The organism is Shinella sp. GW821-FHT10F02 (genome assembly GCF_058809275.1).
This window is the reverse complement of the sequence record NZ_JBXASL010000001.1, coordinates 1-111812: the sequence shown is the minus strand read 5'-3', so window position 1 is coordinate 111812 and position 111812 is coordinate 1. Positions and strand designations below refer to the sequence as shown.

At 64.0% G+C, this 111812-nt stretch carries 109 protein-coding genes and 3 pseudogenes; 73 read left to right on the top strand and 39 right to left on the bottom strand.

The genetic code is table 11. The annotated features are described in order from the left end of the window. Window positions 1-100: 100 nt before the first annotated feature. The 3 genes from AC1RWL_RS00560 to AC1RWL_RS00550 are packed head-to-tail and all read left to right on the top strand — an operon-like array spanning window position 101 to window position 3884. Window positions 101-1162, top strand: coding sequence for a substrate-binding domain-containing protein (locus AC1RWL_RS00560; RefSeq protein ID WP_493093726.1), 1062 nt, complete (start codon window positions 101-103; stop codon window positions 1160-1162). Continuing rightward, window positions 1153-2724, top strand: a complete 1572-nt coding sequence (locus AC1RWL_RS00555) for a sugar ABC transporter ATP-binding protein (RefSeq protein ID WP_493093727.1) — start codon at window positions 1153-1155, stop codon at window positions 2722-2724. The genes AC1RWL_RS00560 and AC1RWL_RS00555 overlap by 10 nt, the downstream gene beginning before the upstream one ends. After that, on the top strand, window positions 2724-3884 hold the full coding sequence (locus AC1RWL_RS00550) for a sugar ABC transporter permease (protein WP_493093728.1): 1161 nt from the start codon (window positions 2724-2726) through the stop codon (window positions 3882-3884). The genes AC1RWL_RS00555 and AC1RWL_RS00550 overlap by 1 nt, the downstream gene beginning before the upstream one ends. A 71-nt stretch (window positions 3885-3955) precedes the next feature. Here AC1RWL_RS00550 and AC1RWL_RS00545 read toward each other — a convergent pair whose 3' ends face one another. Beyond that, window positions 3956-4156, bottom strand: coding sequence for a hypothetical protein (locus AC1RWL_RS00545; protein ID WP_493158267.1), 201 nt, complete (start codon window positions 4154-4156; stop codon window positions 3956-3958). Between AC1RWL_RS00545 and AC1RWL_RS00540 the strand changes: the two genes are divergently transcribed. Continuing rightward, window positions 4070-5014, top strand: a complete 945-nt coding sequence (locus AC1RWL_RS00540) for a zinc-binding dehydrogenase (RefSeq protein ID WP_493158258.1) — start codon at window positions 4070-4072, stop codon at window positions 5012-5014. The genes AC1RWL_RS00545 and AC1RWL_RS00540 overlap by 87 nt on opposite strands. Before the next feature lie 51 nt (window positions 5015-5065). Here the strand turns inward: AC1RWL_RS00540 and AC1RWL_RS00535 are convergent, their stop codons facing one another. Continuing rightward, on the bottom strand, window positions 5066-6775 hold the full coding sequence (locus tag AC1RWL_RS00535; protein WP_493093730.1) for an extracellular solute-binding protein: 1710 nt from the start codon (window positions 6773-6775) through the stop codon (window positions 5066-5068). Between the two features lie 194 nt (window positions 6776-6969). Between AC1RWL_RS00535 and AC1RWL_RS00530 the strand changes: the two genes are divergently transcribed. From AC1RWL_RS00530 to AC1RWL_RS00505, 6 genes are all read left to right on the top strand, one after another. Beyond that, the gene (locus AC1RWL_RS00530; RefSeq protein ID WP_493093731.1) at window positions 6970-7884 is read left to right on the top strand and encodes a LysR family transcriptional regulator; all 915 of its coding nucleotides are present in this window, start codon (window positions 6970-6972) and stop codon (window positions 7882-7884) included. A 124-nt stretch (window positions 7885-8008) separates the two neighbouring features. Next, window positions 8009-8332, top strand: coding sequence for a Dabb family protein (locus tag AC1RWL_RS00525; RefSeq protein ID WP_493093732.1), 324 nt, complete (start codon window positions 8009-8011; stop codon window positions 8330-8332). Window positions 8333-8386: 54 nt separating this feature from the next. Beyond that, window positions 8387-8674 carry a YciI family protein gene (locus AC1RWL_RS00520; protein WP_493093733.1) on the top strand — a complete coding sequence of 96 codons (288 nt, stop codon included), beginning with the start codon at window positions 8387-8389 and terminating at the stop codon, window positions 8672-8674. A gap of 10 nt (window positions 8675-8684) precedes the next feature. Continuing rightward, on the top strand, window positions 8685-9749 hold the full coding sequence (locus tag AC1RWL_RS00515) for a maleylacetate reductase (RefSeq protein WP_493093870.1): 1065 nt from the start codon (window positions 8685-8687) through the stop codon (window positions 9747-9749). Window positions 9750-9777: 28 nt separating this feature from the next. Further along, window positions 9778-10683, top strand: coding sequence for an intradiol ring-cleavage dioxygenase (locus tag AC1RWL_RS00510; protein WP_493093734.1), 906 nt, complete (start codon window positions 9778-9780; stop codon window positions 10681-10683). 90 nt (window positions 10684-10773) lie between these two features. Continuing rightward, a complete protein-coding gene (locus AC1RWL_RS00505; protein ID WP_493093735.1) occupies window positions 10774-12474 on the top strand; it encodes an extracellular solute-binding protein in 1701 nt (566 codons plus the stop codon). Between the two features lie 3 nt (window positions 12475-12477). Here AC1RWL_RS00505 and AC1RWL_RS00500 read toward each other — a convergent pair whose 3' ends face one another. From AC1RWL_RS00500 to AC1RWL_RS00465, 8 genes are all read right to left on the bottom strand, one after another. Beyond that, complete coding sequence (locus tag AC1RWL_RS00500) at window positions 12478-13284, bottom strand: SDR family NAD(P)-dependent oxidoreductase (protein WP_493093736.1); 807 nt, start codon at window positions 13282-13284, stop codon at window positions 12478-12480. A gap of 10 nt (window positions 13285-13294) precedes the next feature. After that, window positions 13295-14152 carry a sugar phosphate isomerase/epimerase family protein gene (locus AC1RWL_RS00495; protein ID WP_493093737.1) on the bottom strand — a complete coding sequence of 286 codons (858 nt, stop codon included), beginning with the start codon at window positions 14150-14152 and terminating at the stop codon, window positions 13295-13297. 10 nt (window positions 14153-14162) lie between these two features. Continuing rightward, window positions 14163-14960 (bottom strand): SDR family NAD(P)-dependent oxidoreductase, encoded by a 798-nt coding sequence (locus AC1RWL_RS00490; RefSeq protein ID WP_493093738.1) that lies wholly within the window; start codon window positions 14958-14960, stop codon window positions 14163-14165. A gap of 69 nt (window positions 14961-15029) precedes the next feature. Continuing rightward, complete coding sequence (locus AC1RWL_RS00485; protein ID WP_493093739.1) at window positions 15030-16007, bottom strand: sugar ABC transporter substrate-binding protein; 978 nt, start codon at window positions 16005-16007, stop codon at window positions 15030-15032. A 91-nt stretch (window positions 16008-16098) separates the two neighbouring features. Then, window positions 16099-17082 carry an ABC transporter permease gene (locus AC1RWL_RS00480; RefSeq protein WP_493093740.1) on the bottom strand — a complete coding sequence of 328 codons (984 nt, stop codon included), beginning with the start codon at window positions 17080-17082 and terminating at the stop codon, window positions 16099-16101. A gap of 4 nt (window positions 17083-17086) precedes the next feature. After that, window positions 17087-18091: an ABC transporter permease gene (locus AC1RWL_RS00475; RefSeq protein ID WP_493093741.1), complete on the bottom strand. Its 1005-nt coding sequence runs from the start codon at window positions 18089-18091 to the stop codon at window positions 17087-17089. Then, a complete protein-coding gene (locus AC1RWL_RS00470) occupies window positions 18088-19599 on the bottom strand; it encodes a sugar ABC transporter ATP-binding protein (RefSeq protein ID WP_493093742.1) in 1512 nt (503 codons plus the stop codon). The genes AC1RWL_RS00475 and AC1RWL_RS00470 overlap by 4 nt, the downstream gene beginning before the upstream one ends. Window positions 19600-19759: 160 nt before the next feature. Next, window positions 19760-19972: a hypothetical protein gene (locus AC1RWL_RS00465; protein ID WP_493093743.1), complete on the bottom strand. Its 213-nt coding sequence runs from the start codon at window positions 19970-19972 to the stop codon at window positions 19760-19762. A 351-nt stretch (window positions 19973-20323) separates the two neighbouring features. On the opposite strand from AC1RWL_RS00465, the gene AC1RWL_RS00460 reads away from it, so the two are divergent. The 14 genes from AC1RWL_RS00460 (at window position 20324) to AC1RWL_RS00395 (ending at window position 31715) form a co-directional block, all read left to right on the top strand. Beyond that, window positions 20324-21259: a helix-turn-helix domain-containing protein gene (locus AC1RWL_RS00460; RefSeq protein WP_493158173.1), complete on the top strand. Its 936-nt coding sequence runs from the start codon at window positions 20324-20326 to the stop codon at window positions 21257-21259. 118 nt (window positions 21260-21377) lie between these two features. Next, window positions 21378-22808: an adenylate/guanylate cyclase domain-containing protein gene (locus AC1RWL_RS00455; protein WP_493093745.1), complete on the top strand. Its 1431-nt coding sequence runs from the start codon at window positions 21378-21380 to the stop codon at window positions 22806-22808. A gap of 19 nt (window positions 22809-22827) precedes the next feature. Next, window positions 22828-23808, top strand: coding sequence for an HlyD family secretion protein (locus tag AC1RWL_RS00450; RefSeq protein WP_493093746.1), 981 nt, complete (start codon window positions 22828-22830; stop codon window positions 23806-23808). 1 nt (window position 23809) lies between these two features. Beyond that, window positions 23810-25015, top strand: coding sequence for an ABC transporter permease (locus AC1RWL_RS00445; RefSeq protein ID WP_493093747.1), 1206 nt, complete (start codon window positions 23810-23812; stop codon window positions 25013-25015). Continuing rightward, window positions 25012-26151, top strand: coding sequence for an ABC transporter permease (locus AC1RWL_RS00440; protein ID WP_493093748.1), 1140 nt, complete (start codon window positions 25012-25014; stop codon window positions 26149-26151). The genes AC1RWL_RS00445 and AC1RWL_RS00440 overlap by 4 nt, the downstream gene beginning before the upstream one ends. Before the next feature lie 170 nt (window positions 26152-26321). After that, window positions 26322-26642 (top strand): putative quinol monooxygenase, encoded by a 321-nt coding sequence (locus AC1RWL_RS00435; protein ID WP_493093749.1) that lies wholly within the window; start codon window positions 26322-26324, stop codon window positions 26640-26642. A gap of 104 nt (window positions 26643-26746) precedes the next feature. Then, the gene (locus tag AC1RWL_RS00430; RefSeq protein WP_493093750.1) at window positions 26747-27079 is read left to right on the top strand and encodes a BufA1 family periplasmic bufferin-type metallophore; all 333 of its coding nucleotides are present in this window, start codon (window positions 26747-26749) and stop codon (window positions 27077-27079) included. Window positions 27080-27139: 60 nt separating this feature from the next. Further along, entirely contained in the window at window positions 27140-28006 is an 867-nt protein-coding gene (bufB, locus tag AC1RWL_RS00425; RefSeq protein WP_493093751.1) for an MNIO family bufferin maturase, read from the top strand. 24 nt (window positions 28007-28030) lie between these two features. Beyond that, a complete protein-coding gene (locus AC1RWL_RS00420; RefSeq protein WP_493093752.1) occupies window positions 28031-29008 on the top strand; it encodes a hypothetical protein in 978 nt (325 codons plus the stop codon). Continuing rightward, window positions 29008-29808: an HvfC/BufC N-terminal domain-containing protein gene (locus tag AC1RWL_RS00415; RefSeq protein WP_493093753.1), complete on the top strand. Its 801-nt coding sequence runs from the start codon at window positions 29008-29010 to the stop codon at window positions 29806-29808. Before AC1RWL_RS00420 ends, AC1RWL_RS00415 begins: the two co-directional genes overlap by 1 nt. Beyond that, window positions 29798-30286 carry a DoxX family protein gene (locus tag AC1RWL_RS00410; RefSeq protein ID WP_493093754.1) on the top strand — a complete coding sequence of 163 codons (489 nt, stop codon included), beginning with the start codon at window positions 29798-29800 and terminating at the stop codon, window positions 30284-30286. Before AC1RWL_RS00415 ends, AC1RWL_RS00410 begins: the two co-directional genes overlap by 11 nt. Continuing rightward, complete coding sequence (locus AC1RWL_RS00405; RefSeq protein ID WP_493093755.1) at window positions 30283-30903, top strand: RNA polymerase sigma factor; 621 nt, start codon at window positions 30283-30285, stop codon at window positions 30901-30903. Before AC1RWL_RS00410 ends, AC1RWL_RS00405 begins: the two co-directional genes overlap by 4 nt. Further along, window positions 30903-31553: an NrsF family protein gene (locus AC1RWL_RS00400; RefSeq protein ID WP_493093756.1), complete on the top strand. Its 651-nt coding sequence runs from the start codon at window positions 30903-30905 to the stop codon at window positions 31551-31553. The genes AC1RWL_RS00405 and AC1RWL_RS00400 overlap by 1 nt, the downstream gene beginning before the upstream one ends. Window positions 31554-31556: 3 nt before the next feature. Next, window positions 31557-31715, top strand: coding sequence for a hypothetical protein (locus AC1RWL_RS00395; RefSeq protein WP_493093757.1), 159 nt, complete (start codon window positions 31557-31559; stop codon window positions 31713-31715). Window positions 31716-31718: 3 nt separating this feature from the next. Here AC1RWL_RS00395 and AC1RWL_RS00390 read toward each other — a convergent pair whose 3' ends face one another. Next, the gene (locus AC1RWL_RS00390) at window positions 31719-32348 is read right to left on the bottom strand and encodes a TetR/AcrR family transcriptional regulator (RefSeq protein ID WP_493093758.1); all 630 of its coding nucleotides are present in this window, start codon (window positions 32346-32348) and stop codon (window positions 31719-31721) included. An 84-nt stretch (window positions 32349-32432) separates the two neighbouring features. Here AC1RWL_RS00390 and AC1RWL_RS00385 point away from each other — a divergent pair, with 84 nt between their 5' ends. From AC1RWL_RS00385 to AC1RWL_RS00270, 24 genes are all read left to right on the top strand, one after another. After that, a complete protein-coding gene (locus tag AC1RWL_RS00385) occupies window positions 32433-33089 on the top strand; it encodes an O-methyltransferase (RefSeq protein ID WP_493093759.1) in 657 nt (218 codons plus the stop codon). A 30-nt stretch (window positions 33090-33119) separates the two neighbouring features. Then, the gene (locus AC1RWL_RS00380) at window positions 33120-33986 is read left to right on the top strand and encodes an SDR family oxidoreductase (protein WP_493093760.1); all 867 of its coding nucleotides are present in this window, start codon (window positions 33120-33122) and stop codon (window positions 33984-33986) included. 68 nt (window positions 33987-34054) lie between these two features. Further along, complete coding sequence (locus AC1RWL_RS00375) at window positions 34055-35263, top strand: arabinose transporter (protein WP_493093761.1); 1209 nt, start codon at window positions 34055-34057, stop codon at window positions 35261-35263. Window positions 35264-35328: 65 nt separating this feature from the next. Further along, window positions 35329-36084, top strand: a complete 756-nt coding sequence (locus AC1RWL_RS00370; protein ID WP_493093762.1) for an SDR family oxidoreductase — start codon at window positions 35329-35331, stop codon at window positions 36082-36084. A 378-nt stretch (window positions 36085-36462) separates the two neighbouring features. Continuing rightward, window positions 36463-37569, top strand: coding sequence for an ABC transporter substrate-binding protein (locus AC1RWL_RS00365; protein WP_493093763.1), 1107 nt, complete (start codon window positions 36463-36465; stop codon window positions 37567-37569). 39 nt (window positions 37570-37608) lie between these two features. Then, on the top strand, window positions 37609-38715 hold the full coding sequence (locus tag AC1RWL_RS00360; RefSeq protein ID WP_493093764.1) for a FecCD family ABC transporter permease: 1107 nt from the start codon (window positions 37609-37611) through the stop codon (window positions 38713-38715). After that, a complete protein-coding gene (locus AC1RWL_RS00355; RefSeq protein ID WP_493093765.1) occupies window positions 38712-39563 on the top strand; it encodes an ABC transporter ATP-binding protein in 852 nt (283 codons plus the stop codon). The genes AC1RWL_RS00360 and AC1RWL_RS00355 overlap by 4 nt, the downstream gene beginning before the upstream one ends. Before the next feature lie 30 nt (window positions 39564-39593). Beyond that, complete coding sequence (locus tag AC1RWL_RS00350; RefSeq protein ID WP_493093766.1) at window positions 39594-40913, top strand: NtaA/DmoA family FMN-dependent monooxygenase; 1320 nt, start codon at window positions 39594-39596, stop codon at window positions 40911-40913. Window positions 40914-40941: 28 nt separating this feature from the next. Continuing rightward, the gene (locus AC1RWL_RS00345; protein WP_493093767.1) at window positions 40942-41970 is read left to right on the top strand and encodes a ketopantoate reductase family protein; all 1029 of its coding nucleotides are present in this window, start codon (window positions 40942-40944) and stop codon (window positions 41968-41970) included. 39 nt (window positions 41971-42009) lie between these two features. Further along, window positions 42010-42594: a TetR/AcrR family transcriptional regulator gene (locus tag AC1RWL_RS00340; protein WP_493093768.1), complete on the top strand. Its 585-nt coding sequence runs from the start codon at window positions 42010-42012 to the stop codon at window positions 42592-42594. Beyond that, complete coding sequence (locus tag AC1RWL_RS00335) at window positions 42591-43193, top strand: 2-hydroxychromene-2-carboxylate isomerase (protein ID WP_493093769.1); 603 nt, start codon at window positions 42591-42593, stop codon at window positions 43191-43193. Before AC1RWL_RS00340 ends, AC1RWL_RS00335 begins: the two co-directional genes overlap by 4 nt. A 21-nt stretch (window positions 43194-43214) precedes the next feature. Next, entirely contained in the window at window positions 43215-44093 is an 879-nt protein-coding gene (sseA, locus tag AC1RWL_RS00330; protein WP_493093770.1) for a 3-mercaptopyruvate sulfurtransferase, read from the top strand. Continuing rightward, window positions 44090-45472, top strand: a complete 1383-nt coding sequence (locus AC1RWL_RS00325) for an FAD-binding oxidoreductase (protein WP_493093771.1) — start codon at window positions 44090-44092, stop codon at window positions 45470-45472. Before sseA ends, AC1RWL_RS00325 begins: the two co-directional genes overlap by 4 nt. Window positions 45473-45634: 162 nt before the next feature. After that, entirely contained in the window at window positions 45635-46207 is a 573-nt protein-coding gene (locus tag AC1RWL_RS00320) for a TetR/AcrR family transcriptional regulator (RefSeq protein WP_493093772.1), read from the top strand. Between the two features lie 111 nt (window positions 46208-46318). Then, complete coding sequence (locus tag AC1RWL_RS00315) at window positions 46319-48655, top strand: molybdopterin guanine dinucleotide-containing S/N-oxide reductase (RefSeq protein WP_493093773.1); 2337 nt, start codon at window positions 46319-46321, stop codon at window positions 48653-48655. A gap of 134 nt (window positions 48656-48789) precedes the next feature. Further along, on the top strand, window positions 48790-50442 hold the full coding sequence (locus AC1RWL_RS00310) for an ABC transporter substrate-binding protein (RefSeq protein ID WP_493093774.1): 1653 nt from the start codon (window positions 48790-48792) through the stop codon (window positions 50440-50442). Window positions 50443-50477: 35 nt separating this feature from the next. Continuing rightward, window positions 50478-51488, top strand: coding sequence for an ABC transporter permease (locus AC1RWL_RS00305; protein ID WP_493093775.1), 1011 nt, complete (start codon window positions 50478-50480; stop codon window positions 51486-51488). Further along, entirely contained in the window at window positions 51485-52327 is an 843-nt protein-coding gene (locus tag AC1RWL_RS00300) for an ABC transporter permease (RefSeq protein ID WP_493093776.1), read from the top strand. Before AC1RWL_RS00305 ends, AC1RWL_RS00300 begins: the two co-directional genes overlap by 4 nt. After that, the gene (locus AC1RWL_RS00295; protein WP_493093777.1) at window positions 52306-54036 is read left to right on the top strand and encodes a dipeptide ABC transporter ATP-binding protein; all 1731 of its coding nucleotides are present in this window, start codon (window positions 52306-52308) and stop codon (window positions 54034-54036) included. Before AC1RWL_RS00300 ends, AC1RWL_RS00295 begins: the two co-directional genes overlap by 22 nt. Then, window positions 54033-55121 (top strand): LLM class flavin-dependent oxidoreductase, encoded by a 1089-nt coding sequence (locus AC1RWL_RS00290; RefSeq protein ID WP_493093778.1) that lies wholly within the window; start codon window positions 54033-54035, stop codon window positions 55119-55121. Before AC1RWL_RS00295 ends, AC1RWL_RS00290 begins: the two co-directional genes overlap by 4 nt. 141 nt (window positions 55122-55262) lie before the next feature. Then, complete coding sequence (locus tag AC1RWL_RS00285; protein WP_493093779.1) at window positions 55263-56366, top strand: LLM class flavin-dependent oxidoreductase; 1104 nt, start codon at window positions 55263-55265, stop codon at window positions 56364-56366. Then, window positions 56366-57589, top strand: a complete 1224-nt coding sequence (locus AC1RWL_RS00280; RefSeq protein WP_493093780.1) for an acyl-CoA dehydrogenase family protein — start codon at window positions 56366-56368, stop codon at window positions 57587-57589. Before AC1RWL_RS00285 ends, AC1RWL_RS00280 begins: the two co-directional genes overlap by 1 nt. Window positions 57590-57643: 54 nt before the next feature. Next, window positions 57644-58204, top strand: coding sequence for an FMN reductase (msuE, locus tag AC1RWL_RS00275; RefSeq protein ID WP_493093781.1), 561 nt, complete (start codon window positions 57644-57646; stop codon window positions 58202-58204). 107 nt (window positions 58205-58311) lie between these two features. Then, a complete protein-coding gene (locus tag AC1RWL_RS00270) occupies window positions 58312-59280 on the top strand; it encodes a C-terminal binding protein (RefSeq protein WP_493158171.1) in 969 nt (322 codons plus the stop codon). 168 nt (window positions 59281-59448) lie between these two features. Here the strand turns inward: AC1RWL_RS00270 and kduD are convergent, their stop codons facing one another. Both kduD and kduI read right to left on the bottom strand, forming a co-directional pair. Further along, window positions 59449-60204: a 2-dehydro-3-deoxy-D-gluconate 5-dehydrogenase KduD gene (gene kduD, locus AC1RWL_RS00265; protein WP_493093783.1), complete on the bottom strand. Its 756-nt coding sequence runs from the start codon at window positions 60202-60204 to the stop codon at window positions 59449-59451. A gap of 3 nt (window positions 60205-60207) precedes the next feature. Beyond that, window positions 60208-61044, bottom strand: coding sequence for a 5-dehydro-4-deoxy-D-glucuronate isomerase (kduI, locus tag AC1RWL_RS00260; RefSeq protein WP_493093784.1), 837 nt, complete (start codon window positions 61042-61044; stop codon window positions 60208-60210). Between the two features lie 150 nt (window positions 61045-61194). Here kduI and AC1RWL_RS00255 point away from each other — a divergent pair, with 150 nt between their 5' ends. Next, window positions 61195-62226, top strand: coding sequence for an aldo/keto reductase (locus AC1RWL_RS00255; protein WP_493093785.1), 1032 nt, complete (start codon window positions 61195-61197; stop codon window positions 62224-62226). A 49-nt stretch (window positions 62227-62275) separates the two neighbouring features. On the opposite strand, the gene AC1RWL_RS00250 is transcribed toward AC1RWL_RS00255, so the two are convergent. The 3 genes from AC1RWL_RS00250 to AC1RWL_RS00240 form a co-directional block, all read right to left on the bottom strand. After that, entirely contained in the window at window positions 62276-63244 is a 969-nt protein-coding gene (locus AC1RWL_RS00250; RefSeq protein ID WP_493093786.1) for an aldo/keto reductase, read from the bottom strand. 1 nt (window position 63245) lies between these two features. Continuing rightward, the gene (locus AC1RWL_RS00245; protein WP_493093787.1) at window positions 63246-64124 is read right to left on the bottom strand and encodes an amidohydrolase family protein; all 879 of its coding nucleotides are present in this window, start codon (window positions 64122-64124) and stop codon (window positions 63246-63248) included. 78 nt (window positions 64125-64202) lie between these two features. Next, entirely contained in the window at window positions 64203-65189 is a 987-nt protein-coding gene (locus AC1RWL_RS00240; protein WP_493093788.1) for an aldo/keto reductase, read from the bottom strand. A gap of 160 nt (window positions 65190-65349) precedes the next feature. Between AC1RWL_RS00240 and AC1RWL_RS00235 the strand changes: the two genes are divergently transcribed. The 6 genes from AC1RWL_RS00235 (at window position 65350) to AC1RWL_RS00210 (ending at window position 71303) form a co-directional block, all read left to right on the top strand. Next, entirely contained in the window at window positions 65350-66570 is a 1221-nt protein-coding gene (locus AC1RWL_RS00235; protein WP_439626884.1) for an ABC transporter substrate-binding protein, read from the top strand. 106 nt (window positions 66571-66676) lie between these two features. Beyond that, complete coding sequence (locus AC1RWL_RS00230) at window positions 66677-67546, top strand: branched-chain amino acid ABC transporter permease (RefSeq protein ID WP_493093789.1); 870 nt, start codon at window positions 66677-66679, stop codon at window positions 67544-67546. Between the two features lie 19 nt (window positions 67547-67565). Beyond that, on the top strand, window positions 67566-68567 hold the full coding sequence (locus AC1RWL_RS00225) for a branched-chain amino acid ABC transporter permease (protein WP_493093790.1): 1002 nt from the start codon (window positions 67566-67568) through the stop codon (window positions 68565-68567). Then, window positions 68564-69289, top strand: coding sequence for an ABC transporter ATP-binding protein (locus AC1RWL_RS00220; RefSeq protein ID WP_435268848.1), 726 nt, complete (start codon window positions 68564-68566; stop codon window positions 69287-69289). The genes AC1RWL_RS00225 and AC1RWL_RS00220 overlap by 4 nt, the downstream gene beginning before the upstream one ends. Continuing rightward, the gene (locus AC1RWL_RS00215; RefSeq protein WP_435268849.1) at window positions 69286-70014 is read left to right on the top strand and encodes an ABC transporter ATP-binding protein; all 729 of its coding nucleotides are present in this window, start codon (window positions 69286-69288) and stop codon (window positions 70012-70014) included. The genes AC1RWL_RS00220 and AC1RWL_RS00215 overlap by 4 nt, the downstream gene beginning before the upstream one ends. Continuing rightward, a complete protein-coding gene (locus tag AC1RWL_RS00210; protein ID WP_493093791.1) occupies window positions 70014-71303 on the top strand; it encodes a nickel-dependent lactate racemase family protein in 1290 nt (429 codons plus the stop codon). The genes AC1RWL_RS00215 and AC1RWL_RS00210 overlap by 1 nt, the downstream gene beginning before the upstream one ends. On the opposite strand, the gene AC1RWL_RS00205 is transcribed toward AC1RWL_RS00210, so the two are convergent. Beyond that, window positions 71284-72060 (bottom strand): FadR/GntR family transcriptional regulator, encoded by a 777-nt coding sequence (locus AC1RWL_RS00205; protein WP_493093792.1) that lies wholly within the window; start codon window positions 72058-72060, stop codon window positions 71284-71286. The genes AC1RWL_RS00210 and AC1RWL_RS00205 overlap by 20 nt on opposite strands. Here AC1RWL_RS00205 and AC1RWL_RS00200 point away from each other — a divergent pair. From AC1RWL_RS00200 to larB, 4 genes are read left to right on the top strand one after another with little or no spacing between them, the layout of a single operon-like run. Beyond that, the gene (locus tag AC1RWL_RS00200; protein WP_493093793.1) at window positions 72026-73081 is read left to right on the top strand and encodes an NAD(P)-dependent oxidoreductase; all 1056 of its coding nucleotides are present in this window, start codon (window positions 72026-72028) and stop codon (window positions 73079-73081) included. The genes AC1RWL_RS00205 and AC1RWL_RS00200 overlap by 35 nt on opposite strands. Then, entirely contained in the window at window positions 73078-74322 is a 1245-nt protein-coding gene (larC, locus tag AC1RWL_RS00195; protein ID WP_493093794.1) for a nickel pincer cofactor biosynthesis protein LarC, read from the top strand. The genes AC1RWL_RS00200 and larC overlap by 4 nt, the downstream gene beginning before the upstream one ends. Further along, entirely contained in the window at window positions 74319-75116 is a 798-nt protein-coding gene (larE, locus tag AC1RWL_RS00190; protein ID WP_493093795.1) for an ATP-dependent sacrificial sulfur transferase LarE, read from the top strand. The genes larC and larE overlap by 4 nt, the downstream gene beginning before the upstream one ends. After that, on the top strand, window positions 75113-75781 hold the full coding sequence (larB, locus tag AC1RWL_RS00185; RefSeq protein WP_493093796.1) for a nickel pincer cofactor biosynthesis protein LarB: 669 nt from the start codon (window positions 75113-75115) through the stop codon (window positions 75779-75781). Before larE ends, larB begins: the two co-directional genes overlap by 4 nt. 4 nt (window positions 75782-75785) lie before the next feature. Here the strand turns inward: larB and AC1RWL_RS00180 are convergent, their stop codons facing one another. From AC1RWL_RS00180 to AC1RWL_RS00165, 4 genes are read right to left on the bottom strand one after another with little or no spacing between them, the layout of a single operon-like run. Further along, window positions 75786-76634 carry a fumarylacetoacetate hydrolase family protein gene (locus AC1RWL_RS00180; protein WP_493093797.1) on the bottom strand — a complete coding sequence of 283 codons (849 nt, stop codon included), beginning with the start codon at window positions 76632-76634 and terminating at the stop codon, window positions 75786-75788. 28 nt (window positions 76635-76662) lie between these two features. Continuing rightward, window positions 76663-77406, bottom strand: coding sequence for an SDR family oxidoreductase (locus tag AC1RWL_RS00175; RefSeq protein WP_493093798.1), 744 nt, complete (start codon window positions 77404-77406; stop codon window positions 76663-76665). A 2-nt stretch (window positions 77407-77408) separates the two neighbouring features. Further along, on the bottom strand, window positions 77409-78164 hold the full coding sequence (locus AC1RWL_RS00170; RefSeq protein ID WP_493093799.1) for a FadR/GntR family transcriptional regulator: 756 nt from the start codon (window positions 78162-78164) through the stop codon (window positions 77409-77411). Further along, the gene (locus AC1RWL_RS00165) at window positions 78161-79615 is read right to left on the bottom strand and encodes an FAD-binding oxidoreductase (protein ID WP_493093800.1); all 1455 of its coding nucleotides are present in this window, start codon (window positions 79613-79615) and stop codon (window positions 78161-78163) included. Before AC1RWL_RS00165 ends, AC1RWL_RS00170 begins: the two co-directional genes overlap by 4 nt. A gap of 161 nt (window positions 79616-79776) precedes the next feature. Here AC1RWL_RS00165 and gloA point away from each other — a divergent pair, with 161 nt between their 5' ends. Further along, window positions 79777-80193, top strand: coding sequence for a lactoylglutathione lyase (gene gloA / locus AC1RWL_RS00160; RefSeq protein ID WP_493093801.1), 417 nt, complete (start codon window positions 79777-79779; stop codon window positions 80191-80193). A gap of 100 nt (window positions 80194-80293) precedes the next feature. On the opposite strand, the gene AC1RWL_RS00155 is transcribed toward gloA, so the two are convergent. The 5 genes from AC1RWL_RS00155 to AC1RWL_RS00135 all read right to left on the bottom strand — a co-directional run bounded on the left by AC1RWL_RS00155 (window position 80294) and on the right by AC1RWL_RS00135 (window position 86381). Then, window positions 80294-81253 carry an ABC transporter permease gene (locus AC1RWL_RS00155; protein ID WP_493093802.1) on the bottom strand — a complete coding sequence of 320 codons (960 nt, stop codon included), beginning with the start codon at window positions 81251-81253 and terminating at the stop codon, window positions 80294-80296. Window positions 81254-81263: 10 nt separating this feature from the next. Next, window positions 81264-82766, bottom strand: coding sequence for a sugar ABC transporter ATP-binding protein (locus AC1RWL_RS00150; protein ID WP_439618204.1), 1503 nt, complete (start codon window positions 82764-82766; stop codon window positions 81264-81266). 5 nt (window positions 82767-82771) lie between these two features. Then, window positions 82772-83755, bottom strand: coding sequence for an ABC transporter permease (locus AC1RWL_RS00145; protein WP_439618203.1), 984 nt, complete (start codon window positions 83753-83755; stop codon window positions 82772-82774). 160 nt (window positions 83756-83915) lie between these two features. Then, window positions 83916-84998, bottom strand: coding sequence for a sugar ABC transporter substrate-binding protein (locus tag AC1RWL_RS00140; RefSeq protein ID WP_435268864.1), 1083 nt, complete (start codon window positions 84996-84998; stop codon window positions 83916-83918). Window positions 84999-85376: 378 nt separating this feature from the next. Further along, window positions 85377-86381 carry an oxidoreductase gene (locus AC1RWL_RS00135; RefSeq protein ID WP_493093803.1) on the bottom strand — a complete coding sequence of 335 codons (1005 nt, stop codon included), beginning with the start codon at window positions 86379-86381 and terminating at the stop codon, window positions 85377-85379. Between the two features lie 102 nt (window positions 86382-86483). On the opposite strand from AC1RWL_RS00135, the gene AC1RWL_RS00130 reads away from it, so the two are divergent. Next, complete coding sequence (locus AC1RWL_RS00130; protein ID WP_493093804.1) at window positions 86484-87416, top strand: AraC family transcriptional regulator; 933 nt, start codon at window positions 86484-86486, stop codon at window positions 87414-87416. Between the two features lie 30 nt (window positions 87417-87446). On the opposite strand, the gene AC1RWL_RS00125 is transcribed toward AC1RWL_RS00130, so the two are convergent. Beyond that, a complete protein-coding gene (locus AC1RWL_RS00125; RefSeq protein ID WP_493093805.1) occupies window positions 87447-87764 on the bottom strand; it encodes an ArsR/SmtB family transcription factor in 318 nt (105 codons plus the stop codon). A 79-nt stretch (window positions 87765-87843) separates the two neighbouring features. Between AC1RWL_RS00125 and AC1RWL_RS00120 the strand changes: the two genes are divergently transcribed. Continuing rightward, window positions 87844-88194 (top strand): putative quinol monooxygenase, encoded by a 351-nt coding sequence (locus AC1RWL_RS00120; protein WP_493093806.1) that lies wholly within the window; start codon window positions 87844-87846, stop codon window positions 88192-88194. 105 nt (window positions 88195-88299) lie between these two features. Beyond that, window positions 88300-89508 (top strand): MFS transporter, encoded by a 1209-nt coding sequence (locus tag AC1RWL_RS00115; protein WP_493093807.1) that lies wholly within the window; start codon window positions 88300-88302, stop codon window positions 89506-89508. Window positions 89509-89534: 26 nt separating this feature from the next. Here AC1RWL_RS00115 and AC1RWL_RS00110 read toward each other — a convergent pair whose 3' ends face one another. Beyond that, window positions 89535-90545 carry a fatty acid desaturase gene (locus AC1RWL_RS00110; protein ID WP_493093808.1) on the bottom strand — a complete coding sequence of 337 codons (1011 nt, stop codon included), beginning with the start codon at window positions 90543-90545 and terminating at the stop codon, window positions 89535-89537. Window positions 90546-90786: 241 nt separating this feature from the next. Here AC1RWL_RS00110 and AC1RWL_RS00105 point away from each other — a divergent pair, with 241 nt between their 5' ends. Genes AC1RWL_RS00105 through AC1RWL_RS00085 form a run of 5 tightly spaced genes read left to right on the top strand, consistent with a single transcriptional unit; the run spans window position 90787 to window position 96132 of the window. Next, on the top strand, window positions 90787-92352 hold the full coding sequence (locus tag AC1RWL_RS00105) for an ABC transporter substrate-binding protein (RefSeq protein WP_493093809.1): 1566 nt from the start codon (window positions 90787-90789) through the stop codon (window positions 92350-92352). 42 nt (window positions 92353-92394) lie between these two features. After that, window positions 92395-93372 carry an ABC transporter permease gene (locus tag AC1RWL_RS00100; protein ID WP_493093810.1) on the top strand — a complete coding sequence of 326 codons (978 nt, stop codon included), beginning with the start codon at window positions 92395-92397 and terminating at the stop codon, window positions 93370-93372. Between the two features lie 2 nt (window positions 93373-93374). Continuing rightward, window positions 93375-94208, top strand: coding sequence for an ABC transporter permease (locus tag AC1RWL_RS00095; protein ID WP_493093811.1), 834 nt, complete (start codon window positions 93375-93377; stop codon window positions 94206-94208). Continuing rightward, entirely contained in the window at window positions 94205-95179 is a 975-nt protein-coding gene (locus AC1RWL_RS00090) for an ABC transporter ATP-binding protein (protein WP_493093812.1), read from the top strand. Before AC1RWL_RS00095 ends, AC1RWL_RS00090 begins: the two co-directional genes overlap by 4 nt. Continuing rightward, window positions 95179-96132 carry an oligopeptide/dipeptide ABC transporter ATP-binding protein gene (locus AC1RWL_RS00085; RefSeq protein WP_493093813.1) on the top strand — a complete coding sequence of 318 codons (954 nt, stop codon included), beginning with the start codon at window positions 95179-95181 and terminating at the stop codon, window positions 96130-96132. The genes AC1RWL_RS00090 and AC1RWL_RS00085 overlap by 1 nt, the downstream gene beginning before the upstream one ends. On the opposite strand, the gene AC1RWL_RS00080 is transcribed toward AC1RWL_RS00085, so the two are convergent. Further along, a complete protein-coding gene (locus AC1RWL_RS00080; RefSeq protein WP_493093814.1) occupies window positions 96114-96920 on the bottom strand; it encodes a phosphate/phosphite/phosphonate ABC transporter substrate-binding protein in 807 nt (268 codons plus the stop codon). The genes AC1RWL_RS00085 and AC1RWL_RS00080 overlap by 19 nt on opposite strands. A gap of 86 nt (window positions 96921-97006) precedes the next feature. Between AC1RWL_RS00080 and AC1RWL_RS00075 the strand changes: the two genes are divergently transcribed. Next, window positions 97007-98617, top strand: a complete 1611-nt coding sequence (locus AC1RWL_RS00075) for an FAD-dependent oxidoreductase (protein ID WP_493093815.1) — start codon at window positions 97007-97009, stop codon at window positions 98615-98617. Next, window positions 98617-98937, top strand: a complete 321-nt coding sequence (locus tag AC1RWL_RS00070; protein WP_493093816.1) for a 4Fe-4S binding protein — start codon at window positions 98617-98619, stop codon at window positions 98935-98937. Before AC1RWL_RS00075 ends, AC1RWL_RS00070 begins: the two co-directional genes overlap by 1 nt. Before the next feature lie 120 nt (window positions 98938-99057). Here AC1RWL_RS00070 and AC1RWL_RS00065 read toward each other — a convergent pair whose 3' ends face one another. Beyond that, complete coding sequence (locus AC1RWL_RS00065; RefSeq protein WP_493093817.1) at window positions 99058-99663, bottom strand: nucleoside deaminase; 606 nt, start codon at window positions 99661-99663, stop codon at window positions 99058-99060. Window positions 99664-99742: 79 nt separating this feature from the next. Further along, window positions 99743-101230, bottom strand: a complete 1488-nt coding sequence (locus tag AC1RWL_RS00060) for a nucleobase:cation symporter-2 family protein (RefSeq protein ID WP_493093818.1) — start codon at window positions 101228-101230, stop codon at window positions 99743-99745. Window positions 101231-101944: 714 nt separating this feature from the next. On the opposite strand from AC1RWL_RS00060, the gene AC1RWL_RS00055 reads away from it, so the two are divergent. Further along, window positions 101945-102643, top strand: coding sequence for a class I SAM-dependent methyltransferase (locus AC1RWL_RS00055; RefSeq protein ID WP_493093819.1), 699 nt, complete (start codon window positions 101945-101947; stop codon window positions 102641-102643). Here the strand turns inward: AC1RWL_RS00055 and AC1RWL_RS00050 are convergent. The 4 genes from AC1RWL_RS00050 to AC1RWL_RS00035 are packed head-to-tail and all read right to left on the bottom strand — an operon-like array spanning window position 102615 to window position 106456. Beyond that, the gene (locus tag AC1RWL_RS00050; protein ID WP_493093820.1) at window positions 102615-103412 is read right to left on the bottom strand and encodes an ABC transporter ATP-binding protein; all 798 of its coding nucleotides are present in this window, start codon (window positions 103410-103412) and stop codon (window positions 102615-102617) included. The two genes, AC1RWL_RS00055 and AC1RWL_RS00050, sit on opposite strands and share 29 nt — an antisense overlap. An 8-nt stretch (window positions 103413-103420) precedes the next feature. Continuing rightward, entirely contained in the window at window positions 103421-104458 is a 1038-nt protein-coding gene (locus AC1RWL_RS00045; protein WP_493093821.1) for a FecCD family ABC transporter permease, read from the bottom strand. Beyond that, the gene (locus AC1RWL_RS00040; protein ID WP_493093871.1) at window positions 104455-105459 is read right to left on the bottom strand and encodes a FecCD family ABC transporter permease; all 1005 of its coding nucleotides are present in this window, start codon (window positions 105457-105459) and stop codon (window positions 104455-104457) included. Before AC1RWL_RS00040 ends, AC1RWL_RS00045 begins: the two co-directional genes overlap by 4 nt. A gap of 19 nt (window positions 105460-105478) precedes the next feature. After that, window positions 105479-106456 (bottom strand): ABC transporter substrate-binding protein, encoded by a 978-nt coding sequence (locus tag AC1RWL_RS00035; protein ID WP_493093822.1) that lies wholly within the window; start codon window positions 106454-106456, stop codon window positions 105479-105481. A gap of 222 nt (window positions 106457-106678) precedes the next feature. Here AC1RWL_RS00035 and AC1RWL_RS00030 point away from each other — a divergent pair, with 222 nt between their 5' ends. Then, window positions 106679-107560, top strand: coding sequence for a LysR family transcriptional regulator (locus AC1RWL_RS00030; protein ID WP_493093823.1), 882 nt, complete (start codon window positions 106679-106681; stop codon window positions 107558-107560). 69 nt (window positions 107561-107629) lie between these two features. Here AC1RWL_RS00030 and AC1RWL_RS00025 read toward each other — a convergent pair whose 3' ends face one another. After that, the gene (locus AC1RWL_RS00025; RefSeq protein ID WP_493093824.1) at window positions 107630-107980 is read right to left on the bottom strand and encodes a hypothetical protein; all 351 of its coding nucleotides are present in this window, start codon (window positions 107978-107980) and stop codon (window positions 107630-107632) included. A 121-nt stretch (window positions 107981-108101) separates the two neighbouring features. On the opposite strand from AC1RWL_RS00025, the gene AC1RWL_RS00020 reads away from it, so the two are divergent. Beyond that, window positions 108102-108814 (top strand): IS5 family transposase gene (locus tag AC1RWL_RS00020; protein WP_493158169.1). Its coding sequence is split into 2 segments (ribosomal slippage): window positions 108102-108393 and window positions 108393-108814, totalling 714 coding nucleotides; the frame shifts between segments, so codons are not numbered across the junction. 401 nt (window positions 108815-109215) lie between these two features. On the opposite strand, the pseudogene AC1RWL_RS00015 reads toward AC1RWL_RS00020, so the two are convergent. The 3 pseudogenes from AC1RWL_RS00015 to AC1RWL_RS00005 form a co-directional block, all read right to left on the bottom strand. Further along, a pseudogene (locus AC1RWL_RS00015) lies at window positions 109216-109597 on the bottom strand (transposase). Between the two features lie 1064 nt (window positions 109598-110661). Then, window positions 110662-111008, bottom strand: a pseudogene (locus tag AC1RWL_RS00010) (integrase core domain-containing protein). A 299-nt stretch (window positions 111009-111307) separates the two neighbouring features. After that, window positions 111308-111520 (bottom strand): annotated as a pseudogene (locus tag AC1RWL_RS00005) (transposase); the annotation flags it as partial. Window positions 111521-111812 lie beyond the last annotated feature (292 nt).

Here is a 111812-nt window from a genome sequence, read left to right as displayed (position 1 = left end):
TTCAATACCTGGCGCGGCTGCGGGGAGATGCAGGCGCGGAGGATACCGCCATGGCAGGACGAATGCCTGCTGAACCCGTGCAAAGGAGGAGTGCACTATCATGACCCAGAAAAAGACCCGCAAAATACGCGCTGTCACAGGCTTTCGGCTTGCGATTTCCACGCTCATCGCCGGCACCGTGCTGACGGCCGCTCCCGGCATGGCCGCTGCAGAACCCGTCCGCATCGGCCTCGCTCTCTATACGCAATTGCAGCAGCGCTGGCTGTTCGACGCTGCGGCCTTCCAGAAGGCGGCCGAGGCGAACGGCGATGAAGTCATCGTCCAATATGCCGACGGCGACCCCGGCAAGCAGACCCAGCAGGTCCAGAACATGCTGTCGCGCGGCATCGACGTGCTGGTCATCGCGCCTGCTGACATCGCGGTCGGCGCTTCGCTGATCGACGAGGCACGGCGCGAAGGCGTCAAGACGATCGCCTATGATATCGGCGTCAAGGACACCAATCCCGACTGGATGATCACCCGCAACCAGGAAATGGTCGGGACGCTCCAGGTGGAGGCCGCGAAGAAGTTCGCTCCGGCGGGCAATTACGCGGTCCTGAAGGGCGACCCGGCAAACGATCTCGCCCAGGCGTCCGACCGCTCCTATGCGGCGGGCCTGAACGGTGCCGAAGGCATCAAGATCGTCTACAACGACTTCATTGCAAACTACGATCCGGCGACCGCCCAGAGCGAGGCCGAGGCGATCCTGACACGCAACAAGGACGACGTCGCCGCCTTCGTCGTCAACAATGACGGCATGGCCGGCGGCGTGGTGCAGGCGCTGCGCGGCGCCAAGCTCAACGGTAAGGTCTTCGTCTCGGGTCTCGACGCCGACCAGGCCAACCTCAAACTCATCGCGCTCGGCGACCAGACCATGACGGTGTTCACGCCGATCGACGTGATGGCCGGTCGCGCGGCAGAGGCCGCCCATCTTCTCGGCACCGGCGGCACGCCCGAATCCAACGCCGTCGCCCAGACGGCGAAGGGGGACGTTCCGCTCTGGCAGCTCGATCTCGTCGCCGTCACCAAGGACAACCTGTGTGATTTCGTCCACAAGATTGCGCCGCAGGGCTGGGCCGATGCCGACGCGGTCTTTGCCGGAAGCGACGTCAAATGCCAGTAAGCGAGGCCGTTCAGGCCGGCTCCGTGTTCCCCGTCAGTGGCGGGGAACTTGTCCGCGCCGTCGCCATCGGAAAATCGTGGGGCGGAACGCGCGCGCTAGACGGCGTCGACATCGAGATCCGGTCGGGCGAAATCCTCGCACTCGTCGGCGAGAACGGCGCCGGCAAGTCCACCTTGATGAACGTTCTGTCCGGCATCATCCCGCACGGCACCTACGAGGGGGAACTGACGGTCAACGGGACCGCCTGCCGCTTCGCAAGTCCGCATGAGAGCGAACAGGCCGGCATCGTCCTCGTGCCGCAGGAACTGCGCATCGCGCCCGCTCTCTCGGTCGGCGAGAACATGTTCATGGGGCACCTGCCGCGCAATCGCCTGGGCTTCGTTGATTTCCGCCAGGTCGCGCGCGATGCGCGCACATGGCTCGACCTGTTCGACATGCCCTGTCGGCCCGAAGATCCGGCCGGCGTGTTTTCGACCGCGGAACAACGCATGCTGATGATTGCGGGCGCCTTGTCCAAGCATGCCCGGGTCCTCCTTCTCGACGAACCGACCGCCGCACTGACGGCCGCCGAGACCGATAAACTGTTCGGTCACGTGCGGCGGCTGAAGGACCGCGGGCTTGGAATCGTGTTCATCACCCATCGGCTGGACGAGGTCGAGGAAATCGCCGACCGCGTCGTCGTCATGCGCAACGGGCGCGTGGTGGAGCGCATGGACAGCCCGAAGGGCCGGCGGGCGGAGATCGTTCGCAACATGATCGGGCGAGAGCTTTCGGCGGTGCCGCGCCGCTCGCCGGAAACGACGAAGCCTCCCGGCGAAGTGGTCCTGAAAATCAACGGCTTGCGGCTGGAGGATCCCGACGTCCCCGGCAAGATGGTGGTGGACGGATTGGACCTCGACCTGCGCGCCGGCGAGATCCATGGGCTTTACGGCTTGGTGGGCGCCGGCCGGACGGAGACTGCGCGCGCGATCTTCGGCGACTGGCGGGGCCGCGTGGCGGGTGAAGTCGCGATCCTCGGCAAGGATTCCCGGCCGCAAAACCCACGTCAAGCGATCCGCATGGGCGTTACGCTCCTGACGGAAGACCGGAAAGCGACCGGCATTTTGCCCGGCCACAGCCTGAGCACGAACCTCAGCGCCGCCGATATCGGGGCCGTTTCCCGGCTTGGGCTGATCTCGGCAGGGCGGGAGGAGGCGCGCAACCGGGAGATGATGCGCCGTCTGGATGTGCGGCCCCTCGATACCGGCTACCGTATCGAAAACCTGAGCGGCGGTAACCAGCAGAAGGTGCTGTTCGGTCGCTGGCTGAATGCCGGACCGCGGATCATCCTGCTCGACGAGCCGACGCTCGGCGTCGATGTCGGCGCGCGCCACCATATTTACGAAACGATCGGCCGGATGGCCGAGGAAGGGCTAGCCGTCCTGCTGATCTCCAGCGACGTGGACGAAGTGGCTCTCGAATGCGACCGGATTTCGGTCATGTACAAAGGCAGGATCACCCGCGAATTCGGCGCCCAGCGCAGCCGGGCGGAGTTGATCGCTGCCGCCACGGGAGGAAACTGATGGCAACGACAACGACATCCGGCAGCGCAAAGGACACGGTGCTTGGCCGCATCAACTGGCAACTGGTTATTGTGCCGGTCCTCGTGATCGTCATGGCATTCATCTTCAACGCCCAGTCCGAAGGCGCCTTCCTGTCGCCGCGCAATCTCTCGATCCTGCTGCGCCACACCGCCCTCCTGGCGATCATGGCATCGGGCGTGGCGCTGCTGATGATCATGTCGGAAATTGACCTGGCGATCGGATCGGCAGTCTATCTGGTGGGCGTCACCATCGCCACGGTGCAGACGACATGGGGCATGGGCCTCGAATTGGGGATACTGGCGGGCCTTGCGATGGGCCTCGTCCTCGGCGTCTGGCAAGGCCTATGGGTTGCCTATGTGCGTGTGCCCTCGTTCATCGTCACGCTTGCCGGCCTTCTGGCATTTCGCGGCGTCGGCCTCTACTGGACCAATGCGCGGACGATCTCGCCGATGAGCGAAAGCCATGTCGCGCTCAGCGAGGCCTTTCTCTCGCCCGCGCTGACGATTGGACTTGGGATCGTGGTCTTTACGGTCATAGCCACGCTGATCCTTGTGTCCGCCTTCCGGAATCGGCGCGACGAAAAGCCGCGCGCGATAAAGCGCGGTATCCTGCAGGCGGCGCTGTTCGGTTTTCTCACCCTCGCCTTCGTCTGGGTAACGACAAGCTATCGCGGGGCGCCGACCGCCTTCCTCTGGACGCTCGGCACCATCGCGCTGATGTGGGTTCTGCTGGAGAAATCGGTCTTCGGACGAAACGCCTATATGATCGGCGCCAACCGCGCGGCGGCCCGCCTCTCCGGCATCAACGTTCCCGCCAATATCTTCGCCGGCTTCATCCTGATGGGGTTCCTCTACGGCATAGGCGGCCTGCTCTACACCGCCCGCCTGAACGCCTCCACCGCGAACGATGCGATGTTCCTCGAACTGGACGCGATCGCGGCCTGCGTGATCGGGGGCGTGGCGCTCAGCGGCGGCAAGGGGCGCATCCTCGCCGTTCTCGGCGGCGCGCTGCTGCTGAAGACCATCGACAACGGCATGAGCGTCATGGGTGTCTCCTCCTTCGTTCAGCAGATCGTCAAGGGGCTGATCCTGCTCGTCGCCGTCGCCGTCGACATCCGGCTGCGCCGCAAGTCCGTGTGACCAATCCGGCGGCCCCGATGCCGCCGGCTCCATTCCAGAAATAGCGAGAAGATGATCCGACAATGAAAGCCCTACGTTTCCATGCCGCCCGGGATCTGCGCCTTGACGACATTGCGGCCCCGCCGCCGCCCGGCCCGGGCCAGTTGCTCGTCAAGGTTTTGCAATGCGGCATCTGCGGCTCCGATCTGCATGAATATACCGATGGCCCGCAATTGATCCCCCTCGATGCCCATCCCTTCACAGGCGCAAAGGCGCCGCAGATCCTCGGCCATGAATTTTCTGCTAGGGTGGAGGCAATCGGAGAGGGCGTTCGCAGCCTGCGGGTCGGCGACCGCATTTCCGCCGTGCCGCATCTCAATGTGCCCGGCGAATACTTCTCCCGGCGCAATCTCGGCCACGTGTCTTCCGAGACTGCGCTGGTCGGCTTCAGCTGGGCCTGGGGCGGCATGGGCGAATATGCCCTCCTCCCGCAGGAAAACTGCGTACGGCTTCCCGACAATGTCGACGACGCGCAGGGCGCGCTGGTGGAGCCGGCATCGGTCGCGCTGAACGCGGTCGATCTGGGCAATCTCGAAGCCGGAAGCACCGTGCTGGTGACCGGAGCCGGGCCTATCGGTGCTCTGGTCGCGCTCTGCGCCCTCGCCAGCGGGGCAACGGCGGTGGTCGTGGCCGAACCCAACGCCTTCCGCCGCGAGCGACTGGCCGACATGCCCGGAATTCACCCGTGCGATGGAAGCCCGGCAGCATTGGAGGCGATGGTCGCCCGCCTCACCGATGACGGACGCGGCTTCGATGCGGCCTTCGAGTGCGCAGGGCGCGAGAAAGCCCTAGACAGCTGCATCGAAGCAGTCAAACCGACCGGCACGGTGGTCCAGCTCGGCCTCTTCGTCTCTCCGCCCCGGGTCAATGCCTTCCGGATATCGGAAAAGGCCGTGCGCTATCAGGGCAGCTGGGGCTTCCCGATCACCATCGGCCCACGCGTGGTGGCCCTGATCGAGGCAGGCGGCCTGCCTCTGGAGCGTATCGTCACGCGCTCGATCCCGCTCGACCGCGCCGTGGCCGACGGATTTGACGAATTGATCCGTCCCGGAAATGAAAACCTGAAGATCCTTCTCGAAGTCGGCAGCTAGGGGCAGGACCGGCTGCATCATCTCCCAAGGCCAGGCGGGGCGCTTTCAGGATCAGTAGCGCCCCGCCGCGCGCATGACGGCATCGACCCGGTTCTGTGCCTCTATCAAGGCCTGCTCGTCGCTCATGTCGCCGCGCATCGCGGCGTGGATGACATTGCCGAGAATGGCTTCGATATCGGTGTATTCCGGTATGGGCGGACGCTGGGAGGTACAGGCCAGGCCCTTTTTTGCAAGCGAGTCGGCAAAACTGAACACCTGCACGCTTTGCGAGACTTCGGGATCGGCGGCGGTGCTGAACCGCGGGGCGACCGGGTATCCGCTTGAGCCGCGGCTACCCGGTTGTGCCAGCCAGGCGATCGCCTCGAATGCCAGCTTTGCCTTGGCGGCCGGAATGTTACTCGGAATGACGAGATGAAAGCCTCCGACCGGATTGGCGCTGACGCCGCCCGGGCCTTTCGGCTGCGCCAGGTAGGACACCTTCCTCTTTACGTGGGAAGAGATGTCGTATTCGAAGCGCGCGGCGCGCATCGACCAGCAATAGGTCATGGCAAGCTGGCCTGCGAGAAACGCTTCAAGGCGGCCGTGCCAGTCGAGCTCCAGGATATTGGGCGGCGAATAGGGCATGAGCCGGTGCATGTAATCCAGCACGACCCGCCCTTCCCTGGAAAGGATGTTAGGGCGCAGCTGTTCGCCGCTAAGCTGGCTCCAGTCGTAATTTCTCCGCCCGATCGGATAGTTGAGCAGTGGCACGCCGCAGCAGCCCAGCAGGATCATGAAGGTCGATGCGATTGGAAGGCCGGGGGCACAATTCCAGCCGATGCCGTAGATGCCGCGCGATGGCCGATGCAACCGCGCCGCCGCCTCGACAGTCTTGTCGAAGGTCCTGGGATAGGCGAGCCCGATCTCGGCAAAGAGGTCACTGCGGGCCGCCAGAACCTCCATCGTCGTGTAGATGGGAATGCCATATTGCACGCCATTCCAGTTTCCGGTCGCCCAGACGGCCGGATTGAAGTTGCCGGGATCGATCGAACCACCGGCAATCAAGTCGTCGAGCGGCTGGAGGAGCCCTTCGCTCACCAGTTCGCCGAGCCAGGGATTGTCGATCGCGACGACCTCGAAGCGGCCGCGGGACTGCTTCAGTTCCGCCCGGACGCGGCTGTGGAGATCATAGAGGGAGACCACGCTGAAATCGCTGATGGAGCCAAGCCGGGCACGATAATCCGACCAGAGATTTCGCATGGAAACGAAAAAATTGTCATCGTTCACCATGAACCGAAGGCGGGAATGCGATTCCGAAAGCCTGTTGCCGAGATCTCCGGGCGCTACGATTTCGCGTCCTGCGCCAACGCCGCCGCCGCCGAGATAGAATTCTGCCGCATCGCGCTCATGCCGCTGGCCGATCGTCCGCGCGAACAGGGTTTTGACACGAAAGCAATAGGACAGAAAATCCGCAATCAGGTTCGCGGAAGGGCGCAGGTGATAGGTCTTCATCCCGGCACCCTTTGGAATGCGGACGATCAGCCCCTCCTTGACCATCCGCCCGATGCGCCGCATGGCGGTTCCATGCGGCAGACCGGACGCCGCGGCGAGGTTTCCGATCGTGACGGGCACGCCTCTCAGGTGCGTTTCCATCAGAAACAGCACGATGTTCCAGACGGGATCGGGTTCGCCGAAGATGGTCTGCGTGTCGAATGGCTCGCGAAGCCCTTTGAGGAACGCGATGATTCTGAGGACCTCGCTCGGGGTGATGTTCGTTATCACACGGCCTCTCCCTGGAATGAACTGCCCCTGTTCCGCTCCGTCGGCGACGGACATCGAATATGCATGGCAGCCTCGTTTCGGGAAAGATGACGGGGCGGGATAGTCTTTTCTGAAAAACGCAAATATATCGAGAAAGCTCGACTGTTTATGATAAAATTCGGGACAGTGGATAGAGCACAGAGCGGTGATTTCTGATGGACCGATGGGTTGAGACGGAAGTTCTCGTGCAGATCGCCGAGCATGGCAGCGTGACGAAAGCCGCCAAGGCGCTCGGCCAGTCCATCTCGGCAATCAGCCGCCATCTCGCCGCCCTTGAAGAACGGCTTGGCGTGAGGCTCGTTCACCGCACCACCCGAAGCCTGGCAATGACCGAGGAAGGCGAGACCTTCTACCAGCAGGCCAAGGTCATCATGGCTGAAATGCGGGAGGTCGAAGCGCTGGTCAGCAAAGGTGCCAGCGATCCGGTTGGTGCCTTGCGCATCACCGCCTCGACATCGTTCTGCCTGCTGCACCTCATGCCGCTGCTTCCTGAATTTTCGAGGCTTTATCCCAGGATATCGATCGAGGTGGTCGCGCATAATAGATACCAGGACATCATCGAGAACGGCGTCGATCTGGCGATCCGCACGCGGCGGGTGGAATCCGACAGTTCGATTACGATCCGGCGACTTGCCGAAACACGCCGACGCCTCGTCGCCTCCCCGCAATACCTCGCCAAGCGCGGTGTGCCGGCCAAACCGGAGGATCTTAACGACCACGACCTCCTGCTTTATCTGCTCGCCGACGACCCTTTCCGCTTCACCTTTCGCAAGGGGGATTCCGTGCGTACCGTGCAGATCCGGCCCCTGATGACATCGAACGAAGGCCAGTTGCTGTTGCGCGCCGCACTGGACGGCATGGGCATCGTCGCCCAGCCATCCTACATCGTGCAGGATGCGCTGGATGCCGGGCATCTCGTGAAGGTTCTCGACGATTGGGACCTGCCGCGCCTCACCATCAATCTCGCATTTCCGACACGCCGGCACATGCCGGCCAAGACCCGTCTTTTCATCGAGTTCCTCTTGCGCCGCTTTCGCGATCACAGCCACGAAGCCCGCTGGACCTCCTGAAGAAGGCACGCAATCGGTTTTGCGAAATCCGCAACAGTATTTTGCAAGATTGCCGATTTATTGCGTCTGGCGAATGGATAATATGCTTCCGAGATGGACCGGCGCAGGCGGATCGGAAGACCCTATGATCAAGCATATCGTCATGTGGAACGTGAGGGGAGAATCTGCGGCGGAGAAAGCCGAGACGGCCCAGCGCGTGAAGCGAAACTTCGAGGGGCTCCGCGGCAAGGTGCCGGGCTTGGTGGAGCTCGAAGTCGGTATCGATGAAAGCCGGATCGACTATGCCTGCGACGTCGTCCTCTATTCCGTGTTCCGATCACGCGAAGCCTTGGAAGCCTATGCGACGCATCCCTCCCATCTGCAGGTTCGCAACGACCTGGAAGGATTGAGGATCACGCGCCACCAGGTGGACTATACCTTTGATGAAACGGCATCGGCGTCCGCATAGCCGACAGGGATGATCGGGATGGCCGCAGGTCGTTCCGAATGAAGGAGATAGCGCATGAAATTCGCCGTCCATTGCCTCGATCACGCGGGCAAAATCGCAGATCGCCTGACTCACTACGACGCGCACAAATCCTATCTCGGCCAGGGGACGGTGAAGACCGTCATCTCGGGGCCGCTTCTGGCCGACGACAACGAAACGATGATCGGCTCGCTGTTCGTCTTCGAGGCCGACGACATCGAAACCGTGCGCGCCTTCAATGCAAACGATCCGTTCATGAAAGCGGGCATCTGGAAGTCGGTGAACATCCATCCCTTCCTGATGCGCGTCGACAACCGCGAATGACGAGAAAAGCCTGATGGAAAGCTTCGTCTACAATGGACAGCCGGCGCGCGTGGTCTTCGGATCGGGCACGATCGCCCGCCTGCCGGAGGAAATCGACCGGCTTGGGCTGAAGCGCGTGCTGGTGCTCGCAACGCCGCCGCAGGAGGCCGATGCCCGGCGCCTGGCCGGTTCATTGGGCGAGCGGGCAGCCGGCATCTATGCGAAGGCGACGATGCATACGCCGGTCTCGGTCACCGAGGATGCCATGCGCGTCGTCGCGGACGTCAAGGCGGACGGGCTCGTCGCGGTCGGCGGCGGCTCCACGACGGGGCTTGCAAAGGCGATCGCGCTGCGCACCGACCTTCCGCAGATCGTGGCGCCGACGACCTATGCCGGCTCGGAGATGACCCCCATCCTCGGCGAGACGAAGGACGGTGTGAAAGTCACCCAGTCGAGCCCGAAGATCCTGCCGGAAGTGGTCATCTACGATGTCGACCTGACGATGACGCTGCCGGCCGCCATGTCCGGGACGAGCGGCATGAATGCTATCGCCCATGCGGTCGAGGCGCTTTACGCACGGGAAAACAACCCCGTGATCAGCCTCATGGCAGGAGAAGCCATAGGTGCGCTTGCCAGCGCCCTGCCGATCATCGCGGAGAGACCGCTGGACCGCGAGGCGCGCGCGAAAGCGCTCTACGGCGCTTGGCTTTGCGGCATCTGCCTCGGCTCGGTAGGCATGGCGCTGCATCACAAGCTCTGCCACACGCTCGGCGGCAGCTTCGACCTGCCGCATGCCGAAACGCACACGATCGTGCTGCCGCACGCGCTTGCCTACAATGCTCCCGCCATTCCCGGTGTGATGGCGACGCTGCGGACCGTTCTGAAGACGGACGACCCGGCGGCGGCGCTTTACGATCTGGCGGGCCGCATCGGTGCGAGACGCGCCCTGTCCGAAATCGGCATGCCGGCGGAAGGGATCGAACTTGCGGTGGACCGTGCGTTGGCCAACCCTTACTGGAACCCACGGGCGCTGGAGCGCGAACCGATCCGCGCCCTGATCGCCCGCGCCTATGCCGGCGACCCGCCACGGGCCTAGAACAGACGATCGCAGGAGGAGCCTTCCCATGACCGACGCCGCAAATACGGCCCGCCCGAAATATCCCTATTTCGAGGAAGAGACCTCGGTGCACGTCGTCAATGCCCGCATGGGGCCGGACGTCGATCCGCGCCTGCGCGAGGTCATGACGGTGCTCGTCAAGCATTTGCACGCCGCCATCAAGGAGATCGAGCCGACGCATGAGGAATGGCTCGCGGGCATCAAGTTCCTGACCGAAGTCGGGCAGATGTGCTCTGAGTGGCGGCAGGAGTTCATCCTTCTCTCCGATACGCTCGGCGTTTCGATGCTGGTCGATTCCATCAATCACCGCCGGCCGAACGGCGCCACGGAGAACACCATTCTCGGCCCGTTCTACGTGCCGGAAGCACCGCGCTACGACCATGGCACTAACATATGCCTCGACGGCAAGGGCGAGCCCATGGTGGTGCGCGGTCGCGTGCTCGACACGGGCGGAAACCCTATCGCGGGTGCATTGATCGACGTCTGGCAGACCAATGACGACGGCTTCTACGACGTGCAGCAGAAGGACGTGCAGCCGGACTGGAACCTGCGCGGCGTCTTCACGACCGACGAAAAGGGGGAATACTGGTATCGCTCGGTGAAGCCGCGTTATTACCCCATCCCGGACGACGGCCCGGTCGGCAAGATGCTCGCCGCCCTCGGACGGCATCCCAACCGCGCGGCCCATGTGCACTATATCGTCAGCGCACCGGGATACGATCCCGTCATCACGCATATCTTCACGCCGGACTGCCCATACCTTGCCGAGGACGCCGTTTTCGGCGTGAAGGATTCGCTGATCGCCGATTTCGAACATGTCAGCGACCCGCAAAGGGCGCGCGACTTGGGTGTCGAGGCACCCTACTGGTCCGTGACGTGGGATTTCGTTCTCGCCCCAAAGGCCGACCGCTGAGGTCTTTGCGGAAAGTGTCCAGAATGGACAAAGGCTGGCGCTGATCCGTTCGATTGGCGTATCCTTCTCGAACCGGGAGGAGACGGCTCGATGAACGATCACGAGTTCCTGCGCGTCTATGATTTCGTGGACCGCCTGCGCAAACCCTTTCTCGACGTGGCGGATGTCGAGGACGAGGCGGCCTGGCGCATCGTGCACTATCTCATGCGCTCAGAACTCGAGGGCTATCCGGTCTCGATCAGCAAGCTCGCCCTTGTCTCGAACCTGCCGCACGGCACCGCGATCCGCCGCATCCAGAGCATGATCGACGACGGGCTGATCGAACGGCGCCAGGCTTCCGATACAGCCAAGCGCTTCACGCTGCACCCAAGCGCGCGTCTTTCGAACCTCGCGATCAACTACGCCGCCGAGACGAAGGCGCTGATTGCGGAAATCGTCGGCGGGCGCAACAACGAGGAGCATGAGGCCGACTACTATTTCGGCGCGCCGCGCCGCGGCGATCCGATCATCCCGCCGATCAATCTTTTGACAAACCGCGCCACGAAGGGTGTCGAGCTCCAGTTCCTGCTGAACGACGACAACTATTTCGCGGCCATGCGCAACATGTGGTCGGACTTCCGCAACAATCTGGCAAGCGCAAAGAGCTTCAAGCTCGTGCACCAGAACGACCTCTATCGCGAGGGGCTGGCGAATGGTTCGCGCGCCGTTTCTGCCTATGACATCATCGCGATCGACATGCCGTGGCTTGGCGAATTCGCCGGCAAGGGCCGCATCCTGCCCATCGGGGAGATGATTCGGGAATCCGGCATCAACGCGATGGATTTCCATCCTTCGATCTGGTCCACCACGACATGGCAGCGCGTGGAATATGGCGTGCCGATCTACTGCACGATCGAGGTGCTGGCCTACCGGTCCGATTTTTTCGAGGAGGAGGGGCTCGCGCCGCCGCGCACCTTCGACGACGTGATCAATGCCGGCCGCGCCTTCCACAATCCGGCGGCAGAGCGTTACGGCATCGCCTGGAACGGCGCGCACCGGCCGCTTGCCTCCAGCTTTATGTTCTTTCTCGGCTGTTGCGGGCAGACGGTGCTATCGATCCGCAGGACGCCGACGGGCTATTCCACGGAAAATCTCGACGCGCAGCACATGCGCCCGCAGATCAACAGCGATGCGAGCCTAATCGTGCTCGACTATATGCACCGCCTGCTGGAGATCGCCCAGCCGGGTGCGCTCGATGCCCATTGGGACGATTCCTGTGCCGTTTTCCTGCGCGGGCAGAGCGCCATGGGCTATGTCTGGACCATGCGCGCCGCGCAGTTCGAGGCGGAGGTGCGCTCCGCGGTCAAGCGCCGCGTCGCCTATGTTCCGCAGCCGTCCGGCCCCGGCGGCAAGAACACTTCGCCGATCGGCGGCTTCCTGCTCTGCATTCCCGCCAATATCGACCCGAAGCGTCTTCCGCTCGCGACGGAGGCGCTTGCCTGGATGGCGTCGCGCGAAGCAATGAAGGAACATGTGAAGAATGGTTTTCCCGTGGCCCCGCGCTTCTCGGTCAGCGCGGATCCAGAGGCTATCGGCAGCTCGCAGCTCGTGCGCTTTGTCGGCAGCCTCGGCAACCGCAATCTGCTGCGCAACTGGCAGCGCCCGCCGGTGCCGTTCTATACCAGCATGGAGCGCATCATCGGCGAGGAGATCCACGATGCGCTGGCGGGGCGCAAGTCCGATCGGGCGGCCCTGAAAGATGCTCAGGACCGCCTCGACCGGATCATCGATCGCAAGAGCCTCAACGGCTGAGGATCAGGCGATCGCCCGGATAGACCCGCCATCGACGCCCCAGACCGAGGACGTGACGAAGGAGGCAAGATCCGAGGCGAGGAAGACGATGACATTCGCCACTTCCTCGGGCTTGCCGAGGCGACCGAGCGGCAGCTGCCGCAGTGTAAGCTCGTGTTCCACGGCCTTCTGCGGCTCCATGTTGTGGAACTTGCCGAAGGTCTCGGCAAAGCCGCCCGGCTGGGTCCAGAACGGCGTCCAGACCGGGCCGGGCGCCACGGCATTGACGCGGATATTGTTGACGCCTTCCGTCCGCGCAAGGCCCTTTGAGAGCGCCAGAACCGCCGCCTTCGACGCGGAATAGTCGATCGGCACGCCTTCTGGCTGGCGGGCGAGATCCGATCCATTGTTGACGATCGAACCATGGCCCTGCTTGCGCATGACCGGCAGCACGACGCGCGTGGTGCGGACATAGCTCATGAAGTTGAGCGAGAAGGTCTTGTCCCAGTCGGCATCGCTCAACTGGTCGAAAGTCCGCACCGCGCCGGAACCGACATTGTTCACCAGCACATCGACGACACCGCCGAAATGGGCGATCGCCGCCGTCACCTTCTCCTCGATATCGCTTGCCGACGACAGGTCCGCCTTGAAGACCGCCGCCGTACCGCCTGCCGCTTCCACGGCCGATGCCGCTTCGGCAAGTGCTGCCTCGTCGATGTCGAAGAGGGCGACGCGGCTGCCCTCGCGGCCGAACGCCACCGCCGTCTCGCGGCCGATGCCCTTCGCCGCGCCGGTGATCAGCACCACCTTGCCCTTGAGATTGGTTTCCATTTGATCCTCCCTATTTTCCGGCGAATTGCGCCATTGTGGTTTCGAACGAGCGCCGTGCCGCCTCTTCCAGCGGCAGGACACGATGTTTCCTGGAGATCACCTCGACCGAATAGAAGCTGTCGAAGCCGGTCTTGCGGACCGCGTTGATGAAGGCCGGCGGATCGAGCACACCTTCGCCGCAAAGACGGCGCTCGTAGATCGTGTCTTCCCAGAGCGTTCCGACGACCGCTTCGTCCGCATCGTCGAGTTCGACCGAGACGACATATTGCTTGGGCACGGCCGCGACCGCGTCGTAGGGAATGCCGCCGCGCCCGATATGCCAGATGTCGAGCAGCAAGCCGCCGTTCGGCTGCGTGGCTCCCTCGACGATAGCGCGCGCCGTCTCCAGCGTGCGCACATTGGAAAACGGCATGACCTCGATCGCGATCTTCGTCCCGTAGCGCGCCGCGTCCTCGCAGATCGCGGCAAAGCTGTCGGTCACCTGCGGCAGGTCGATGCCGTCGGCGTCGAATTCAGGCGCGATCTTGACGTCACGCGCGCCAAGCGCCTCCGCCGCCTCGAAGAGTTCGCCGCGCACCTTGTCCGATGCGGCGCGCAATTCGCCGGAGGCGAACCAGTGCGTGATGAATTCGAGCTCAACATGGGGCATGCCGTTGGCATCAAGGATGCGGCGCATCTCCTTGAGGCCGATCTTCTCGCGCGTTGCTTGGAGATCGGCATGGATGAGGCCGACGCCCTTGTAGCCGGCCTTTGCCGCCGCCTCGACGCGCGCGGCGAAGGGAAACGGGCTGATCTCGTTTTCGGCGAAGGGATAGACGTCGCCGGAAATGGTCCAGTAGGCCGCGACCAGTTCGATGGGTTTGCTCATGACCGTCTCCTCACACCGATGCGCCTTCCGAACCCGTGCGGAAGTCGAAGCTGGTGGTCAGGCCGCCATCGGCGACGATTTCCGCGCCGTTGAGCGCCGTCGATCCTTCCGACAGCAGGAAGAGGCCGGCGCGAGCAACTTCGCCCGGATCGAGGATGCGGCCGGACGGCTGGCGGTTCGCGCGCGTGGCGAGGAAGCGGTCCGGATCGCTGGCGGATTTCATGTGGCGCTCGAAGAGGCCGGCAAGCATGGGTCCGGGGCTCAGCACATTGGCGCGGATGCCCTGGCGCGCATGGTCCATGGCGACGGTCCGGGTAAGCTGGCGCACGGCCCCCTTGGAGGCCGCGTAGACGGCAAGCTGCTGCTCGGCGAAGGTCGCATCGATGCTGGCGACCGCGACGATCGGGCCGCCGCCGCGCGCGATCATCAGCGGCAGCATGGCGCGGAAGGCAAGCGCTGTGCCGATGAAGTTGACCGACATGGTCTTTTCCATCGCCGCCTTGTCGAAATCGAGGATGGTGCCGACATTCAGCATGGCCGCCGAGGTCACGAGGCCCAGCGTGCCGGGATTTTCCTTGCCAATCAAGTCGGCGATGCCGGCCCAGGTCGCCTCTTCGGTCACATCCCCCTCGACATGCGTATAGAGGCGGCCTTCAAGGACGTCCGGCGCCGCGGCGAGATCGACGCCGATCGTGCGCACGCCGCTTTCGGCAAGCAGCCGGGCGATATTGGTGCCGAGACCGGAAGCCGTTCCCGAAACCACGACGAGTTCCGGTAGGGCATTGCTAAAGACTGGCTCCGTGGCCATGGGATGTTCCTCTTGTAATGTCATGAATGAACGAGGCACGGCGATTGCCGCCGTGCCTCCATGCGAAGTTCAGCGGCCAAGTGCCGCGTCGCAATCCGAGATGTTGGCCTTGGTGATGATCTCGTGCGGCAGGAAGATTTCCTTCTCGACCTTCTTGCCGTCGAGCAGATCGACGACAGCCTGCGCGGCATATTTGCCGTCATCGATCGGCGACTGAAGGACGGTGGCGTATTGCGTGCCCTCGTTGATCTGGTTGACGCCCTCGATCGAGCAATTGGAGCCGACCAGCACGAGGCTCGCCGGATCGATACCCGCACGCTTGGCCGCGACGATCACGCCGGACATCATGTTGTCTGCCTGTGCATAGACACCCTTCACGTCCGAACCGATCTGGGTGAACAGTGCGGCCGCCGCATCCGTTGCCTTCGTCTGGTCCCAGTTACCGTTCTGCTTGCCGGCAACCACGATGCCGCTCGCCTTCTCGCCGAGCGCGCCTTCGAAGCCCTGCGAGCGCATGATCTGCGGCGGGGTGCCCGGAACGCCTTCGACGATGAAGATCTTGCCTTCCGTGCCGACGTTCTTCTCCGCGAAACCCTTGATCATCGCCTCGCCCGCCGACTGGCCGTTGCCGATGTCGGAGGGGCCGGTGAAAACATCCCAGAACTCGGCATATTTGTCGTCCGGCTTGGAGTTGGTGATGACGAGCGGGATGCCCGCCTGCTTGATCTTGCGCAGCGACGGCACGATGGCGCTCGAATCCGCCGGCCAGAGCACGATTGCCGCCGGGTTCTGGGCAATCGCCTGGTCGACCTGCGAGGCCTGCTCGGCAGCGTCGTAGTTGGTGATCTTCACGTCGAGATCGACACCGGCGGCGGCGGCGACCTCCTTGAAGGCTCGCTGGTGCAGCGCGCAATATTCGCACTCTTCCGTCACCGTCAGCAGGATCACCTTCGATCCCTTGGCCTCGGCAAAGGCCGTTCCCGGCGCCATCAAGCCGCCGAGCACCGTCGTCGCCATCACCAGTTTCGTGAGATTTGCAAAGCTCATTTGGTTGTTCCTCCCGTTTCAAGGTTGCACGTCTCCCTGCCCCGCCGATCAGGTCGGCGGAGGTTGCAGGAAGGTCGTACGGTTGGTTCCGCTAGGCGGAATGCCGGGCTCGCGACATCGCGAGCCGTTCGCTCATCCATGCGCCCAACTGTCCGTCGAGCAGCACGATTCCCATCAGCACGAGACCATTGGCGAAGAGGATCCCCGTCGCGCCCATGCCGATCAAACTCAGTCCATTGTTCATCACCGTCAGGATCAGCGATCCGAGCAGGACATGCGCCGGTGCTCCCGATCCGCCGGACAGCGCCACGCCGCCGACGATCGCCGCCGAAACGGCCTGCAGCATGAGGTTTCCGCCGGTCGTCGCGGCAGCACTCGCAAGGCTCATCGACAGCAGGCTTCCGGCAAGCGCCGCGGCGACGGCGGAAAGCACGAAGACCACGAAAAGCGACCGCCCGACCTTCGCGCCGCTCGCCGCTGCGACATGGCGCTTGCTGCCGACAACGCGGATATCCCGTCCCGTCAGCGTGTAGTGCATCAACAGCCCGACGACGAGGAAGGCAGCGAGCGTCACGAGGCTGCGCCATGAAAGGATGGCAAGGATTGGATCGTCCAGCGCAAAGCCGAGATCGAAATTGTCGGTGCTGATCACCTTGCCGCCCGCAAGCCAGAAGGCGAAGCCGGAGAGCGCCATCATCGAGCCGACCGTCACGACGAGCGAGGACACGTTGAAGCGGCTGATGACGACCGCATTGACCACGCCGACGAGCACGGCAAAGGCAAGTGCCGCGACGAGGCCGTAGACAAGGCTGTCGCCGCCGACCACGAGCGTGATCAGGCCGCCGACGGCAACCATCGAGCCGACGCTCAGGTCGAATTCGCCGGCGATCATCGTCAGGGACAGGCCGAGCGCGACGAGGCCGAGCAGTGCGAAGGACTGCATCAGCGCATAGACGTTGCGGCCGCTGATGAAGGCGGGGTTCCACGTCGCGAAGATTGCGATAAGGGCAGCGAGAAGCAAAAGGCGGAGCAGCGTGGCGTTGGAAACCGCCCTGGATTTGTGGATCGCAGCCATGGACCTACCTCCTGAAACCGAGCGCCAAAGCGCCGAGAACGACGGAACCGATCACCACCAGCCCCTTGACGATGAGCTGGATTTCCAGCGACAGGCCCTTGAGCAGCAGGATGTTGGAGATCATTGCGAGAAACACCGCGCCGATCGCGGCATCGAGCACACGCCCCTGCCCGCCCTTGATCGCCACCCCGCCGACAAGCACGGCGGCGATCGCGTCGAAATCGAGCCCGGCCCCGAGCTTCAGGTTGCCCTGCGCTGCCTGCGAGCCATAGAGGGCACCGGCAAAGGCTGCCGCCATGGCGGCAAACACATAGGCCAGCACCAGCGTGCGCCCGACGCGCAGGCCCGTGAACGCAGCCGCCTTCGGGTTGAGCCCGATCAGGCGCAGTTCCCGGCCGAAGCGCGTTCGTTCCACGAGGAAGCCGAAGACCAGAGTGGCGATCAGAAAGAGCAGGATCTGGTTGGGCACGCCGAACATACGGCCGATGCCGAGCCAGCTTGCATCGCCCTGGCCGACCACCGTGAGCCCGCCCGAAAAGAACGACCCCGCACCCGTGATGATCGACGCCATCGCAATGGTGGTGATGATCGGATTGGTCCGGAAAATCCCGACGGCGATGCCCTGGGCCAGTCCGAACAGACCACCGATCATCACCACCACGGCCAGGCTTGGGAGCAGGCCGAAATGGAGGGTGGAGGCGAAGACGATGGTGGAGACCGCGGCGGTCGCGCCCATCGACAGCATGAAGAGATTGCCGGCAAGCGTGATCAACGCCATGCCGACCGCGGCGATGCCCACTGCCGACGTGGAATACATGATCGCCGAGACGTTCGCGCCGGAGGAAAAGCCTGGAATGGCGAGCGTCGCCCAGCAGGCGAGCAGCACCGTTGCCGCCCAGACCGCGGTGGACTGGATACGCTCCGGCCGGACCAGGCCGGCGCCCAGCGCCCTCATGTCGAATTCGGCCAAAACTCTCTCCCCGCTCGTTGTATTGCTCTTGCCGGTCATGCCGCCCTCCCCATGGCCGGGCCGCGCACGACATCGCCGAGGATCGAATCCATCGTGGTTTCCTCCACCGGCAGGTCATTGACGATCCCGCCCCGGAAGACGGTGATCACGCGTTGCGAGAGTTCCCGGATTTCCTCGAGATCCGTCGAGAAGAAGAGGACGACCAGTCCCTGGCGGGCGAGCGCCTGGATTTCACGATAGATTTCGGTGCGCGCGCCGACATCGACGCCGCGCGTCGGTTCGTTGAGCACGAGCACCTTCGGTTCGAGCGCAACAGACTTGGCGATCGCCACCTTCTGCTGGTTGCCGCCCGACAGCGTGGAAGCGGCAAGCGGCAACCTTCGGCCGTCGATCTGGAAGCGCCGCGCAAGATCGGCCGCGCGCTTTCGTGCGTCGGAGAGCGTCAGGACGCCGAAACGATTGAGCCGGTCGAGGATCGCAGCCGTGAGGTTCACCTCGATCGGTGCGCCCAGGAACAGGCTCTTGCCGCCCCGGTCCTCCGAGACGTAGGCGATGCCGGCGCGCGTCGCGGCGGCGATTGACGTGATCTCCACCGGCTTGCCGGCGATGTGGATCGAGCCGGCATAGCGGCGGTCGAGACCGGCCAGCGTCTCGATCAGGGCATTGGCGCCCGACCCGAGCTGGCCGATGACACCGACGATTTCGCCGGCGCGAAAGGAAAGATCGACGGGCCGATATTTTCCGGCAACGCCGAGGCCCGCAACCTCCACCACCGTCTGCGCGGCAGCAAGTTCGGCGCGGTCGCGGGTGCTGTGGGCGGAGGTGACCTCCCGGCCGATCATCTCGGCGACAAGTTCGTCATTCGTCCATTCCACCGTCGGCTTGGTCAGGATGCGCTGACCATTGCGGAACACCGTCACACGGTCGGTCAGCGCAAAGATCTCCGGCAGGCGGTGGCTGATATAGATCACCGCCGTGCCCTGGCCGCGCAGCCAGCGCACCGTTTCAAAGACGCGCTGAATCTCCGCGTCGGAAAGGCTCGCGGTCGGCTCGTCAAGGATCAGCACGCGCGCACCCCGCATGACGGCGCGACAGATTTCGAGGAGCTGCTGCTCCGCAATCGCCAACCGGCCGGCTTCGAGATCCAGCGGTACATTCGCGAGCCCCAGCTGGTCGAGCGTTTCGCGGGCGCGGGCCTTGTAGCGCCCACGAAGGTAGAGTTGCGCAATGTCGGGATCGCCGAGCAGCACGTTGTCCAGCACGGAGAGATGCGGGATGATCGACAGTTCCTGATAGACGACGGAGACCAGCTTGGGGCTCGTCAGCTCGCCCGGCTTCAGGAGATTGCCGTCGATGCGGATCTCCCCTTCGTCCTGCGGCATCAGCCCGGCGATCATGCGCACAAGAGTGCTCTTACCCGCACCGTTCTCGCCGCACAGCGCGTGAATCTCCCCTGCCCGCAGATCGAAATCGACGCTTTTCAGCGCCTGTATTCCACCAAACGACTTGCGCAGGTTCCTGACCGCCAAGATGACGTGTTCGCCCATGTTCTCCTCCCCTCACCGCGCCTCCACCCGAGGTAAGGAAAAGCTAAAGAACAATTTGAGTTGGCGTTGTTCTAAATCGTCCAATATGGACTGTTATCCCACCGCGCAGCCGCAGCATTTCTTGATGCCGTGACAAGCGGCGGCTGATCGAAGAGACACGTCATTTGTACCCGTAAGAGGCCGCATTGAGAACCGACACGTCGAGGTGCAGCCCTTCGAGGTCGGGATTGCGCACGTCCGCGCCGCGGGAAGGCCGCTGCAAGGCGCCGGTTTCGAAGCGATAGTTTAGCCAAGCGGAGGTCATACGCTCCGGGGCATAGGCGACACGATTTCCCTCGTTGCCGTCGTTGTCCCGCTTGATCTTCGAGTTCAATTAGGAATAGGAACGGATGCGGTCGATCGCATCGAACGCAAACTTCGCCTCCAGCTCAAGCCCGCGCACGCGGGTTTCTCCAAGCTGCATCTTTAACCCATATTTACATATGATACTCACGCTGATCAACATTGATGCCGCTCTTTCACAGCAGGCGGTTTCCTCCTCTATCTGGTCTTGAACAGATCGGAGAAAGAGCGGAGGATGGAGTCGGGAGAATGGGTGATGGCAAGCTTCCAGTTCGCCGTTCTCCTTGCGGATCGCTTTCCTACCGCAAGGGCGTAACACGAATGTTGAACTGCACGCCCCTACACGAAGCTCCAGACGTTCCCGATTGCGATTGGGGCCATGATGACTGATCTGTCGATCCCGCCGCAGAAACTGGTTACCATCGAGGAGATCATCGATATCAAGTCGCGGCGCCCGGTCGCGACGACGCGGGAACGCGGATGGGGCGGGGTGACGGTGGATCTGTATCGCCCGCGCCCGGATTGCGCGCAGACGTATCCCGCCCTCGACCATCACCTGATCTGCTATTGCCCCTCCGGACGGGCGCGGCTGATTCAGCGGCGCGACGGCGTCGTGCACGAGAGCGTCATGTCGGCGGGCCTGTCGCTGCTCATGCCGGCCGGATGCGGCTCGACATGGGAAGGCCGCACGGCGACCTCGGCCCGATTGCGCGTGCCGACAGGGCTCGTCACCGCCGCGGGCGAACAGCTCGCGCGCCGCGCCTTCTCGCAGATCGAGATCCGCAACGTCTTCGAGACGCGGGACGCCACCATCGAGCATCTGGCCCTGATCCTTCTTATGGAACTCGACCGCAGGCCGCACCCGGCGCAGGTCCTGATTGCCGACCAAGTCTCCAGCGCCCTCGCCGCCCATCTCCTGCGGGCGTATAATGTGTTCGACCCGCCGCCGCAGCACGACCTGCCACGCCTTGGAACCCGCGAGATCGGCCGGATAACGGACTATATCGAAGACAATATCGACCGGATGATCGGCCTTGCCGAACTGGCCGGGCTCGTTCATGTCAGCCGGTTCCACTTCGCTCGGCTTTTCAAGCAGAGCACCGGTATGACGGCGATAGGTTTCGTCGAAAAATGCCGCATCCGCAGGGCGCAAGCCTTGATCCTGGAAAGCGAGATGTCGCTCGCCGAGATCGCGCTGGCGACCGGCTATGCCGACCAGAGCCATTTCACACGGCGCTTTCGCAGCCTGACCGGCAGCACGCCGGCCGTCTTTGCCCGCGAGCACGGCACGCGGTTGAACCGGCGCCGGCCCCACTAGATCGGATTCTGTTCGCCCGAAGACCGCGAAAGGTTACGTCGAAAAAATAAAAAAAAGCGCTCGTTTGCAGGTCGCGGGAGACTTATGCTTTCGCAACTTCCTCCTTGCGGGATGACTGATGCTGGATATTGCCGAACGCATTGGGGTGATGCGCCAGACCGTGGGCGACGGCGTTGCCGCCGCCATGGAGCGCCTTATCCTGGTGGCGCCGGATGCGCGGCTGAACCGGATCAATCCGCTGGCCTTTGCGCAGGAGCACGGCCTCGACGAGCAGGAGAGCGTCGCGGCATTCCTTCACGCCACGCAGCTCGGGCTTTTCGAACTGTCGTGGAACGTGGTCTGCACCGGCTGCGGCGGGGTCCTGCATTCGGCAGGCTCGCTGCGGACGATCGACCAGCAGCATTATCGCTGTGCGCTCTGCGCGCTCGATTGCGAACCCAATCTCGACGAGATCGTCGAAGTCACCTTCACCGTCGATCCGCGCGTTCGCCGGATTGCCGCACACGACCCGGAAAGCCTGCCGCTCTGGGACTATGCCCGGCAGGTCTTCTGGAGTTCCGGCAGCGACCTGCCCGACGACATCGCCGGGATCGCAGGGCCTGCGACGCTCGACGCGGTGACGCTTGCCGCGGGAGAGCGCACCGTGCGCCCGGTCCAGCTGGTCGAGGGACTGGCAATCCTTTTCGACCCCGCAACGCATAATGCGCTGTTCCTGGAAGTAGCCGGCCCACCGACTGACAGCCCGCAGGACCTGACCGTCAACATCGACGGCCTGTCCGTCCGCCGCCCGACGCTTCGCCTGGCGCCCGGCCCCCTGAACCTGACGCTGGAGAACAGGACGGAGCGGCGGGCCATGCCGATCCTCTGGATCGCGGGAGAGGCACTGAAGGATATCGTCGCCCGGCGCCTTCCCGTTTTGACGGCGAAACGACTCCTGACCCACCAGACCTTTCGCGATATCCACCGAAGCGGCGTCCTCGACGTCCATCAACGGTTCAAGATCACCAACCTCACCTTCCTGTTCAGCGACCTCAAGGGATCGACCGAACTCTATGACCGGATCGGCGACCTCGCCGCCTTCGACCTGATCCGCTCCCATTTCCACATCGCCCAGGAGATCATCGCCCGGGAGGGCGGCGCCGTGGTGAAGACCATGGGCGACGCGATCATGGCGACCTTCCCGAAGCCCGCCCAGAGCATCGCCGCCGCCTTCGCCATCCGCGAGGCGATCGGCGTGCTGAACGGGCAGGAGAACAGGGAAGACCTGCACCTGAAGATCGGGGTTCACAACGGCCCCTGCCTTGCCGTGCTGATGAACGAACGGCAGGATTATTTCGGCCAGACGGTCAACATCGCCTCGCGGCTTCAGGCGATTGCGTCCGTGGAGGCGATCTCCGCGACCTCGGCGGTGGCGGAGGACGCCGAAGCGCGCGACCTGATCGGCCGGCACGGCGCCGCCGTGAGCAGCGCCAAGGCCAGCCTGCGCGGCATCGACCAGGAAGTTCTTGTTTACGGCATACCCTACCGGGATACTCCGGCAGCGGAATAGAAGAGGGCGTTGGACGGCAATGATACGAACGGTCCGTGCGATAGTCGGGTTGGGAGCCCTCGTGGCCCTGGCGGTGCTGCTGTGGTTTGCGACGCGGCCGCCGCCGCTGGTCGTGCAGGGCGAGGTTTCGACGAACCGTGTCGATATCAGCCCGCGCGTCGGCGGGCGGGTCGCCACGCTGAAGGTCGATGTCGGCGACATCGTCAAGCAGGGCGACGTGATCGCCGAACTGGAAAGTCCGCAACTGAGCGCCGCCTTGCAGATCGCCGAAGCGGCGCTGGCCGTTTCCGAGGCCGACCTTGCCCGCATCAATAGCACGAGGCCCGAGACGATCGACGCCGCGAAGGCGGAACTGGCGGCGGCGGAGGCCGATATCGTGCTCTACCAGGCCGAAGCGCAGCGCCAGACCAAGCTGGTCTCGACCGGCGCCTCCGCGCAGGCGGCGGCCGACCAGTCCTCGCGCAACCTCGAAGCGGCCATCCGCAAGAAGGAAGCGGCCGGCGCCAACCTGCGCCTCGCCGTCGCCGGTGCGAGCAAGGAGGAGAAGGCGCTGGCGGCGACCCGGGTCGAGCAGGCGCGCACGTCCCTGAAGCAGCAGCAGGTCGACGTCTCGGAACTGACGATCCACGCGCCGATCTCCGGCCAGGTGACGACCCGCATCGCCGAACTCGGTGAGAATTTTTCAGCCGGCGCGCCGCTGTTCTCGATCATCGACATCGAGCATCCCTGGTTCACCTTCAACCTGCGCGAGGACCTCTTGCAGGGGCTGAAGATCGGCGATGTCTTCGACGTCACCGTGCCAGCCCTCGGCGCGGGAAAAATCGCGGTGCGCGTCACCGTCATCAATGCCCAGGGCCAGTTCGCCACCTGGCGCGCCACCCGGGCCACCGGCGATTTCGACCTGCGCACCTTCGAGGTCCGCGCCGAGCCGGAAGTCCTGCCGGAGGGCCTGCGTCCCGGCATGAGCGCCATTGCCGCCTGGCCCGCCGGAGCGCGCTGAGATGGCGGTCCGTCCGCGACCTGGCTTCGTCCTGGTGTTCCGGCGGGAATTCGACCGGTTTTCGAGGCGGCCCTTCCTGCTCTTCCTGACGACCGCCCTGCCGCTGCTGATGATGGCGCTGCTGGCGGTGGTCTTCAGCGCCGGGCTGGCGACGCGCCTGCCGATCGCCGTGCTCGATCTCGACGGCAGCGATCTTTCGCGCACGATCATCCGCACCGTCGACGCGACGCCCGATACCGCCGTCGCCATCCGCGTCTCCGACCTTGCCGAAGGCCGCACGCTCATCCTCGCCGGCAAGGTGCATGGCCTGCTGCTGCTGCCTCTCAACCTCGAACGGGACGTCTTTGCCGGCCGGCGGCCGGAGGTTGTCTTCTTCTACAACACCCAGACGCTTACGACCGGCAACCTGACGCTGCGCGGCGTCAGCACCGCGGTGCCCGCCGTCGAGGCCGGCATCCGCCTTTCGCTGCGCACCGCCGAAGGCCGGCCGCTCGATATCGCCAAGGCCGACCTCGCGCCGATCCCCGTGCAGGTGAACCCGCTGTTCAATCCGACACTAAACTATGCGCATTTCCTGCTCGCCTCGCTGCTGCCGAGCCTCCTGCAGGTGGTGATCGTTACGGCCATGGCCTATACGGTGGGCATGGATGTGGAGACCCGGCAGCGCCTGGGCGTCCTGCGGCGGCTTGGCGGCGGCCTGTGGCCGGCGATCGCCGGCAAGGTCCTGCCATATACGCTGCTGTTCCTCGCCGTGCTGGGCCTTGCCGACGCCGTGCTCTTCGGCGTGCTCGGCATGCCGCTGCGCGGAGAGGGCTGGATGCTGCTGCTGGCCGGCCTGCTCTTTATCCTCGCCAACCAGTTCGTGGGCGTGCTGCTGGCGCTGACGCTGCGGCCGATGGCGAGCGCCATCAGCATCGGCACGCTGATCTTCGCCCCCTCCTTCGGCTACATGGGCATCGGCTTCCCGCGATCCGGCATGAATGCCTTCGCCTACTATTGGGGCGAACTGATCCCCGGCACCTGGTATCTGACGGCCCGCATCGACCAGACGATTCGCGGCACGCCCGTCGACCTCTCCTGGCGGCCGGTCCTGATTCTCGCGATCTTCGTGCTCGTGCTGGCAAGCCTGACCGCGCTGCGCCTGGAGTTTTTGCGCGCACGGCGGCTGAAGGCGCGGCAGGCTACCTTGGTCGGGGCGACGCCATGACGGGCCTCTTTTCGGTCATGCGCAGCGAACTCCTGCGCATCTTCAGCCTGCGGCCGGTCTTCGCCGTGCTCGTCATCGGGCCGTTGATCTACGCGCTCTACTATCCGCAACCCTACCGCAACGAGGCGCTGCGCGACGTGCCGGTCGCGCTGGTCGATCTCGACGGCACCGACAGCAGCCGGCAGTTCGCCCGCCGCCTCGACGCCTCCAGCGACCTTGCCATCGCCGCCGTGCTGCCGGACCAGATGAGCGCCCAGCGCGAGGTTCAGGCCCGAAACCTCTCCGGCATTCTCGTCATCCCCCAGCATTTCGAGCGCGACCTGCTGCATGGACGCCAGGCGCCGGTCGCACTTTATGCCGATGCCAGCTATTTCCTGATCTACCAGCGTATTGCCGGGGCGGTGGCGGCGGTCGCCAAAACCTTCGGCGCGGAAATCGAGACGGCGCGGCTGATCGCCATGCGGGTCGATCCGGCGCGCGCCTTCGCCGCCGCGAGCCCGATGCCGCTGACGGCGGTCGCGCTGTTCAACCCGCAGGGCGGCTATGCCACCTATATTCTGCCGGCCGCCTTCGTGCTGATCCTGCAACAAACCCTGCTGATCGCCGTCGGCCTGCTCGGCACGATGCGCGGGAGCGAAGACCCCGCCGCGGCCGGCCCCGTCGCGCAGGTCCTCGGGCGCATGCTCGCCTATCTCGTGGTCGAAACCGTGATCCTGCCCTTCTACCTCGTCGTCCTGCCCTATCTCTACGGCGTTCCGCGGCTCGGGTCCGTGTGGGAGATCGCGGTGTTCTCGCTGCCCTTCATCCTGGCCGTCGCCGGCCTCGGCATGGCGACCGCCCGTCTGCTGCGCAATCCGCTCGCGGTGCAGCTGGCGCTGGCGGCTGCCGGCCTGCCCTTCCTCTTCCTCGCCGGCTTCTCCTGGCCGAGCGAGGCGATCCCGGAACTCTTGCGTACGGTCTCCCTCCTCCTGCCGAGTTCCACCGCCATCAACGGCGTCGTCGACATCGCGCAGCTCGGGGCGTCCCTGTCGATCAAGCGCGAGGCCTTCGCGAGCCTGTGGGTGCTTGCCGGCATCTACGGGGCCATCGCGATCCTGCTGGAATGGCGCAGGCTCCGCGCCGCACAATCCTCGTAAGAGACCGGCCCGGAGCAAGACAAGACCAAGCCGCGCAACGCCGTTCAATACCGACCCCCCAATTTCGTCCTTAATGCCCTTGGCTCCGGGCCTTGCCCGCGAACCGGCGAAACCCGGTCTCCACCGGTCGCTTCGTCTTCACCGCATCGGCGGCGAAAGAGGGGTCCACGATGACGAAACTGGCTGCAATCGTTCCGTTCAAGGCAAAGACGGGACGAGGTGAGGACGTCGCACGCCTCATCTCCAACGCGCTTCCCCATGTCGAACGCGAGGCGGGCACCACGACCTGGCTCGTGCTGCGCTCCGAGGCCGATCCGGACCTCGTCTTCCTCGTCGACCTCTTCGCCGACGGCGAGAGCCGGGAAGCCCATATGAACGGCGAGGCAGCCCGCCTGATCTTCGCCACCGTCCCCGACCTTCTCGCCGAATCCCCCGTCATCCATCCGGCAACGGTCAGCGCCGAGAAGCAGCCTCCGGTGGCGGGACAATGAACGCACTTGGGACCGTAACCTTTTTCGTCCCGGGGCGAACTTCAAGATAGGCGGCGCACGCCGCCCCAGGCGACTGCCTGGCCATCCAAAAACGGGAGAATCGAATGTCGAACCGCATGCTGTCCACGCTTGTCGTCAGCGCCTTTGCCAGCGCTATCGGCGCCCTTTCCGCCGCCCCGGCAAGTGCCCAGGAATTCACCGAGGCACAGAAGAAGATCCAGGCGGAGCACACCGAACTCGTCAAGGCCGGCAAGGTGGAGCCCTGCTTCGGCACCGCGCTGAAGGGCCAGAACGATTGCTACGCCGGCGCCGGCACGACATGCGCGGGAACGAGCACGGCCGACTATCAGGGCAATGCCTTCAAGCTCGTTCCGACAGGCACCTGCACGACGATCACGACGCCGAACGGCGCGGGTAGCCTCACCCCCAAGGCCTGACCCGAAGACCGGCCGCGTCCCGGCGCGGCCGGTTCCATAGGATTGAGAACAGGCGGGCTCATGCAAGCAGATCCACACGACATGCCGGCCCGCGCCGGCGTCGGCCTCAAGGCCGAGCATTATCGCCACATCATCGAGACCCGGCCGGATATCGGCTTCTTCGAGGTCCATGCGGAAAACTACATGGGAGACGGCGGGCCGCCGCACCGCTATCTCGGCGCGATCCGTCAGCTTTATCCCCTCTCGCTGCACGGCGTCGGCCTTTCCATCGGCGCCGCCCGGCCGCTCGACCGAGACCACCTCAAGCGCCTGAAAGCCCTGATCGACCGCTACGCGCCCGCGCTGTTTTCCGAACATCTCGCCTGGTCGTCCCATGACGCAGGCTTCTTCAACGATCTCCTGCCAGTGCCCTATACCACCGAGACGCTCGGGCGCGTCGTCGCGCATATCGACGAGGTGCAGGACACGCTCGGCCGGCAAATGCTGCTGGAGAACCCGTCGACCTATCTCGCCTTCGCCGAAAGCACGTTTCCCGAGGTCGATTTCATCGCCGAGGTGATCCGGCGCACCGGATGCGGCCTGCTGCTCGACGTCAACAATGTCTACGTCTCCTCCACCAACCAGCTTTGGGACCCGGTCGCCTATATCGATGCCTATCCGCTCGCCCATGTGCGGGAAATCCACCTGGCCGGCCATGCGCGCGAGGCGGACGAGGACGACCGGCCCCTTCTGATCGACACGCATGACCGGCCGGTCGATGCGCTCGTCTGGGATCTCTACGCCCATGCCATCGAACGCATCGGCCCGGTTGCCACGCTGATCGAATGGGATGCGGACGTGCCGGCATGGCCGGTGCTGGCCGCCGAGGCCGCGCGTGCGGAAAGGCTGATGGGCGAAAGCGGACGCCGGCAGGCGGCGGCCGAATAGGCAGCGCGACATGAGGATACACGAATGACCGGCCACAGAGTTGCCGTCTATTATGCCTGGGACAGGGCGGGCGAAACCGGCGCGCCGCTGGGCATTATCGAAAACCGCTTTCCGGCGCTCTTCGAAAGCCGCCGGATGCTCTATCCGCACAACCGGGATCTCTCGGACCCCGAACGGTTCGACCAAGGCATCGCCGGCTTCCTCGATGAGATCCTCAAGAAGAATTTCACCGCCTTCATCACTGAAGCCGGCGCGCTGACCGGACAGGCCGTTGCGCAGACGGAACGCGGAAGCGACGACGGCCGCCTCGTCCCGCTCACCGGCGACCTCTTGGCGGGGATCGACACCCTCGTCGTCATCAGCTTCGATTCCCTGCGCACCCATCAACAGGCGGGCGCCGGGGAAGTGGAGGCGGTCCGCTCCTTCCTTGCGACGCCCGGCAACCTGCTTTTCGTCTGTCCGCACCATGATATCGGCGAGGCCGAGGGCCTTTCGCAGGAGGCGCTGGCGGAGGTGCAGACGGCGCATTTCCTGCACCACGGCGACCGGACCATCCCGCCGCAGCAGCGTTTCGGCGGCTTTGCCCGCTCGCTCCTCGCCGGCCTCGGCCTTCCGGTCGAAAACCGCTTCGGGCTGCACCCGGCCGCCGAGCCGGACGGATCGCCGAGCCCGATCGAGGTGGTGCAGGACCTCGACCGGCTCGGCCTGCTTTCCGGCGTGACGACGTTCAACCTCCACCCCCATCTGCCGCATTTCGAGCGGCTCGGAGCGGCGATCGACAAACTGGACGTGCTCGCCCGCCAGCCCATCGACCCGGCCGCACCGCCCCATCCCTTCACGCGGGAGGGCCGCACCACCTTCGATGCGCTGCTGCAATCGCGGCCCGGCGTCTTTGCCGGCGATCTCCTCGTCGGCGACGCCACGCTGTGGAGTTCCACGGCGGGCGGCCTCGAAAGCCTCAAGCGCTTCTGGGCCAATGTCGTTTCGCGGGGAGATGGCTGATGCCCGCGCTCGATGAACGGCAAGGCGCCTTCGCCGCCGCCCTGCTCGACCCGGAGCGTCCCGTGCCGGACGGCCTCGTCGGCCCGGACGGCCGCCCGAGCCGGCGGCGCTTTAACGTCTACCGCAACAATGTCGTCGCTGGCCTCACCGCGACGCTGAAGGATGCCTTTCCCGCCGTGACAAGGATCGTCGGCGCCGAATTCTTCCGGGCCATGGGCCGGATCTATGTCGCCGCAGAGCCGCCCGCCTCGCCCGTCATGCTGGATTACGGCAGGAGTTTTCCCGGCTTCATCGACCGCTTCCCGCCCACCGCGGGCCTTCCCTATCTCGGCGACGTGGCGCGCATCGAGCGGGCCTGGGTCGAGGCCTACCACACGGCAGACGTAGCGCCGCTGGAGGCCAGCGTCTTCAGCCGGATCACCGCAGCGGACCTGCCGGACATCCGCGTCACGCTCCACCCGTCCTTGCGCCTCGTGCGCTCGGCGTTTCCCGCGCTGACGATCTGGCAGATGAATATCGGCGATGCCGTGGCGCGGGAAATCGACCTTGCGGCCGGCGGCGAGGATGCCCTGATCCTGCGCGCGGGCACGGATGTCGAGATCCGCGTGTTGCCCCAAGGCGCCGCCGATTTCATCGAGGCGCTCGCCGAAGGACACCCGATGATCGAGGCGCTGAAGCAGGCCATCACCGCCGATCCCCGCTTCGACCTTTCCGGCTGCCTTGCCGGATTGCTGGCGGCGGGCGCCTTCGCTGCCGTAAAACCCTCCCCCTCCGATCGAGGCACATCCCATGACCGCTGACCAACATTCGACAAGCCGCCTTGTGCGCCTGATAGAGGCCGTCGTGGCGGGGATCGGCGTCGTCGGGATCGTGGCCGCGCCGCCGGTGCTGCGGATCGCGCTCGCCCTTCCCTTCCTGCGCTCCGGCCTCACCCGCTGGGATGGTTTTCTGACGCTGTCGATCGGCACGCAATACCTGTTCGAGGAACAGTTCAAGCTGAACATCTTCGGCAATCTCTACGGTTTTCCCGCGCCCGATACCGTTGCCTACCTGGTGGCGCTCGCCGAGATCATCCTGCCGGTCCTGCTCCTCGCCGGCTTCGCCACGCGCCTTGCCGCCCTTGCGCTGCTCGTCATGACCGGCGTCATCCAGCTGGTGTTTCCCGACGGCTGGTCGAATTTCCATCTCTACTGGGCCGCCATCGCGCTTGCCATCATGGCGCTCGGCCCCGGCCCCCTGTCGCTCGATCGCCTGCTGCGAAAGGGCAAGGCCGCATGAGCAAGGAGACCAGCGATCGGCTGAAACTGGTCTCGTCTCGCCCCCCGGACGACAGCGTCGAACGCGCATCCACCTACGAACTGGACTGGTCGATCCTGATGGCGCGCGCCCAGGCGGGCGATGCCGCCGCCTACCTGCGCCTGCTGCAGGACATCACGCCCTATCTGCGCTCGCTTGCCGCGCGGTATCACCGCGACCCGCGCGATATCGAGGACACCGTGCAGGACATCCTTTTGACCGTGCACGCCATTCGCGCGACCTACGACCCCACCCGCCCCTTCGGGCCGTGGCTCGTCGGCATCGCCTACCGGCGCGCCATCGACCGCCTGCGCCGCCAGGGGCGGCAGCGCGCGCACGAGTTTCCGCTGTCTCGCGCCCATGACGCCGTTGCCACGGCCGACAATATCGAGGAAGTTGCCAACCGGATCCATCTCGAAGGCGCGATCAGCGACCTCCCGCCGGCACAACAGCAAGCCATCCACATGCTCAAGCTGAAGGAGATGTCGCTCAAGGAGGCTGCAAGGGAAAGCGGAAGGCCGATCAGCGCGCTGAAGGTCGCCACCCACCGGGCGCTAAAAAGCCTGCGCAGGATGCTCCTCGACCACGGTGACCCGTGATGGAGACCGCCGACCTCATCCGCTCGCTCGCCGACAATGTCACACCGGTCCGGCGGCTGCAGCCACCTTTGCTGCGGGCGGCTATGTGGCTCGCCGTCGCCGCCCTGCTGCTGGCGGTGCTGACAGGAATCCATGGCCCGCGACCGCAATTTGCCGAGCGGATGCGCGATGCGGTCTTCCTCACGGGCATGCTGGCCTCGCTTGCCACCGGCATCCTCGCCGCCGTCGCCGCCTTCCTCGTCAGCCTTCCCGACACGTCCCGCCTCTGGCTGCTGCTGCCCGTGCCGCCGCTGGTGCTGTGGATGGCCAATATCGGCTACCAGTGCCTTGCCGGATGGGTCGCGTTGCCGCCCGGCGCCGTCACCGTGGAGGCTGCGTCGAGCTGCCTGCTGACGCTCATCGTCACCAGCGCGCCGCTTTCGCTGCTGCTGCTGGTCATGCTGCGCTATGCGGTGCTCATCCGGCCCGTCAGCGTGGCGCTGGCGGGGAGCCTCGCGGTCTCCGGCATCACCGCCGCGGCGCTATCCATGTTCCATCCGCTCGATGCGACGATCATGGTGCTCGGCTGGAACCTCGGCACCGCCGTGCTCTTCGTCGGGCTTGCCACGCTTGCCGGCCGCCGCGCCTCCCGCCGCACCCTGTCGAGGTGAACCATGGACGCCTTCGCGATCAGCCTGCTTCTGATGACCTGCGTCGTGGCGAGCAGCATTTTGGCGCGCATGTTGCCGGTCGCCCTGCCGCTACCCTTCGTGCAGATCGCCCTCGGCGCGCTGATCGCCGCGGCGCTGGGCTTCCTAAGTCCGCCCAAATAGGCGTCAAACCTTCGCCAGTCTTTCTACGTAGGCGCAGAGCATGTCCGCCATCGCGCTCGCATAAGCATCAACTTCTTCGTCCGTCCGCGGCGTCTCGGAAAACTCCTTGCCCACGGCGGTCAGTGTCGTGACGATCAGGTCGCCGGCGATATCCCTCGGGCCATCGGGCACGCCGGGAAGCAGATCCAGGATGAAGCTGTCGAAAATCCGGTCGCCCTCCGCGCGCAGCTCGCGTGCCTCCGGGGCGTTGCGGTAAAGCGGTGCGGCGTCGGCGAGCGCCTGGCGGACGGGTGCCTCGTCGCATTCGGAGCGGACGAAGGCATGTACCAGCCGTCGCAACCGGTCCTTCGGTGGTGCGATGGCGGTGAGGATCTCACGCAGCATTTCGGTCGAACCGCGCCATTCGTCGCTCTGCAACCGGAAGAGGATGGAGGCCTTGTTCGGGAAATACTGATAAAGCGAACCGATGCTGACCCCAGCCTTTTCCGCCACCCGCGCGGTGGTGAAACGCTGCGCGCCCTCCTCCACCAAAACCTGAACAGCCGCCGTCAGAATTGCCGAAACCAGCTCGTTCGAGCGGCTCTGTTTGGGCTCTTTTCGCGTGGAAATTCGGGGCTTTACGCGTTCCGCCATCGCGTTCTCCAGCAATGCGATTAGAAAATGCGATTAATTAATCGTATTTCTATGGCCAACGCAATGCCATGTTCCGGAGACACAATGTCCACCCTGACAACATCCCCTCTCGGGCCGCTGCTTGACCGGCTGTTTGCCGAAGCCAATGCGGCCACGAGCCCGGCGATCAAATCGTTCACGCCCGAAGAGCGCATCGCCCTCACCGCCAGCAAGACCGACTACCTCGACCTCTACGGCCGGCTGAAAGACCTTTGGCTGCCTGTCTCTCGCGAGACGGGCAAGCTCCTCTATATGCTGGTCCGCGCTACCAGTGCTCGCACGGTTGTCGAGTTCGGCACTTCGTTTGGAATATCGAGCCTCTATATCGCTGCGGCACTGCGCGACAATGGCGGCGGGCGGCTGGTCTCCAGTGAGTTCGAGCCCGGCAAGATTGCTCGGGCACAGCAAAACCTTGAAGACGGCGGCCTCGCCGATCTGGTCGAGATCCGCGCCGGCGATGCGATGGAAACACTGGCAGGCGATCTGCCCGAGACGATCGACCTGCTTCTGCTTGACGGTGCAAAAGCGCTTTACGCCGATATCCTCGACCTCGTCGAACCCAGGCTGCGGATCGGAGGGCTGATCGTCGCCGACGATGCGGAAATGTCTCCCGAATATCTGGAGCGCATCCGGGCGGCGAAAGACCGATACCTCTCCATTCCGTTTGCCGAGGGCATCGAACTTTCGATGAAGCTCGGCTGACACGCACATATCGAATTCAAGGAGACAGACATGCATGTATTTGTGACAGGCGCCACCGGCTGGATCGGTTCCGCCGTGGTCGACGAACTGCTGATGGCAGGCCACAGGGTAACGGGCTTCGTCCGGACCCGCGACAAGGCGGCAGTACTCGCGCAGAAGGGCGCCGATGTGGTGATCGGCACGCTCGACGACCACGACGCCCTGCAATCCGCCGCCAGAGCGGCCGAGGCGGTGATTCACACCGCCTTCCACCACGATTTCTCACGCTTTCAAGAAAGTGCCGCCCAGGACCAGCGTGCTATCGAAGCTATGGGTGCAGCCCTAGAGGACACCGGCAAGCCGATTCTCGTCACGACCGGCCTTTCCGGCCTGCCGCGCGGCGCAAGCGAAGACGACAGACCGAACCCCGCGGCACCGCGGCGCTCGGAGGCGGCGGCACGCACGCTGATCGAGCGCAGCGTGCGTGCAGGGATCGTGCGGCTTGCGCCCTCGGTCCACGGCATCGGCGATTACGGCTTCGTTCCCAGGGTCGCGGGCTTTGCGCGCCGCACCGGCGTGTCGGCGTGGATCGGCGACGGTCGGAACTGCTGGTCCGGTGTGCATCGTCTCGATGCGGCGCGGCTCTACAGGCTGGCGCTGGAAAAGGGTCTGCCGGAGACGGTCTATCATGCGGTCGCCGACGAACCGGTGCCCTTCCGTGAGATCGCCGAAGTCATCGCAGGGCAACTCGGCCTGCCCGCCGCATCGCGCGCCGCCGAACATTTCGGCGGTTTCGCCAACATGGTCGGCGGCGATATGGCAGCGTCGTCCGCAAAGACGCGTGCCATTCTGGGCTGGACGCCGACGGGTCCCGGCCTTCTCCAGGATATCGACCAGCCCGGCTATTATCCGGGCTGACCCTGCCAAGCGTTTTCAACGTAAGCGTTCACGTCAGGCAACGCATTTCAGATGCCTGGAGTATTCCAATGTCTTCCTCATCCGACCATGTTTCGGGCGACCCGGCACAGGCGCGCCTCCTGTTGCTGGCGGCGGTCCTGTTCGTCTCCTATCTCTGTGTCGCGATCCCCTTGCCCGTCATCCCGGTTTACGTGACCGGGCATCTGGGTCTTTCAAACGGCTGGGCCGGCCTTGCGGTGGGCATCGCCTTTCTCTCGACCATCCTCACCCGCGGCCATGCAGGCGCCCTGTCGGACCGGCACGGTGCCAAGGTCGCCACGACCCGGGGCCTCGTCTTCTACGCGGTGGGGGCGCTGTTTTCGCTCTTTGCCGGGCTTTCCGTCCTGCCGCCCGGCCTTGCCTTAACCGTTCTCATGATCGGGCGACTGCTGGTCGGCTACGGGGAAAGCCTTGTCGGCGTCGGCGTCATCGCCTGGGGCATCGGCATCGTCGGGCCTGATCGATCCGGCCGTGTCATCGCCCTGATCGGTGCGGCAATCTATGGTGCCCTTGCCGTCGGCGGTCCGCTCGGGCTGCTCATGCTCGACCATATCGGTTTTGCCGGCGCCATGGCGGCAAGCCTGGTTCTGCCCTGCCTTGGCCTTTTCGCCATCGGCTCGATGGAGGGTGTCGCTCCTCATCCCGAAAGGAGCCGCAGTTCGTTCCTAAGCGTCATGAGCCGCATCTGGATGCATGGCATGATTGTCTTCCTGCAGGGCATCGGCTTTGCCGGCATCGGCGCGTTCTTTGCGCTCTATTTTCTCGATCGGGGCTGGGCTTATGCCGGGCTCGGGCTGAGCGCTTTCGGTGCGGGCTTCGTCCTTGTGCGGCTGTGCGCCGGCCACTTTCCTGACCGGGTGGGAGGATTCAGGGTGGCGATGACCTCGCTTGCCATCGAGGCTGTGGGGCAGTTCGTCATCTGGAGCGCGCCGAGCCCGACGGTCGCCCTGGTCGGAGCCTTTCTGACCGGTCTCGGCTGCTCCCTGATTTACCCTGCCATGGGGCGAGAGGTCGTCAAACTGGTCGACCCTCACCTGCGCGGCACGGCTGTCGGTGGCTTCGGCGCATTCCAGGACCTCGCCTATGGACTGACAGGACCGGTCGCAGGCCTGCTCGCCGACCGGGCTGGATACGGCAGTGTCTTCCTGATCGGCGGTACCGCGGCAGGCGTGGGTTTCCTGATCACGCTCGGCCTGCAAAGGCAAAGGTCGCCCGGCGGCCGAAGAAACCAGCAGTAGTCCGGCACCGCGCCAGAGCGCGGCCACTCTCTTGCAATGAACAATCACAACAAAGGGCAATAGCCATGAAAATCACGGGCAACACTGTTCTCATCGTTGGCGGAACCAGCGGCATCGGCAAGGAACTTGCCAAGTCCCTCCACGCTCTCGGCAATCGCGTGATTGTCGCCGGCCGCAGGCGGGAGCTCCTCGACCAGATGACCGCCGATCATCCCGGCATGTCGAGCATTCCGGTCGACATCAACGACCCGATATCGCTGGCAAACTTCGCCTTCGAGGCGCGCACACAATTCCCGGAGGTGAACGTTTTGTTCGCCAATGCGGGCATCTCCCGATCCGAGGACATGACGTCAAAAGACTGGAACACCGCTGATGCCGAGCAGATCATCGAGACCAACATCCTCGGCGTCCTGCGGGTGATCGGCGCGATCCTGCCGATGCTGAAGGGCAAGGAGAACGCCGCGATCGTGACGACCAGCTCGAATCTCGCCTTCATGCCACGGGCCGATTTTCCGACCTATTGCGCAAGCAAGGCTTTCCTGCACTCATGGCTGCAATCCCTGCGTCATCAGCTCCGCCATCACGGGATCGAGGTGCTGGAACTCGCACCACCCTACGTTCGCACCGAACTCACGGGAGCCGCCCAGGCAATCGATCCGCGTGCCATCGCCGTTGACGACTATGTCGCGCAGGTTCTTGACCTGCTCGACAAGCAGGACCACCCCCGCGGCGAAATCCTGCTGCAACGCGATCTCGCGCGTCGATGGGCGGAACGCGATGGCACGTATGACGAAATCTACGCAGCGATGAACCCGGGCTGAAAGGCGAGCACCTCAGGCAATCTTGCAGCCACGGGCTTCTTTGACGTACCACCGGACGTCATGAAGCCCACGGCGCTTGCTCGGCTTTCCGTTTCCATTGTCGGTGGGGTCGACGCAGAGTGACTCTCCGATACCATCTCGACGCGCACGCTTGAGACCGCGCGACCACAGTGTTGAGCTTAGGCAGGCCCATTCCAATCGCTATAATTTCTCCTCCGTTCGTCTCAGGGCATAATTTTCTACTATTTATATAGAAAAAGAACGACCTGTCTTTCTCAATGCCGCTTCACTCCCTACGCTTCACCCATGGCTCGACGAGATAGCAAGACGCTTCTCGAGTTCGGGCGTCCACCTGGGCTCAAACAGCAGGAAGTGATCATGTCCCTTGCAGTCTTAAAATCTCGCGGCGCTACCGGAATTGGCGCGGCGTTCCTGATCTCCGCCGCACTCGCCATCGGCCTCACCGCCCCTGCCCGCGCGGACGACCGGCAGACGGTGACGATCACCGACGAGCTCGGCCGCCAGGTGACGCTGCCGGTGCCGGTGAAGGCGGTTTATCCGGACCTCTGGTATCAGACCGAGATCGTGCGGGCGATCGGCGCCGGCAAGACGATCGTCGCGGTCGACCAGACCGCGGACCCGCGCAAGAACGAGGCGAACAAGGACTATTTCGCGGAGTTCAGCGACGTGCCGGATGCCGGCCACTTCGACGGCCCGAACTGGGAGACGATCGCCACTTCGGGCGCCGAGGTGTTCTTCGCCCGCCGCAATTCACCCTGGCAGGATGCCGAGGAAAAGCTGAAACCGTTCGGCATACAGGTCGTGGTGGTGAGCACCTGGGATCCGAAGGTGTTGCGCGCGCAGCTGCCCAATGTCGGCAAGATCTTTGGCGCGGAAAAGGGCGCGGCCGATCTCGCCCAGCTCTACGACGACATCGAGAAGGTGCTGACCGAGAAGCTGAAGGGCGTCGAGCCCAAGACGGTCTATTTCGAGAACAATGCCGATTTCGTGACGTCGCTGCCCGGCTCCGGCTGGAACGACACGATCGTTCTCGGCGGCGGCAAGAACATTTTCGGTGATATCAAGATCGCCAATACGGGCAGCGCATCGGTGCACACCTACACCGTCGACCCCGTCGAAATCATCAACCGCAACCCCGACGTGATCATCCACAACGGCGTCGACGGCCTTGCCTCCGGCTACGAGCCCTGGGATCAGAAACTCCTCGCCGACCAGTCGGAACGCATTGCCGGCCGTGCCGGATGGAACGCCATCAAGGCTGTGCAGGACAAGAACGTCTTCGTCTTCAGCAACTTCTTCTTCTCCTCGCTCGGCAAGCAGCTGGGCGCTCTTGCGGTCGCCAAGTGGCTCTATCCGGAGCAGCTCGCCGACGTCGATGTCGACGCCTACTTCGCCCGCTGGCTCGCAGCGCAGGGTGTGAAGCCGCGGCCGGTCTCGGACTACTTCCACAAGCTCGGCAGCTAAGCCTCTCCCGCCAGCATCGCAAAACCATCGAGGACAGCCATGAGCTCCATCCAGACCGATCCCTACCTTCCCGGCGCCCCAGAGGGTGCCGGGAAGGCCCGGCGACCCCGCGACCGCTATGCGTTCCAGAACGCGGCCATCGCCCTTGGTCTTGTCGCCGTGCTGGTGACTGCCGTCATCGGCATTCAGATCGGCACATCGGGTGCAACGCTCGGCGACGTCCTGCAGACGTTCTGGGCGAAGGCCACCGGCGCCGTCCCCACAGACCGCGCAACCCTGCAGATCCAGACCGTCATATGGGAACTGCGAGTGCCGCGTATCATGCTCGCCATCCTCGGCGGCGCAGCACTTGCTCTTGCCGGCACGCTCTTCCAGGGCCTGTTGCGCAACCCGCTCGTCAGCCCCTACACGCTCGGCATCGCGCCAGCGGCGGCCTTCGGCGCCTCGCTGGCGATCGTCATCTTCGGGGCGACGGCGGGCAGCGCGGCGCTTTCGCTGGTGGTCGGCGCCTTGCTATTCTCGTTCCTCAACACGGCGCTGGTGCTGACGCTTGCCTCGACACGCAACCTCAACCCCACCTCGCTCATCCTGGTCGGCATTGCGCTGTCGCAGCTGTTCGGGGCGCTGACGGCCTGCATCCAGTACTTTGCCGAAGATGAAATCCTGGCAGCCATCGTCCGCTGGACCTGGGGCTCGGTCAACAATTCAGCCTGGTATCAGGTGCTGGTGCTGTTCGCCCTGCTCGGCATCGCCTTCCCCTACATCCGCTATCGCAGTGGTGCGTTGAATGCGATTGCCTTTGCCGGCGACGATTCCGCCAAGAGCCTTGGCGTCGCGGTCTCCCGCGTACGGTTGGAAACCATCGCCATCGCAGCAACGCTGACGGCCGTCACCATTGCCTTTACCGGCATCATCGGTTTCGTCGGTCTCGTCGCGCCGCATATCGCGCGGCTCGTCGTCGGATCAAATCACCGCTTCCTGACAACTTTCTCGGCCATCATCGGCGCGCTGCTGCTCGTCGTCTCCGATGCCGTCGGCAGGCTCGTCATTTCACCGGGCGTCATTCCCGTCGGCATCATCGATGCCTTGGTCGGCGCGCCCATCTTCCTCTACCTCATCCTCACGCGGCAAAAGGCGATCGAATGACCCTCAAGATTGACTCCCTCGTCGTTGGCTATGGAAAGAGAGAGGTCGTCAAAGGCGCGACCCTCCAGGTCAAGAAGGGCGAGCTGGTGGGGCTGCTCGGCTCCAACGGCTCGGGGAAATCCACGCTGATCAAGACCATTGCGGGCATCAACCGCCACACGCGCGGCTCGATCACCTGGGATGGCGGAACGGATCTGGCGGCACTGCCACGCCGGGAGCTGGCGAAGATCGTCGCCTATGTTCCCCAATCCATCGGCCTCTCCTTCGCGCTCGATATCAAGGAAGCCGTCCTGCTCGGCCGCACGCCCTATTTCGGCACCCGTCCGCGGGACGAGGACTGGGAGCATGTGGACGCCGCGATGCGCCTGCTTGGCCTCGACGAACTCGGCGACCGCGATGTCACCGAACTCTCCGGCGGCCAGGGCCAGCGCGTGTTGATCGCCCGCGCGCTGGCACAGGATCCGGAAATCCTGCTGCTCGACGAGCCGACCAGCGCGCTCGACATCCGTTACCAGTGGCAGACGCTCACCGTCGCCCGCGACGTCACCCGCAAGAAAAACGTCGCCGGCATCATCGCCATCCACGATCTGAACCAGGCAGCCCGCTTCACCGACCGCGTCGTGTTCCTGCACGATGGCGAGGTGATCGCCGACGGCCCGCCGGCCGACGTCTATTCGCCGGAACTGATCAAGCGCGTCTATGGCGTCGATGTCGAGCTCTCCGCCTACAAGGGCTTCGTGCAGGTCCACCCGCTCTCCGAGCGCACGGAGCCGCATCATCGGCCGGCGCTGGTCGCACCCGCCTATGCGGCGCACCCCGCCGAAAACCGGCTGGAACTGCAGGCCTGACAACCGACACAAACTTTGAGGACGATCACCATGACGACCAAGTGGGGAAGCCGCAGAAGCGAGCGCGGCCAGGGACTGGTCCTGGGCCTGCTTCTGGGCGGCACCGGACAGACGAAAAAGCCCGGCACGGAAGGCGCGACGGACAATCTGCTCGATATCGACGCCTATATCGAACAGGCGCAGGAGGCCGAGCGCGGCAAGATCCACACGATCTTCCTCGCGGATGCGCTGGTCACCAGTGACACGGCACCGAAGCCGGGACTGGAGCCCGTCACACTTCTCAGCGCACTGGCGGCCCGTACCTCGCGGATCGGGCTCATCGGCTCGATTTCCACCTCTTTCACCGAGCCGTATAATCTCGCCCGCCAGGTGCTGTCGCTCGACCATATCTCGGGCGGCCGCGCCGGTTGGAACCTCGTCACCTCCTCTGCCGGCGAGAAGAATTTCGGCAAGACCTTGCCCGCGCATGACGATCGCTATGCCGTTGCAGAAGAGTTTGCCGGAGTGGTGCAGGCGCTCTGGGAAAGCTGGGAGCGTGACGCCGTCACCTATGACGACCGCGGGCGGCAGCGGGTGGATGCCAGAAAGGTTCACCGGATCGACTGGAGCAGCCAGCATTTTTCCGTGCAGGGACCATTGAATGTCTCGCGCAGCCCGCAGGACAAACCGATCCTCGCGCAGGCCGGTTCCTCCAACGAGGGACGGCAACTCGGCGCGCGCATCGCCGACGTCATCTTCACAACGGGCCTCACGGAGACCGAGCCGTCTATCGAACTCTACAGGGATTTCAAGCAGCGCGCCGCGGCCTACGGTCGCTCGCCGGATGCCATCAAGATCCTGCCGGGCGTCGCGCCCGTCATCGGCTCGACCGATGAGGAGGCGAAACGCTTCTGGCGCGACGTCATTGATGAGATCGATTTCGAGGAAGGCCGCAAATCGCTTGCAGGCCAGTTCGGCGGCATCGATTTCGAAGGGCTCGATCTCGATGCGCCGATCCCCTTGGCCGAGCTGCCGCAGACGGCAAACATCCAGGGACGACGTTCGCGTTATGGTGTCTTTCGCGAGCTGATCGAAAGCGGAAAGGTGCGCACCGTCCGCGACCTCATCATCTACCACTCCAGCGGCGCCGGGCACTGGTTCCCGATCGGCTCGGTGGAAAACGTCGCCGACCAGTTGCAGGACCGCTACGAGCGCGGTGCGACCGACGGCTTCAATTTCCTGGCCTTCACGCTGAAATACGAGCTCGGCCTCAGCGCGCTGACGGAACATCTCATTCCCGAGCTGCAACGCCGCGGCATCTTCCACCACAACTATCGGCACGAAACCCTGAGACAGAATCTCGGGATCTGAAAGAGCGACCGCCTGACTGGAGAAAGACATGACCCGATACATCATCATCGGCGCCGGCGCCGTCGGCGCGAGCCTTGCGGCACAATTTGAACTGTCCGGCGTAGATTATGCCCTTGTCGGCAGAGGCGCTCAGATACGCCATATCCTCGAACATGGCCTCACCTATCGTCGCCCCTCGGGCACGCGCCAGATAGCGCTCAAGGCTTTTGACACCGCAAGCCCACCGCTCCTGCGCCGGGACGATATCCTGCTCCTGACGGTAAAGGCCCAGGATGCTGCCGAGGCAGTCGCCGATTGGGCATGGCGTCCGATCGAGGGGACAGACGGAGAGACGGCATCGAGACTGCCGATCGTCACGTTCCAGAACGGCCTTGCGACGGAATCCATCGCCCTGCGCAATTTCGCCAATGTCTATGGCGCAAGCATCCTCACCCCTGCCCGCTTTACCGAGACCGGCACGGTGGTGGTCGGCGGCCATCCGCAGGTCGCCGTCGTTACGGTTGGCCTTTACCCGCACGGCGCTGACGACATCGCTGCACGAATTGTCGCCGACCTGGCACGATCCGACTACATTGCCGAAGCATCGGCAGATATCCGGCGCTGGAAGGCGGCCAAACTGCTTCATAACGTGCGCAACGTTCTGGAATTGTTTGACGGATCGAACGAGGAGCGCGCCGCCATTTCTGACGCTCTTGTCGAAGAGGCGCGCAAAGCCCTCACCGCTGCCGGCTATAGCCTTGCCTCCCCTTCGGAACGCGCGATCAGCATCGCCCATTGGGGAACAGCCGAAAACAGCGGCATCGAGCCCGGCCAGCAATCGACCTGGCAGAGCTTCAAGCGCGGCGCATCAAGCGAGGTCGATTTCCTCAATGGCGAGATCGTCGTGCTCGGCCGCCTGTCCGGCACGCCGACGCCCTACAATGAGGCGGCCCAGCAGCTCGCGGGCCTTGCCGCCCGCCAATCCAGTTTCGAACGGCTGCTGCCTCTGGAAAGGCTTCAGGCGCTTGCCGGAAACACCTTGGGTACACGGGGCCTCGAAGCGCCGCATGCCGCGTGACGGCCGAGGCTGCGACCAACCGCCAGACGGACATTGCCGATGAGAACACCGATATCAGACCAGATCCTGGCCGTCGCCGGCGCGCTCTTCTACACCGAGGGCATCCGCGCCGTCGGCATAGACCGCATCATCGATGAAACCAGGGTCGCCAAGGCGACGCTCTACCGGCACTTCCCCTCCAAGGACCATCTGGTCGCGGCCTATCTCAGCCAGCGGCATGCGCGCGTGATCCGGTCGCTGCGCGATGTGACAGGCGCCGCCCTTTCGCCGCGCGACCAGATCGCGCTCATCTTCCAGCGGCTGTTCGAAAAGGCGGATAGTCCGGAATTTCGCGGTTGCGCCTTCGCGCTGGCGGTTGCCGAATACGGCGATTCCGAGCGCGTCGTCAGCGTCGCGCGCCAGCACAAGAGCGCCGTACGAGACATCTTCAAGGCCATCCTTGCGCATACCGGCGTCCCGACGGATCAGCCCGTCGCGCATCTCGCCCTGCTCTATGAAGGTGCGCTCGCCACGGTCGCCGTCGGCCGCGACCCACAGGCCGTTCTCCTTGCGCGCGATTGTGCGCTTGCCGTCTTCGATCTTGCCATCGGCAGCAACCACCCCCCGAAAGAGACGAAACAATGACCCGCACCATCGACTATTTCTTCGGCATCGGATCCCCCTGGGCCTATATCGGCCTTGACCCGTTCCTCGACATCGCGCGGCGCTTCGGCGCCGAGGTCCGGCCCTACCTCATTCCTCTCATCGTCGAAAACGGCGGCATCTATTCGCGCGATCGGCCCGACGCCCGCCGCGCCTATTGGCAGAAGGATCTGCAGCGCTGGGCGGCGCTCCGCGGCAAGGTCGTCGATTTTTCCAACCGAGCGAGCCTTTCCGATCCGACACCGGCGGGTTTCCTGATCCTTGCGGCCCAGCTCGAAGGTGCCGACTGGATAGGGCTGACGCGGGCCTTGCAGGCGCCGTATTGGGCCCGCAAGACCGATATCGGCGACGTCGCAGTGCGCCGGCCGATCATCGAGGCCGCGGGGTTCGATGCAGACGCGCTGGAAGCACGCGCGGCACGCGACGACGTGTCAGCCCTCTGGCAGTCGAACCGGAACGTCGCGAAAGAGGCCGGCGTCTTCGGCCTGCCGACCTTCCGCTATGAAGGCGAGCTCTACTGGGGCCAGGACAGCCTGCCCTTTCTGGAGCGCCATCTCGAAGGCGCACGGCTCATCGCCTGACTGACACCCCGGAGACACGACATGCCTCTCGCTTTGCCCGGCCCGCTCGTCACGACGAACTGGCTTGCCCACCACCTCCATGACGACAACCTCGTTCTGCTCGACGGATCCTACAAGCTGCCGGGCGTCACGCCGCTGGCCGCCGAGGACTTTACAAGCCGCCACATCCCCGGTGCCCGGTTCTTCGACATCGATCTCGTGGCAGATGAGGCGTCCTCCCTTCCCCATATGCTGCCCTCGGCGGAGGCCTTTGAGGGGTTCGCCGCCGAACTCGGCCTTTCGAACGACAGCGTCGTCGTGGTCTATGATACGCCCGGCCTCATGTCGGCGGGCCGCGTTTGGTGGACCTTGCGCGTCTTCGGCCACGAGAATGTCGCGATCCTTGACGGGGGTCTGCGCAAATGGTTGTCGGAGGACCGCCCGATTACCAGTGAAGTGCCTGTAGTCCGAAAGGGACGCTTCCACGCCCGCTATGAAGCGTCGAAAGTGCGGTCGAAGCAGGCGCTTCTCGCAAATCTCTCCGCGCCCGCCGAACAGGTCGCCGACGCCCGCGCGGCCGGCCGTTTTCGCGGAGAGGAGGCGGAAGCCCGGCCAGGCCTCCGCTCCGGCCATATCCCCACCAGCCTCAATGTCCCCTTCGGCGACCTCACGAATGCTGCGACCGGCGAATTGAAGAGCGAGGCAGAAATCCGCGCAACCTTCACAGCTGCCGGTGTCGACCTGCAAAAGCCGGTCATCGCCAGCTGCGGCTCCGGCGTCACCGCCGGCGCCCTTGCCTTTGCGCTTCACCTCATCGGAAAATCAGACGTGGCCGTCTATGACGGCTCCTGGTCGGAATGGGGCTTGCCGGGAGAAACGCCCGTTGCCACAGGTCCAGCGAGACTGGCCTTTGACACATGAGCACGCTTCCCCAAGAATTTGCAGCACAGCTGAAAGCACGCTTCGCCGACCGCTTCACGACCAATTCGACAATCCTTGAGCAGCATGGCCGCGGTGAATCCCACCACGTTGCGGCCCTGCCGGATGGTGTTGTGTTTGCCGAAAGCACCGAGGACGTCGCCGAGATCGTCAGGCTTTGCGCCCATCATCGGGTCCCCGTCATTCCCTATGGTGCAGGCACCTCGCTGGAAGGGCATCTCACGGCCATCAAGGGCGGCATCTCGCTCGATCTTTCACGCACGGCCGAAATCCTGCGCATCAGCCAGGAAGACCTAGACTGTACCGTGCAAGCGGGGGTCACCCGCGAAGAGCTGAATAGCTGGCTGCGCGACAAGGGCCTGTTCTTCCCGATCGATCCCGGCGCGAATGCCTCGATCGGCGGCATGGTTTCGACCCGTGCCTCCGGCACCAATGCCGTTCGCTATGGCACGATGCGCGAGAACGTACTGTCCCTGAAGGTTGTGCTGCCTAATGGCGAGATCATCCAGACCGGCGGCCGGGCCCGCAAATCCTCGGCCGGCTACGACCTGACACGGCTCTTCGTCGGCGCAGAGGGAACGCTTGGCATTGTCACCGAGGTCACGCTGCGGCTCTACGGTATTCCGGAACACACGGTCGCAGCACTCTGCTCCTTCGCAAGCGTCGAACAAGCCATCAACACGGCGATCGCCGTCGTGCAGCTTGGCATTCCCGTCGCCCGCATGGAGTTCATGGACCGCGGGCTGATCGCCGCGGTAAACGCCTATTCGGGCCTAACCCTCAAGCTGGAGGATACGCTGGCCTTCGAATTCCACGGTCCCGTAGGCGCGGTCGAGGAGCAGGTCGCCCTCGTCGCATCCCTCGTGCAGGATAATGGCGGCAACGACTTCGAATGGGCAACATCGCCCGAAGACAGGAACCGTCTATGGAAGGCACGCCACAGCGCCTTCTACGCCGTCGTCTCGCAACGCCCGAATGCGAAAGGTTGGTCGTCCGATGTCTGCGTGCCGGTTTCCGAACTTGCGGGCTGTGTCCTGCACGCCCGGGAACTGCTGGAGGGTTTTTCCGTACCGGCCGCCATCCTCGGCCATGTCGGCGACGGCAACTATCACGTCGTCTTCGCCGTCGATCCTTCAAGCGAAAGCGAAATGGCCGCCGTCGCTGCCATCAACAAGAAGATGGTCGAAAAGGCACTCTCGGTCGGCGGGACGTCGACCGGCGAACATGGCGTCGGCACGGGCAAGATCGCCTATCTCAGGCAGGAGCACGGCAACGCCGTGGACCTGATGGCTGTCATCAAAAATGCCCTCGATCCGCTCGGCATCATGAACCCCGGAAAGATCCTGCCAAGCGCACGGTGACGATGTTCATCCCGCCGGACAAAACTGGCCAAGCAACAAAAAATGGGACCGACCTGTCTTTCTCTTTCTCGGCCGATGGCCTAGAACTCTGTTCGCCTCACGCCAAGCGGTCTCCGTGGCCTGAGGACCCGCAGGTGAGATACTCCAATTCGAAGCAGTCCAATGAAAGAACCCATATCAGATCAGATCGTCACAGCCGCCGGAGCGCTTTTTTACAGTGAGGGCATACGGGCTGTCGGCATAGATCGAATCATCGAGGAGGCGAAGGTTGCCAAGGCAACGCTCTATCGCCACTTCCCGTCAAAAGACCATCTCGTCGCCGCTTATCTTCAGGATCGCCACGAACGGGTCATTCGCTCCCTCCAGGACGCTTTGGAGGCAGAGGCGACCCCGCGAAATCAGGTTAGGCTGATTTTCGAGCGTCTGTACGAGAAGGCCGACAGCCCCGAGTTTCGCGGCTGCGCCTTTGCGCTTGCGGTTGCCGAACATGGCGATTCCGAACGGATCGTTTCCGTCGCCCGAACGCACAAGACGATGGTCGGCGACATTTTCCGCGGTATCATGTTGGAGGCCCAGATCGTCGGCGAACAGGCGGCGGCGCATCTTTCCCTTCTTTATGAAGGCGCGCTTGCAACGGTCGCGGTCGGACGCGACCCTCAGGCTGTTCTCGTCGCGCGCGACTGTGCTCTTTCCGTCTTCGACGCGGCGACGAGCGTGGCCAAGCCCCTTCCTTGAACGGCCGATGCCAGTTTCGGAGGACCACGAGCGGGCAGGCCGCCAGTCTGGGCGACCCGCGGAAATTCGTGCTGCTTCGAATAATGCCTTGATAGATCCGGGAACCGTGCAATGACCAAGTTCAAGCCCCATAGTTCCCATTGGGGTGCGTTCTCCGGCCGCTACAAGGATGGGCAGCTTGAGATCCGCCCGCATCCCGACGATCCGAACCCCTCGCCGCTCTTGGGCAACCTGCCGGCGATTGCCGACAGTCCCGTGCGCATCAGACGCCCGGCGGTCCGGCGCGGTTGGCTGGAGGGTATTCCCGGCAACGGGAAAAACCGCGGGGCGGATACATTTGTCGAGGTCAGTTGGCCACAGGCCCTGGACCTGGTGGCGAAGGAACTTCAGCGCGTTTACGGAGATTTCGGTCCCACGGCGGTGTTCGGAGGGTCCTACGGCTGGGCGAGCGCCGGACGATTCCATCATGCGCAAAGCCAGGTCCATCGTTTCCTGAACCTGCTCGGCGGTTATGTACGATCCGTCAATACATATAGCTCTGGCGCGGCGATGGTCATCATCCCACATGTACTCGGACCTTACGACCATTTCGAGCGTAAGAGCGTCACCTGGGATGCCATCGAGAGGCGCACCGAACTGGTCGTCTCCTTCGGCGGCATGGCAATCAAGAATGCGGATGTGCATGGCGGCGACAACAGCCAGCATATCGTGCGCGACAAGTTGAAGGGCGCCAGCAGCCGAGGGGCACGTTTTATCCTGATCAGTCCCTTGCGCGATGATTTTCCCCCTGAGGCGAATGCGGAATGGCTGTCGATCGTGCCGGGCACCGATGTGGCGCTCATGCTCGGCCTTGCGCATGTGCTCGTCAAAGAAGGGTTGCATGATCGCGGATTTCTGGATCGCTATACGGTCGGCTACGAACGCTTCGAGGACTACCTTCTTGGTCGGACCGATGGCGTCGAGAAGACCGCCGAATGGGCGTCCCGCCTCTCCGGCATCAGCGCCGATACCATCCGGACCCTGGCGCGGCGGATGGCTGCCGCCCGGACGCTGATCACCGTCAGCCACTCCCTGCAGCGCGCCGACCACGGCGAGCAGCCCGTCTGGATGGGCATCGTGCTGGCCGCGATGCTCGGCCAGATCGGCCTCAACGGTGGCGGCTTCTCCTATTCTCTTGGTGCACTGGGAAATACGGGAAAGCGTCAGCTCTCCGTCCGGCTCCCCACCCTCGACCAGTTCAAAAATCCAGTGTCGGACTTTATTCCCGTCGCGCGCATCGCCGACATGCTCCTCAATCCGGGCGCCGCGTTCAACTATAACGGCCTGACGCGCCAATATCCGGATATCCGGCTCGTTTATTGGGCCGGCGGCAATCCGTTTCATCACCATCAGGATATCAACAAGCTGCGGTCGGCCTTCCGGAGGCCTGAGACCATCATCGTCCACGAGACGGCCTGGACGTCCTCCGCCCACCACGCCGATATCGTGCTGCCCGCCACCACGACGCTTGAACGTGACGATATCGGCGCGTCAGGTGGCGATCCCCTGATGATCGCGATGAAGGCGCTGATCGAGCCGGTCGGCGAAGCGCGCGACGACTTCGAGATCTTTTCCGGGATCGCGCACCGCCTCGGCACATTCGACGCGTTCACCGAAAATCGCACGAGCAAGGAATGGCTCGCATTCCTCTACGAGCCGACGCGCACTGCGCTCGCCGCGGGCGGGCACGACGCTCCCGATTTCGAGACCTTCTGGGAACGCGGAGAACTGCTCCTGCCGCTTCAGCCCGATGACGGAGGACCGGCACGCGCCTTCCGACAGGACCCGGTGGCCGCGGCCCTCCCCACGCCATCAGGCAAAATCGAAATCTTCTCGCAGACGATCGAGAGCTTCGGCTATGACGACTGCCGGGGACATCCACAATGGTATGCGCCCAGGGCGGCGACGCCGGTGGAGGAGAACCTCTACCCACTCCATCTCGTCTGCAATCAGCCGCACCAGCGCCTGCACAGCCAGCTTGACTATGGCGCGTTCAGCCGGTCCACCAAGATCAAAGGTCGTGAACCGGTACGGATCAACCCCAAAGACGCGGTCGCGCGTGGAATCTCGGACGGCGATATCGTCAAGCTGTTCAACGGGCGCGGCAATTGCCTGGCAGCGGCCGTGTTGGACCACGGTGTCCGGGAAGGTGTGATGCAGCTTGCGACCGGGGCCTGGTTCGAGCCAGACGAGCCATCCGCCGACAAGGCGAACTGCATTCACGGCAATCCCAACATCCTCACCCGCGACATCGGCACGTCCCAGCTCGCGCAAGGCTCGACCGGGCAGCTTACGAAAGTGGACGTCGAGCGGCTTGCCGACGAAGCGCCTGCCGTGCGGATCTTCGAAGAAATGCGGTTCACGGCTCAGCGCGAGGAGCACTCCCAACTGGAACCGCGGAAAAGCTGATCCACCCACGCGCGGAAACCGAACAAAATAATCCATAGATTTAGTAGAAAAAGAATAACCAGTCTTTCTCTCCACCGATCTCCTGCTTACGCTGTGCACCATGATCCGCTCGGCAAACAAACAGGACCCGCACCATGACTGACCGCTTTTTCCCGTTCTCCCTTTCCCGGCGCCGCCTGCTGACAGCCACCGCTGTGCTGGCACTCGCCACCCTGGTTGGAACGGCGAATTTCACACCTGTTCATGCAGAGGAAAGCGACGCCAATGGCGGGGATGTCACCTTCCTCATCGACTCGCTGGGCGATACCTGGATCCCCAACAATAGCGCGATCTCCAGCTTTCAGGGCCACATCTGGGGCCATGTCACCGACAAGCTTCTCTATGTGGATGCCGAGGGCAAAGTCAGTCCGTGGATTGCCGAGCGATGGGAGCAGAACGACAATGCGACCGAGTTTACCCTTCACCTGAAAAGTGGCGTGACCTTCTCCGACGGCACGCCGCTCGACGCCGCGGCGGTCGTCGCCAATCTCGACATCTGGTATGCCGGCCGCAAGAACGAGGGCATCAACCCGATCGGCCTCTTCCCGAAGACCTATGACCACGCCGAGGCGGTCGATGCGTCCACGGTAAAGGTTGTCTTCAAGAAACCGACGCTCGGCTTCATTCCGACGCTTGGATACCACGGCTCGATCCTCATCTCGCCGAAGACGCTCGCGCAGCCTGCCTCCGAACAGGCGGACCTCAGCAAGACGTCGGGCAGCGGCCCCTATGTCGTCGAAGCCTGGAAGGAAGGCGACTTCGTCAAGCTGGTCAAGCGCAAGGACTACAACTGGGGACCGGCAGCGGTCGGCCATACCGGCCCGGCATTCCTGGATACGCTCACCTACAAGCTTGTCTCGGAGCCCTCCCTGCGCGTTGCATCGGTCCAGTCGGACCAGGCCGACGTGGCCTACAACGCATCGCCGCAGGAGCTGAAGTCCCTCAAGGAAGAGGGCTTCACGGTTGCGACCCCGCGATACCTCGGCTTCGTTAATGGCTGGGCGGTCAACACCAAGCTTGCTCCCTATGACGACGTGAAGGTGCGCCAGGCCCTGCAGGCGGGCATCAATCGCCAGGAGATCATCGATACCGTCTACACACCCGACTGGAAGCTCGCGACGTCCTTCATCCAGAGCAACGTGCCGGGTGCGACCGACCACAGCGACCTGCTGGCCTACAATCCGGAGAAGGCTGAAAAGCTGCTCGACGAGGCTGGCTGGGTAAAAGGCGGGGATGGTATTCGCACGAAGGACGGCAAGCCGCTGTCGCTGACGCTCCACTCCAATCCCTATCTTGCAACGTCAAAATCAGTCGATGAACTGATCGCCCAGCAGCTCGGCAAGATCGGCTGGAAGGTCGACATCCGTGCCTACGACGTCGTGACGTTCGGCGAGAAGGTCAAGTATGGCGGCCCGGCGATCCCGACCTACGAGGTGACGCGCAGCTTCATCGATGCCGGCACCGTCGCGGGCATCCTCACCAATGCCAACAACGGCGAGAACTGGTTCGCCCTCGACGACCGCGACCAGAAGCTCAACGACCTGCGCGACAAGATCGCAGGCGCCGGCTCGACCGAAGCCCGCAGCGCGCTGCTCGACGAATTGCAGACCTACGTCCTCGACCAGGGATACTTCATCCCGCGCACGCAGATCGTCCAGCGGATCTATGTACAGTCGCCGAAGCTCAAGGGCGAGGTGTACAACGGCGTCGCCTATGCCAGCTACTATACGGCCACGAAAAGCGACTGATCCGCAATTCAACAAAGCATCGTGAGGTGACTGGCATGACGAATGCCTACCTAACCTACGCGGCAAAGCGTCTTGCCCAGGCCTTGGTCGTCATTCTGCTGACCTACGTCTTCACCTTTGTCGTGGTCAGCATCCTGCCGGGTGATCCCATCACCAACGTTCTGAACAATCCGCAAAGCGGGTTCACCCAGGACGAGATCAAGGAGATCATCGCCGCCCAGGGGCTGGACAGGCCAGTGCTTGTCCAGCTGTGGTCATCCTTCTCCGGCTTCATCACCGGCGATCTCGGGCTGTCGATGCGCTCTCATCGGCCGGTGGCAACCCTGATCGCCGAGGTGCTGCCGTCCACGCTGATCCTGGCGGCGACAGGCCTTGCCGTCGCACTGGTTCTGGCCGCCGGGGTCGCCTATGGCACGCAGTTCCTGCCGAAAAAATACGGCCAGGGGCTGCTGCGCGGCTTCCCGTCGCTGTTTCTTTCGGTGCCGAATTTCGTCATCGGCCTGGTGCTGATCCATCTCTTCGGTTTCCAGCTCGGCGTGTTTCGCGTCATCGAACCCGATGGGATCTGGGCAACCCTCTTTGCGGCGATTGCGCTCGGCATCCCGATCTCTGCCCAGATTGCCGAGGTGCTCATCGCAAACCTCGATAACGAGGCCAATCAGGAATATGCAGCCGTCGCCCGCGGTCGGGGATTGGGACAGGCGCGTCTCTTTGCCAAGCACCTGCTCAAGCCCTCCTCCCTCCCGGTCGTTACCGTCATCGCGCTGACCATCGGCGAGTTGCTGGGTGGCTCCCTCATTACGGAAACGGTGTTCGGGCGCACCGGCATCGGCAGTCTGGTGCAGCGTTCGGTGAGCACACAGGACCTGCCGGTCCTGCAAGCGGTCGTTTCGCTCGCGGCGGTGGTTTTCGTGCTCGTCAACCTGATCGCCGACCTCCTCTATCCATTGCTGGACCCACGCGTGAAACTTCTCGGTGGACCGAAGTTTCACGCGGTCAATAACGACGACGCAACAACGAGCATTTCCCCGGCGGTGGCATCATGAGCCTCACCGCGTTTTCCTCCCCTCCAGGTGTCGTCGCCAGCAAGACCAGCCTGCGCGTGCCGGCAACCGTCGTGCTGTCATTCGCGATCGTCGCGCTGGTGATCACATGGTCGCTTGCCCCGGCCCTGTTCACGAGCCTGAGCCCCGTCAACGGCGTGCCGGCCGACAAGCTGCTTGGACCCAGCCTCTCCCACTGGTTCGGCACGGATCATCTGGGTCGCGACGTCTACACCCGCATCGTCTATGGCACGGCCTCATCGGTATCGAGTGCGCTTATCGCCGTTGTTATCGGTGTTGTTGCGGGTGGCATTATCGGCCTGCTGGCCGGCTTCTTCGGCGGCTGGGTGGATACGGTGCTCGCCCGCCTGGTCGATGTGCTGCTTGCGATCCCGAAATTCCTGCTGGCCGTGATCGTCGTGACGGCGATCGGTTTCGACACCATCAATGCGGCCATTGCCACCGGTGTGTCGGCCGTCGCCGTCTTCGCCCGTGTCATGCGCTCAGAAGTCATCAAGACCCGGCGCGCGACATTCGTCGAGGCCTCGTTCCTGCTCGGCGGCTCGCGCGCGCACATCCTGTGGCGGCATGTCCTGCCGAATGCCTCGCGATCTGTCCTCCCACTCGCTGTCCTGCATTTCGGGGATTCGATCCTGGTCATCGCCAGCCTCGCCTTCCTCGGATACGGCGATCCGCCTCCGGCCTCCGACTGGGGCCTGCTGATCTCGATCGGCAAGGACTACCTCAAATGGCCGTGGCTGGTTTACGCGCCCGCTTTTGTCACGATCGCGACCGTCCTCTCTGTGAACAGGATCAGCCGATGGCTACGCAAGACAGACTGACCACCCTTCCCTTCCGCAAGGATTTGACGGTGCCTGCACCACAGAAATCATCGCCCTTGCTTCGTACAGAAGACCTCTCGATCTCATACGGTCCGCAACAGGTCGTCACCGGCGTCGGCTTCGAACTTGCCCGCGGCAAGAGCCTTGCCCTCATCGGTGAGTCCGGCTCCGGAAAATCGACCATCGCCCGCGCCGTGCTGCGGCTTCTCGCCGGTGGCGGGCGCGCGACGGGCCGCGTGGAGTTCGATGGCGAGGAGGTGTTCGGGCTTCCGGAGCGCCGCTTCCGGCCGCTGCGCGGGCGGGCAATGGGGTTTGTGCCCCAGGATCCCGGCAACGCGCTGAACCCCGTGCGGACGATCGGCGTACAGGCAATGGAGGCAGCGGCTCTCCTTGACGAGCCGAACAAAGCCATCCGTAAGGCGCTGATCCTGGAGACATTTTCCCAGGTCGGCCTCGACAATCCCCAGCGCGTCTACGATTCCTATCCGCACCAGCTCTCCGGCGGCATGCTGCAACGTGTGCTGATTGGCCTGGCCGTCCTCCCGCGACCAAAGTTGCTGGTCGCGGACGAACCGACCTCCGCGCTGGACGTCACGATCCAGAAGCGAATCCTCGACCTGCTTTCGCGCTTGCAGAGCGACCTGAACATCAGCCTCCTTCTTATCACCCACGATCTGGCGATCGCCGCAGAGCGCGCAGATTCCCTGGTGGTGCTCAAGGACGGCGTCATTCAGGAGGCCGGCAGCACCGCAGCGGTCTTTGCCTCGCCGAAGTCCGCCTATGCGCGAAAACTGCACGGCGACGTGCCGGCGCTCAATCCGGACCGCTATGCCGCCCTGCGCGACCCCGGCTTTCGCCTCCTCAAGGCCGGCGTCGAGAAGGCGCCGAAGATCGAGGTGAAGGCCGTAACGAAGACGTTTGCCCTGGACGGCAAGCTGCTCACGGCCGTCAACAACGTCTCCTTCTCCGTCCCGGCGGGCACCACCCATGCACTGGTCGGCGAATCCGGTTCGGGCAAGACGACGACGATCCGCCTTTTGCTTGGCCTTGAGGAGCCGGACGCCGGCATTATCTCGGTCGCCGGAGAGCGGCTGAACGGCCGGTCGCCCACATCGCTGCGTGCGACCTGGCGCCACCTGCAGCTTGTCTACCAGAACCCGTTCACCTCGCTCGATCCGACCTGGAAGGTCGAAAAACTGGTGCGCGAACCGCTCGACCGGTTCAAGATCGGCACGCGGGAGGAGCGGACCGAACGCGTTCGCGAAGCGCTGGTCAATGTCGGGCTGGGCGAACATCTGCTCTCCCGCAGGCCGGAAGCCCTATCAGGCGGCCAGCGCCAGCGCGTGGCAATTGCCCGCTCCCTCGTGCTCAAGCCGGATGTCATCGTGCTTGACGAGCCCACCTCCGCACTCGATGTCAGCGTTCAGGCGGATATTATCGAAGTTCTGCTGTCGTTGCAGGCCAAGCTCGGCCTGACCTATGTGTTCGTCTCGCACGATCTTGCGCTGGTACGCCAGCTTGCACACACCGTTTCGGTGATGCAGCACGGCCGCATCGTCGAACATGGCGCGGTCGCCGACATCTTCGACCATCCCAAGGCCCCCTATACCCGCGCGCTGCTGGACTCGATCCCGGCCGGTCTTGCCCGCCCCGCTCGCGTGGCGCGCCCGCAGCCCCGGCAGATCCTCATCGAGGAAAAGATCGCATGACCATCGCCGCACCCGCCAATACCCTGCCCGCATTCTTCCGCCCGAAACAGCGGCTCGGCTTCAACACGCGCGTCTCGTTCAATGACGAGGCCGGCCCGGCGCAAGGCCTGCGCGAGGGCATCGACCTGTTCAAGGCCGCCGAGCAACTGGGCTTCCAGTCCGGCTGGGCCTACCAGCGGCACTTCGACCATTACCTTTCCTCGCCCCTTCCGTTCTTCGCAGCCACCGGCCAGCATACAAGCCGGATCACGCTCGGTTCGGCGGTCATTCCGATGCGCTATCAGGACCCGATCCTGCTCGCCGAAGCGGCCGGAACGACTGATCTTCTGATCGGCGGCCGTCTGGAACTGGCCATAGCCACCGGCGCCAATGGCGCTTTCGATGCCGTATTCGGCGCCGTCGGTACGGATGCCCGCACGGAGGCCAAGCGCCGCCAGGCCCGTTTTCTTGCCGCCATCTCCGGTGAAGTGCTCCACACCGTCGTGGAAGCCAGCCAGGGTGTGCCGGAGGGCGCCGAGCTGCGCGTGACTCCGCACAGTCCGAGCCTCCGGTCCCGAATTCGGCAGGGTTCTGCCAGCATTGATTCCGCCGTCCAGGCCGCCCAACTCGGCATCGGCCTCATCTCGGGAACCGTGCAGCACGGCCAGGACGAGGGCGAAACTTTCGGCGCCTATCAGGCCCGCATCATCGAGGCTTACCGCAGCACCTGGCGCAAGACATGGGGCACCGAGGCGCCTTCCGTCGCCGTCGCGGCCTCGATCCTCGTCGGCACCACGCCCGAACTGCGGGAAAAATACGCGGCCTATGACTTCGAGCGCCGGACGCTCGGCATCGCCGCCTCCCGTCCGAAGGGTGCGTTAGCGCCCGCCAGTCAGACAGCCCCCGCGGGCGCCCAGATTTCTCCGGTCTTTCAGGGCACGCCCGATCAGGTGATCGAAGCCGTGTTCAATGATCCCGGCCTTGCCGCGGCGGATGAAATCGTTCTCTTCCTGCCGCCCGCCTATGGGCTTTCCGAGAACATAAGGCTGCTGAACGACCTGGCGGAGACGGTTGCGCCAAGGCTTGACTGGTCGCCAACACGATGACCGGCCGATCGCCGGATTCTCTCGGAGCCAATCCGGAGGGAATATTTTCTACCATTTCACTAGAAAGAGAAAGACCTGTCTTCCTCATCACGGCGCACCGCCTTAACGTGCCCTTATTATCGGTAAAAGATTGGAGCTCCCATGGCCGCGGAATTCATCAGCGTTAGCTTCCCGAACGCCTCAAACGACCTGACCCCCCTTCCCGATGCGCCGGTGGATCCGCTTTTCCTGGAGCGCTATTCCCGCGCCCTCGATGATTACGGGTTCAACTATACCCTGCTCCCCTACTCCTCCTCGTCTTTCGATCCGTTCACGCTCGGCGCCACGGTTCTCGCGCACACCAAGAACATCAAGATCATCGTCGCTCTGCGTCCCAACACCGTCTATCCGACGGTTGCGGCCAAATCGCTTGCAACGCTCGATCAGCTGAGCGGCGGGCGTGTCGTCGTGCACTTCATTGCCGGCGGCAGCGACGAGGAGCAGGCCCGTGAAGGCGATTTCCTCAACAAGGAGGAACGTTACGAGCGGCAGGAGGAGTATATCCGCATCCTGCGCCTCGCCTGGACCTCGAAGGAGCCCTTCGACTTCGACGGCAAATATTACCAGTTCAAGCAATTCCGCAGCGCTGTGCGCCCGACACAGGGACTGATCCCGATTTCGCTCGGCGGCTCCTCGGATGCAGCCTACCGCATCGGCGGTTCGCTCTGCGACATCTTCGGCCTGTGGGGCGAACCGCTGGCGGAGACGAAACAGCAGATCGACCGGATCTATGCGGAAGCCGCAAAAGCGGGCCGGGCCGATCGTCCGCGCATCTGGGTCACCTTCCGCCCGATCGTGGCCGAAACTGACGAGCTCGCCTGGGAAAAGGCGCATCGGGTTCTGGATCGGCTGAACGACAATCGCCAGAAGGGCCTCGGGCGCTCGCCCCTTTCCGCCCCTCGTCCGGCCAATGTCGGGTCGCAGCGTCTCCTGGAGATCGCGGCGCGCGGCGACGTGCATGACCGCGCCCTGTGGTATCCGACGGTCACCGCGACCAATGCCGGCGGCGCCACCACAGCGCTGGTGGGGTCGCCCCGCACGATTGCAGATTCGATCCTCGACTATATCGATCTGGGTGCCGACCTCATCTCGATCCGCGGCTATGACAATTTCAACGATGCCATCGATTATGGCCGCTACGTCCTGCCGCTCGTGCGGGAAGGTATCCGCCAGCGGGAAGAAACCAAAAAGACGGCCGCCGCCTGATGACTGCGATCGTGCTGAATCAGGCAGAAAGCCCGACCGGTCTGCCCTACGACAACGAGGTGCTGGACGCCACGGCGCGGGCGCTCGCCGATGCGGCGCCGGACGCCGACCGTACAGGCACGTTTCCCTGGACAGGCATTCGTGCCGTTCACGAGAGCGGGCTTCTGGAAAGCACCGTCGCCACCCGCCATGGCGGACGGGGCGGCAGCCTCTATGACGCTGTCCACATTCTGGCAGCCCTCGGTCGGGGCGATCCGTCGGTTGCGCTCATCAGTGCCATGACGATCTTCAACCATCTCGGCCAGGCGGGCAAAAACCATTGGCCGGAAGATCTCTACAAGCGTCTGCTGGCGGAGGCAAAGCAGCGTCCGCTCCTGCTCAACGCCGCTCGCGTCGAACCGGATCTCGGTTCACCGGCGCGCGGCGGCCTGCCGGCAACGCTTGCGCGCCGCACGGCAAGCGGCTGGTCGATCACTGGCCGCAAGCGCTTCGTCACCGGCGCCTACGGCCTTACTCACTTCCTTGTTTGGGCGCACACGGACGAAACGCCGGCGCGTGTCGGCACATTCGTCGTGCCGAACGGCTTGCCCGGCATCCGCGTCATCGAAAACTGGAAAAGCCTCGGCATGCGCGCCACGGGCTCGCACGATGTCGAATACACCGACGTCGTCATTCCCGCGGAGAACGTCCTGGAACTCGTCGATCCCTCCGTCGCGCAACAGGACAATCGCGCCCACGCGGCGATGAACCTGGCTTTGACCGCCATCTATCTCGGCGTGGCGGAGGCCGCACAGACAGCCTTCGTCCGCTTCGCGCACGAACGCGTTCCGACCAATCTCGGCCATCCCATCGCCCGTACGGAGCGGTTCGTGACACTGTCGGGCGAAATCGATCTCCTCGTCTCCGGTGCGCGCCAGATCATCTTCGATACGCTCGGGGCCAAAGAAAGCAAACCGGAACGACTGATCAGGGCTCGCCTCCTTGCCGGGCGGCAAATACGGGAAGCCGTCCAGATCGCTGTGCGCAGCATCGGCAATCCGGGCCTCGACGCCGATCTCGGGCTCGAACGGCATTTCCGCGATATCCAGTCCGTGCTCGTACACGCGCCGCAGGAGGACACATCTATTGCCATGCTCGGCCGCGCCGCCTTCGAGCGCTGGAGCCGGGAGGAGGCCGATCGGTCGGGCTATCCAGCGAACATACCCGTTTTTAGGACCGCATGACGGAAAGGGCGCTTTCCTTTCAACACATGCAAACGGACTTTTGAGGTGATTTGAATGAGCAACAATCTGATCGTCGGCTTCTCGGGAAACATCTCCCGTCCGTCGAGCACGAGAGGTTTCGTGGAAAGCGTCACGGAAGCGCTGGCTCAAAAGGTTGGCCGGCAGCATGTGGTCTTCGACATCGAGGACCTCGGATCATCCTTGGCGGCGGCGCGGTCGGTGGCTGGCCTGGCCCCTGAAGCACGCAGCGTAATCCAAACCATTGTCGAGGCTGACGCGCTCGTTATCGGCTCTCCGACCTACAAGGGGAGTTATACAGGGCTGTTCAAGCACGTCATCGATCTGCTCGATCCCGCCGATCTGCGCGGCAAGCCGATCGTGTTGACGGCAACCGGCGGCGGAGACAGGCATTCGCTCGTCGTCGAGCACCAGCTGCGGCCGCTTTTTGCATTTTTCGAGGCCTTTGTTACACCGACCGCTATTTACGCCTCGGGACGCGATTTCATCGATGGCACGGCGTCACCTGCCATACTCGCTCGCGTGAACCAGGCTGTCACGGAAGCTTCCCTGCTGGTCAGCACACGGCCGATCTCGGCGGCAGTGGCGGCGGAATAGGCTGCTGCCGTGTGCTCCACGCTTCCGGTCGATCTGCATTCATCGCATCGTAGGGATAGCGAACAATGATATCAGCTAGAAAATATGTGGTCGGAATTACCGACCACATGATCGGCTCCCCCGATCTCGAAGCAGATGTGCTCGGTGATGATGTCGAGATAGACTTCCTCGCCAGTACGGACGAGACGTCCTTCGCCCCCGACCGCCTGGCGCGGCTTGATGCTCTGATGGTCTGGGGTGCGAGACTTGGACCGAAAAGCATCGCCCACCTGACCCGTTGCAAGGGTGTTGTGCGCTATGGCGTCGGTTACGAGAAGATCGACCTTCTTGCGCTCGCAAAGGCCGGCATCCCCTTCGCCAACAATCCGGACTATGGCACCGAGGAGGTCGCAGATCACGCCGTTGCGATGATCCTTTCCCTGCACCGACGGCTTTGGGAACATGATGCGCGCGCCCGCGGATACACATCCGGATGGCAGGTCCACAGCCTGAAGCCGCTTTCACGCTCCAACAGAGCCACGGTCGGCGTTGTCGGCGTCGGCCGGATCGGAACGGCCGTGATCAACCGGCTGAAACCGTTCGGCTTTCGTATACTCGGTTACGATCCCAACCAGCTGCCGGGGTATGAAAAGGCCATCGGTTATGAGCGGCCGGAGCGACTGGGTGATCTCTTTTCCCAATCGGATATTGTCACGCTCCATTGTCCTGCAAACGGCGAGACTCGCGGCATTCTGAATGCCCATGGTCTCGCCCAGTTGAAACCCGGCGCCATGGTGGTCAACACCGCGCGTGGAGAACTGATCGAGGATCTCGATGCGCTCGAGGCCGCACTCCGGAGCGGACACCTCGCTGCTGCCGCGATCGATACCCTGGTCAAGGAACCGCCCGGCACTCATCCATTGCTTACAGCGTGGCGCAACCGCGAGGACTGGATCTCAGGCCGATTGGTAATCACGCCGCACAATGCCTTCTACTCTGACCACGCATCCATAGAGATGCGTCGCAATGCGGCGAAGACGGTGAGAATTTTGTTGGATGAAGGCAAACTCAGAAACCGGATCACGGATAGATCCTGAGCATGCCTTGTTCTGAACTTACAGCTCTTAAGAGCGATCCTTCGTGTGCCCCGGGGGCAGTGATCGTTACAAGATCAAGCCGCGGGGCAGTGGCTATCACCTTTTCTACAAGGTGCGTGACACCGATGTCGTCCTGCTTGTCATCACCGTTGGCGAACGGCAGCGCTGTCAGCGCGCGAGCCAACCACCGTCGACAGGCAGTACAGCCCCGTGGACGTAGTCGGATGCCGCAGAGGACAGGAACACGGCCGCGCCGCCGATATCTGGTGGCTGTCCCCAGCGGCCTGCAGGAATGCGGTCCAGGATCGCCTTGCTGCGGTCGGCGTCGTCGCGTAGCGCCGCCGTGTTGTTGGTGGCGAAATAGCCGGGTGCGATCGCATTGACGTTGACGTTGCCCGCCGCCCATTCGCAGGCGAGCAGTCGTGTGAGGCCGGCGACGCCGCTTTTTGACGCGGTATAGGCAGGAATGCGGATGCCGCCCTGGAAGGAGAGCATCGAGGCGATGTTGACGACCTTGCCGCGACCGCGCGCCAGCATGTGGCGCCCGGCGGCCTGCGTCAGGAAGAACAGGGTCTTCAGGTTGACATCGATCACCGCGTCCCAGTCCTCCTCGGTGAAATCGACCGAGTCCGCGCGGCGCACGATTCCGGCATTGTTGACGAGAATATCGATGGCGCCGAAAGTGCGGATTGCCTCGTCGACGATGCCTGCGACGGGGGCGGTGGAGGACAGGTCCGCCGAAATGGCGTGAAAGGCTGCGCCGGCGTCTTGCACCATCGCGCCCGTTTCCTCCATCGACGAGCGGCCGACGGCAACGATAGAGGCGCCGGCGCCCGCAAGGGCGGCGGCGATGCCCTGGCCGATGCCGGTATTGGCGCCGGTGACCACCGCGACGCGGCCGGTGAGATCGAAAAGGTTCGTCATCGCCTATCTCAGCTCGCCGATTGCCAGATGGTCCATGTCAGTGAAATCCCGGTTGTCGCCGGCCATCGCCCAGATAAAGCCGTAACGGTTCGTTCCCGCGCCCGAATGGATCGACCAGGGTGGCGAGATCACCGCCTGGTCGCTCGCGACGACGAGGTGGCGGGTCTGGTGGGGCTCGCCCATGAAGTGAAAGACCCGGTGCTCCGGGGCGATGTCGAAATAGAGATAGGCTTCCATGCGCCGCTCGTGGGTGTGGCAGGGCATGGTGTTCCAGATGCTGCCGGCCTCCAGAAGCGTGAAGCCCATGCTGATCTGGCACGAATCGCAGACTTCGGGATGGATGAACTGGTGGAGGCCGCGCCGGTTCGCCGTCGCCGTCTCGCCGAGCTCATGGTGGCGCGCCTGCGCGTTCGTGATGATGCGGGTGGGATGGACCGCATGGGCGGGCGCGGAAATCAGGTAGAACTTCGCAGGATCGGCGGGTGTTTCGCTTTCGAAGCGGACATCCACGGCGCCCTTGCCGACATAGAGGCAATCGAGCCGGGCGAGGTCGTAGACCGTGCCGTCCACGCGCACGCGCCCGGCGCCGCCGATGTTCAGCACGCCCAGTTCCCGCTCGGCCAGGAAGGTCTTCTGCCCGATCGCCTTGGGCGCGCCAAGCGCCAGCGCACCCTCCAGCGGCGTCGCGCCGCCCAGCACGAAGCGGTCGTAATGGCTGTATGTCAGCGCGATCCGCCCCGGCGCGAAAACGGTCTCGACGAGGAAATGCGCCCGCAGCGCCTCCGTGTCGAACGTGCGGACCGCATCCGGATGTGCGGCATGCCTGACCTCGATGTCCATTTCCAACCCTCCGGCGGCGTTTGCGCCGCCCTTGTCATTCTGTTACCATCTTACATTGTTGTACGACAAGTAGTGTGTCAATATGCTTGAGGAAGCGACACGCGTCGTCGCCGGAAAATCATCGGGATGGGAGGAAATAGGATGCCTGAAATGCTGTCGCGGTCCGTCAACGGGAGCCTGGACGTGACGACGATGGGGCTTGGCGGCACCGGGCTTGGCAACATGTATCGCGCGACCGAGCCGCAGGACGCCTTCGCCACCGTCCAGGCCGCCTACGAGGCGGGCATCCGCTATTTCGACACGGCGCCGGTCTACGGTTTCGGGCTGGCCGAAAGCCGGCTGGGCGAGGCGATCCGCTCGCTGCCGCGCAAGGATATCGTCATCTCCTCCAAGGTGGGCTACGATCTCGTGCCGATCCCCGACAGCGAAATGACGCCGCAACTCTGGGACAAGGCGCCCCCTTTCCGCGCCGAATTCGACTATTCGCGCGACGGCGTGCTGCGCTCCATCGAGGGTACTTTGAAGCGACTCGGCACCGACCATGTCGACATGCTGGCGATCCATGATCCGGACGAGGCGCTGCATTTCGCGCCGGGCGAGGACCCCTATGCCCGCAGCCGTTTCCGCGAGGCGATGGAGGGCGCCTATCCGGTGCTGGAGGACCTGCGCGCGCAGGGCGTCGTCAAGGCGATCGGCGTCGGCATCAACCAGTGGCAGATGCTGCGCGATTTCGTTGCCGCCGGCCGCTTCGACTATTTCCTGCTCGCCGGCCGCTACACGCTGCTCGAACAGGAGCCGCTCGCCGACCTGATGCCCGCCTGTGCGGCGCGGGGCACGAAGATCGTGATCGGCGGCCCCTACAATTCCGGCATCCTCGCCACCGGCGCAAAACAGGGCGCAACCTTCAACACGCGGGCAGCGCCGCCGGCCGTGCTGGAGCGGGTCGCCCGCATCGAGGCCGTGTGCGCGCGCCACGGCGTGCCGCTGCCGGCCGCCGCTCTGCAATTTCCGCTCGGCCATCCGCTCGTCGTCAGCGTCATTCCGGGGGCACGCTCGGTCGCGGAGCTGGAACAGAACCTCGCCTATATCCGCCAGCCGATCCCCGCGGACCTGTGGAGCGAGTTAAAGGCTGAAGGCCTCGTTGCCGCCGAGGCGCCCCTGCCGGACGGCAAGGCGGCCTGAACGAAAAGGACTGCCCGGACGAACATCCGGGCGGTCTTCGATCCGGGTTTCAGAGGGCCGCGTCGATGGCCTGCCACATGGCTTCGGGGATCGACAGGCGCGACCATTCGAGGTTCTGTGCGACGCGCTCTGGCCGGCTCATGCCGAGCACGGCCGCCCGCACGAGCGGCGAGCGCAACGGGAACTGGATGGCGGCGGCCTGGAGCGGCACATCGTATTGTGCGCATATGCCGGCGATCGCCTCCGCGCGCCGGGTGACGTCGGACGGTGGCGCGCCATAATCGTAGGTCGCCCCTTCCGCGCCTGGCCCCTTGGCGAGAATGCCGGAATTGAACACTCCGGCCGCCACGATGCCCGTGCCCGCCTTTTGCGCCGCCGGAAACAGGTCCTTTTCGGCGCTGCGGTCGATCAGGGAATAGCGCCCCGCGATCATCACGACGTCGAACCGGCCCGCCTCGACGAAGCGGGTCGCGATGTCGCTCTCGTTGACGCCGACGCCGATGGCCTTCACCTCGCCCGAGCGGCGAAGCTCGTCGAGCGCACGGTAGCAGCCCGCCATCGCCTCGTCGAAATGACGCTCGAAACCGTCCGGCCCGTGGGTGTAGCGGTCGACGTCATGGATATAGACCACGTCGAAATCCGGGAAGCCGAGGCGGCTGGCGGACTGTTCCAGCGCCCGCATCGTGCCGTCATAGCTGTAGTCGAAGACGGGTTTCAGGCGCAGCGGCGACGCCCAGAGCCCGTAGTCCACCGGGCTGCCGCGCGGCGGAACGAGATAACGCCCGACCTTGGTCGAGACCGTGATGCCGTCGCGCGGCACCGTGCGCAGGAACTGCCCCAGCCGAAGCTCGCTAAGGCCGTGCCCGTAGAGGGGAGCGGTATCGAAATAACGGATGCCGGCCTTGTAAGCGGCCGCAAGTGTGTCCTGCGCGACAGTCTCCGGCACATCGCGGTAAAGCGTGCCGATGCCGCTGGCGCCGAAGCCGATGCGCGAGGCGAAGGTGAAGGCCTCACCCATCTCAGGCGCTCTTTTCGCCGGCAAAGCCCGGCAGGCGGTACGCCTCGATGGCGTTGAGGCCGAAGATGCGGTCGAGATCGGCTTGCGGCAGGTCCTTCAGGCATTCGCGCAGCGCATCCACCACCCGGTCGTAACTCGCAGCCACGAGGCAGACCGGCCAGTCCGTGCCGAACATGCAGCGATCGACGCCGAACACGTCGAGGACCTCGTGCACATAGGGCTTCAGGTCTTCGGGCGTCCACGTCTGCCAGTTCGCCTCCGTCACCATGCCGGAGAGCTTGCACCAGACATGGCCGCGCTCGCCGCGGAACTGGCGGATCAGCGCCGCCCATTCGTCGAAGCCGCGATTGCGGATTTCCGGCTTGGAAATGTGGTCGAGCACGAAGCGCAGGCCGGGAAAGGCCTTGGCGGTCGCGATGCAGGCGGGAAGCTGCGGCAGGTTCGGTACAAGATCGTAGACGAGGCCGGCGGCTTCCACCGCCTTGAGACCGCTAACCGCGTCAGCGCGCAGTAGCCAGTTCGGGTCGCTCTCGGTCTGGATCAGATGGCGCACGCCGACGAGCCATTTGCCCTCGGGGCTTTGCCGGAGTTCGGCGATGGTGGCAGCGACATCCGGGTCGGTGAGATCGACCCAGCCGACGACGCCGGCGACGAAATCCGTCGCCTCGGCGGTGCGGATGAAATCCCAGGTCTCGCCGAGGTCGTTCCAGGTCTGGACGAGCACGGTGCCCGAGACGCCGTTGGACGCGAGCGACGGACGCAGGTCCTTGGGTGCGAAGACGCGGTTGATCGGTTCGAAGGGGCCGCTCAGCCAAGCATAGTCGCCGCCGCTTGCGGGATCCCAGAAGTGATGGTGGGAATCGATGATGGGTGTGGGCATGGTCCGTTCCATTGGCAATGGACGACGTGCCGTCTTCGGCACGCCGTCTCGGATGGTCTGTCGGTCAGCCGGCGGCGGCTACCAGCGCTGATGGACGTATTGGCGGATGTCCTCGTCGTAGATCTTCACGATCTCGTCCATGACCTCCTTGGGGAGCGCGGGCAGCCCGGCAGCCTCGGCGTTGGAGCGCGCCTGCGCCGGATTGCGCGCGCCGGGAATGGCGACGGTGATCGCGTCGAACATCAGGATCCAGCGAAGCGCGAATTTCGCCATGATCGTATCGCCGGACACCAACGGGCGGATGCGCTCCACCGCGTCGAGGCCGGCCTCGTAGGGAACGCCGGAGAAGGTCTCGCCGACATCGAAGGCCTCGCCATTGCGGTTGAACAAGCGGTGGTCCGTCGCCTCGAACGTGGTGTCGCGCTTGAACTTGCCGGAGAGAAGACCGCTCGCCAGCGGTACGCGGGCGATGATCGCGACGTTCTTCTGCTTCGCCTCCGCGAAGAAGCGTTCGGCGGGGCGCTGGCGGAAGGCGTTGAAGATGATCTGCACGCTGACGACGCCCGGATATTCGATCGCCTTCAGCGCTTCCTCGACGCGCTCGACGCTGACGCCGTAGTGGCGGATCTTGCCCTCCTCGACGAGCTTGTCGAGCCGCCCGAAGACCTCCGGATGGTAATAGAGGTCGGTCGGCGGGCAGTGCAGCTGCACGAGGTCGAGCGTCTCGACGCCGAGATTCGTCAGGCTGCGGTCGATCCAGGCATTCAGGTTTTCGGCGCTATAGCCCTCGACGGACTGCGCGGGCAGGCGCCGGCCGGCCTTGGTGGCGACGAAGGGTTTGTCGCCGCCGCGTTCCTTCAGCACCTTCGCGATGAGGCGTTCGGAATGGCCATCGCCATAAACGTCAGCGGTGTCGATGAAGGTGACGCCGGTGTCGAGCGCGGCGTGCAGGGCGGCCAGCGCCTCCTCGTCGTTCACCTCGCCCCAGGCGGCGCCGATCGCCCAGGCGCCGAAGCCGATTTCGCTGACGCTGCGGCCCGTGCGACCGAATTGTCGTGACTGCATTTTCATTCTCCCTTGTGGGTTTTCCATCCCGTGCGGACTTCCGAAATGCCGCCCGGCCGGTGCACGACCACGCTTGACATCTCCCTGGCAACGGTATTATCAGAAAACAGGGTTGTACGACAACCCGGTAAGACGGCAAAATCGCCATCGGGAGGAAGAAATGGTGAGATCCAGCCTATTGCGGGGCGGCGCGCTTGCGCTCAGCCTTGGAACATTCATCCATCCGGCGCTCGCGCAGGATGCGGAAAACGTCATCAAGATCGGCGTGGTCGCCGCGGAATCCGGCGCCTTCGTCTCGGCCGGCCACACGCTGCCGGCCGGCGTCGGGCTCGCCGTCCAGCAGATCAACGATGCCGGCGGCATCAAGGTCGGCGACAAGACCTACAAGCTCGAAATGGTCAAGCGCGACGACCGCACGGATGTCGCGACCGCCATCGCCGCAACCCAGGAACTGGTGCGCGACGAAAAGGTCCAGGCGATCTTCGGTTCGGAATCGCACGACTTCACGCTCGCCATGGCCAAGATCACCCAGCCGGCCAAGGTCGTTCACTTCGCCGGCAATTCCACGCTCGGCAAGGTTCTGACACCCGACGGCGTGAAGGCCGGCGGCGACGTGCATTACCTCTTCCAGTCGGAACCGCAGGAATTCCAGCGTTCGGGCTCGACGGCCCGCGGCGTTCTCAACCTGCTGGAGCCGCTGCTCGGCTACAAGCCGAAGAAATCGGTCATGATCGTCGGCAACGATGCGACGGGCCAGTTCCTGTCCTCCTTCTACATCACCGCGCTCAAGGCCGAGGGACAGGAAGTTCCGGACATCATCTTCTACCCGCCGGATACCACCGATTTTTCGCCCTTCCTCACCAAGGCGAAGAGCTTCGAGCCGGACACGATCCACTTCTGGTACAACGGCGACTCGACGCTGACGGCCCTGCCGCAGGCGATCGAACTGGGTGCCGCCAAGAGCTACTTCCTGTTCGGCGTCGATCCGGGCATCTGGAAGGAACGCGGCCTCTCCGCCGACGTGCCGGTGGCCATGAGCTGCGTGCCGGTCTGCTGGGGTGCGTCGTCAAACCCGAACTCGAAGACCTATTTCGACGCTTACTTCGCGGCCGGTGCGCCGCACGGCGTCACCTCGTCGGTCTCCCTGCTCTACCACGACTATGTGCATTTCCTCGCCAAGGCGTGGGAGAAGGCCGGCACGCTCGATCCCGACAAGACGGTCGAGGCGCTGATGTCGATGGATTATTCGGGCGTCGTTTCGGACAAGCTCGCCTTCAACGAGACCCACCAGGTGACGCATGCGACGGAAGTCTGCGCCGCGGCACCCGGCGGCGACATCACCTGCTCGATGCAGCAGCCGCCTGAAAAAGCGCCGGAATAAACCCTGTGCCGATCGATCCGCTCCCGCCGGGTGAAAGCCCTGCGGGAGCGAATGCCAACGGAGGCGGAACGGTCTGGCCGCCGCCTCGCACAGACGGAAGAATGCCGTGGACATCCTCATCCAACAGATCCTCAACGGCCTGTCGATCGCCAGCGTCATCACGCTGATCGCGGTCGGCGTCACGCTGATCTTCGGCCTGACGGGCATCATCAACTTTGCCCACGGCGAATTTCTCATGGTCGGCAGCATCGTCACCTGGCTCGCCGTCGGCAGCGGCCTCGGCTTTCCGCTCGCCGTCGCACTTGCGGTCGCGGCCGTCGCCCTGATGGGCTTCGTGCTGGAACGCGGCATCTTCCGCTTCACGCTGGAAAGGCCGACGAACGGGTTCATCGTCTCGCTCGGCCTCATCGTCGTGCTGCAGCACATCGTCATCCTGTTCTTCGATCCGAACCAGAAGAGCATCCCGCGCCCGCTTTCCACCGTGTGGGACGTCGGCGGCGTGCGCATCGCCTCGGTGCGCGTCATGGTCATCCTCGTCACGGTCGCCGTGGTCGCCGCCACTTATATGATGATCACCCGAAGCCGCTACGGCCGGGCGCTGCGCGCCAGCGTCGAGGACCGCGACACCGCCGCCCTGATGGGCATTCCGGTGCGCCGCTACATCACCGGCGTCTTCGTGCTGGGCAGCGCGCTGGCCGGCCTTGGCGGCGCGCTGCTCATTGCGCTCTTCCCGATCACGCCGTTTACCGGCGGCACCATGGTCATGAAGGGTTTTGCCGTGGCGCTCATCGGCGGCCTCGGCAATCTCACGGGCGCCGTCGCGGCGGGCCTGATCCTCGGCATCGTGGAGGGCCTCAGCGCAGGCTACGGCTTCTCCGAATGGACCGACGCCTACTCCTTCGGCCTCATGATCCTCGTCCTGCTCTTCCGCCCGCACGGCCTGTTCGGCGGCACGAGCGGGCCGAAGATGGCGTGAGAACAGAACGGCAGGAACCATGATTTCGTCACGCAACTCCCTTCATTCGCTGCTCGCGGTCCTGGCGCTGCTGGTGCTTCTCGCACTGGTGCCGCAGTTCTCGCCGAGCAACCGGCTTCTCTCGCTCGCCATCTCGGCGGGGATCAACGTCATCGCGCTCTATGGCCTTTCCGTACTGTTCGGCCAGACCGGCATCCTCTCGATGGGCCATGCCGCCCTCGTCGGCGTCGGCGCCTATACGGCGGCCATGCTGCTGCGCGATTTCGACGTCGGCTTCTGGGTGGCCCTGCCCTTCGCAGGGCTGTTTGCGGCGATCGCCGCGGCCATCGTCGGCATCCCGTCGCTGCGCGTCAGCGGCCACCACTTCGTCATCATGACCTTCGCCTTCGGGCAATTGCTGACGATCGTGCTCACCAATGGCGGCGATTTCACCGGTGCTGCAAGCGGCATCTCGATCCTCCGGCCGGTCACCCTCTTCGGCATCGACATGGGCGACCTGCCGCGCTTCTACGTGCTGGTCGTCGCCTTTGTCGCGCTGGCGGCCGTGGCAAGCTGGGCCATCATCAACTCCTCCTACGGCCGCACATTGCGCGCCATCCGCGAGAACGAGAAGCTCGCGGCTGCCCTCGGCATCAATGTCGGCCGGCACAAGATCGGCGCCTTCGTGGTCAGCGGCGTCTATGCCGGCGTGTCCGGCGTTCTGCTCGCCTATTTCCTCGGCCATATCTCGCCCCAGCAGTTCGCCTCCTTCCCGAGCATCTACCTCGCCCTGATGGTGATGATCGGCGGCGCGCGCCTGCTGCTCGGCCCGCTCGCCGGCGGCATCCTCGTCGCCTTTCTGCCGGAAGTGCTGAACCTCGACCCGGTCGAATCCCGCATCGTCTACGGCGTCTGCCTGATCGCCGTCATCCTGTTCCTGCCAAATGGCCTGATCGCCGGCATCGCCGAACTCTGGCAACGCCTCGTCGGCGGCTTCAGCAAGACAAGCACCGAAGCCACCCTGAAGGATACCGGCCGATGAGCGCCCTCCTGGAAATCTCCGGCCTGCGCAAGCAGTTTGGCGGCGTGGCGGCCCTTGCTGGCGTCGACCTCAGCATCGAGGACGGCGAGATCCTCGGCATCGTCGGTCCGAACGGATCGGGCAAATCGACCCTGTTTAACGTCATCACCGGCGTCCACAGGCCGACGGCCGGCCGCGTCACCTGGCGCGGGCAGGACGTGACCGCCATCCCGCCGCACCGCATCTCCCAGACCGGCATCGGCTACACCTTCCAGCAGGCGATGGCCTTCACCGGCCTCAGCGTGCGCGAAAACGTCACCATCGCGACAGAGCATTGCAAGCGCGCCGACGCGCGCGACTTTCCCTGGACGACGCCGGACGCGCTCATGGATTTCGTCGGCATCCGCCACCTCGCGGAAGAACGGGCGGGCGTGTTGCCCTTCGGCAGCCTGCGCCTGCTCGGGCTGGCGCTGGCGCTCGCCACGCGGCCGATCCTGCTTTTGCTCGACGAACCCGCCGCCGGCCTCAACGACAAGGAGACGGCCGCGCTGGTCGGCCTGGTCAAGCAATTCCCGCAAAACGGCATCAGCGTCTGCGTCATCGACCACGACATGAAGCTGATGCAGATGCTCTGCAAGCGGCTGGTCGTGCTCGATTTCGGCTCCAAGATCGCCGACGGCGCAACGGCCGACGTGCTGCGCGATCCGAAAGTGCTCGAAGTCTATCTCGGAGGCGACCTGTGACCCTGCTTTCCGTTTCCAGCGTCTCCACCGGCTACGGCGCCACCACCGTCAACCGCGACGTGTCGCTCACCCTCGATGCCGGCGAGATCGTCACCGTGCTCGGGCCGAACGGCGCGGGCAAATCCACGCTCCTGCGCACAATCGCCGGCCTCGTGCGCCCGCGCGCGGGAACAGTGACCTTCAACGGCGAGGACGTGACCGGCTCGCCGCCGGACGTGATGGCGCGACGCGGCGTCGTGCTCGTGCCCGAAGGCCGGCGCATCTTCGCCGACATGAGCGTCGAGGAGAACCTGCGGCTCGGCGCCTATACCCGCACGGATGCCGCCGCCGTCGAGGCCGATATCGCGCTGATGGAGAAGTTCTTCCCCATCCTCGCCGTCAAGCGCGCGCAGAAGGGCGGCTCGCTCAGCGGCGGGCAACAGCAGATGCTGGCCATTGCCCGCGGCCTGATGGCGCGGCCGAAGGTGCTGTTGCTCGACGAGCCCTCGCTCGGCCTCTCGCCGCTTCTGGTGAAGGAAATCCAGGGCATCATCCTCAATATCGGCAGGGAATTCGGCGCCTCCGTGCTGCTTGTCGAGCAGAATGCCGGCCTGGCGCTCTCCGTCGCCGCGCGCGGCTATCTCATGCAGAACGGTCGCATCATGCTGTCGGGCGCCATCGACGAGCTGCGCGACATGTCGCTGATGCGCGAGCTTTATCTCGGCGGCGTGAAGGAGAGCGCGTGATGGGCGCGCATCCGGTTTCCGTCTCCTACGGCCGGGGGCACCTGCCCATCGACCTGCCGGCCGGGGCCGTGCCGACCATCATCCGCAAACGCCCCCTGCCGAAGATCACCGACCCGCAGAGCGCGGTCGAGGCCGCTCTGGGGGCGCCGATCGACGCCGCCCCGCTGTCCGAACTGGCGCGCGGGCGCAAAAGCGCCTGCATCCTGATCTGCGACATCACCCGCCCCGTGCCGAACCGGCTGTTCCTCGGCCTCATGGTGCGCACGATGATGGCCGCCGGCATTCCGCAGGATGCCATCGTCATCCTCATTGCCACCGGCCTGCACCGCCCCAATCTCGGCGAGGAACTGGCCGAACTGATCGGCGATCCCTGGGTTCTGGAAAACATCCGCATCGTCAACCACGACGCCCGCGACGAGGCCGCGCATATCGACCTTGGCGTCACCCCGACGCGCGGCACGCCCGTCAAGCTCGATCGCCTGCTGGTCGAGGCGGACCTGCGCATCGCCACCGGCCTCGTCGAGCCGCATTTCATGGCCGGCTGGTCCGGCGGGCGCAAGGTCGTCGCCCCTGGTGTCGCCCACCACGAGACGATCCGCACCTTCCATTCCGCACGCTTCATGGAAGATCCGCTGGCGGTGCAATGCAATCTCATCGGCAATCCGCTGCATGAGGAGCAGTTGCAGATCGTCCGCAAGCTCGGCGAGATCTACGCGCTCAACACCGTGCTCGACGAGGAGCGCGACCTCGTCTGCGTCACCTTCGGCGAGATCGTCGCCAGCCATGCGGCCGCCGTGGACTTCGTCAGCGACGCCACGCGCATCGACGTTCCGCACAGGTTCTCGACAGTCGTCACCTCGTCGGCCGGCTACCCGCTCGACAAGACCTACTACCAGACGATCAAGGGCATGGTGACGCCCATCGACATCCTAGAATCGGGCGGAACGCTGATCATGGTGTCGGAATGTTCGGAAGGCTTCGGCTCGCACGAATTCCGCGAAGCACAGGCCCGTCTCGTCGACCTCGGACCCGAACGCTTTCTCGCCACGCTGACGGCCAAATCACTCGCCGAAATCGACGAATGGCAGACGGAGATGCAGCTCAAACCGATGCGCGTCGGCCGGATCGAACTCTATACGACCGGCCTTCAGGGTGATGACCGCCGGCTGACCGGCGTCGGCATGATCGACGATATCGGCGCGGCAATCGCCCGCAGCATCGAGCGGAGCGGTGATCCCCGCGTCGCGGTGATCCCGGAGGGGCCTTATGTCATTCCCCAGACGGCGTGACGGAGGGCGGGCCGATGCGCTCCGTCGTGTCGCGCAATTCGGCGAAGCGGGCGAGGCTGCGGGTGAGATGCGTCCTCAGCGCCTTCTGCGCACCCTTGTCGTCGCCGGCCTCGATGGCCGCGAAGATCGTTTCGTGCTCGCGGTGCATGCGGCTCGTGTGCCGCGTCTTCTCCGCCTTCGCCATCGCCTCGAAGCGCGCCCACTGGCGCGGCATCATCAGGGTGCCGAACGTGTCGAACAGCCGCGCGTAATAGGGATTTTGCGTGGCGACCAGAATCGCGCGGTGGAAGGCCGCATCCTCGATCGCGCCGGATTCGCCCCGTTCGATCGCCGCATCCAGCGCGTCGAGGCGGGCGCGCATGCGCCGGAGGTCCTCCTCCTCGCGCCGCAGCGCGGCAAAGCCGCCGGCCTCCACTTCGAGGCCGACGCGCAGTTCGAGCACGCTGATGACGTCGTCGATCGATTGCAGGTCGTTCGGCACGATGGAGAAGGCGCGCGGCTTCGGATCGTTGGTCACGAAGGCGCCAAGGCCCTGGCGGGTGGTGATGAGCCCGCGGGCGCGCAGGGCGGCAAGCGCCTCGCGCACCACCGTGCGGCTCACCCCCGTCTGGGTCATGATCGCCTGCTCGGTCGGCAGGCGCTGGCCTGGTGCCAGATCGCCGGATTCGATCTGCGCCGCCAGGGCGTCGACAAGGCCGCTGCGCAGGTTCGGGACCTGCTGGATGGCGTCGAAAAATGCCGTGTCCTTGTCCGTCATCGTCCGAATCGAACTCCTTCATGCGCCCCGGCCTGCGGGCGGCGAAAACTCCGTGCTATCCGATGACGCGGGAAAAATCAAAACGAGAGACAACCAAGGGGAGGACGCGATGAGGGAACGGATCGGTTTCATAGGGCTCGGCGCCATGGGCGCCGGCATGGCCGGCAACCTGCTGGCCAAGGGTTTTCCGCTCGCCGTGCTCGCCCACCAACGCCGCGAGGCGATCGACGACCTCGTCGCGCGCGGCGCAGAGGAAGCAGCCACGCCGCGTGCGCTAGCGCAGGCATGCGACATCGTCGTGCTGTGCGTGACGGGCTCGCGCGAGGTCGAAGAGGTCGTGAAAGGCCGCGACGGCCTCGTCTCCGCCGGCAAGCCGCTGCTCGTCATCGACTGCTCCACCTCCAACCCGGCGCAAACCACCGCGCTTGCCGCCGAGCTCGAAGGGCAAGGCATCATCCTCCTCGACGCGCCGCTCGGCCGCACGCCGAAGGAGGCGGCGGAAGGCAAGCTCGACGTGATGATCGGCGGCGCGGCGGAGCACGTCGCCCGCGCCCGCCCGGTGGTCGAGGCCTTTGCCGGCCGCGTCATCCATACGGGCGCGACCGGCAGCGGCCACACCATGAAGCTGCTCGTCAACTTCGTCTCGATGGGCTACTCGACGATCTATTCCGAAGCGCTGACCGTCGGCGCGAAGATGGGGCTGACGCCCCAGGTCATAAACAGCGTGCTCAGCGGCAGCCGCATGGACTGCCCCTTCTACCAGGCCTTCTTCGATTTCGTGCTGAACCGCAACGAGAACGCCCAGCGCTTCGCCATGAAGAACGCGCTGAAGGACATGAGCTATCTCGCCGCCACCGCGCAGGCGGCCGGCGTCGTCAATCCCATCGGCGCAGCGGTGCGCAACAGCTTTGCCAGCGCCGTCGCGGCCGGCAAAGGCGAGGCTTTCGTGCCGGCGCTCTCCGACGTCATCGCCAGCCTGAACGGCATATCGCTGCATGACGACGGGGCGAACGGCACATGAACGCCTTCCACCTCGATCCGCTCGGCGGCATGGCCGGCGACATGTTCGCCGCCGCCCTGCTCGATCTGCGGCCCGAGCTGGAGCCCGGATTGCACGATCTCATCGCCCGCTGCCCGCTGCTGGACGCTGTCGCGGCCACGCTCGCGCCGCATGACGACGGGGTGCTGACGGGCCGTCGCTTCACGGTGACGAACGACAACGCGCCGAAGGATCACCCGCCCCACCATCATCATCATCATCATCATCATCACGCCCATGATGGCCACCACCATGACGATATTCCCCACAGCCATGTCGAATGGCGCTCGATCCGGCACGCGCTCGAACATATGCCGGCGCCCGCCGCGGTGATCGGCCATGCCATCGGCATCTTTTCCGAGCTTGCCGCCGCCGAGGCCCGCGTGCACGGCACGACGCCGGAGGCCGTGACCTTCCACGAGGTCGGCGCCTGGGATTCCATCGCCGACATCCTGGCCGCCGCCTATCTCATCGACGCCGTGGGGCCTGCTGAATGGACGGTCGGCCCAATCCCGCTCGGCTCCGGAAGGATACGCACAGCCCACGGGCTGCTGCCGGTTCCCGCCCCCGCGACGGTGCTGCTGCTCGAAGGTTTTTCCATGATCGACGACGGCGTGGGCGGCGAGCGGGTGACGCCGACGGGAGCGGCGATCCTGCGCTATCTCTGCAAGGACGGGCCTGGCGCCCCGCGCTCCGGCAGGCTCGCCGGATCCGGCCACGGTTTTGGCACGCGCCGGCTAACCGGCGTCAGCAATTGCCTGCGCGTCCTCGCCTTCGAGCGGGGAGAGGATATCCAGGCCGACCGGGTCGCCGTGCTCGAATGCGAGATCGACGACCAGACGGGCGAGGACCTGGCGATCGCCCTTGCCCATATCCGCGCCCATGCCGGCGTGCTGGATGCCGTGCAGGCGGTCGCCTTCGGCAAGAAGGGCCGGCTGATGACGCAGCTGCGCGTACTTTCCGCCCCGCACGCCGCCGATGAGGTCGCGCGGCTGATCTTCGACGAAACCGCGACGCTCGGCATCCGCCGCACCGTCACCGAACGCCTGACGCTGCCGCGCCGCAGCCACGAAGCACAGGCGGGCGAGCGGACGCTTCCAGCCAAGACCGCCGCACGCCCTTCCGGCGAAACGACGAAGCTGGAGGCCGATGCCCTGTCGGCGGTCGCCGGCCGGGCCGCGCGCGAACGGCTGCGGCGCGAGGCAGAAGGCGGCAGTCGATGAACCGCCTCCTCGGCGACGTGATCGGCGAGATCGGCACGGCGGCGCTGGCGCTGAGCGGCGGCGTCGATTCCATGACGCTCGCGGTCTTTGCCGGCCGCCATCTCGGTCCGTCCCGAGTAACGATGCTGCACGCGGTTTCAGCCGCCGTGCCAGCCGAGGCAACCGCGCGGGTCGAGGCCTGGGCGCGCCGAGAGGGCTGGCGGCTGGAGCTGATCGATGCCGGCGAATTTTCCGACGAGAATTATCGTGCCAATCCGGTCGACCGCTGCTTCTTCTGCAAGGGCAACCTCTACGGCACCATTGCCAGCCGCACGGAAGCGACGATCCTTTCGGGCACCAACACCGATGATCTCGGCGAATACAGGCCCGGCCTCGACGCGGCGAAGCGCCATGCCGTGCGCCACCCCTTCGTGGAAGCCGGCATGAACAAGCCCGCGGTGCGGTCCCTCGCCCACACGCTCGGCCTCGGTGATCTCGCCGAACTGCCGTCTTCACCCTGCCTGTCGAGCCGCGTCGAAACGGCGATCCGCATCGAGCCCGCAATATTGGTGGCCATCCACGCGGTGGAAAAACTCGTTTCCGCCCGGCTCGCGCCCGAAACGGTGCGCTGCCGCCTGCGCCGCTCCGGCATCGTCGTGGAACTCGACCCCGCAAGCCTGTCGGCAGCGGGTGACGATGTCCGCTTGACACTGGCAGGCGACATAACCGCCCTGCTCCCACCGGAAATCGCTGGCGCAGCCATCGCCTTCGCGCCCTACCGAAACGGCAGCGCCTTCCTGCGGGAGGGCGCATGAGCGACGTCGTTTTCGATTTCGACCGGGAAAACCGCATCGGCCTTGGCGAGGCGGTGCTGTGCGGTGAAAAATCCGTGGCCCAGATCGACACGATCCTTGAGGGCGCCTTCGCACGCAACGCCAGTCTCCTGCTGACGCGTCTGGCGCCGGAAAAGGCGGAAGCCCTTGCCGCCGCCCACCGCGCGCAGATCGACTACTGCCCCCTCTCCCGCACCGCCTTCTTCGGCCCGGTGCGGGCGGTCGCCGACAACCGCTCGGTCGCGATCGTCGCCGCCGGCACCTCGGATGCGCCGGTCGCCCGGGAGGCGGCGCGCACGCTCCGGCATGCGGGTGTCGAGGCCTCCCTCATCGTCGATGTCGGCGTTGCGGGCCTGTGGCGGCTGATGGAGCGGATCGAGGAGATCCGCGCCTTTCCAGTCGTTATCGCAGTGGCGGGCATGGATGCCGCGCTCGCCAGCGTGCTTGGCGGCCTCGTCGGCTCGGCGGTGATCTGCGTGCCGACCTCCGTCGGCTACGGCGCGGCGGAACAGGGGCGCACAGCGCTCAACGCCATGCTGGCGAGCTGCGCCTCCGGCCTTGCCGTCGTCAACATCGACAACGGCTATGGTGCCGCCTGCGCCGCGCTGCGTATCCTCGCCAGCGCCCGGCGGATCGCCTCCGCCTGAGCCCTCACGCCGCGTCGACGGTCAGCTGCTGCTGCTCGCCAAGGCCTTCTATGCCGAGGCGGATGGTCTGGCCTGCCTTGAGGTAGACCGGCTCCGGCTTGATGCCGAGGCCGACGCCCGGCGGGGTTCCCGTCGATATGATGTCGCCCGGCTGCAGGCTCATGAACTGCGAGATATAGTGCACGAGGAAGGCGACGCCGAAGACCATGGTGCGCGTCGAACCGTTCTGGCGCGAAACGCCGTCGACGGTCAGCCACATGCCGAGGTTTTGCGGATCGGCGATCTCGTCGCGCGTCACCATCCAGGGGCCGATGGGGCCAAAACTGTCGGCCGACTTGCCCTTGGTCCACTGCCCGCCGCGCTCGGCCTGGAAGGCGCGTTCGGAGACGTCGTTGATCAGGCAGTAACCGGCGACATGCTTCATCGCATCGGCTTCCGGGACGTAACGCGCCTCGTCGCCGATGACGACGCCCAGCTCGACCTCCCAGTCCGTCTTCACCGAGTTGCGCGGGATGATGACATTGTCGTTCGGCCCGGTGATGGCGCTGGTCGCCTTCATGAAGAGGATCGGTTCCTTGGGGATTTCCGCGCCGGTCTCTGCCGCATGGTCGGCATAGTTGAGGCCGACGCAGATGAACTTGCCGACGCGCGCCACGCACGGCCCCATGCGGCCGGGATCGGCGACCAGCGGCAGGCTGGCCGGGTCGATTGCCGCAAGGCGGGCGATGCCCTCGTTCGTCAGCACGCCGCCGGCAATATCGTCGACATGGCCGGAAAGGTCGCGCACGCGGCCTTCAGCATCGAGCAATCCCGGCTTTTCGGCGCCGTGCGAACCGTAACGGAGAAGTTTCATGGTCTTGTTCCCGTGGAAATAAAGCTTATCAGGCGTTCGTCCAGCCGCCGTCGATGACGACGGCGTTGCCGGTCATGAAGGCGGACTCGTCGCTGGCGAGGTAGACGACCAGTTCAGCGACTTCGCCCGCCGTGCCGAGCCGGCCCATCGGCTGGCGGCCGATGAAGGTGGCGCGGGCGGCGTCATAGTCGCCGGTCGCGCGCATGCGGTCCTGTAGCGAGGGGCTTTCGATCGTGCCGGGGCAGATGGCGTTCACGCGGATGCCCTTCGTCACATAGTCGACGGCCACCGACTTGGTAAGCCCGATGACGGCGGCCTTGGTCGTGCCGTAGATGAAGCGGTTCGGCGCGGCGATGACCGTGGAGGCGACCGAGGCCATGTTGACGATCGACCCGCCGCCGCGCTCCAGCATGCCGGGCAGGAAGGCGCGGATCATGCGGTACATGGAGCGCACGTTGAGCGAGAGGGAGAAGTCGAAGGCATCCTCGTCGCAGTCGAGGATCGTGCCGTTGTGCACATAGCCGGCGCAGTTGAAGAGGATGTCGGGTGCCGTAATCGAGCCGGCGAAGCGCTTGATCGCTTCCGGATCGAGCACGTCGAGGGCGCGGGTCTTCACGCCGGCCATGCCGTCGAGCGCGGCGAGCTTGCCGGCGTCGACGTCGGTCGCCACGACCCTTGCACCCTCGCGCGCGAAGGCGAGCACGGTCGCGTGCCCCATGCCCTGCCCGGCGGCCGTAACGACGGCCGTCTTTCCCTGCAACCTGCCTGCCATGTTCATGATTCCTTTTCGAAATGATCGTCAGCGCCGTCGGTGTCGACGGTCGCGGCCGGAAGACCCACGCGGCGCGCGGCGCCCGCAAGATGCTCGGTCATGGCGCGCCGGGCGCCGTCGACATCGCCGGCCGCAATGGCATCCAGGATGCTCTGGTGCTCGCCGAGCGTGATGCTCGCCAGATCATCCGAGCGCTGCTGGTGGCCGGAGGCGAGGATGCTGTCGCGCACCCGCTCCGAGGCGAACATCAGGAAGGGCGCCATGTAGGAATTCTGCGTGGCCGAGGCGACGGTGCGGTGGAATTCGAGGTCGGTCTTCAGCCAGGTGACGCTGCCATAGGGTGCCGCCGCCATGGTCGCCAGCGCCTCCTTCATCGCGTCGATGTCCGCATCGGTGCGGCGCTGCGCGGCGATGCCCGCAATCTCCACTTCGAGAATGCCGCGAATCTCGAACAGGTTCTTGAAGGCATCCGCCTCCTGCAAGGAATCGTGATCGATGGTGAGAACCGTGGTGTTCTGCGCATCGGCCACGAAGGCGCCGCGGCCCTGCTGCGACCAGATGCGCCCTTCCGACCGCAGCCGGGCGATGGCTTCGCGCACGACATTGCGGCTGACGCCGAAGGTCTGCGCCAGCGCCTGCTCGGTCGGCAGCTGGTCGCCCGGCTTCAGCCGCCCCTGCGCGATTTCGCGCGAGATGGAGCTTGCGACCAGCGTCGACAAATGCGGACCGCGATTGACCTTGTCGAGTTTCAGCATCATGGATCACCCCGTTCGTCCGTCTCTTCGGACGGCAGGAGTCTACCTATATTCATAATCGCCGCCGGATCGAGTGCCCGCTTGATGCGGAAGGCGAGATCGAGCGAAACCGGGTCCACCCGTTCAAGAAAAGCTGCCTGCTTGACGCGGCCGATGCCGTGCTCGGCGCTGAGCGAACCGTCGTAGCGGTCGACCACGTCGAAGATCACCATCTCCGCCTCGTGGAACAGATGCTCGATATCGGCGGGATCGTCCATGCCGACCGGCGGCACGATGTTGAGATGGATGTTGCCGTCGCCGACATGGCCATAAGTGACGGCGAGCGCCTGCGGGTGGCTCGCCGAGAGCGCCGCCAGCGCATCGTCGACGAAACCGGCAAGGCTGGAGATCGGCACGGAGACGTCGGTGCGCAGGTAACGCCCGCCGCGCCCCTGCGCCTCCACCATCACCTCGCGCAGCTGCCAGAGCTGCGCCGCCTGCGCCCGGCTCGTCGCCACCGCGCCGTCGACCACCAGATCGGAGGCGCCGATCAGGAAATCCTCAAGGATGGCGCGCAGGTCGACACGCCCGCCGGCCGAGGCCTCGATCAGCACATAGACGGGGCAGACCGTCTCGAAGGGCTCGCGAAAATCGCTGCGGGCGGCAAGCGCGATCTCGATGCCGCCGCGCAGGATCAGCTCGAAGGCGTTCAGCAGGTCGCTGCATTCGCGCCGCGCCCGGGCGTAAAGCTCCATGGCATCGGCAACCGAGCGCAGGCCGACCAGCGCGGTCTCGATCTGGCTGGGCTTCGGGAACAGCTTCAGCGACACCGCGGTGACGATGCCGAGCGTGCCTTCGCTGCCGATGAAAAGCTGCTTGAGGTCATAGCCGCGGTTGTCCTTGCGCAAGAGCTTGAGACCGTTCCAGACACGACCGTCGCTCAGCACCACTTCGAGGCCCAGCACCAGGTCGCGCGTCATGCCGTAGCGCAGCACGTTGAAACCGCCGGCATTGGTGGCGACATTGCCGCCGATGCGGCAGCTCCCCTGCGCGCCAAAAGTGATCGGCAGGATGCGGTCCTGCGCCTCCGCCGCGGCCTTGGCGTCCTCCAGGATGCAGCCGGCCTCGACGACCATGGCATAGTCGATTGGGCTGACGGAGCGCACCCGGTTCATGCGGTCGAGCGACACGACGACCTCGTCGCGCGGCGTGGAGGCGACAGCCGCGCCGACAAGCCCGGTCAGCCCGCCCTGCGGCACGACGCCGATGCCGTTTTGCGAACAGAAGGCGAGCAGGCGGGAGACGTCGGCGGTCGAGCGCGGCCGCGCGACGGCGAGCGGCAGGCCGTGGTGGTCGCCCGTCCAGTCGCGCGTGTAGCGTTCCATGTCTTCCGGCGCGGTCAGGAGAAGGCCGGCCGGCAACTCCGCCAAAAGCGCCGCCAGCTTTTTTTCGCGCGCGGAACCCGCCACGTTCATCACTTCTTCTCCTCGCTCGCCCGAAGGGCTGGACAAGTATCCTACTTGCATGGTTATCATACAACACTGATAAGGAACATCAAGGGCGGTCACACTTTTTCCAAAGCCGTTCCGATGTGGAAGTCAGAATGAAAACTGCCACTTAATGGAGGAATGCCACCATGGCCGATGCACCGAGCCAGTTCCGCATGATGCACACGATGATCCGGGTTTTCGATCTCGACGCTTCGATCACGTTCTATACCGAGCTTCTCGGCATGACGCTGCTGCGTCGCGACGACTATCCCGAAGGCAAGTTCACCAATGCCTTTGTCGGCTACGGTCCCGAAGAGACGGACACGGTCGTCGAACTCACCTACAATTGGGGCCGTGAGGAGGGTTATGACCTCGGCACCGGCTTCGGGCACCTCGCGCTCGGCGTGCGCGACATCTACGCCGTCTGCGGCGCGCTGGAAAAGCAGGGTGCCCGCATTCCGCGCCCGCCAGGTCCGATGAAGCACGGCACGACCCACATCGCCTTCATCGAAGACCCGGACGGCTACAAGATCGAGCTGATCGATCTCGACACGATGTCCTGACCGCAAATAGCGGGGTCCTGATCGCCATTGGAGGGAGCCGCGCCCGACGGCGCGGCTCCCTAGCGGGCGAATGGGAGAGTTTCCGCCCGAACCGGCCATGTCACTTGATGACCGGGATCTTGCTGCGGTCGATGGTGATGGCGACCGCGATGATGAGCACGGCGCCGAACACCACGTTTTCCGCAAAGATATTGACGCCGACGAAGGTCATGCCGATCCGCACGATCGAGATGATCAGCGCGCCGACGGCCGTGCGCGCCACGCCGCCGAGCCCGCCCGTGATCGCCGTGCCGCCGACGATGACGGCGGCGATGGCCGGGAGCAGCAGCTGGTTGGCGAGGCTTGGCGAGCCGCTGGAAAGGCGCGAAGCGAGGATGACGCCGGCAATGGCCGAAAGCGTTCCCGACAGGGCGAAAGCGACGATCTTCACGCGGTCGACATTGACGCCCGCCGCAAGGGCTGCCGGCTCGCCCGCCCCGACCGCGAAACTGTAGCGGCCGAACCGGGTGTAGCGCAGGATGAGGAAGCTCACGAGGCCGACGCCCGCCGCCAGGATCGCCACGACCGGAAGGCCGGCGACCGTGCCGTTGATCCACATCGTGTTCTGGCGCCCGGCCTCCTCGATGGTGATGGCGCGACCTTCCGCGATCCACAGCGCGATGCCGGCAACGACGCCCCCCGTCGCCAGCGTCGCCACGAAGGACGGCACGCGCAGGCGCACATGCACCACACCGCTGAGGATGCCGAAGACCGTTCCGGCTGCAATGGCGACCGGAAAGGCAAGAATGCCGAGCGACGGCAGGAGCTGGGCGAGGATGACGCTCGCCAGCGACGCCACTGCCTGAATGGAGAGGTCGATGCCGCCGAGCAGGATGACGAAGGTGACGCCCGTCGCCAGGATGAAGAGGACGGCGGTGTTGGCGAGCAGCAGCGCCAGCGTCTCGCCCGTCAGGAAGCCCGGCGAGCCGATCTCGACGATCACGATCAGCAAGACGAGCAGGGCTGGCGGAATGGCGCCCTGGAACCAGCCGGCCGCGATCCTATCGGAAAACTTCTTCATGGCCGTCTCCTCACACCATTTCCCGCACCAGATCGACCTGGTCCGGCTTGCTGCCCGCCGCCGCATCGAAATGCGCCGTCACCGCACCGTCGCGCATGACGAGCACCCGATGCGACAGGCCGATGGTCTCCTCCAGCGTATCGGAGAGAAGCACGATCGCGATGCCCTGGTCGCAAAGGTCGCGCACCAATTCGTAGACCTCCTCCTTCGCGCCGACATCGAGGCCGCGTGTCGGGTGGTCGAGGATGAGGATGCGCGAGCCCGCCGTCATCCAGCGGGCGAGCACGACCTTCTGCTGGTTGCCGCCCGAAAGCTTGCGGCAGGCGACATCGGGGCCGGGCGCCTTGATCTTCAGCTTTCGGATCCACTCCGCCGCCAGCCGCCGCTCCTTGCCATAATCGATGGCGCCGCCGCGCATGACGCTCGAAAGATCGGCGAGCGAGATGTTTTCCGCAATCGACAAGAACATCACCAGCCCCTCATAGCGGCGCTCGCGCGGGATGTACCCGATACTCTTTTTCACGGCCTGTTCCGGCGAGGTGAACCGCACCTCCTCGCCGCGGACCTTCAGCACGCCTTCGCTCTGCGGCATGAAGCCGCCGAGCGTGCGGCTCAGCTCCTCGCGGCCGGAGCCGACGACGCCGGCAATGCCCAGGATTTCGCCGGCATGGATCTTGAAGTCGAGGTTGTGGAAGGCGCCCTTGACGCCGAGGCCATTGGCTTCGAGCACCACGTCGGGGCGCGGCGGCTTCTGGCGCGGCTCCTTGTAATATTCCGTCTGCAGGCCGCGGCCGACCATTATCTCGTGCAGTTGCGGCGCGGTGACATCCGACGCGCTGTGCTCGGCGACCACCTCGCCGTCCTTCATCGTGTAAACGCGGTCGGAGATGCGCAACACCTCGTCCAGCCGGTGCGAGACGAAGACGAAGCTGGCGCGCGATTTGAGCGCGCGCACTCGGTCGAACAGCACCTCGATATCGGCGGCGGTCAGCACCGAGGTCGGCTCGTCGAGCAGGATGACGAGCTGGCGCGACACCGATTCCTCCAGCGTCAGCGCCTTTGCGAGCTCCACCATCTGGCGGGCGGCGAAGGACAGTTCGGCGGTGCGCGTCGTGACGTCGATGTCGACGCCGATCTTGGCAAGCTGGCGGCGCGCCGCCGCGCGCATCGCCCGCCAGTTGACGATGCCGAAGCGGGTGAACCGGTCCTCCTGGCCCAGATAGATGTTTTCGGCGACCGACATGTTGAGGAGCAGCGACTGTTCCTGGAACACCATGCCGATGCCGTGCAGCGCCGCGTCGCGCGTGCCGCGCAGGCGCAGCGGCTCGCCGTCGAGCGTCAGCGTGCCGCTGTCGGGCCGGAGCGTACCGGCCAGCGTGCGCATCAGCGTCGACTTGCCGGCGCCGTTCTCGCCGATCAGGCCGATCACCTCGTTTTGCCGGATCTCGATGGAGACATCCTTGAGCGCCTTCACGCCCAGGAAGGATTTGGAGATTGCGTTCACGCTCAGCATGGCGGTCACTTCACGATCTTGAGGCGCAGGCGATCCAGCGAAAGCGCGACCGCCGCGATGATCAGCAGACCCTGCACGGTCTGCTGCACGTAGGGAGAGATGCCGAGCAGCACCATGCCGTTGGCAAGCACCGTGACGATGAGGACGCCGACCAGCGTGTTGAGCACGCCGCCCTCGCCTCCCGTCAGCGCCGTGCCGCCGACAACGACGGCCGTGACGGCGGCAAACAGCCGACCATCGGCGATGACGGCGTTTGACTGGCCGAGCTGTGCCGCGGACAGCACGCCCGCCACGCCGAAGAAGAAGCCGGCCACGCCGAAGGCAAGGATGCGCACCCGCACGAGGCTGACACCAGAGAGTTCGGCCACGTCCTCGCCGCCGCCGATCGCCACGATATGGCGGCCGAGCCTTGTATGATACTGGATCACCACCGCCAGCAGGAAGGCGGCAAGAGCCACGAAGACCGCCAGCGGGAAACCGAGGAAACGCTCCAGCGAAAGCGCGCGAATGGAGGCATCCGACAGCCGCACGGCCGACCCGCCGAGCATGTAGACCGATATGCCGAGCCCGATGAACCACATGCCGAGCGTCGCCATGAAGGAGGGGATGCGCAGCATCGTCTGGATGAGGCCGTTGAGCAGACCGATCGCGACACTCGCGGCGATCGCCACCAGCACGGCCAGCCAGCCGTAATCGTTGCCGTTGAGGTCGTTGGCGGCAAGCATCACGAGCACCATCGCCGAGACCGACAGGGCACCCTCGACGGACAGGTCGATGCTGCCCATCAGGATGATGAAGGTCATGCCCATGGCGAGCGTCAGCGGCACCGCCGCGGAGTTGGCGATGCGGATGAGATTGCGCGGCTCGATGAAATTCGGGTTGGCGATCGCGATGAGCACGCAGAGAACGATGAGCACGACCAGAGGGGCGAACCGGCGCAATGCCTTGCCCCCGCCCCTTCCCGCAAAACGCGCGAACAAGCCTCGCATGGTCGATGCCTCCCCCGCGTGTTCCACGACCTTCATGCTGTCAGAATTGGCAGTCAAAGGAAACACTCCGCTTCAAAGGCTGAAAGGTCGCCGGCGAAGCGATCGCCGGCGACAAAACCCGGCGCGCCGCGCCGGGTCCTTGGGAAGATGGATGCTTTCGTCAGGTCCGGATCTGGCCGACGACACGACCCCACAGGTCGTTCCAGTCGATCGTCGGCTGCGCCTCGACATTCGTCTTGTAATATTCCTCGACATTGTCCTTGGTGATCGCGACGACCTTGCCGTAGAACTCGCGATGCTCCGGCGGTTCCGCCGTCGGATCGAGCTTCTTGGTCAGGGCGGCCAGGCCGAGCGCAAGGCCGATGCCCCCCTGCCAGAACGGATCGGAGGTGATGGTGCAGGCGAATTCGCCGCTGCGCACGGCATCCACCGCCGCCTTGATGCCATCGATGCCGACCACCGGCACCTTGCCGGCAAGGCCTTCCGCGCGAAGCGCTTCCAGCGCGCCGGTGCCCATGTCGTCGTTCGCCGCCCAGATGCCCTTGATCTCGTCGCCGAAGCGGGTGAGCAGGTTGCCCGTCAGGTCGAAGGCTTCGGTGGATTTCCAGTTGGCGACCTGGAAATCGAGCAGCTTGATGTTCGTATTGGCGGCCAGCGCCTCGTCGAGCCCTTTCTTGCGCTCGATGGCGGCCGTCGTCGAGATCATGCCGCCGAGCGCCACGATGCCGCCCGATCCGCCGATCGCGCTGAACAGCACTTCAGCGATCTGCTTGCCGCTGGCAATGCCGTCGAATTCGATATGCGAGACGTAGTTCGGGTTGAAATCGACCGGATGCAGGTCGGCCGGCTTGTTCCACTGCGTGACCACATAGGCGCCCGCCGCCTTGCAGGCCTCGACGATCGGACGGGCGTCCGGCGTGTCGTTCGGGTCCGAGTTCAGCACCATGTTGCCGCCGGTCTTGGCGAGCATGGCCTTGATGTCGGCGATGCCCTTCTCGCTGTTGCCTTCGGAGACGAGCGTGACATGCTCAAGTCCGACCGACTTGGCGAAAGCCTCGGCGCCGGATTTCCAGACGGCATGGTAAGGATTGGAAAGCGAACGGATCGACGTGACCAGCGTCGGCGCGCCCTGCGCGAAGATGCGCCCGGGCATGGCGGCGACCGCCAGGCCCGACGCCGCGCCCAGCAACAGCGTGCGCCGCTTCATCGTTCCGAAATGTGCAAATTGACTTCCATCAGTCATTCTCGTTCCTCCCGTGAAACAATGGAAATTCCGTTCCCCGCCGGTTCGGCCCGGCTGCCTGAACCCTTTGAGCGGCCGTCGTCCAAAACTCCTCTGTTGTACGACAACCCTTCAACACGATAACCATACCCTTGATCGCGACGACGCACAAGGGACTTGAGAATGTCCGTGCGAAAGGGAAACAAAATTCCTCGTGAACGCTGATGGAGAGGGTATGCCGGACGTTTTTTGGCAGGAGCCGGCGCGGTCCAGGATTCGCGGTCGAAGTCGCTCGGCTGCGAGAATAACGATACAGTGCCGTCCAAACAATTGTGGCGGCAAACAATGCCGCCACCGATCTCTTCGGGATGATCTATAGCTTTCGCAGAGAGGCGGGGCTCAAGCCGGCAGGCGGGCTCCCGTCATTGCCTCGCTCAGCTTCCACAGGCGCTCTGCCGAGGCAGGGTCGACGGCATAGGGCGCCACTTTGGACGTCCGCCGGTCGCGGCCTTCGAGGGTCATCGTAACCTTGCCGTCTTCGAGCTCCGCAATGTCCGAGCTGGCGCAGAAGACACCGCCCTTGCCATCGAGCTGTGGACTGACCGCGCACCAGACATGGGTAGCCGCGCCCTGCGGGATGGATTTCATGTCGCGGTCGGGATCGATGACCGGCTCCCCATTGGCGTCGAGATTGCCCATCTCCTTCAGTCGCTCGACCGACAGATGCTTGGCAAGGCCGGTGATGATGCCGCCCGGATGCAGCGAGAACGCACGAATGCCGTGCTCGCGGCCGCGCCGGTCGAGCTCGACCGCAAACAGGATGTTGGCGGTCTTCGACTGACCGTAGGCGTTCCACGGGTCATAGGCCCGGTTTTCGTAGTTGATGTCGTCCCAGACGATATCCGAGAAGCGATGCCCCATGGACGAGACGGAGACGACGCGCGCACCGTTCGCGCGGATGAGCGCCGGCCAGAGCCGCAGCGTCAGCTGAAAATGGCCAAGATGGTTGGTCGAGAATTGCATCTCGTTTCCACGGGCGTCCTGCGTGCGCTCGGGCACGGCCATGATGCCGGCGCTGTTGATCAGGATATGGAGCGGCAGGCCCGACCGGACGATACCGCGGGCAAGAGCATCGATCGAGGCCGGGTCCGTGAGGTCCATAGGCTGGACCTCGATGCAACCGCCGATCTCGGCGATCGCCCGGCGGGCACGCTCGACATCGCGCGCCGGCACGATGACGCGTGCACCGGCCGAGGCCAGCGTCCGGGCGGCCTCCAGGCCGAGACCGGCATAACCGCCGGTGACGATGGCAAGCTTGCCGGTCAGGTCGATGCCACGGATGACGTCGATCGAGGTCGTATAGGCGGAAAAGCCCGATCCAAGCGGCTCCTGGGGCGTGGTCATTTTGTAAAACTCCGGTGGTTGATCGCTATGGCTTGGATATGCGCTCTTCTTCCCGTATTTTGAATGCGCAATAATCCCTCATTCTGTAGCCAAAGTTCAGAAATGGCCCGCGACCCCCTGTCCCAAACCCTTGAGCTGATCGACGCCCGGATGATCTATGCCGGTGGGTTTATCGGCGGTGGCGACTGGTCGATCCGGTTCGATCCGCCGCGCAAGATGAAGTTCTTCGTGATCGGACGCGGCTCCTGTCTTCTGGCGCTCGATGGAATCGCGACACCGTTCCGGCTCGAAGCCGGCGACGTCTTCCTCCTGACACGCAATGCCGGTTTCACCGTGACGACCGACCTGTCGCTGGCGCCGAAGCCGGCGCATGCGATTTTTGCCGGCGCAGGCGCGGCGATCGTACCGGTAGGCCAGGGCGACGATTTCCTGTTCCTCGGCGGTCATCTCGACACCGATCACGCAGGCGGGCGACTGATGGTGGAAAGCCTGCCGGATTTCCTGCACATCCCCGCCTGCGAGAGCGGTGCAGGCCGCCTTGGCGCGCTGATCGGGGAATTGGTCGAAGAGGCCGCGGGGCGTGCTCCCGGAGCGGAAATGGCCTGCTCCAGTCTAGCGCACCTGCTGCTGATCCAGATCCTGCGCCGCCACCTTTCGGCAGCCGTTCAGGTCGAGCCCGGCTGGTTGCGCGTTGCCTGCGATCCGCGGCTTGTGCCGGCCCTGGCGCTGATGCAGGCCAACCTTGGGCACTCCTGGAGCTTGCCGGAACTCGCCCGTGCCGCCGCCATGTCGCGGACCGCCTTCGCGACGCATTTCCGCGCCGTTGCCGGCATTCCACCGCTTGCCTATCTGACCGAGTGGCGCATGCGCCAGGCAGACCGCGCGCTGCGCCGCGGCGGCAGTTCCGTCGCCGAGATCGCCCATTCGGTGGGCTACAGTTCGGAGGCGGCATTCAGCGCGGCCTTCAAGCGCGTCATGGGACGCTCACCTCGGCGCACCGCCCGGACCAACGGCAGAGAACTGGATGCAGCGTAAGATGTCGGCTTAATGGGATTCGCGCGCCGTTCAGGTGCTCGCCTTCTCCGCAGCGACGAGATCGAGCAGGCCCGGCAGGCGCCGATCGATCTCGTCGCGCCTCAGCGTCGCCGCCCGGCTGTTGCCCCGGTCGACCTGACGGATCAGCCCCGCCTCGCGAAGAATACGAAAATGGTGTGTCAGCGTCGCCTTACTGACCGGCAGTCCGAAGGAAACGCAGGTGCGCTCCGTTCCGGCCGGCGCCAGCGCCAGTTCCATGACGACCTGCCGCCGCAGCGGGTCCGCCAGTGCCGACAGGACGCTTCCAAACGCGATCTCTTCCTCGTCAGGGTGACCTTCGTGATCCATGCGAACGCTCCAAGGTATGGATTGAATCATACCTTTTGCAATGATAGGTACGGTGCAATTCATACCAAAAGGAGATGCCATGTCGAGCCCGGCCTTCACCCTTCCCGCACAAGACAGAGATGAAACCGGCCCCTATGCGCTTGCCGGACAAGCCCGCGCCAAGGCAGGCATGGCCGACGCCCTGGAAACTGCCCTGCTTGCCCTCGTCGAGCCGACGCGCGCGGAAGACGGCGTGCTGCAGTACCATGTCCATCGCGACCGCGCCGATCCGGATCTTTTTGTCTTCTACGAGGTCTGGGCAAGCACGGCGCATCTCGAAGCGCACCTCTCCCAGCCCTATGTGATGGACTTCCTTGTCAAGCGCCACACGATGCTCGCCGGTGACATGGATGTGCGCTGGCTGCGCATGGCAAGCCCCTACCCGGCTTGATATCTTTCACTTGAAAATACCGTCGGCCCTTGCCCTGACGAACGGAAGAACAATACGATCCGAGTCGGATACTTTATGTTTTTCCGAAAGATCACGAAAACAGCCATGACAGCCGCCGTTCCCATCGCCTCGCGTCCCAAAACCCACCTTGCCGTGCTGGTCGTTCTGGGTTTCAGCCATCTCCTCAACGACCTGATGCAATCGCTCATTCCGGCGGCCTATCCGATCCTGAAGGATGCCTATGCACTGGATTTCGTGCAGATCGGCATGATCACCATGACCTTCCAGATTGCCGGATCGCTGCTGCAGCCGGCCATCGGCATGGTGACGGACAAACATCCGGCCCCCTATTCGCCGGTCGTCGGTATGATGTTCACCCTTTCCGGGCTCGTCAGCCTCGCATTTGCGCACAGCTATGCGGTTATCCTCGTCTCGGTCGCCCTGATCGGCATCGGATCCTCCATCTTCCACCCGGAAGCGACGCGCATGGCGCGCTACGCGGCCGGTGGCCGGCAGGGACTGGCGCAGGGGCTCTTCCAGGTGGGCGGCCAGGCCGGCGGCGCGCTCGGCCCGGTGTTTGCGGCGCTCATCATCGTGCCATGGGGCCAACCGAGCCTCGCATGGTTCGCGGTGCTTGCCTTGCTGGCCATGGCGCTGCTGCTCTGGATCGGCAGCAAACAGCGCCAGATCAGCGCGGAATTCGCGGCCATGCGGGCGAATGGCAAGAAGGTTGGCGGCGCGGTCCGTCACGCTCCGGCGACGATTGGCCTGGCCCTGGTGGTTCTGACCCTGCTGATGTTCACCAAGAACGCGTATGGCGAAAGCTTCCGGTCGTTCTACACGTTCTACCTCATGGAGAGGTTCGGTCTCTCCATCCCTTCGGCGCAGATGATGCTGTTCATCTTCCTGCTGGCCTCGGCCGCAGGCGCGCTTATCGGCGGCATCGTCGGCGATCGGATCGGGCGCTATCGGATCATCTGGATTTCCGTCCTGGGGCCGCTGCCCCTGACGCTGCTCCTGCCGCACGTCGATCTGTTCTGGACGGGCGTGCTCACCGTTCTGATCAACCTGATCATGGCAAGCGCCTTCGCCTCGATCCTGATCTACGCCATCGAGCTTCTGCCGCACCGCATCGGACTGATCGGCGGGCTGTTTTACGGCCTGAATTTCGGCCTCGGCGGCATCGCCGCCGCGCTTCTCGGAATTCTCGCAGACAGCTACGGCGTCGAGACGGTGTATTATATCTGCTCTTTCCTCCCGCTCGCAGGCCTGCTCGCCTGGTTTCTTCCGAAGATCGAAGAGGGTAAGCCTTAGCCATCGAAATTGCTGAAGCGGAGCGGTCAGAACGCCCTTAGCTCCGAATGCGGGTCGTCAGCCACGTAGACATCCTCAGCGACCTTAAAATCGGATTGCGTGTGGTGAGGATGGCGGGGATCATCATGCGGCTTCAGCAGGAAGCGGCGAGCGACGTCGAGATAGCCGTCATAGACCAGGCCGCCGTTGATCTCGATCAGCGCATCCCTGTGCCGATGGTAGATCAATGGTATTTTGTACCACGGAACGCCCGGCCGCTTGTGATGCAGCACATGCAGGTTGTTGTAGAGGAACAGCAGCCCGAACAGCGGGCTGTTTTCGACGATCGCCGTGCGTTCGTCGTGGTGGTCGGCGTAGCGGTGCTCGGCGAAGGACCGCAGCCTGGAAAGCGCCGCGCCGACATAGACGAAGCCGAACAGATAGAGCCAGAGCGGCATATCGCAAACCACGAGCACCCACGCGAGAACGGCGGCAATGCCGATCGCGTGGCGCATCCAGAGTGCCGCCCGCTGCCGGTCGCCGCTCATGACGGCCGCCGCTTCCTGCGCAAGAAAGTTCACGATCATCACGAGGGGGCCGAGCGTCAACCGTCCGAGCAGGGTGGTGTTCCAGGCGGCCAGCCGCCGGCCGATGCCGCCCATCCGTTCCCAGGCCGTTTGGGTAAAGTAGGAAGATTCCGGATCCTCGATCGGATCGGTCAGGTGCTCGTCGCGATGATGCGTCAGGTGCCCTTCGCGGTAGATCGCATAGGGCAGCCAGAGGGATAGCGGCGGCCAACCGATGGCGTCGTTTATGACGCGGCTGCGGGTGGGATGGCCGTGGATGACCTCATGCTGGAGCGACCCCTGCCAGGCGACCAGCCAGCCGCCAAGAGCGATCACGAGCAGGACGGGAAGCGATTGCCAGAACCAGGTGACGGTGAAAAAGCCGCCGTAAATGACGGTGGCGAGGGCCACTGTCTGCCATTCGATGCGGGCTATGCCGGAAAGGGTGGATTGCGAAGGAATTCTATCGGGCGACGACGTTGGACTGGGCATGTGTGTTTCCGGCAGGGGTAAAAATGCAATCGAATTCAAGCACCACTATAAAAGTCGGGCGCCGGCTCACGCGCCGCATGGCTTTGCAGCAGAGGCGAGAAAAAGAAAAACGCGTTGCGCAAACCGCCGCCTCCTTGAAACATTTATTCTATGTATTTTGTAGATTATTCGGTCTAATCCGTCCACCGAATTGACGAGGCCCCAATCCGGCGGCCCGGCGCGCAATCCTGGAGGACACACCATGACATTCAACCCTACGCGTCGGCAGGTGCTGGTCGGCGGCGCTTCCATCGCGACCCTCGTGGCGCTCGGCGGCATCCACCCGGCCTTTGCAAGCGCCGATCGCACGAAGATCGTCGTGCGCGTCGACAAGGATCTTGCCATCCTCGACCCGGCCAACCGCTCCGGCCCGGTCGATCTCAACGTCATCTGGTCGGTTCAGCAGGGCCTGATCTCGTTCAAGCCGGGCTCGACCGAATGGGAGCTCGATGCCGCCGAAGAGCTGGAGCAGGTGTCGGATACGGAAATCCGCTTCAAGCTGCGCAGCGGCCTTGCCTTCACCGGCGGCTACGGCGACCTGACGGCGGAAGATGTGAAATTCTCCTTCGAACGCTTCATCAGGCCGGATACCGAAGGCAAGCCCGTCACCTACGCCAAGGACTGGTCGGCGCTCGACCGCGTCGAGGTGACCGGCCCGCTCGAAGGCCGCATCATCCTGAAGAACCCGGCACCGGCGCTCTATACGATCGCGCTCGCCGATGGCTCGGGCCGCATTCTTTCGAAGAAGGCTTTCGAAGTGCTCGGCGAAAAGGCGATCGCCACGAAGCTGATCGGTAGCGGCCCCTATGTGCTGAAGGAATGGACGCCGCGCGAGCAGTTCGTGCTTGAAATCAACCCCGACTACAAAGGCCCGATCCAGCCGCACTTCCAGCAGATCGTCGGCAAGCCGATCGGCGAGCAGAAGACCGCGGAAATCGCCTTTCAGTCGGGCGAGATCGACTTCACCGCCATCGACCCGGAAAGCGGCAAGGCGCTCGCCGACCTGCCGGATGCAAGCGTGACGGAAATTCCCGCGATCGACTATGTCTGGTTCGGCCCGAATATCGAAAAGGCGCCGTTCGACGACATCCGCGTGCGCCAGGCGATCCGCCATGCCGTCGATATCGACGCGATCCTGCAGGGCGCCTATTCCGGCATCTATCCGCGCGCCAACGCGCTCCTGGCGCCGACGCTGCTCGGCTACTGGAAGGACGCACCGGTGCATGCCCGCGACCTGGAAAAGGCGCAGGCGCTGCTCGCCGAAGCCGGCCATTCCGGCGGCTTCAAGACGAAGCTGACGATCGAGGCCAACGCGCGCTACGAGGCGATTGCCCAGATCATCCAGGCAAATCTGGCCGAGGTGGGCATCGAAGTGGAGATCGAGGCGCTCGAATCCGCCGCCTACTGGGCGCTGGGTGAAAACGATGCCAGCAAGGATCTCGAACTGTCGCTGATCAAGTATAACGGCAAGTTCGATCCCGGCTTCCAGACGCAGTGGTTCACCTCCGCGCAGGTCGGCCAGTGGAACTGGCAGCGCTGGAAGAATGCTGATTTCGACGCCTTGCACGAAAAGGGCGGCGTGACGGTCGATCCGGCCGAGCGCGAGAAGATCTATATCGAAGCGCAGAAGCTGCTCGACGAATCCGCAGCCTTCATCTGGATCACCCACAACCTCAACGCCTTTGCCGCGCGCAAATGGCTGAAGCCCGGTGTCCTGCCGAACGGTAACAACTGGCTCTACACCGCCTTCACGGAAGCGACGGCCTGAGCCGGTGGCTGCTTCCGGAATGACAGGCGGGGATGCGCTTCGATGAAGAGCGCATCCCTCCAGATTCATCTCGCCTTCAAGCTGGCAACGGCAATGCTCGCCGTCGCCGGCTCCGTCGTGCTTCTGATGGCGCTGACGCGGCTGATCCCCGGCGACCCGGCAACGGTGATCCTCGGCTCGCGCGCCACGCCAGAGGCCGTTGCCGCGCTCAATGCCCGCATCGGTCTCGACAAGCCGCTGATCGAGCAGGTCCTTGCCTTCTTCGGCCGGCTTGTTTCCGGCGATCTCGGCGAAGATGTCTTCAATGGCCGGCCAGTCCTCGCCCTTGTTTCATCCGCGCTGCCGAATACCGCCGCGCTTGCGATCTCCGCCATGCTCTGCGCGATTGCTTTGGGCGTGCCGCTCGCCCTCCTCTCCGCCCGCTGGCCGGGCGGCAAGGTGGACCGGCTGATCGCTTTCCTGAGCGTCGGCTTCATCTCGACGCCGAGCTTCGTCGTCTCGGTTTTCCTGCTGATGACCTTCTCCGTCACGCTCCGCTGGTTTCCGGTGCTGGGGGCCGGCGAAAGCGGCGATTTCGGCGACCAGCTCTGGCATCTGGTGCTTCCGACCACGGCTCTTGCCGCCGGCTGGATCGGCTATATCGCCCGGCTGCTGCGCGCCTCGCTTCTGGAAGTGCTGGGCGAAAACCATATCCGCACGCTGCGCGCCTATGGCGTCAGCGAGACGAAGATCCTCGTGAAATACGCGCTGAAACCGGCCATCCTGCCCACCGTCGCGGTGCTCGGCATGGGGTTCGGCGAGCTTCTGGGCGGCGCGGTCTTTGCCGAGGTGATCTTCAACCGCCCCGGCCTCGGTTCGCTGATCTATGACGCCATCCGCACGCGCAACTACCCGGTCGTGCAGGGCGGCGTCTTCGTCATCGTGCTTCTCTATGTGCTGACAAACCTCATCGCCGACCTCTCCCAGAGCCTGCTCGATCCGCGCGAGCGCGCGCGCCTCGTTTCCGGAGGCGCTCGATAGCGATGAACACGCTTTTCGACCTCTCCCGTCGCCCCGGCGGCACGTTCGCGCTCTTTGCGGTGACGCTGCTCTGTCTGGTGGCAATCGCGGCCCCGCTGATCGCGCCCTATGGCCCGAACGCCATCGCACCGGCCAACCGGCTGATGGACCCGTCGTTCCAGCATCTGCTGGGCACCGACCATCTCGGCCGCGATATCCTGAGCCGCATCATCTACGGCACACGGGTGGCGCTCGGCATCTCGCTTTCGGTCATCGCCATTTCGCTGACGACCGGCGTGGCGCTGGGGATCGCCGCCGCGCTCTCGCCACGCGCCATCGATCTCGCCGTCGTCGGCATCTTCGATATCGTCACCTCCTTCCCAAGCATCATCCTGGCCCTGGCACTGGTCGCCGTTTTCGGCCCCGGCCTCGGCAATGTCGTGCTGCTCGTCAGCATCGTCTTCATTCCGCATTTCGGCCGGGTCGCCCGCGCCCAGACGATCGCGATCCGCAACAGCCCTTTCATCGAGGCCGAGCGCGTGCTCGGGGCGCAGGCCTGGCGGGTGGTGCTGCATCACGTCACGCCGAACATCATCGGCCCGATCTTCGTGCTGGCCTGCATGGACATTCCCGTCGTCATCACCATCGAAGCCGGTTTGAGCTTCCTCGGTCTCGGCGTACGCCCGCCGCTCGCGAGCTGGGGCAACCTGCTCAACGACGGTTATACCTATCTCGACCGCTCGATCTGGCTCGCCACCTTTTCCGGCCTGGCGCTGATCCTCGCCACGCTCGGCTTCGCGCTTCTGGGCGAATCCCTGCGCGACACGCTCGACCCGAAACTGAGGAGGGCCCTGTGACGGAACCCCTCGTCAGCATCCAAGGCCTGAACGTGTCGTACCGGGGCGCCGGGCGCACGGCGCATGTCCTCGATTGCGTGGATATCACGATCGGCCGCGGGCAATCCGTCGGCCTCGTCGGCGAAAGCGGCAGCGGAAAGTCGACCGTGGCCTTCGCCATGCTCGGCCTGCTGGCCGACAATGCGGAGGTTTCCGCGCACCATGCGCTCTTCGACGGACGCGAGACGAGCTTCACCAGCAAGGAGACGACGGCGCTGCGCGGCACCGACATCGCGATGATCTTCCAGGATCCGATGACCGCGCTCAACCCGATGTTCACCATCGGCACCCAGCTCGTCGATATCCAGCGCCGGCGTTTTCCAAGAGATAACCGGCGAACACTCTGGGCGCGCGCGGAAGCGGTGCTTGCCGATGTCGGGGTGCAGGATGCCGCCCAACGCATGCACCGCTACCCGCACGAGTTTTCCGGCGGCATGCGCCAGCGCGTGGTGATCGCCATGGCACTCCTGGTCGAGCCGAAGCTTTTGATCGCCGACGAACCGACGACGGCGCTTGATGCGACGATCGAAGCGCAGGTCGTGGACGTGCTGCATCGGCTGAGACAGCGCACCGCCGCCTCCATGCTGGTCGTCAGCCACAGCATGGGGCTGATCGCCGAGCTCTGCGACAGCGTCATCGTGATGTATGCCGGAACGGTGGTGGAAAGCGGTCCCGTGCGCGATGTTCTACATCGCCCGCGCCACCCCTATACCCGCGCGCTGCTCGCCTGCGAGATCGACCCCTACGCCGCCTTTGATCCCGCGCAGGACCTGGCGACAATCCCTGGCAACGTGCCCGATCCCGCCCGCCGCCCTCAAGGCTGCATCTTCGCCAGCCGCTGTCCCGCAAGCCACCGTCGTTGCAGCGAAAAGCCGCCGCGCCGCCAGACGAGCGGCGGGCACGCGTTTTCCTGCTGGCTGGAGGCTGCGTGATGGCCGCACCCATTCTCACCCTGAAGGATGCGGTGGTCCGCTACGACCGGCTGACCGCTGTCGACAGCATTTCGCTGGAGCTCAACCGTGGCGAAACGCTCGGTCTCGTCGGCGAAAGCGGTTGCGGAAAATCCTCCGTCGCGCGCGCCATCGTCGGGCTCCAGCCGCTTGCGGGTGGCACACTGACCGTCAATGGCGAGGCGCTCTCCCAAACCTCGGCCCAGCGCCGGATCCAGCTCTTGTTTCAGGATCCGGCCGCATCGCTCTCGCCCCGCATGACCGTGCGCGCGCTTCTGGCCGAGCCCTTGAAAATCCGAGGGGTGCACACGCCAAAGAGTTGGGCGCGCATCGCGGCCCTCGCAGACAGCATCGGCCTCGGCGAACAGCTTTTCACGCGCTATCCGCACCAGTTGAGCGGCGGGCAGGCGCGGCGCGTAGCGCTGGTGCGCGCGCTTGCGGCCGAACCTTCGATCATCGTTGCCGACGAACCGACGGCCGGCCTCGACATCTCCATCCAGGGTGAATTGCTCAATCTGCTGCGGGCACTCCGCGATCGACTGGGGCTCAGCTACCTGCTCATCTCCCACAATCTCAACGTGGTCGGACGCGTTACCGATCGCGTGGCGGTGATGTATCTCGGCCAGATCGTCGAAAGCGGGCCGACGGCCGCCCTGTTTCGCGACCCCGCGCATCCCTACACGCAGGCGCTGCTTTCCGCCAACCTGACGCTCGATCCCAGGCGCCGGCGCGAGCGCATCGTGCTGTCCGGCGAACTGCCGAGCCCGAGCAATCCGCCGTCCGGATGCCGCTTCCACAAACGCTGCCCCCTCGCCCAACCGAAATGCGCGGCCGAAGTGCCCGCCCTTCAGGCCGGAACGGGTGGCCGCAGCGTCGCCTGCCATTTTCCACTCGCCGCGGAACGGGCCGTCCTCTCTCAAGCGATGACGGGGTAGCCATGGCGCGCGGCATACCGATCCAGCTCTGCCAGCACCTCGTAATCGGCATCGCCGAGCAGGCTGATGCCGCGCAGCGAGAGCGTATCGCAGACTTCGGCAAGCGCGGGATCGGCAATGGTCTGTGCCAGCGCGCGCCGCAGGGTTGCCAGGTCCGCTGCCGACGTCGAGGCGGCGGTGATGAAGGGCAGGCCCGGCCCCTTCGCCGTTTCCGCCAGGATGCGCACGTCGGCGACGCGCTCAGGATCGAAGCGCAGGGTGTTGCCAAAAGTCACGCAGTCGATCGCCGCGACATCGGCCACCCCGCTGGCGACGGCATCGATGCTCGCCCGATGGCCGCCGGTCTCCAGCACGGAGGCGAAGAACCGCCCATCGACCGCATGCGGCGCCACGAAGGCACGGAAGAGGTTGTAGCCGGAATTGCTGCCGGGCTCGTTGATCGCGGCCCGCCCGCCCCTCAGGTCCTCGATCGACCGTGCGGAGGACGCTGCATTGACGATGATGAAGCTGCATTTGAGTGGACCGTCGCAGCCGGGAAGCCCGTAGACGGGGGAAGCGACCAGTTGCACCTTGCCGCGCAGATGCTGGACGTAGGGATAGCCGCAGGTCTGGCCGAACAGCAGGTCCGGGCGAAGCCACGCTTCGTCGTAGCGCACACGATCGTCAAGCATCTGGGGCGCATCGAGCCCAAGATCCCGAAGCCGCTTGCCGAGCGCCTCCCAGAACAGCCGCGTCGCCTGCGCGACCGGCTCCGGGCTGACATACATGGCGAGGCTGGCGATGGGCATGGGCGAACTCCGGAAACAACTCAAAAACCTATGCAATACATAGATTTAAACTGCAATGAGATTTCTCGCCTCAAAGGATTTCTGTCATGACGCTGCCTTCGAAAGACGCCGGCACCACCGCTACACCTGCAACCGAAATCGCCTGCGACGTGCTCGTGGTCGGCGGTGGTCCAGCGGGATGCTGGGCAGCGCTTGAAGCCGCGGCAAGCGGTGCCAAGGTCGTCCTGGTCGACAAAGGCTATTGCGGCAGCTCCGGCGCCACCGCCTCCGCCGGCACCCAGATCTGGTATGTGCCTCCGGACCCGAAGGAGCGGGAAGCGGCGATGGCAAGCCGCGAGGCGATGGGCGGCTACCTTTCCGAGCGCGCCTGGATGGTGCCCGTCCTCGACAAGACCTATGAAAGCGTCAATCGGCTGGCGGACTGGGGTTATCCCTTCCCCGTCGACGAAAAGGGCGAGCAGCAACGCCTTTCCGTCCAGGGACCGGAATATATGCGGCTGATGCGCCGCAAGGTGAAGAATGCCGGCATCACAATCCTCGACCACCATCCCGCGACCCGGCTGTTGACCGATGGCGCCGCCGTCATGGGCGCGACGGGCCTGCGCCGTCAGGAAGGTGGCCACTGGGCGGTGCGCGCCGGCGCGGTCGTGCTGGCGTCGGGCGGCTGCGCCTTCATGAGCAAGGCACTCGGCTGCGACGTGCTGACCGGCGACGGTTACCTGATGGGCGCGGAAGCCGGGGCGGAACTTTCCGGCATGGAATTCTCCTCCGCCTATGCCATTTCGCCGGCCTTCGCCTCGATCACCAAGACGGCACTATATCGCTTCGCCCAGTTTTACCGCAGGGATCAAAGCCTGATCGAGGGCGCAGGCTCCGCCCGCGGCCGCTCGATCATCGCCCGCATGCTGCTTACCGAACCCGTCTACGCCCGGCTCGATCTCGCTGAAACGGATGAGGTGAAGGCGATCCTGCGGCGCGCGCAGCCGAATTTCTTCTTGCCCTTCGACCGCCGCGGCATCGATCCCTTCACCGAATTCTTCGAGGTGAAGCTGCGTCTCGAAGGCACGGTGCGCGGCACCGGTGGCCTGCGGCTGACCGGCCTCGACTGCGCCACCACCGTTGCCGGCCTTTATGCCGCAGGCGACAACGCCACCCGCGAGCCGATCTGCGGCGGCTTCACCGGCGGCGGCAGCCACAATGCCGCCTGGGCGATTTCGACCGGCGCCTTTGCCGGCGCGTCCGCCGCAGCTTTCGCGCGTGAAAAAGCGCCAATATCCGACGGCACGCCACGGCAATCCGTTTCCGCGAAAGGCCTAGCGACCGCCGATCCGCAGGCAATCGTCCAGACCGTCCAGAAAGAAGTCTTCCCCCTCGACGTCAATTACTTCCGCACCCACGCCGGCCTCTCGGCCTCGCTCGAACGGCTCGACCGCCTGTGGGACCGCATCTCCTCTGCGACAGCCGGCGACGAGAGCCAGGCGCTGCAAATGCGCCAGGCCCAGGCCATGACTGCCACGGCCCGCTTCATGTACCGCGCCGCCCTTTCCCGCACCGAAACCCGTGGCATGCACCGCCGCGACGATTTTCCGAAACAGGACCCCGCCCAGCATCACCGGCTCATCGTCAGCGGCCTCGATACGATCACCGTGAGGCGGGAGACGATCGATCCGGGCGTCTACAAGGAGGCCGCGGAATAATGATCGAGGTTCTCGATACCGACACCTGCACGGACTGCAATCTCTGCGTCCAGGTCTGCCCCACCAACGTCTTCGAGGCGATGCCCGAAGGACCGCCGCTGATCCTGCGGCAGGCATCCTGCCAGACCTGCTTCATGTGCGAGGTCTACTGCCCGGTCGATGCACTCTATGTCGATCCGGACGCCGAAGCCGTGCACGGGCTGACGATCGAGGGCGTGCGCGAAAGCAAGCTGTTCGGCAGCTATCGCAAGGCGATGGGCTGGCACAAGGAAACCCGCCACCGCCGTTACATCGACGACCATTTCCGCCTGCCGCAGTGAGGGCGCGGGCTCAATGACCGGGTCGAAGAATTTGGTTGGTTGATCGCCCGACACCAAACACACCACCGGGGAGAGAAACCACCAGCAGCGTGCCTGGGGAGGAGCTGGGTAAGGAAGAGGTCAGTTGAGGGGGATGGCGTTGCTGTCCTTGCTTGTCTGGTAGACGACGGAGAGATCGTCGTATTTGAGGCGGATGGCTTCGGCCCGCTCCCTGAACTCCTCGCGCTGCGGCTCGGGAAGGCGGTCGATCAGGGCTTGGATCGATCGGCCTTTCCAGAAAGCGTTCGTCTTGTTGTAGCCGCCGGCATCCAGCGTGAAGACCTCCTTCAGGATCTTCAGATCGTGCGGGATGGAAAACGCGTCGCGGGAATCCTCGTGGCTGAAGAAGTAGAAGAAGTTGTCGAAGCCGGCCCAGGTGATCGCCGAAAGGCACATCGAGCAGGGCTCGTGCGTCGACAGGAAGATGAGATCCTTCGAGTCCGGCCGGTCGCATTGCGGCATTTCGTAGAACCGCTTCAGGGTATGAACTTCCCCGTGCCACAGGGGGTTTTCCATCTCGTTGTTGGTTTCGACGAGGACCGTCGAGAGGTCCGACTTGCGCAGCAGCGCTGCGCCGAAGACCTTGTTTCCGGCCGCAACGCCGGTTTCCGTGGCAGGGATGACGCCGTCCTCCATCGTGCCGAACAGGGCATCGAGCAAGCGGCGGGTTTCGGTTTCTTCCGACATTTTGTCTCCTTTGAGGTCGGTGGAAAAGTGGGTCCGGATCAGGGGCCAATCCCGATCCGGATCGCGTGGTGCGAGGCGCCTAGTGGGCGGCTTCCGGGATCATCGGGATCTCGACGCCCTTGGCGTCGTAGAGCCTGCCATTGAGGAAGTAGTCGCCGTCGTGCAGGCGGGCGATGTCCGTGTAGCGGATCGTTCGCTCCGTGCCCGCCACAAAGACGGATTGCTGGTCGGAGTTGCCGGCCTTGACGTGGTTGAAAAGCAGGTTGAGGACGATCGCCATCAGGGCGGCCGAGCTGATGCCGGAATGGAAGATCGTCGCGACCCAGGCCGGGAAATGCTCGTAGAAGCCCGGCGAGGCGATCGGGATCATGCCGAACCCGATCGACGTTGCGACAATGACCAGGTTCATGTTGTTCTGGTAGTCGACCTTGGAGAGCGTGCGGATGCCGCTGGCCGCGACCGTGCCGAAGAGCACGATGCCGGCGCCGCCGAGGACCGAACTCGGCACCGCGGCCACGATGCGCCCCATAACGGGCAGCAAGCCGAGGATCACGAGGAACAGGCCGCCCGTCGCCACCACATAGCGGCTCTTGACGCCTGTGACGGCGACGAGGCCGACATTCTGCGCAAAGGCGCTCTGGGTGAACGAGCCGAAGATCGGAGCGAGTATGCTGGAGAGCATGTCGGCGCGCAGACCGTCGCCGAGGCGGCGGGAATCCACCTTCGTCTCGACGATCTCGCCGACCGCCAGAATATCGGCCGAGGTCTCCACCAGAGTGACGACGATGACGATCAGCATGGAGATGATCGCCGCGATCTCGAAGGTCGGATAGCCGAAGTGGAAGATCGTCGGCAGCGCGAAGACGGGACCGTCTGCCACTTGCGAAAAATCGGTCATGCCGGCGGCGTAGGCAATGCCGGTTCCGATCACCAGGGCGAGCAGGATGGACAGTCGCGAGATCGCGGCGCTGCCCACCTTGCTGAGCAGGAGAACGATGGCAAGCGTTACGGCCGCGAGCTGGATGTTCGACGGGCTGCCGAAATCCGGCGCCTTGCTGTTGCCGCCCATGGCCCAGAACGCGGCGACCGGCATCAGCGTCAGGCCGATCGTGGTGATGACGATTCCCGTGACGAGCGGCGGGAAGAAACGCGTGATCCGCGAGAAGACCGGCGTGATGAGGAGGCCGATCAACGAGGCGGCAATGACGGCGCCCAGGATGGACGGAATGCCGCCATTGCCGGAAATGGCGACCATCGTCGCGACCCCGGAAAACGAGACGCCCTGCACGAGCGGCAGGCGGCTGCCGAAGAAGGGCAATCCCAGGGTCTGCAGGATGGTCGCAAGACCGCCCGCAAAAAGCGATGCCGTCACCAGAAGGCCGACATCGCTTGGGCTCAGTCCCGCGGCCTGGCCGACGATCAGGGGGACTGCGACGATGCCTCCATACATCGTCAGAACGTGTTGAAGCCCATAGGCGATGTTGGCGCCAATGCCGAGTTTTTCATCTTCCGGCCGTGCGATGGACGCACTGTCTTCATGTGCTTTTGCCAAGGTAAACTCCTCCATACCTTTGCCTGCGTTGAACTGTGAGGTGAGCCCCGTTTCGATCAGGCGCTTCGGCATGGCCACGGGGCACGGACGCATGCCGGAGCGTGTCTCACGCCTGAAGCCGAGATCCGGGCGCCAGCCGACATGGTCCCGCGGGACAACCTGCCGGGACGATCAAATCGGCACTGCGTTGCCAGTCGCCGCCATGGTTGGCCGCAAACGAACGGCATGCCGATGGGCTGCCCGAAGTACGAACAAAAGAAAAATCGTCAGGAAAGAGAGTATCCGTCGTCATGCCCACCAGCTTCCATAGTTGAACCGGCTTGTGGCCGGTTTCGCCAGGACCCTGTTCCAGGAGGTGCGAGCTCCGGATCGTCATCAAACTGCGTTGAGCGGGGCATTTCTGTGCGGGCCTAGACCTGCACTGTCACAAAGCTTGCATTCTCATGGTGAAGCTTGTCAAGGCGAGGTGCCGATAATTCATTCGTTCGACCACACGCATCACGCCTTGGAGGCCTGCGCGTTCTATGCCTCGAATTCAGCCAAATCCCAGGCGTGGCCGCGCTCTATGCGGCCCACCGCCAGCACCATCTTTTCGAAAAAAGCAAAACACCTTCGGCGAAACCGACATAGGAAGCGGCTGCAAACGCGCGCCTTGCCGCATTTTGCACTTTTCGCAGGAGTGTCAATATCTTAAAAGGTTGGCACGGGAAAATTGCATAGGAGACTGCGGTGAGCCAGGACCAGAAAACCATCACGACCTGGTATGTCGACCCGGACGCGGAAGACCGGATGTCGGATGGCCATGCGCCGATCTGGCGGCACCTCATCGAGCTGATCGTCGAGCGCGACCTCAGCCAGAAAAGCGTGCTCGATTTCGGCTGCAACCAGGGTGGCCTGCTGCGGCATCTCTATGCGCTCCGGCCCTTCCGCAAGGCTCTCGGCATCGATATCGCCGAACAGTCGGTCGCCAAAGCCGAAGCCTTCAAGGGCAATATTCCCGTCCAGCATGCCGTCGGCGGAACGCTGGAGGGGTGGGTCGAAGAGTTCGATCTCGCGATCAGCCACGAGGTGATCTATCTTATCGAGGATATCAACGCCCATGCCGCCGATATCTTCAAGGCGCTGAAGCCGGGCGGTGTCTACTACGCCGTCACGGGCTGCCACACCGACAACCCGCTCTGGCCGAAATGGCGCGATCTGGTCGCCCAGCGTACGAACACGATCGTTCAGGATCGCTCGATCACCGACTACGCGAAGGCCTTCGCCAAGGCCGGCTTCCAGGTCTCCGCCCGTAAGCTGGAATATGATGGCTTCATTCCCTACTTCGCCGATGGGTGGACGCCGGATTTTGCCGATGCTCTCGACTACTATACGCAGACGAAGATCGTCTTCCGGCTCGTCAAGAACCAGGCCGGAGCAGCTTCGTAAGCTCGACGTCGAAATGGGGCGGCTTGTCGGGCGCGACCTCGACGAAGCGGCCCCGCACCCGAAAGGTCTTTTCGATCAGGCCGCTTGCGGCGAGCGCCTTGGGCTCGCCGTCGAAGCGTAGCTCGCCCTTTTCCAGAAGGGAGATGCGGTCGCTGACGGCAATCGCCTGGTTGATGTCGTGGATCGCCATGAGGATCGTCACGCCACGCTCCCTGCTCAGGCGATGCACGAGGTCAAGCACCTCCACCTGATAGCCGATATCGAGGAAGGACGTCGGCTCATCCAGAAGCAGGATGCCCGCCTCCTGCGCAAGCGCTGCCGAAATCCACGCACGCTGGCGCTCGCCGCCGGAAAGCTCCTGCAAAGTCCGATCGGCAAAGGCGGTCAGGCCCGTGCTCTCAAGTGCCCATTCGATCGCCTCCTCGTCCTTCCGGTCATAGGAGCGGAACAGGCCGACATGGGGAAAACGGCCCTGGCGCACAAGCTGGGCGATCGTCATCTCGTCCGGAGCCGTCGGCTGCTGCGGCAGGAAGGCGAGCTTCTTGGCGATGTTACGCCGCGACATGGAGGCGACCGCGACGCCCTCGATGTCTGCCCTTCCCTTCGACGGGGCGATCAGCCCGGCCAAGGCCTGGAGCGCCGTGCTCTTTCCCGATCCGTTCGGGCCGATCAGCGCACGGATTTCCCCCTTCTCCATCGACAGGGCGAAATCGGCCAAGGCGCTGCGGCGACCATAGTGAACCGACAGTTGTGAGCAGGCGAGCGGCATGGGCGACCTCATGGAACCTTGCGCAGAAGCACGAGCAGGACAGGCACGCCCATGAGGGCGGTGACGACGCCGATCGGCACTTCTTCCGGCCCGCCGGCGAGCCGGCCGATCAGGTCGCCCAGCGTAACGATGACGGCGCCCAGAACGATGGTGAGTGGCAGGACCAGCGGGAAATGCCGTCCCGCAAGGAAGCGCGCCAGATGCGGAACGATCAGGCCGACGAAGACGACCGGCCCGACCGCGCCGACGGCACTGGCCGCGAGCGCGCAGGAGACGAGCAGGACGAAGGAAAACTGCTTTTTATAGGAAAGCCCGAAGGAGCGGGCGACGGCCGCATCGAACCGGAGCAGGATGAGCGGCCGATAGATCAGCGGGAGCATCGCGAGGCCCACGATTGTGAACGGCAGCAGGAACAAGGCGTGATCCCAGGTCCTCGCATAGAGGCTGCCGGAGAGCCATTCGAGGATGATCTCGATGCGCGCCGAGCCCCATCCCGCAATCAGCCCTATCGCGATGGCGTGCAGCACCGCGCCGATGGCGATGCCGCAGAGCGTGATGCGCAGCGGGCTGAGATCGAGGCGGAAGGCAAGCAGATAGATGATGCCGCCCGCGATCATGCCGCCGATCATGCCGGCGGGCGGAAGCCAGGCGATGGGCAGTTCGTTGACGGAATAGGAATCGGGATTGGCCCGATAGACCGTGAAGAGGAGGAACACCGTGACGGTGAGCGTCGCGCCCTGCGAGACGCCCATGAGCGAGGGATCGGCGAGCGGGTTGCGCGTGATGGTCTGGAGAAGCAGGCCCGCGAGGGCGAACTGCACGCCGGCGAGAATGCCCGTCACGATCCGCGGCAACCGGATATCGAGGATGATCGAGCGCGCTTCCGGCGATCCGCTTCCGGTCAGCGCCGACAGGACGTCGTGGACGGGGATATCGACGATGCCGAGGAAAACCGCGGCCACGAACGACAGGAGTACGAGCACAAGGGCGGCTGGCAGGACCCAGCGGCTTGGCCGGCCGATCGCCGGGGCATCGTTCAGGCTCATGCCCCCTCCCCCTTGAAATCGAGCCGCCCGCGCTGAATGAGATAGACGAAGAGCGGACCGCCGAGCAGAGCGGTGACAATGCCGACCGGCAGTTCCTTGGGGATGGCGATGGTGCGCGCGATCAAGTCCGCCGCCGTCACGATCAGCGCCCCGATGGCAGCAGTGAGGCCGATCTCCGAGAGCGTGCCCCGCGGCCGCAAGAGCCTCGCGATATGCGGCGCGGCCAGGCCGACGAATGCCACGGGACCGGCGACAGGCGCAACACCCGCCACGGGGCATATGCCAAGCAGCAGCAGGACCGGTTTCCACAGCGTGAGCTGCACCCCCATCGCCGCGGCGGAATGGTCGCTGAGGGCGAACATAGCGAGGACCCGATGGAGGAGCAAGGCGCCCAGCACCCCGATCAGCACCCATGGCAGCATCTGGAGCAGGTGCATCCAGGTCCGGCCGGCAAAGCCCCCGGCCAGCCAGAACAGCAGCGCCGTCGATTGCGGCCCCGCAAACAGCAGCACGTAGATCGTGATCGCGCCCAGGAAGAGCGAGACGCTGACGCCACCGAGCGCCAGATGGAGTGGATGGCTGTTGCCGCCCCGCGCCACCCAGAACGTCACCGACGCCGCCGCAAGCCCGCCGGCAAGCCCGACGAGCGGATAATAGAGCCCGGAAACCCAGGGCAGGAAAACGAAACAGGTGACGATCGGCGCGATCGCCCCCGCCGTAACACCTGTAATGCCGGGATCGGCGAGCGGGTTTCGGGTGAGCGACTGGAGAAGATAACCCGACACGGCAAGCCCCGCACCCGCCGTCGCGGCGGCGAGGCTCCGCGGCAGCCTTAGGGTCCAGACCAGGATCGACTCGATCTTGCCATCCGGATTGAAGAGCGCGCGCAGGACGGCATCAAACGAGAGTGTCCGCGCACCGGGCATCAGCCCGGCCGCAATGACGAGAAGGGTCGCGACGACGATGAAGCCGATGGCTATCGAGGATTTACGTGCATCCATCGTCGTCGCGGTCAATCGCTTATTTCTGGAGTTCGGCCGGGATGATCTTGGCCGCTTCCGCCTTCACGTCAACCTTGGGGAAGACATCCGGGTAGAGATAATGGGCCGCCTCGCGCAGAACGATTTCGCGCGCGATCGGACCGTTGGTCTCGACCCACTGGTCGCCGACATAGAAGACCCGGTTGTTCTTGACCGCCGTGAGCTCCTTCCAAATCGGGTTGTTTTCATGCGGGCGATCCGGACCGTAGTCATAGATGAAGAGGACTTCCGGGTCCTTTTCGAGCATGGTTTCGAGGCTGAGATCGATGCCGAACTCGCCGCCCGGCGTCATGGCACCGGCAATGTTCTCGCCGCCGATGGCGTTCACGATCGAGGCGGACGTATTCTCGTCATGGAAGGCAAATGGCACCTCGCCGCCCCACATGATGGCATAGCGGGGATGCGTGTCCTTCGGCGCCTTGGCCGCAATCTCGGCGAGGTGCGCGCGGAAATCCCTGTTCAACTCAACGCCGCGCTCGGGCTTTCCGAGAACCTTCGCCAGCGCTTCGATTTCCTTGTCGCTGCCGTCGAGCAGCTCCATGTTCCAGGCAACGTAGGGTGCGATCTTCTCAAGCTGCGGCGCATTGCCGACGGTGTAGCGGCGGATGGCGACGATGAGGTCGGGCTTTGCTTCTGAGAGCAGTTCAAGGTTCGGCTTCGCGCGCTGGCCGATCTGCGTCATGTCCCCCGTGAGACCGAGCAGGAATTCCGGCGGACGATCCGCCACCATATAGGTGCTCGCCACGGGTTTGATGCCGAGTGCGAGCGCCACATCGTCGGCGAAGAACGAGATCGATGCGATCCGTTTCGGGTGGGCAGGGATCTCCACCTCGACGCCACGGTCGTCGGTGACCTTCTGCGTCGCGTCCTCGGCAAAGGCGGGCATGGCCGCAAGGCAGACGGCGAATGCGCCGGCCAAAACAGCGCGCCTGCTCGGCAAGGCAAAATTGGAAAACATGGTTCTCTCCCTCGATCAGTGATGACAGTGGCGGACCGCAGGCTGCGCATGCCGTTGCGCAGAATGCATGCTGCCGCCCGGCAGAAAGCCCGGCGCGCTGTGATCACGCCGCTTGCGGATATCGGTCTTCAAGACTGGGCTTCCCGGATAATTCTTGTCGCTCTGGGAGAATGTGGATAGATATAGTCAACTTATTTGCAATCGAAAGATTCTCACGCCGGCATGAGAAATCCTCAATCCAACCGCATCAAACTGCCGCCGCTGGCGACGCTTCCCGCCTTCTCGATCGCCGCGCGCACGGGCAGCCTCACGCTGGCGGCGCGGGAACTGCATCTGACACCCGGCGCGATCAGCCGGCAGATCAAGTCGCTTGAGGATACGCTCGGCGTTCAGCTGTTCCACCGAAGGCACAACGCGATTTCGCTCACGGATGCGGGGCGGCAGTACCTGATCCATGTGAATGCGGCGCTGGCCACGCTGGAAAACGGCACCCGCGCCCTCCTGCCGGATCGCGTGCGCCTGGTGATCCAGGCGCCGATCACGCTGGCGCGGCGCTGGCTCATCCCAAGGATCGGCGCCTATCTACAGGAAAACCCCAGCGTCGATCTCAACATCCAGTCGCTCGCGCTCGGCGCAAGCGATGTGCCCGACGTGACCATCAGCTATACCAGAGGTGCCGACGAAACCCGGTTTCCCTCGGCCTTCCTGCTCGACCGGACGGTCGCGGTCTGTTCCCCGCTCCTGATCGGCAGCGTGGCCAAAACGGTGACGCCGGAGGCGCTGCTGGACCTGCCGATCCTGCTCGACACCGCAGATGCCTGGTCGTGGCGGCGCTGGTGCGAGGCGGCAGGCATTCCCTTCCGGCCACGCAGCGGAAGCATCACCTTCGACACCGACGAAGCCTCCATCGACGCCTGCATGACCGGCCTCGGCATCGGCCAGGCAAGCCCCTTCCTGATCGAACGGGAGTTGCGCGAAGGCCAGCTCATCCTGCTCCGCCCGACGATCAACCCCATCGTCGGAGCCTATGAGATCGCCGGATCAACCCCGACCGGCAGGGCGGTCGGGTTCAACCAATGGCTCCAGACCTCGCAGGCGGTGTGACGTCTGCTCTTGATAGACGACGAGATCAGCGCGACGATCGGGCAAATAAAGACGACCGTTGAGACACGCTCAGCTCAGCGGCAATTGGTGACCTGTCTGGCTTGCCACGACGCGCATCAGTTCGAAGAGGATAGTCGCGCTGACGATTTCCTCGATGCGGGCCGCCGCATTGTTGATAGCCGCGTCAGCAGACCTTTTGAATACCGCCGCCCCGAGATCCGAATAGATTGTCTTAGTCGTGGGATAGTGACGGCACAATATGATCCTTTGTCCTTTGGAGAAGCATGCATGTAACGGATTGAAGCCAATGTGGTAGGAAAGCTCGGCGAAGTGTGAGGTGAGGGCTCGTACCGAACGCACTTCACCAAGCCCAGGGGCCGCGTGGAGCATCTCGATGCTTGCCGCCGATGGAAAGACCATATTGAGATTTTACTTCGATGGTCGTCACACCTTAAGGCCTGTGGGGATTCACAAAGTTTTTGAGATGTGAATCACGGATGGGATGGATCGATACGTTTTGACGGACGCCCAATAGGCTAAAATGGCGCCGCATTGCCTTGGCAAGCGCGGCGATCCAGGCCGGAGCGGCAGCGACAATCGCCTCTTTGTCGAGGCGGTGCTGTGGATCGCACGAACGGGTAGCCCCTGGCGTGACTTGCCTGCGCATTTTGGCAATTGGAGCACGGCCTTCCGCCGCTTCAGGGACTGGCGCGCGGCCGATGTCTTCATCCGGCTTTTCGAGGCGTGTTCAAACGAACCGGACATGGAATATGCCATGGTCGATGCGACGATCGTGAAGGTCCACCGGCACGATCAGGGCGCAAAAGGGGGACTCAAAGCCAGGCCATCGGCCGCTCCAAAGGCGGCATGACGACCAAAATACTCGCACTCACCGACGCGCTGGGCAATCTGGTCCGCTTCCGCCTCATGCCGGGCCATCGCTTCGATACGGTCGGCGTTCCGCCCTTGCTCGACGGCATCGCTTTCGGCGGCCTGATCGCCGACAAGGCTTTCGACAGCGATGCCATCGTCGCCGATCTCGACGAACGCGGCGCCAAAGTCGTCATCTCTCAGCATCCGCGCCGAGCCAAGCCGCGACCACTCGATCGCGACCTCTACAAATGGCGCCATCTCATTGAGAACTTCTTCTGCAAGCTCAAGGAGTTCAAACGTATCGCAATGCGAGCCTGCAAAACAGACCGAAGCTTCTCGGCCATGATCTATCTCGCCGCTGCCGTCATCAATTCACAATGAATCCCCACAGACCTTAAAGCGGGAGCAGAGATCACCGTTTGGAAAGACGATTACAACAGAGGACGAACCCATTCGTCGTTAGGCTACATCAAGCCAACCGAATTCTCCATGAAAATAGCTATGAGAAATAGGTTGCATAAGGCCAAACTGAAAACCAGACTCTCCGAAATTGCGAAGGAAACTTGGGGCTCAGGTCAACAACCTGGTCGGATCGTTCGCGGGAGGTGTCGCAAAGGACCTTGACGCTGTCAGAAATGCAATCATCTCACAATGGTCAAACGAGAGGCCGAATAACACGGATGAAGCTCATCAAACTCGAGATGTACAGGAGAGCGAAGCTCGATCTGCTAAGCGTGGTTGATTTTGCTGCATAGCAAGAGCTGAAAGTCCGCAGATGTGCCTTATAGCCGAAAAGGGTCGGCAAAGTCCGAATTTTTGTCAACTTTTTCTTGATTACGCATATAGAGCCTGAAGACCTGCTCATCATAGCCAGTCGTTGAAAACGAGGTACCCCTTGAGCCCAAAAGTGATAGCCCTAGCCGCGGCACTTGCAGGCATACTTGTTGGCAACATAAAGCGCAGCCTCGCCCTAAAAGAACCCTACAATGCGCGAAACCAAATATCCCGGCGGATCGATGTCAACATACCCATATGGTCAGGAATCAAGTGCCCTCAGTCGATCCCGCAATTCTTTTGCAGAGCACGCCCGTGAAAAAGGTCACCCAATTTACGCCATACTTCCCCATAGGGCCCTTTCGTATAGTATTTATTCGCGAAGACGATATGGTATTTGAAGTCCCACGCCGCGTGGGATTGCGACGTGCGTTTATAAACTCCGCCTCATGGTCTCGGCCAGTCCAATGATCCAAGCACCGAGGTCTCTCAAGCACAATGTAGAATTCGTCCAATCCTCGCCCGAAGATGGGGGGTGTTTTGCTTACAAAAGCGGCTGCGTCATGCTCGTGCCGCTAGCGGCCGCCCCTATCCGAGAATCGCCAGCACGATGAACGCGGACGCAAAGGCGGCAACGACACGCCAATCTATAATACCAAAGCCACATCTTAGGTGCAGTTTATAGGCATAATTCCCTCAAAAGAGCACATCATGTCACATTCAGATAACAACTGATAATTTCCTTGGCACCTATTTCTGCGTCTTCAATATCAAGATTGCGTCAGTCTCCGAGCAGAACCACGACAAGAATGCTTCGATAACCGCCCACCTGCAACCCGCGCGAATGCACTCTACGACGATCCAGCGCCAATACCGTTGGAGCACCGGTGCCCCGCACGTCTTCCAGAAGGATGCCAATAGTCGCGACTACTTCTACGTCCCCGCCACGGGTTTGACCAATATGCCATGAGCTATGCAGAGCACTGGAATACATTGTCACCATGAAAACTAATAAGGGCGATGGAAGCCAGTTTTTAATGCTTTTTCCAAAGCAGAAGCAGACGCAGTGATAACCCAGAAAACTGTTTCAACCATCATCTAGCTTACGAGTACCGTCGATAGGAAAACGCATAATGCTACAACAATAGCATATCGCTGACATTCTCGCCGGTATTGATTACAATCAATCCTCGCCGCAATAGTAGAAGCGGACGATCTTTCGAGAAAGCTTGTTGGCGCGTCTTGAAGCACCTGATATAACCATATGCGCTCCGATTCGATAAAAATCCCGCCGTGCCCAGAGGCTTGTGCGAATTTCCGCCCTGGCGCAAATAGCCGAGGGCGCTTCCTCCATCAACTAATTCTGAAAAAACCAGCTTAGCTCCGTTAACGAGCAAAGATTGGTGCGGAAATGGAATAGGACGTCAACTGCCTCATCTGTTCCACAATGGTCACTATGTATGACCTGAGCCCCAAGTTTCCTTCGCAATTTCGGAGAGTCTGGTTTTCAGTTTGGCCTTATGCAACCTATTTCTCATAGCTATTTTCATGGAGAATTCGGTTGGCTTGATGTAGCCTAACGACGAATGGGTTCGTCCTCTGTTGTAATCGTCTTTCCAAACGGTGATCTCTGCTCCCGCCTTAGGTCGGGACGAGAACAGTGTTCCGTTGATTGGTCGCGGAAACTGCCGTTGAAGCTTTCCACTAAGCCGTTTTGTATCGGCCTTCCCAACTCGATGTAGTGCCACTTGATACGTGTGTGCTGGCGCGATCTGAGGATTGTGATCGAGGTCAGTTCCATACCGTTGTCCGAGACAATCGTTTGAGGACGTCCGCGTTGGGTTATGGCGATATCGAGTTCCAGCGTGACACGCAGACCTGGGAACGACGTGTCTGCGCAATGCTGGGCATTCCCGTGTGAAGCCGTCGACAACGTCTAAGACGCGTACCCTTCTTACATCGGTGAACGCACTCCTGATGAAGTCTATACTCCTCCGTTCGTTGGCCCGCGACGGCAAAGCAGTGGAGCGTCTCGTCCCCAAAGCCCGCTTCCGGCCATCGCGCTTGCGAACAGCAAGCTTCTCTTCCCGGTAAAGGAAAGGCGAGTATCTTCTTCAACGTGGCGTTCGCATCTTTAGAGGCCTTCTGCTCCCGGGCGTTGCACGCATCCATGCCGTCGTACTTACCCTTGTATTTGTAAAAGGTCGCGTCGGATATCCCGTGCTTGCGGCAGACATCGGCCGTTCTCTAGCCACTCTCCTGCTCCCTCAGCATCCCGATGATCTGTTCGTTCGTGAACCGTGTACACTTCATGCCGTCCGTCTCATCAATACGACGGACTCTATCAAAATTCGAAAGAAATTCTGGGTCTCAGGTCAGCGTACGAAACGGCTTGGCATTACAATTTGAACTTTTGATGGCCCGCGGTTTATTGACGATTACCTAATCGGAGAAAATGTAACGACATTATACGGGCAAGCTCACAAACTCCAGCGAACGGGACAGCTGACACGTCGTTAAAGCCGGTCTAAGGCCTGTGGGGATTCACAAAGTTTTTGAGATGTGAATCACGGATGGGATGGATCGATACGTTTTGACGGACGCC

Coding starts and splice junctions, on each gene's coding strand:
- AC1RWL_RS00560 (WP_493093726.1), top strand. CDS start 101: ATGACCCAGAAAAAGACCCGCAAAATACGCGCTGTCACAGGCTTTCGG.
- AC1RWL_RS00555 (WP_493093727.1), top strand. CDS start 1,153: ATGCCAGTAAGCGAGGCCGTTCAGGCCGGCTCCGTGTTCCCCGTCAGT.
- AC1RWL_RS00550 (WP_493093728.1), top strand. CDS start 2,724: ATGGCAACGACAACGACATCCGGCAGCGCAAAGGACACGGTGCTTGGC.
- AC1RWL_RS00545 (WP_493158267.1), bottom strand. CDS start 4,156: ATGGCCGAGGATCTGCGGCGCCTTTGCGCCTGTGAAGGGATGGGCATC.
- AC1RWL_RS00530 (WP_493093731.1), top strand. CDS start 6,970: ATGGACCGATGGGTTGAGACGGAAGTTCTCGTGCAGATCGCCGAGCAT.
- AC1RWL_RS00525 (WP_493093732.1), top strand. CDS start 8,009: ATGATCAAGCATATCGTCATGTGGAACGTGAGGGGAGAATCTGCGGCG.
- AC1RWL_RS00520 (WP_493093733.1), top strand. CDS start 8,387: ATGAAATTCGCCGTCCATTGCCTCGATCACGCGGGCAAAATCGCAGAT.
- AC1RWL_RS00510 (WP_493093734.1), top strand. CDS start 9,778: ATGACCGACGCCGCAAATACGGCCCGCCCGAAATATCCCTATTTCGAG.
- AC1RWL_RS00505 (WP_493093735.1), top strand. CDS start 10,774: ATGAACGATCACGAGTTCCTGCGCGTCTATGATTTCGTGGACCGCCTG.
- AC1RWL_RS00500 (WP_493093736.1), bottom strand. CDS start 13,284: ATGGAAACCAATCTCAAGGGCAAGGTGGTGCTGATCACCGGCGCGGCG.
- AC1RWL_RS00495 (WP_493093737.1), bottom strand. CDS start 14,152: ATGAGCAAACCCATCGAACTGGTCGCGGCCTACTGGACCATTTCCGGC.
- AC1RWL_RS00490 (WP_493093738.1), bottom strand. CDS start 14,960: ATGGCCACGGAGCCAGTCTTTAGCAATGCCCTACCGGAACTCGTCGTG.
- AC1RWL_RS00485 (WP_493093739.1), bottom strand. CDS start 16,007: ATGAGCTTTGCAAATCTCACGAAACTGGTGATGGCGACGACGGTGCTC.
- AC1RWL_RS00480 (WP_493093740.1), bottom strand. CDS start 17,082: ATGGCTGCGATCCACAAATCCAGGGCGGTTTCCAACGCCACGCTGCTC.
- AC1RWL_RS00475 (WP_493093741.1), bottom strand. CDS start 18,091: ATGACCGGCAAGAGCAATACAACGAGCGGGGAGAGAGTTTTGGCCGAA.
- AC1RWL_RS00470 (WP_493093742.1), bottom strand. CDS start 19,599: ATGGGCGAACACGTCATCTTGGCGGTCAGGAACCTGCGCAAGTCGTTT.
- AC1RWL_RS00460 (WP_493158173.1), top strand. CDS start 20,324: ATGACTGATCTGTCGATCCCGCCGCAGAAACTGGTTACCATCGAGGAG.
- AC1RWL_RS00455 (WP_493093745.1), top strand. CDS start 21,378: ATGCTGGATATTGCCGAACGCATTGGGGTGATGCGCCAGACCGTGGGC.
- AC1RWL_RS00450 (WP_493093746.1), top strand. CDS start 22,828: ATGATACGAACGGTCCGTGCGATAGTCGGGTTGGGAGCCCTCGTGGCC.
- AC1RWL_RS00445 (WP_493093747.1), top strand. CDS start 23,810: ATGGCGGTCCGTCCGCGACCTGGCTTCGTCCTGGTGTTCCGGCGGGAA.
- AC1RWL_RS00440 (WP_493093748.1), top strand. CDS start 25,012: ATGACGGGCCTCTTTTCGGTCATGCGCAGCGAACTCCTGCGCATCTTC.
- AC1RWL_RS00435 (WP_493093749.1), top strand. CDS start 26,322: ATGACGAAACTGGCTGCAATCGTTCCGTTCAAGGCAAAGACGGGACGA.
- AC1RWL_RS00430 (WP_493093750.1), top strand. CDS start 26,747: ATGTCGAACCGCATGCTGTCCACGCTTGTCGTCAGCGCCTTTGCCAGC.
- bufB (WP_493093751.1), top strand. CDS start 27,140: ATGCAAGCAGATCCACACGACATGCCGGCCCGCGCCGGCGTCGGCCTC.
- AC1RWL_RS00420 (WP_493093752.1), top strand. CDS start 28,031: ATGACCGGCCACAGAGTTGCCGTCTATTATGCCTGGGACAGGGCGGGC.
- AC1RWL_RS00415 (WP_493093753.1), top strand. CDS start 29,008: ATGCCCGCGCTCGATGAACGGCAAGGCGCCTTCGCCGCCGCCCTGCTC.
- AC1RWL_RS00410 (WP_493093754.1), top strand. CDS start 29,798: ATGACCGCTGACCAACATTCGACAAGCCGCCTTGTGCGCCTGATAGAG.
- AC1RWL_RS00405 (WP_493093755.1), top strand. CDS start 30,283: ATGAGCAAGGAGACCAGCGATCGGCTGAAACTGGTCTCGTCTCGCCCC.
- AC1RWL_RS00400 (WP_493093756.1), top strand. CDS start 30,903: ATGGAGACCGCCGACCTCATCCGCTCGCTCGCCGACAATGTCACACCG.
- AC1RWL_RS00395 (WP_493093757.1), top strand. CDS start 31,557: ATGGACGCCTTCGCGATCAGCCTGCTTCTGATGACCTGCGTCGTGGCG.
- AC1RWL_RS00390 (WP_493093758.1), bottom strand. CDS start 32,348: ATGGCGGAACGCGTAAAGCCCCGAATTTCCACGCGAAAAGAGCCCAAA.
- AC1RWL_RS00385 (WP_493093759.1), top strand. CDS start 32,433: ATGTCCACCCTGACAACATCCCCTCTCGGGCCGCTGCTTGACCGGCTG.
- AC1RWL_RS00380 (WP_493093760.1), top strand. CDS start 33,120: ATGCATGTATTTGTGACAGGCGCCACCGGCTGGATCGGTTCCGCCGTG.
- AC1RWL_RS00375 (WP_493093761.1), top strand. CDS start 34,055: ATGTCTTCCTCATCCGACCATGTTTCGGGCGACCCGGCACAGGCGCGC.
- AC1RWL_RS00370 (WP_493093762.1), top strand. CDS start 35,329: ATGAAAATCACGGGCAACACTGTTCTCATCGTTGGCGGAACCAGCGGC.
- AC1RWL_RS00365 (WP_493093763.1), top strand. CDS start 36,463: ATGTCCCTTGCAGTCTTAAAATCTCGCGGCGCTACCGGAATTGGCGCG.
- AC1RWL_RS00360 (WP_493093764.1), top strand. CDS start 37,609: ATGAGCTCCATCCAGACCGATCCCTACCTTCCCGGCGCCCCAGAGGGT.
- AC1RWL_RS00355 (WP_493093765.1), top strand. CDS start 38,712: ATGACCCTCAAGATTGACTCCCTCGTCGTTGGCTATGGAAAGAGAGAG.
- AC1RWL_RS00350 (WP_493093766.1), top strand. CDS start 39,594: ATGACGACCAAGTGGGGAAGCCGCAGAAGCGAGCGCGGCCAGGGACTG.
- AC1RWL_RS00345 (WP_493093767.1), top strand. CDS start 40,942: ATGACCCGATACATCATCATCGGCGCCGGCGCCGTCGGCGCGAGCCTT.
- AC1RWL_RS00340 (WP_493093768.1), top strand. CDS start 42,010: ATGAGAACACCGATATCAGACCAGATCCTGGCCGTCGCCGGCGCGCTC.
- AC1RWL_RS00335 (WP_493093769.1), top strand. CDS start 42,591: ATGACCCGCACCATCGACTATTTCTTCGGCATCGGATCCCCCTGGGCC.
- sseA (WP_493093770.1), top strand. CDS start 43,215: ATGCCTCTCGCTTTGCCCGGCCCGCTCGTCACGACGAACTGGCTTGCC.
- AC1RWL_RS00325 (WP_493093771.1), top strand. CDS start 44,090: ATGAGCACGCTTCCCCAAGAATTTGCAGCACAGCTGAAAGCACGCTTC.
- AC1RWL_RS00320 (WP_493093772.1), top strand. CDS start 45,635: ATGAAAGAACCCATATCAGATCAGATCGTCACAGCCGCCGGAGCGCTT.
- AC1RWL_RS00315 (WP_493093773.1), top strand. CDS start 46,319: ATGACCAAGTTCAAGCCCCATAGTTCCCATTGGGGTGCGTTCTCCGGC.
- AC1RWL_RS00310 (WP_493093774.1), top strand. CDS start 48,790: ATGACTGACCGCTTTTTCCCGTTCTCCCTTTCCCGGCGCCGCCTGCTG.
- AC1RWL_RS00305 (WP_493093775.1), top strand. CDS start 50,478: ATGACGAATGCCTACCTAACCTACGCGGCAAAGCGTCTTGCCCAGGCC.
- AC1RWL_RS00300 (WP_493093776.1), top strand. CDS start 51,485: ATGAGCCTCACCGCGTTTTCCTCCCCTCCAGGTGTCGTCGCCAGCAAG.
- AC1RWL_RS00295 (WP_493093777.1), top strand. CDS start 52,306: ATGGCTACGCAAGACAGACTGACCACCCTTCCCTTCCGCAAGGATTTG.
- AC1RWL_RS00290 (WP_493093778.1), top strand. CDS start 54,033: ATGACCATCGCCGCACCCGCCAATACCCTGCCCGCATTCTTCCGCCCG.
- AC1RWL_RS00285 (WP_493093779.1), top strand. CDS start 55,263: ATGGCCGCGGAATTCATCAGCGTTAGCTTCCCGAACGCCTCAAACGAC.
- AC1RWL_RS00280 (WP_493093780.1), top strand. CDS start 56,366: ATGACTGCGATCGTGCTGAATCAGGCAGAAAGCCCGACCGGTCTGCCC.
- msuE (WP_493093781.1), top strand. CDS start 57,644: ATGAGCAACAATCTGATCGTCGGCTTCTCGGGAAACATCTCCCGTCCG.
- AC1RWL_RS00270 (WP_493158171.1), top strand. CDS start 58,312: ATGATCGGCTCCCCCGATCTCGAAGCAGATGTGCTCGGTGATGATGTC.
- kduD (WP_493093783.1), bottom strand. CDS start 60,204: ATGACGAACCTTTTCGATCTCACCGGCCGCGTCGCGGTGGTCACCGGC.
- kduI (WP_493093784.1), bottom strand. CDS start 61,044: ATGGACATCGAGGTCAGGCATGCCGCACATCCGGATGCGGTCCGCACG.
- AC1RWL_RS00255 (WP_493093785.1), top strand. CDS start 61,195: ATGCTGTCGCGGTCCGTCAACGGGAGCCTGGACGTGACGACGATGGGG.
- AC1RWL_RS00250 (WP_493093786.1), bottom strand. CDS start 63,244: ATGGGTGAGGCCTTCACCTTCGCCTCGCGCATCGGCTTCGGCGCCAGC.
- AC1RWL_RS00245 (WP_493093787.1), bottom strand. CDS start 64,124: ATGCCCACACCCATCATCGATTCCCACCATCACTTCTGGGATCCCGCA.
- AC1RWL_RS00240 (WP_493093788.1), bottom strand. CDS start 65,189: ATGCAGTCACGACAATTCGGTCGCACGGGCCGCAGCGTCAGCGAAATC.
- AC1RWL_RS00235 (WP_439626884.1), top strand. CDS start 65,350: ATGGTGAGATCCAGCCTATTGCGGGGCGGCGCGCTTGCGCTCAGCCTT.
- AC1RWL_RS00225 (WP_493093790.1), top strand. CDS start 67,566: ATGATTTCGTCACGCAACTCCCTTCATTCGCTGCTCGCGGTCCTGGCG.
- AC1RWL_RS00220 (WP_435268848.1), top strand. CDS start 68,564: ATGAGCGCCCTCCTGGAAATCTCCGGCCTGCGCAAGCAGTTTGGCGGC.
- AC1RWL_RS00210 (WP_493093791.1), top strand. CDS start 70,014: ATGGGCGCGCATCCGGTTTCCGTCTCCTACGGCCGGGGGCACCTGCCC.
- AC1RWL_RS00200 (WP_493093793.1), top strand. CDS start 72,026: ATGGCGTCGAAAAATGCCGTGTCCTTGTCCGTCATCGTCCGAATCGAA.
- AC1RWL_RS00205 (WP_493093792.1), bottom strand. CDS start 72,060: ATGACGGACAAGGACACGGCATTTTTCGACGCCATCCAGCAGGTCCCG.
- larC (WP_493093794.1), top strand. CDS start 73,078: ATGAACGCCTTCCACCTCGATCCGCTCGGCGGCATGGCCGGCGACATG.
- larE (WP_493093795.1), top strand. CDS start 74,319: ATGAACCGCCTCCTCGGCGACGTGATCGGCGAGATCGGCACGGCGGCG.
- larB (WP_493093796.1), top strand. CDS start 75,113: ATGAGCGACGTCGTTTTCGATTTCGACCGGGAAAACCGCATCGGCCTT.
- AC1RWL_RS00180 (WP_493093797.1), bottom strand. CDS start 76,634: ATGAAACTTCTCCGTTACGGTTCGCACGGCGCCGAAAAGCCGGGATTG.
- AC1RWL_RS00175 (WP_493093798.1), bottom strand. CDS start 77,406: ATGGCAGGCAGGTTGCAGGGAAAGACGGCCGTCGTTACGGCCGCCGGG.
- AC1RWL_RS00170 (WP_493093799.1), bottom strand. CDS start 78,164: ATGATGCTGAAACTCGACAAGGTCAATCGCGGTCCGCATTTGTCGACG.
- AC1RWL_RS00165 (WP_493093800.1), bottom strand. CDS start 79,615: ATGAACGTGGCGGGTTCCGCGCGCGAAAAAAAGCTGGCGGCGCTTTTG.
- gloA (WP_493093801.1), top strand. CDS start 79,777: ATGGCCGATGCACCGAGCCAGTTCCGCATGATGCACACGATGATCCGG.
- AC1RWL_RS00155 (WP_493093802.1), bottom strand. CDS start 81,253: ATGAAGAAGTTTTCCGATAGGATCGCGGCCGGCTGGTTCCAGGGCGCC.
- AC1RWL_RS00150 (WP_439618204.1), bottom strand. CDS start 82,766: ATGCTGAGCGTGAACGCAATCTCCAAATCCTTCCTGGGCGTGAAGGCG.
- AC1RWL_RS00145 (WP_439618203.1), bottom strand. CDS start 83,755: ATGCGAGGCTTGTTCGCGCGTTTTGCGGGAAGGGGCGGGGGCAAGGCA.
- AC1RWL_RS00140 (WP_435268864.1), bottom strand. CDS start 84,998: ATGACTGATGGAAGTCAATTTGCACATTTCGGAACGATGAAGCGGCGC.
- AC1RWL_RS00135 (WP_493093803.1), bottom strand. CDS start 86,381: ATGACCACGCCCCAGGAGCCGCTTGGATCGGGCTTTTCCGCCTATACG.
- AC1RWL_RS00130 (WP_493093804.1), top strand. CDS start 86,484: ATGGCCCGCGACCCCCTGTCCCAAACCCTTGAGCTGATCGACGCCCGG.
- AC1RWL_RS00125 (WP_493093805.1), bottom strand. CDS start 87,764: ATGGATCACGAAGGTCACCCTGACGAGGAAGAGATCGCGTTTGGAAGC.
- AC1RWL_RS00120 (WP_493093806.1), top strand. CDS start 87,844: ATGTCGAGCCCGGCCTTCACCCTTCCCGCACAAGACAGAGATGAAACC.
- AC1RWL_RS00115 (WP_493093807.1), top strand. CDS start 88,300: ATGACAGCCGCCGTTCCCATCGCCTCGCGTCCCAAAACCCACCTTGCC.
- AC1RWL_RS00110 (WP_493093808.1), bottom strand. CDS start 90,545: ATGCCCAGTCCAACGTCGTCGCCCGATAGAATTCCTTCGCAATCCACC.
- AC1RWL_RS00105 (WP_493093809.1), top strand. CDS start 90,787: ATGACATTCAACCCTACGCGTCGGCAGGTGCTGGTCGGCGGCGCTTCC.
- AC1RWL_RS00100 (WP_493093810.1), top strand. CDS start 92,395: ATGAAGAGCGCATCCCTCCAGATTCATCTCGCCTTCAAGCTGGCAACG.
- AC1RWL_RS00095 (WP_493093811.1), top strand. CDS start 93,375: ATGAACACGCTTTTCGACCTCTCCCGTCGCCCCGGCGGCACGTTCGCG.
- AC1RWL_RS00085 (WP_493093813.1), top strand. CDS start 95,179: ATGGCCGCACCCATTCTCACCCTGAAGGATGCGGTGGTCCGCTACGAC.
- AC1RWL_RS00080 (WP_493093814.1), bottom strand. CDS start 96,920: ATGCCCATCGCCAGCCTCGCCATGTATGTCAGCCCGGAGCCGGTCGCG.
- AC1RWL_RS00075 (WP_493093815.1), top strand. CDS start 97,007: ATGACGCTGCCTTCGAAAGACGCCGGCACCACCGCTACACCTGCAACC.
- AC1RWL_RS00070 (WP_493093816.1), top strand. CDS start 98,617: ATGATCGAGGTTCTCGATACCGACACCTGCACGGACTGCAATCTCTGC.
- AC1RWL_RS00065 (WP_493093817.1), bottom strand. CDS start 99,663: ATGTCGGAAGAAACCGAAACCCGCCGCTTGCTCGATGCCCTGTTCGGC.
- AC1RWL_RS00060 (WP_493093818.1), bottom strand. CDS start 101,230: ATGGAGGAGTTTACCTTGGCAAAAGCACATGAAGACAGTGCGTCCATC.
- AC1RWL_RS00050 (WP_493093820.1), bottom strand. CDS start 103,412: ATGCCGCTCGCCTGCTCACAACTGTCGGTTCACTATGGTCGCCGCAGC.
- AC1RWL_RS00045 (WP_493093821.1), bottom strand. CDS start 104,458: ATGAGCCTGAACGATGCCCCGGCGATCGGCCGGCCAAGCCGCTGGGTC.
- AC1RWL_RS00040 (WP_493093871.1), bottom strand. CDS start 105,459: ATGGATGCACGTAAATCCTCGATAGCCATCGGCTTCATCGTCGTCGCG.
- AC1RWL_RS00035 (WP_493093822.1), bottom strand. CDS start 106,456: ATGTTTTCCAATTTTGCCTTGCCGAGCAGGCGCGCTGTTTTGGCCGGC.
- AC1RWL_RS00030 (WP_493093823.1), top strand. CDS start 106,679: ATGAGAAATCCTCAATCCAACCGCATCAAACTGCCGCCGCTGGCGACG.
- AC1RWL_RS00025 (WP_493093824.1), bottom strand. CDS start 107,980: ATGGTCTTTCCATCGGCGGCAAGCATCGAGATGCTCCACGCGGCCCCT.